113 protein-coding genes and 2 pseudogenes (2 of these 115 only partly in view) are annotated in these 111696 nt (G+C 70.8%); 60 read left to right on the plus strand and 55 right to left on the minus strand.

Features of this window, described 5'->3' with window-relative positions; all coding sequences use genetic code 11:
• Positions 1 to 1117: the 3' portion of an FUSC family protein gene (locus OG432_RS33655; RefSeq protein WP_328314741.1), read on the plus strand. The gene continues 122 nt to the left of window position 1, outside the view; the window shows 1117 of its 1239 coding nt (coding positions 123-1239); its start codon lies off the left edge, out of view; its stop codon occupies positions 1115 to 1117.
• Positions 1118 to 1231: 114 nt separating this feature from the next.
• On the opposite strand, the gene ku is transcribed toward OG432_RS33655, so the two are convergent.
• Positions 1232 to 2251, minus strand: coding sequence for a non-homologous end joining protein Ku (gene ku / locus OG432_RS33660; RefSeq protein WP_328314742.1), 1020 nt, complete (start codon positions 2249 to 2251; stop codon positions 1232 to 1234).
• Positions 2252 to 2432: 181 nt separating this feature from the next.
• A complete protein-coding gene (locus tag OG432_RS33665; protein WP_267055024.1) occupies positions 2433 to 2696 on the minus strand; it encodes a GlsB/YeaQ/YmgE family stress response membrane protein in 264 nt (87 codons plus the stop codon).
• Positions 2697 to 2944: 248 nt separating this feature from the next.
• Here OG432_RS33665 and OG432_RS33670 point away from each other — a divergent pair, with 248 nt between their 5' ends.
• Positions 2945 to 4051: an ABC transporter permease gene (locus OG432_RS33670; protein WP_328315353.1), complete on the plus strand. Its 1107-nt coding sequence runs from the start codon at positions 2945 to 2947 to the stop codon at positions 4049 to 4051.
• Positions 4052 to 4199: 148 nt separating this feature from the next.
• Here the strand turns inward: OG432_RS33670 and OG432_RS33675 are convergent, their stop codons facing one another.
• A complete protein-coding gene (locus tag OG432_RS33675; protein WP_267055052.1) occupies positions 4200 to 4361 on the minus strand; it encodes a hydrophobic protein in 162 nt (53 codons plus the stop codon).
• Between the two features lie 191 nt (positions 4362 to 4552).
• Here OG432_RS33675 and OG432_RS33680 point away from each other — a divergent pair, with 191 nt between their 5' ends.
• From OG432_RS33680 to OG432_RS33695, 4 genes are all read left to right on the plus strand, one after another.
• Positions 4553 to 4726, plus strand: coding sequence for a CsbD family protein (locus OG432_RS33680; protein WP_328314743.1), 174 nt, complete (start codon positions 4553 to 4555; stop codon positions 4724 to 4726).
• Between the two features lie 206 nt (positions 4727 to 4932).
• Positions 4933 to 5736 (plus strand): alpha/beta fold hydrolase, encoded by an 804-nt coding sequence (locus OG432_RS33685; RefSeq protein WP_328314744.1) that lies wholly within the window; start codon positions 4933 to 4935, stop codon positions 5734 to 5736.
• A complete protein-coding gene (locus tag OG432_RS33690; protein ID WP_328314745.1) occupies positions 5736 to 7046 on the plus strand; it encodes a PP2C family protein-serine/threonine phosphatase in 1311 nt (436 codons plus the stop codon). The genes OG432_RS33685 and OG432_RS33690 overlap by 1 nt, the downstream gene beginning before the upstream one ends.
• Complete coding sequence (locus OG432_RS33695; RefSeq protein WP_328314746.1) at positions 7043 to 7381, plus strand: STAS domain-containing protein; 339 nt, start codon at positions 7043 to 7045, stop codon at positions 7379 to 7381. Before OG432_RS33690 ends, OG432_RS33695 begins: the two co-directional genes overlap by 4 nt.
• Before the next feature lie 202 nt (positions 7382 to 7583).
• Here OG432_RS33695 and OG432_RS33700 read toward each other — a convergent pair whose 3' ends face one another.
• The gene (locus OG432_RS33700; protein WP_328314747.1) at positions 7584 to 7874 is read right to left on the minus strand and encodes a cupin domain-containing protein; all 291 of its coding nucleotides are present in this window, start codon (positions 7872 to 7874) and stop codon (positions 7584 to 7586) included.
• On the opposite strand from OG432_RS33700, the gene OG432_RS33705 reads away from it, so the two are divergent.
• Complete coding sequence (locus tag OG432_RS33705) at positions 7867 to 8523, plus strand: AraC family transcriptional regulator (protein WP_328314748.1); 657 nt, start codon at positions 7867 to 7869, stop codon at positions 8521 to 8523. The genes OG432_RS33700 and OG432_RS33705 overlap by 8 nt on opposite strands.
• An 81-nt stretch (positions 8524 to 8604) precedes the next feature.
• Here OG432_RS33705 and OG432_RS33710 read toward each other — a convergent pair whose 3' ends face one another.
• Positions 8605 to 9831, minus strand: a complete 1227-nt coding sequence (locus tag OG432_RS33710; protein WP_328314749.1) for an erythromycin esterase family protein — start codon at positions 9829 to 9831, stop codon at positions 8605 to 8607.
• 58 nt (positions 9832 to 9889) lie between these two features.
• Between OG432_RS33710 and OG432_RS33715 the strand changes: the two genes are divergently transcribed.
• A complete protein-coding gene (locus OG432_RS33715) occupies positions 9890 to 10636 on the plus strand; it encodes a TioE family transcriptional regulator (protein WP_328314750.1) in 747 nt (248 codons plus the stop codon).
• A gap of 30 nt (positions 10637 to 10666) precedes the next feature.
• Here OG432_RS33715 and OG432_RS33720 read toward each other — a convergent pair whose 3' ends face one another.
• On the minus strand, positions 10667 to 11713 hold the full coding sequence (locus OG432_RS33720) for a hypothetical protein (protein WP_328314751.1): 1047 nt from the start codon (positions 11711 to 11713) through the stop codon (positions 10667 to 10669).
• A gap of 303 nt (positions 11714 to 12016) precedes the next feature.
• Between OG432_RS33720 and OG432_RS33725 the strand changes: the two genes are divergently transcribed.
• Positions 12017 to 12241, plus strand: a complete 225-nt coding sequence (locus OG432_RS33725) for a hypothetical protein (protein ID WP_328314752.1) — start codon at positions 12017 to 12019, stop codon at positions 12239 to 12241.
• 19 nt (positions 12242 to 12260) lie between these two features.
• On the plus strand, positions 12261 to 12728 hold the full coding sequence (locus OG432_RS33730) for a hypothetical protein (protein WP_328314753.1): 468 nt from the start codon (positions 12261 to 12263) through the stop codon (positions 12726 to 12728).
• Positions 12729 to 12828: 100 nt separating this feature from the next.
• On the opposite strand, the gene OG432_RS33735 is transcribed toward OG432_RS33730, so the two are convergent.
• The 3 genes from OG432_RS33735 to OG432_RS33745 form a co-directional block, all read right to left on the minus strand.
• Positions 12829 to 14340: a DUF2207 family protein gene (locus OG432_RS33735; protein WP_328314754.1), complete on the minus strand. Its 1512-nt coding sequence runs from the start codon at positions 14338 to 14340 to the stop codon at positions 12829 to 12831.
• The gene (locus OG432_RS33740; protein ID WP_328314755.1) at positions 14337 to 14891 is read right to left on the minus strand and encodes a LemA family protein; all 555 of its coding nucleotides are present in this window, start codon (positions 14889 to 14891) and stop codon (positions 14337 to 14339) included. The genes OG432_RS33735 and OG432_RS33740 overlap by 4 nt, the downstream gene beginning before the upstream one ends.
• A gap of 374 nt (positions 14892 to 15265) precedes the next feature.
• Entirely contained in the window at positions 15266 to 15619 is a 354-nt protein-coding gene (locus tag OG432_RS33745) for a beta/gamma crystallin domain-containing protein (RefSeq protein WP_328314756.1), read from the minus strand.
• Positions 15620 to 16160: 541 nt separating this feature from the next.
• Between OG432_RS33745 and OG432_RS33750 the strand changes: the two genes are divergently transcribed.
• Positions 16161 to 17393, plus strand: coding sequence for a glycosyltransferase family 39 protein (locus OG432_RS33750; protein ID WP_328314757.1), 1233 nt, complete (start codon positions 16161 to 16163; stop codon positions 17391 to 17393).
• Positions 17394 to 17504: 111 nt separating this feature from the next.
• A complete protein-coding gene (locus OG432_RS33755; protein ID WP_328314758.1) occupies positions 17505 to 18002 on the plus strand; it encodes a GNAT family N-acetyltransferase in 498 nt (165 codons plus the stop codon).
• A gap of 267 nt (positions 18003 to 18269) precedes the next feature.
• On the opposite strand, the pseudogene OG432_RS33760 reads toward OG432_RS33755, so the two are convergent.
• From OG432_RS33760 to OG432_RS33790, 7 genes and pseudogenes are all read right to left on the minus strand, one after another.
• Positions 18270 to 18711, minus strand: a pseudogene (locus OG432_RS33760) (methylenetetrahydrofolate reductase); the annotation flags it as partial.
• The gene (locus tag OG432_RS33765) at positions 18708 to 19691 is read right to left on the minus strand and encodes a carbohydrate kinase family protein (protein WP_328314759.1); all 984 of its coding nucleotides are present in this window, start codon (positions 19689 to 19691) and stop codon (positions 18708 to 18710) included. The gene OG432_RS33765 and the pseudogene OG432_RS33760, both read right to left, overlap by 4 nt.
• Positions 19692 to 19833: 142 nt before the next feature.
• Positions 19834 to 21060 carry a methionine adenosyltransferase gene (gene metK / locus OG432_RS33770; RefSeq protein ID WP_328314760.1) on the minus strand — a complete coding sequence of 409 codons (1227 nt, stop codon included), beginning with the start codon at positions 21058 to 21060 and terminating at the stop codon, positions 19834 to 19836.
• Between the two features lie 182 nt (positions 21061 to 21242).
• On the minus strand, positions 21243 to 21887 hold the full coding sequence (locus OG432_RS33775; RefSeq protein WP_328314761.1) for a class I SAM-dependent DNA methyltransferase: 645 nt from the start codon (positions 21885 to 21887) through the stop codon (positions 21243 to 21245).
• Positions 21888 to 21987: 100 nt separating this feature from the next.
• The gene (locus OG432_RS33780) at positions 21988 to 22980 is read right to left on the minus strand and encodes a DMT family transporter (protein ID WP_328314762.1); all 993 of its coding nucleotides are present in this window, start codon (positions 22978 to 22980) and stop codon (positions 21988 to 21990) included.
• Complete coding sequence (locus tag OG432_RS33785; RefSeq protein WP_328314763.1) at positions 22980 to 23978, minus strand: PLP-dependent cysteine synthase family protein; 999 nt, start codon at positions 23976 to 23978, stop codon at positions 22980 to 22982. Before OG432_RS33785 ends, OG432_RS33780 begins: the two co-directional genes overlap by 1 nt.
• Positions 23979 to 24154: 176 nt before the next feature.
• Positions 24155 to 25141: a class I SAM-dependent methyltransferase gene (locus OG432_RS33790; RefSeq protein WP_328314764.1), complete on the minus strand. Its 987-nt coding sequence runs from the start codon at positions 25139 to 25141 to the stop codon at positions 24155 to 24157.
• A gap of 560 nt (positions 25142 to 25701) precedes the next feature.
• Between OG432_RS33790 and OG432_RS33795 the strand changes: the two genes are divergently transcribed.
• On the plus strand, positions 25702 to 26280 hold the full coding sequence (locus OG432_RS33795; protein WP_328314765.1) for a cupin: 579 nt from the start codon (positions 25702 to 25704) through the stop codon (positions 26278 to 26280).
• A gap of 263 nt (positions 26281 to 26543) precedes the next feature.
• Entirely contained in the window at positions 26544 to 27875 is a 1332-nt protein-coding gene (locus OG432_RS33800; RefSeq protein ID WP_328314766.1) for a helix-turn-helix domain-containing protein, read from the plus strand.
• Between the two features lie 119 nt (positions 27876 to 27994).
• Here OG432_RS33800 and OG432_RS33805 read toward each other — a convergent pair whose 3' ends face one another.
• Positions 27995 to 28627 (minus strand): TetR/AcrR family transcriptional regulator, encoded by a 633-nt coding sequence (locus OG432_RS33805; RefSeq protein ID WP_328314767.1) that lies wholly within the window; start codon positions 28625 to 28627, stop codon positions 27995 to 27997.
• A 465-nt stretch (positions 28628 to 29092) separates the two neighbouring features.
• Between OG432_RS33805 and OG432_RS33810 the strand changes: the two genes are divergently transcribed.
• Positions 29093 to 29860 (plus strand): haloacid dehalogenase type II, encoded by a 768-nt coding sequence (locus OG432_RS33810; protein ID WP_328314768.1) that lies wholly within the window; start codon positions 29093 to 29095, stop codon positions 29858 to 29860.
• Positions 29861 to 30019: 159 nt separating this feature from the next.
• Here OG432_RS33810 and OG432_RS33815 read toward each other — a convergent pair whose 3' ends face one another.
• Both OG432_RS33815 and OG432_RS33820 read right to left on the minus strand, forming a co-directional pair.
• A complete protein-coding gene (locus OG432_RS33815; protein ID WP_328314769.1) occupies positions 30020 to 31060 on the minus strand; it encodes a vWA domain-containing protein in 1041 nt (346 codons plus the stop codon).
• A gap of 153 nt (positions 31061 to 31213) precedes the next feature.
• Positions 31214 to 32449 (minus strand): aromatic acid exporter family protein, encoded by a 1236-nt coding sequence (locus OG432_RS33820; protein WP_328314770.1) that lies wholly within the window; start codon positions 32447 to 32449, stop codon positions 31214 to 31216.
• Positions 32450 to 32713: 264 nt separating this feature from the next.
• Here OG432_RS33820 and OG432_RS33825 point away from each other — a divergent pair, with 264 nt between their 5' ends.
• On the plus strand, positions 32714 to 33187 hold the full coding sequence (locus OG432_RS33825; RefSeq protein WP_443058529.1) for an ATP-binding protein: 474 nt from the start codon (positions 32714 to 32716) through the stop codon (positions 33185 to 33187).
• A 105-nt stretch (positions 33188 to 33292) separates the two neighbouring features.
• Positions 33293 to 33730, plus strand: a complete 438-nt coding sequence (locus tag OG432_RS33830) for an ATP-binding protein (protein WP_328314771.1) — start codon at positions 33293 to 33295, stop codon at positions 33728 to 33730.
• 48 nt (positions 33731 to 33778) lie between these two features.
• Here the strand turns inward: OG432_RS33830 and OG432_RS33835 are convergent, their stop codons facing one another.
• Together OG432_RS33835 and OG432_RS33840 are read right to left on the minus strand one after the other, a co-directional pair.
• Complete coding sequence (locus tag OG432_RS33835; RefSeq protein ID WP_328314772.1) at positions 33779 to 34156, minus strand: hypothetical protein; 378 nt, start codon at positions 34154 to 34156, stop codon at positions 33779 to 33781.
• A 381-nt stretch (positions 34157 to 34537) separates the two neighbouring features.
• A complete protein-coding gene (locus OG432_RS33840; protein WP_328314773.1) occupies positions 34538 to 34699 on the minus strand; it encodes a hydrophobic protein in 162 nt (53 codons plus the stop codon).
• Positions 34700 to 35127: 428 nt separating this feature from the next.
• Here OG432_RS33840 and OG432_RS33845 point away from each other — a divergent pair, with 428 nt between their 5' ends.
• Positions 35128 to 35853, plus strand: coding sequence for a lytic transglycosylase domain-containing protein (locus OG432_RS33845; RefSeq protein ID WP_328314774.1), 726 nt, complete (start codon positions 35128 to 35130; stop codon positions 35851 to 35853).
• A 38-nt stretch (positions 35854 to 35891) separates the two neighbouring features.
• Here the strand turns inward: OG432_RS33845 and OG432_RS33850 are convergent, their stop codons facing one another.
• Positions 35892 to 36284, minus strand: a complete 393-nt coding sequence (locus tag OG432_RS33850; protein ID WP_328314775.1) for a nuclear transport factor 2 family protein — start codon at positions 36282 to 36284, stop codon at positions 35892 to 35894.
• A 214-nt stretch (positions 36285 to 36498) separates the two neighbouring features.
• Here OG432_RS33850 and OG432_RS33855 point away from each other — a divergent pair, with 214 nt between their 5' ends.
• Entirely contained in the window at positions 36499 to 37242 is a 744-nt protein-coding gene (locus OG432_RS33855; protein WP_328315355.1) for an endonuclease/exonuclease/phosphatase family protein, read from the plus strand.
• A gap of 37 nt (positions 37243 to 37279) precedes the next feature.
• On the opposite strand, the gene OG432_RS33860 is transcribed toward OG432_RS33855, so the two are convergent.
• Both OG432_RS33860 and OG432_RS33865 read right to left on the minus strand, forming a co-directional pair.
• A complete protein-coding gene (locus OG432_RS33860) occupies positions 37280 to 38785 on the minus strand; it encodes an arabinofuranosidase catalytic domain-containing protein (protein WP_328314776.1) in 1506 nt (501 codons plus the stop codon).
• Between the two features lie 248 nt (positions 38786 to 39033).
• Positions 39034 to 39636 carry a phosphoribosylanthranilate isomerase gene (locus OG432_RS33865; protein WP_328314777.1) on the minus strand — a complete coding sequence of 201 codons (603 nt, stop codon included), beginning with the start codon at positions 39634 to 39636 and terminating at the stop codon, positions 39034 to 39036.
• Positions 39637 to 39919: 283 nt separating this feature from the next.
• Between OG432_RS33865 and OG432_RS33870 the strand changes: the two genes are divergently transcribed.
• Positions 39920 to 40771 (plus strand): Rieske 2Fe-2S domain-containing protein, encoded by an 852-nt coding sequence (locus OG432_RS33870; protein ID WP_328314778.1) that lies wholly within the window; start codon positions 39920 to 39922, stop codon positions 40769 to 40771.
• Positions 40772 to 40827: 56 nt separating this feature from the next.
• Here the strand turns inward: OG432_RS33870 and OG432_RS33875 are convergent, their stop codons facing one another.
• Both OG432_RS33875 and OG432_RS33880 read right to left on the minus strand, forming a co-directional pair.
• On the minus strand, positions 40828 to 42186 hold the full coding sequence (locus OG432_RS33875; RefSeq protein ID WP_328314779.1) for a lipase family protein: 1359 nt from the start codon (positions 42184 to 42186) through the stop codon (positions 40828 to 40830).
• Between the two features lie 177 nt (positions 42187 to 42363).
• On the minus strand, positions 42364 to 42885 hold the full coding sequence (locus tag OG432_RS33880) for a DinB family protein (protein WP_328314780.1): 522 nt from the start codon (positions 42883 to 42885) through the stop codon (positions 42364 to 42366).
• Positions 42886 to 43163: 278 nt separating this feature from the next.
• On the opposite strand from OG432_RS33880, the gene OG432_RS33885 reads away from it, so the two are divergent.
• Together OG432_RS33885 and OG432_RS33890 are read left to right on the plus strand one after the other, a co-directional pair.
• Entirely contained in the window at positions 43164 to 43937 is a 774-nt protein-coding gene (locus tag OG432_RS33885) for a polysaccharide deacetylase family protein (RefSeq protein WP_328314781.1), read from the plus strand.
• A 136-nt stretch (positions 43938 to 44073) separates the two neighbouring features.
• Positions 44074 to 44397, plus strand: coding sequence for a hypothetical protein (locus OG432_RS33890; protein ID WP_328314782.1), 324 nt, complete (start codon positions 44074 to 44076; stop codon positions 44395 to 44397).
• A gap of 30 nt (positions 44398 to 44427) precedes the next feature.
• Here the strand turns inward: OG432_RS33890 and OG432_RS33895 are convergent, their stop codons facing one another.
• Complete coding sequence (locus tag OG432_RS33895; RefSeq protein WP_328314783.1) at positions 44428 to 47208, minus strand: LuxR C-terminal-related transcriptional regulator; 2781 nt, start codon at positions 47206 to 47208, stop codon at positions 44428 to 44430.
• Positions 47209 to 47557: 349 nt separating this feature from the next.
• On the opposite strand from OG432_RS33895, the gene OG432_RS33900 reads away from it, so the two are divergent.
• From OG432_RS33900 to OG432_RS33930, 7 genes are all read left to right on the plus strand, one after another.
• Positions 47558 to 49303: a putative Ig domain-containing protein gene (locus OG432_RS33900; protein ID WP_328314784.1), complete on the plus strand. Its 1746-nt coding sequence runs from the start codon at positions 47558 to 47560 to the stop codon at positions 49301 to 49303.
• A 285-nt stretch (positions 49304 to 49588) separates the two neighbouring features.
• On the plus strand, positions 49589 to 51247 hold the full coding sequence (locus OG432_RS33905) for a SpoIIE family protein phosphatase (protein ID WP_443058530.1): 1659 nt from the start codon (positions 49589 to 49591) through the stop codon (positions 51245 to 51247).
• Positions 51244 to 52353 (plus strand): cobalamin B12-binding domain-containing protein, encoded by a 1110-nt coding sequence (locus OG432_RS33910; RefSeq protein ID WP_328314785.1) that lies wholly within the window; start codon positions 51244 to 51246, stop codon positions 52351 to 52353. Before OG432_RS33905 ends, OG432_RS33910 begins: the two co-directional genes overlap by 4 nt.
• Positions 52350 to 52781: an STAS domain-containing protein gene (locus OG432_RS33915; protein WP_328314786.1), complete on the plus strand. Its 432-nt coding sequence runs from the start codon at positions 52350 to 52352 to the stop codon at positions 52779 to 52781. Before OG432_RS33910 ends, OG432_RS33915 begins: the two co-directional genes overlap by 4 nt.
• 60 nt (positions 52782 to 52841) lie before the next feature.
• On the plus strand, positions 52842 to 53315 hold the full coding sequence (locus OG432_RS33920; protein ID WP_328314787.1) for a MarR family winged helix-turn-helix transcriptional regulator: 474 nt from the start codon (positions 52842 to 52844) through the stop codon (positions 53313 to 53315).
• A gap of 180 nt (positions 53316 to 53495) precedes the next feature.
• Positions 53496 to 54893: a diacylglycerol/lipid kinase family protein gene (locus OG432_RS33925; RefSeq protein WP_328314788.1), complete on the plus strand. Its 1398-nt coding sequence runs from the start codon at positions 53496 to 53498 to the stop codon at positions 54891 to 54893.
• 275 nt (positions 54894 to 55168) lie between these two features.
• Positions 55169 to 55813 carry a DUF6629 family protein gene (locus OG432_RS33930; protein WP_328314789.1) on the plus strand — a complete coding sequence of 215 codons (645 nt, stop codon included), beginning with the start codon at positions 55169 to 55171 and terminating at the stop codon, positions 55811 to 55813.
• A 47-nt stretch (positions 55814 to 55860) separates the two neighbouring features.
• Here the strand turns inward: OG432_RS33930 and OG432_RS33935 are convergent, their stop codons facing one another.
• Both OG432_RS33935 and OG432_RS33940 read right to left on the minus strand, forming a co-directional pair.
• Positions 55861 to 56133 carry a DUF3253 domain-containing protein gene (locus OG432_RS33935; protein WP_328314790.1) on the minus strand — a complete coding sequence of 91 codons (273 nt, stop codon included), beginning with the start codon at positions 56131 to 56133 and terminating at the stop codon, positions 55861 to 55863.
• A 120-nt stretch (positions 56134 to 56253) separates the two neighbouring features.
• Entirely contained in the window at positions 56254 to 57027 is a 774-nt protein-coding gene (locus tag OG432_RS33940) for a response regulator (protein WP_328314791.1), read from the minus strand.
• Positions 57028 to 57140: 113 nt separating this feature from the next.
• Between OG432_RS33940 and OG432_RS33945 the strand changes: the two genes are divergently transcribed.
• Positions 57141 to 58757 carry a sensor histidine kinase gene (locus OG432_RS33945; RefSeq protein ID WP_328314792.1) on the plus strand — a complete coding sequence of 539 codons (1617 nt, stop codon included), beginning with the start codon at positions 57141 to 57143 and terminating at the stop codon, positions 58755 to 58757.
• Entirely contained in the window at positions 58754 to 59944 is a 1191-nt protein-coding gene (locus tag OG432_RS33950; RefSeq protein WP_328314793.1) for a PP2C family protein-serine/threonine phosphatase, read from the plus strand. Before OG432_RS33945 ends, OG432_RS33950 begins: the two co-directional genes overlap by 4 nt.
• A 19-nt stretch (positions 59945 to 59963) precedes the next feature.
• Here OG432_RS33950 and OG432_RS33955 read toward each other — a convergent pair whose 3' ends face one another.
• Positions 59964 to 60368 carry a hypothetical protein gene (locus OG432_RS33955; protein ID WP_328314794.1) on the minus strand — a complete coding sequence of 135 codons (405 nt, stop codon included), beginning with the start codon at positions 60366 to 60368 and terminating at the stop codon, positions 59964 to 59966.
• A gap of 284 nt (positions 60369 to 60652) precedes the next feature.
• Between OG432_RS33955 and OG432_RS33960 the strand changes: the two genes are divergently transcribed.
• The gene (locus tag OG432_RS33960; RefSeq protein WP_328315357.1) at positions 60653 to 61531 is read left to right on the plus strand and encodes a SigB/SigF/SigG family RNA polymerase sigma factor; all 879 of its coding nucleotides are present in this window, start codon (positions 60653 to 60655) and stop codon (positions 61529 to 61531) included.
• A gap of 238 nt (positions 61532 to 61769) precedes the next feature.
• On the opposite strand, the gene OG432_RS33965 is transcribed toward OG432_RS33960, so the two are convergent.
• On the minus strand, positions 61770 to 61931 hold the full coding sequence (locus tag OG432_RS33965; RefSeq protein ID WP_328314773.1) for a hydrophobic protein: 162 nt from the start codon (positions 61929 to 61931) through the stop codon (positions 61770 to 61772).
• A gap of 201 nt (positions 61932 to 62132) precedes the next feature.
• Between OG432_RS33965 and OG432_RS33970 the strand changes: the two genes are divergently transcribed.
• Both OG432_RS33970 and OG432_RS33975 read left to right on the plus strand, forming a co-directional pair.
• The gene (locus OG432_RS33970; protein ID WP_328314795.1) at positions 62133 to 62306 is read left to right on the plus strand and encodes a CsbD family protein; all 174 of its coding nucleotides are present in this window, start codon (positions 62133 to 62135) and stop codon (positions 62304 to 62306) included.
• Positions 62307 to 62621: 315 nt separating this feature from the next.
• Positions 62622 to 63290 (plus strand): DUF4097 family beta strand repeat-containing protein, encoded by a 669-nt coding sequence (locus tag OG432_RS33975; RefSeq protein ID WP_328314796.1) that lies wholly within the window; start codon positions 62622 to 62624, stop codon positions 63288 to 63290.
• A 176-nt stretch (positions 63291 to 63466) separates the two neighbouring features.
• On the opposite strand, the gene OG432_RS33980 is transcribed toward OG432_RS33975, so the two are convergent.
• Entirely contained in the window at positions 63467 to 65497 is a 2031-nt protein-coding gene (locus OG432_RS33980; protein WP_328314797.1) for a PIG-L family deacetylase, read from the minus strand.
• Positions 65498 to 66274: 777 nt separating this feature from the next.
• Here OG432_RS33980 and OG432_RS33985 point away from each other — a divergent pair.
• From OG432_RS33985 to OG432_RS34000, 4 genes are all read left to right on the plus strand, one after another.
• Positions 66275 to 66925, plus strand: a complete 651-nt coding sequence (locus OG432_RS33985) for a CatB-related O-acetyltransferase (RefSeq protein WP_328314798.1) — start codon at positions 66275 to 66277, stop codon at positions 66923 to 66925.
• A gap of 225 nt (positions 66926 to 67150) precedes the next feature.
• Positions 67151 to 67819 carry a beta-glucanase gene (locus OG432_RS33990; protein ID WP_328315358.1) on the plus strand — a complete coding sequence of 223 codons (669 nt, stop codon included), beginning with the start codon at positions 67151 to 67153 and terminating at the stop codon, positions 67817 to 67819.
• A 115-nt stretch (positions 67820 to 67934) separates the two neighbouring features.
• Positions 67935 to 68204, plus strand: coding sequence for a hypothetical protein (locus OG432_RS33995; RefSeq protein ID WP_328314799.1), 270 nt, complete (start codon positions 67935 to 67937; stop codon positions 68202 to 68204).
• Positions 68205 to 68334: 130 nt separating this feature from the next.
• A complete protein-coding gene (locus OG432_RS34000; RefSeq protein ID WP_328314800.1) occupies positions 68335 to 69111 on the plus strand; it encodes a class I SAM-dependent methyltransferase in 777 nt (258 codons plus the stop codon).
• Positions 69112 to 69501: 390 nt separating this feature from the next.
• Here OG432_RS34000 and OG432_RS34005 read toward each other — a convergent pair whose 3' ends face one another.
• Positions 69502 to 70443, minus strand: coding sequence for an aminoglycoside phosphotransferase family protein (locus tag OG432_RS34005; RefSeq protein WP_328314801.1), 942 nt, complete (start codon positions 70441 to 70443; stop codon positions 69502 to 69504).
• 256 nt (positions 70444 to 70699) lie between these two features.
• Positions 70700 to 71596, minus strand: coding sequence for a LysR family transcriptional regulator (locus tag OG432_RS34010; RefSeq protein WP_328315359.1), 897 nt, complete (start codon positions 71594 to 71596; stop codon positions 70700 to 70702).
• Positions 71597 to 71817: 221 nt separating this feature from the next.
• Here OG432_RS34010 and OG432_RS34015 point away from each other — a divergent pair, with 221 nt between their 5' ends.
• Positions 71818 to 72747 carry a ketopantoate reductase family protein gene (locus tag OG432_RS34015; protein ID WP_328315360.1) on the plus strand — a complete coding sequence of 310 codons (930 nt, stop codon included), beginning with the start codon at positions 71818 to 71820 and terminating at the stop codon, positions 72745 to 72747.
• Between the two features lie 88 nt (positions 72748 to 72835).
• Here the strand turns inward: OG432_RS34015 and OG432_RS34020 are convergent, their stop codons facing one another.
• The 4 genes from OG432_RS34020 to OG432_RS34035 form a co-directional block, all read right to left on the minus strand.
• Entirely contained in the window at positions 72836 to 73018 is a 183-nt protein-coding gene (locus OG432_RS34020) for a hypothetical protein (protein WP_328314802.1), read from the minus strand.
• A 79-nt stretch (positions 73019 to 73097) separates the two neighbouring features.
• Positions 73098 to 73736, minus strand: a complete 639-nt coding sequence (locus OG432_RS34025) for a class I SAM-dependent methyltransferase (RefSeq protein ID WP_328314803.1) — start codon at positions 73734 to 73736, stop codon at positions 73098 to 73100.
• 197 nt (positions 73737 to 73933) lie between these two features.
• A complete protein-coding gene (locus OG432_RS34030; RefSeq protein ID WP_328314804.1) occupies positions 73934 to 74095 on the minus strand; it encodes a hypothetical protein in 162 nt (53 codons plus the stop codon).
• Between the two features lie 106 nt (positions 74096 to 74201).
• A complete protein-coding gene (locus tag OG432_RS34035) occupies positions 74202 to 74429 on the minus strand; it encodes a DUF5133 domain-containing protein (RefSeq protein ID WP_328314805.1) in 228 nt (75 codons plus the stop codon).
• Between the two features lie 364 nt (positions 74430 to 74793).
• On the opposite strand from OG432_RS34035, the gene OG432_RS34040 reads away from it, so the two are divergent.
• Positions 74794 to 74955: a hydrophobic protein gene (locus tag OG432_RS34040; RefSeq protein WP_267054796.1), complete on the plus strand. Its 162-nt coding sequence runs from the start codon at positions 74794 to 74796 to the stop codon at positions 74953 to 74955.
• Positions 74956 to 75080: 125 nt separating this feature from the next.
• On the opposite strand, the gene OG432_RS34045 is transcribed toward OG432_RS34040, so the two are convergent.
• Positions 75081 to 75659, minus strand: a complete 579-nt coding sequence (locus OG432_RS34045; RefSeq protein WP_328314806.1) for a dihydrofolate reductase family protein — start codon at positions 75657 to 75659, stop codon at positions 75081 to 75083.
• Between the two features lie 85 nt (positions 75660 to 75744).
• Here OG432_RS34045 and OG432_RS34050 point away from each other — a divergent pair, with 85 nt between their 5' ends.
• Positions 75745 to 76062: a hypothetical protein gene (locus OG432_RS34050; protein ID WP_328314807.1), complete on the plus strand. Its 318-nt coding sequence runs from the start codon at positions 75745 to 75747 to the stop codon at positions 76060 to 76062.
• A gap of 121 nt (positions 76063 to 76183) precedes the next feature.
• Here OG432_RS34050 and OG432_RS34055 read toward each other — a convergent pair whose 3' ends face one another.
• Complete coding sequence (locus OG432_RS34055; protein WP_328314808.1) at positions 76184 to 76885, minus strand: formylglycine-generating enzyme family protein; 702 nt, start codon at positions 76883 to 76885, stop codon at positions 76184 to 76186.
• Positions 76886 to 77376: 491 nt separating this feature from the next.
• On the opposite strand from OG432_RS34055, the gene OG432_RS34060 reads away from it, so the two are divergent.
• The 3 genes from OG432_RS34060 (at position 77377) to OG432_RS34070 (ending at position 80947) form a co-directional block, all read left to right on the plus strand.
• Positions 77377 to 78318: a polyprenyl synthetase family protein gene (locus OG432_RS34060; RefSeq protein WP_328314809.1), complete on the plus strand. Its 942-nt coding sequence runs from the start codon at positions 77377 to 77379 to the stop codon at positions 78316 to 78318.
• A gap of 293 nt (positions 78319 to 78611) precedes the next feature.
• Positions 78612 to 79385 (plus strand): UbiA family prenyltransferase, encoded by a 774-nt coding sequence (locus OG432_RS34065; protein ID WP_328315361.1) that lies wholly within the window; start codon positions 78612 to 78614, stop codon positions 79383 to 79385.
• Between the two features lie 221 nt (positions 79386 to 79606).
• A complete protein-coding gene (locus tag OG432_RS34070) occupies positions 79607 to 80947 on the plus strand; it encodes a cytochrome P450 (RefSeq protein ID WP_328314810.1) in 1341 nt (446 codons plus the stop codon).
• A 15-nt stretch (positions 80948 to 80962) separates the two neighbouring features.
• On the opposite strand, the pseudogene OG432_RS34075 reads toward OG432_RS34070, so the two are convergent.
• Together OG432_RS34075 and OG432_RS34080 are read right to left on the minus strand one after the other, a co-directional pair.
• Positions 80963 to 81269 (minus strand): annotated as a pseudogene (locus tag OG432_RS34075) (hypothetical protein); the annotation flags it as partial.
• Between the two features lie 192 nt (positions 81270 to 81461).
• Positions 81462 to 81692 carry a hypothetical protein gene (locus OG432_RS34080; protein WP_328314811.1) on the minus strand — a complete coding sequence of 77 codons (231 nt, stop codon included), beginning with the start codon at positions 81690 to 81692 and terminating at the stop codon, positions 81462 to 81464.
• 527 nt (positions 81693 to 82219) lie between these two features.
• Here OG432_RS34080 and OG432_RS34085 point away from each other — a divergent pair.
• Both OG432_RS34085 and OG432_RS34090 read left to right on the plus strand, forming a co-directional pair.
• Positions 82220 to 82354: a hypothetical protein gene (locus tag OG432_RS34085; protein WP_328314812.1), complete on the plus strand. Its 135-nt coding sequence runs from the start codon at positions 82220 to 82222 to the stop codon at positions 82352 to 82354.
• A 210-nt stretch (positions 82355 to 82564) separates the two neighbouring features.
• Positions 82565 to 83641, plus strand: a complete 1077-nt coding sequence (locus OG432_RS34090; RefSeq protein WP_328314813.1) for a hypothetical protein — start codon at positions 82565 to 82567, stop codon at positions 83639 to 83641.
• Positions 83642 to 83824: 183 nt separating this feature from the next.
• Here the strand turns inward: OG432_RS34090 and OG432_RS34095 are convergent, their stop codons facing one another.
• Entirely contained in the window at positions 83825 to 84505 is a 681-nt protein-coding gene (locus tag OG432_RS34095; protein WP_328314814.1) for a maleylpyruvate isomerase N-terminal domain-containing protein, read from the minus strand.
• A 145-nt stretch (positions 84506 to 84650) separates the two neighbouring features.
• Positions 84651 to 85022, minus strand: a complete 372-nt coding sequence (locus OG432_RS34100; protein ID WP_328314815.1) for a winged helix-turn-helix transcriptional regulator — start codon at positions 85020 to 85022, stop codon at positions 84651 to 84653.
• A gap of 92 nt (positions 85023 to 85114) precedes the next feature.
• On the opposite strand from OG432_RS34100, the gene OG432_RS34105 reads away from it, so the two are divergent.
• Entirely contained in the window at positions 85115 to 85954 is an 840-nt protein-coding gene (locus tag OG432_RS34105) for an SDR family oxidoreductase (RefSeq protein ID WP_328314816.1), read from the plus strand.
• Between the two features lie 112 nt (positions 85955 to 86066).
• Here the strand turns inward: OG432_RS34105 and OG432_RS34110 are convergent, their stop codons facing one another.
• The 10 genes from OG432_RS34110 to OG432_RS34155 form a co-directional block, all read right to left on the minus strand.
• Positions 86067 to 87956, minus strand: a complete 1890-nt coding sequence (locus OG432_RS34110) for an FAD/NAD(P)-binding protein (protein ID WP_328314817.1) — start codon at positions 87954 to 87956, stop codon at positions 86067 to 86069.
• A 33-nt stretch (positions 87957 to 87989) separates the two neighbouring features.
• Positions 87990 to 89531: an amino acid adenylation domain-containing protein gene (locus OG432_RS34115; RefSeq protein WP_328314818.1), complete on the minus strand. Its 1542-nt coding sequence runs from the start codon at positions 89529 to 89531 to the stop codon at positions 87990 to 87992.
• Positions 89531 to 89803, minus strand: coding sequence for an acyl carrier protein (locus OG432_RS34120; RefSeq protein WP_328314819.1), 273 nt, complete (start codon positions 89801 to 89803; stop codon positions 89531 to 89533). Before OG432_RS34120 ends, OG432_RS34115 begins: the two co-directional genes overlap by 1 nt.
• Entirely contained in the window at positions 89800 to 91035 is a 1236-nt protein-coding gene (locus tag OG432_RS34125) for an ATP-grasp domain-containing protein (protein WP_328314820.1), read from the minus strand. Before OG432_RS34125 ends, OG432_RS34120 begins: the two co-directional genes overlap by 4 nt.
• Positions 91032 to 92408, minus strand: coding sequence for a condensation domain-containing protein (locus OG432_RS34130; RefSeq protein WP_328314821.1), 1377 nt, complete (start codon positions 92406 to 92408; stop codon positions 91032 to 91034). Before OG432_RS34130 ends, OG432_RS34125 begins: the two co-directional genes overlap by 4 nt.
• Positions 92409 to 92416: 8 nt before the next feature.
• A complete protein-coding gene (locus tag OG432_RS34135; RefSeq protein WP_328314822.1) occupies positions 92417 to 93292 on the minus strand; it encodes a nucleotidyltransferase domain-containing protein in 876 nt (291 codons plus the stop codon).
• 106 nt (positions 93293 to 93398) lie between these two features.
• Complete coding sequence (locus OG432_RS34140; protein ID WP_328314823.1) at positions 93399 to 94010, minus strand: class I SAM-dependent methyltransferase; 612 nt, start codon at positions 94008 to 94010, stop codon at positions 93399 to 93401.
• Positions 94007 to 95293 (minus strand): nucleotidyltransferase family protein, encoded by a 1287-nt coding sequence (locus OG432_RS34145; protein WP_328314824.1) that lies wholly within the window; start codon positions 95291 to 95293, stop codon positions 94007 to 94009. The genes OG432_RS34140 and OG432_RS34145 overlap by 4 nt, the downstream gene beginning before the upstream one ends.
• A complete protein-coding gene (locus OG432_RS34150; RefSeq protein WP_328314825.1) occupies positions 95290 to 96294 on the minus strand; it encodes a hypothetical protein in 1005 nt (334 codons plus the stop codon). The genes OG432_RS34145 and OG432_RS34150 overlap by 4 nt, the downstream gene beginning before the upstream one ends.
• Entirely contained in the window at positions 96291 to 97250 is a 960-nt protein-coding gene (locus tag OG432_RS34155; protein ID WP_328314826.1) for a hypothetical protein, read from the minus strand. Before OG432_RS34155 ends, OG432_RS34150 begins: the two co-directional genes overlap by 4 nt.
• A gap of 444 nt (positions 97251 to 97694) precedes the next feature.
• On the opposite strand from OG432_RS34155, the gene OG432_RS34160 reads away from it, so the two are divergent.
• The 13 genes from OG432_RS34160 (at position 97695) to OG432_RS34220 (ending at position 111130) form a co-directional block, all read left to right on the plus strand.
• Entirely contained in the window at positions 97695 to 98975 is a 1281-nt protein-coding gene (locus tag OG432_RS34160) for an MFS transporter (RefSeq protein ID WP_328314827.1), read from the plus strand.
• Positions 98972 to 100540: a hypothetical protein gene (locus OG432_RS34165; RefSeq protein WP_328314828.1), complete on the plus strand. Its 1569-nt coding sequence runs from the start codon at positions 98972 to 98974 to the stop codon at positions 100538 to 100540. Before OG432_RS34160 ends, OG432_RS34165 begins: the two co-directional genes overlap by 4 nt.
• 1 nt (position 100541) lies before the next feature.
• Positions 100542 to 101414 carry a hypothetical protein gene (locus OG432_RS34170; protein WP_328314829.1) on the plus strand — a complete coding sequence of 291 codons (873 nt, stop codon included), beginning with the start codon at positions 100542 to 100544 and terminating at the stop codon, positions 101412 to 101414.
• Positions 101407 to 102465, plus strand: coding sequence for a phytanoyl-CoA dioxygenase family protein (locus OG432_RS34175; protein WP_328314830.1), 1059 nt, complete (start codon positions 101407 to 101409; stop codon positions 102463 to 102465). The genes OG432_RS34170 and OG432_RS34175 overlap by 8 nt, the downstream gene beginning before the upstream one ends.
• On the plus strand, positions 102462 to 103472 hold the full coding sequence (locus tag OG432_RS34180; RefSeq protein WP_328314831.1) for a PLP-dependent cysteine synthase family protein: 1011 nt from the start codon (positions 102462 to 102464) through the stop codon (positions 103470 to 103472). The genes OG432_RS34175 and OG432_RS34180 overlap by 4 nt, the downstream gene beginning before the upstream one ends.
• The gene (locus OG432_RS34185; protein ID WP_328314832.1) at positions 103469 to 104344 is read left to right on the plus strand and encodes a hypothetical protein; all 876 of its coding nucleotides are present in this window, start codon (positions 103469 to 103471) and stop codon (positions 104342 to 104344) included. Before OG432_RS34180 ends, OG432_RS34185 begins: the two co-directional genes overlap by 4 nt.
• A gap of 37 nt (positions 104345 to 104381) precedes the next feature.
• A complete protein-coding gene (locus OG432_RS34190) occupies positions 104382 to 105197 on the plus strand; it encodes a hypothetical protein (RefSeq protein WP_328314833.1) in 816 nt (271 codons plus the stop codon).
• An 8-nt stretch (positions 105198 to 105205) separates the two neighbouring features.
• On the plus strand, positions 105206 to 105982 hold the full coding sequence (locus OG432_RS34195) for a hypothetical protein (protein WP_328314834.1): 777 nt from the start codon (positions 105206 to 105208) through the stop codon (positions 105980 to 105982).
• Positions 105979 to 107328: a PLP-dependent transferase gene (locus tag OG432_RS34200; RefSeq protein WP_328314835.1), complete on the plus strand. Its 1350-nt coding sequence runs from the start codon at positions 105979 to 105981 to the stop codon at positions 107326 to 107328. Before OG432_RS34195 ends, OG432_RS34200 begins: the two co-directional genes overlap by 4 nt.
• Positions 107325 to 108647, plus strand: coding sequence for a hypothetical protein (locus tag OG432_RS34205; protein ID WP_328314836.1), 1323 nt, complete (start codon positions 107325 to 107327; stop codon positions 108645 to 108647). The genes OG432_RS34200 and OG432_RS34205 overlap by 4 nt, the downstream gene beginning before the upstream one ends.
• A gap of 37 nt (positions 108648 to 108684) precedes the next feature.
• The gene (locus OG432_RS34210; protein WP_328314837.1) at positions 108685 to 109311 is read left to right on the plus strand and encodes a GNAT family N-acetyltransferase; all 627 of its coding nucleotides are present in this window, start codon (positions 108685 to 108687) and stop codon (positions 109309 to 109311) included.
• Between the two features lie 72 nt (positions 109312 to 109383).
• Positions 109384 to 110310: a putative PEP-binding protein gene (locus tag OG432_RS34215; protein ID WP_328314838.1), complete on the plus strand. Its 927-nt coding sequence runs from the start codon at positions 109384 to 109386 to the stop codon at positions 110308 to 110310.
• Positions 110303 to 111130 carry a 2-phosphosulfolactate phosphatase gene (locus tag OG432_RS34220; protein WP_328314839.1) on the plus strand — a complete coding sequence of 276 codons (828 nt, stop codon included), beginning with the start codon at positions 110303 to 110305 and terminating at the stop codon, positions 111128 to 111130. The genes OG432_RS34215 and OG432_RS34220 overlap by 8 nt, the downstream gene beginning before the upstream one ends.
• A 209-nt stretch (positions 111131 to 111339) precedes the next feature.
• Here OG432_RS34220 and OG432_RS34225 read toward each other — a convergent pair whose 3' ends face one another.
• A protein-coding gene (locus OG432_RS34225; RefSeq protein WP_328314840.1) for an aldo/keto reductase crosses the window boundary here: on the minus strand, positions 111340 to 111696 show its 3' portion. 573 nt of this gene lie beyond the right edge of the window; 357 of the gene's 930 nt are visible here — the last part of the coding sequence; the start codon falls outside the window, past its right edge; its stop codon occupies positions 111340 to 111342.

Here is a 111696-nt window from a genome sequence, read left to right on the forward strand (position 1 = left end):
GGCGCCGATGGCGATGCTGGCACCCTGGACGGCGCTCTTCCTGGTGCAGAGCACCGTGTACCGGTCGCTCAAGACAGCACTGCAGCAGTTCGTGGTCGTCGTGGTCGGCACCCTCCTGGCGACCGGCGCGGGTGCGCTCACCGGCAACACCATGTTCGCCATGCTCATCGCGCTGCCGGTAACGACGCTCTTCGGCTCGTACGCCCGATTCGGGACCCAGGGCCTCAACGCACCGACCGCCGCGCTCTTCGTACTGGTCTACGGCACGTACTCGGGCTTCGACATCCTCCACCGGTTCCTGGAGACGCTGCTCGGAGCGGCCATCGGGCTCACGGTCAACGCCCTCGTGCTTCCCCCCGTGCACTCCCGCAGCGTGCGCCATCTGCGTGGACGTCTGCCGGACGAGAGCGCGGCGCTGCTCCACACGGTCGCGGACGGACTCGACGACGGTGACATGGCGCAGGACGACGCGGAAGCCTGGCACGACCGCGCGAGGCGTCTCACCGACCGCGTGACCGACCTGCGCACCGCCCGCCGCTGGTCGGAGGAGAGCTACCGCTTCAACCCGGGCCATCGGCTGCGCCGTTCGGCCCCATTGCCACCGGCCGCCGACTGGGACTACACCTGGGACCGGATCACGAACCACCTCGAAGCCATCACCAGGACCCTGGCCGAGACGGCCGCGAAGCAGCCCGACGGCGAGGTTCTGCCGGGTCCCGCACCCGGCATCGTGGCCGCACTGCTGCGGGCGGCCGGCGACGTGTGCGGCCTCGACGACACCCTGGAGTGTTCGGACTCCTCCGGTCAGGACGGCGACGAACAGGCCCTGCGACGGACCCGCGACCGCCGCGAGGCGCTCCGGCGGGCGTACGCCGCCGAGAACGAGCTGACCTCCGTCTTCCGCGAGGGCGGTGACGCCTTGCGGGACGCGCTCGCGGCCGTCACCGCGGACACGATCCGGCTGCTGGGTGACCTCTCGGCGGTCGCGGGACGCGACCCGGACGAGGGGACGGACGAGGGGGCGGGTGCGGCAATGGAGGACGAGGAGGGTGTCGGTGGTGCGGGGCCCGAGGAGGGACGGGCACGCGGCGGAGCCGGGCCCGGAGTCGGGGGATAGGCACCGCCGCACCGCCGGGAACGTGCCCTCCCGGACGCCTTATGCCACCCCGGAGGTGTGGCCGCGGGCACCGCAGGTGTCGGCACCCCCGGGCCCGCGCTCGAGCGGCAGTCGTCACGCCGCCTGCCGCTGCCTGTCGAGGGCCTCGATGAGCTGCTCACGGGTCATCGTGGAACGGCCTTCGATTCCCTCGGCCGTCGCCTTCTTGTACAGCTCGGCCTTGTTCATGGCGTGCGGATCCTGCCCCTTGTGCGAGGCCTGAGCACGCTTCTTGCCCGCCGGCTTCTTCGCCGTCCGCCGGGCGGACCGCTTCGCGGCGCCGCCGCCCGCCGAGGCCTTCGCGCCGGAGTCCTTGGGACCGCGGGCCCCCTCCACGCTCGCGCGCAACGCCTCCATGAGGTCGACGGCGGGCGACGGCTCGGGCGCGGGCTCGGCCTTCTCCACGCTCTCGCCCGCCCTCTTGGCCTCGATCAGAGCGGCGACCTTCTCCTGGAACGTGTCGTGGAACTGCCCCGGGTCCCAGCTCATGCTGAGCGTGTCGATGAGCTGCTGCGCCATCTTCAGTTCCTTGTCCGAGGCGGCCGACGTGCCCGGAAGGGTGTCGATCTCTCGCTCGGGGTCCCGGATTTCGTCGGCCCAGTGCAGCGTGTGCAGCGTCAGGAGACCGTCCTCGGCCTTCACCGCGACCAGATATTCGTGCTGGCGCATCACGAAGGTGGCGACACCGGTCTTCTCCGCACGGCCAAGAGCCTGGGTGAGAAGGCTGTAGACCTTGGCGTACCCCTTGCCACGCGGAGCCAGGTAGTACGTCTTGTCGAAGTAGATCGGCTCGATCTCGTCCAGATCCACGAAACCGGTGATCTCCAGGGTCTGGGAGCGCCCGGGAGCGATGTCGTCCAGCTCCTCGGGTTCGACGATGACGTACTCCTCGCCCGTGTCGTAGCCCTTGACGATGTCCTTGGCATCCACTTCCTCACCGGTGCGCTCGTTCACCCGCCGATTGCGGATCCGGTCGGACGTGCCGCGCTGGAGCCGATGGAAGTGGACGGTGTGGGTGTCGGTCGCGGTGTAGAGACCGACGGGCAGGCTGACCAGGCCGAAACTGAGGACTCCGGCCCACACGGGTCTGGCCACGACGCCACCGCCTTCGCTGTCGTCCCCCTTGTCCGTAGGTTCTCAAGCCGGGAGGGCCATGTCGCGTCGGCGTGGTCCCGTCGCCCGTACGGCCCAGTCCCGCACAAGCGCTCGGCGCCTCCCCGGACGACCACCGGGGAAGCGCCGAGTCCGTCAGGAAGACGGCGTCGCGCGGGCCGGGTCAGCCCCGCCGGCCGGCGACCAGGCGGTAGAGGAAGAGGACGATCACCGAGCCGACGACCGCGGTGATCCAGGTCGACAGATGGAAGAACCCCTTCATCCCGTCCACTCCGAAGACGAGCTGACCGAGCCATCCGCCGAGCAGTCCGCCCACGATGCCGATCACGATGGTGACCAGACATCCGCCCGGGTCCTTGCCCGGAGTCAGGGCCTTGGCGATGGCTCCCGCGATGAGTCCGATGATGATCCAGGCGATGATGCCCATGACGAAGACCTGCTTCCTTTCGTTCCGTGACCCGGAGGCGACGCCGTCCGGGCAGTGACAGCGGGGAGCCGGCCCCCCGTTCGCTTCTACGCCGTACCCCCGGCGGAGGTCCGCTCACGGGACCTACGGTCCCCGGGCCGGGACCGAAGGTCCTGGTCGGGGCCGCACGGACGGGGTAGGCGGCGCGGAAAGCGTTCCCGGTCCCGGAGTGGTCGCACATGCCGACGGAAGAAGATGGCGCCAACCGCATGGAAGAAGACGAGATCAACCGTTCGGCCTCGGAGCACACCGCCCACGGTGGGCACGGCGCGCACGCGAGGAAACGGGGGCCACGCGAGGCGTGGGGCGACTTCAGGCGCTCCCCGTTCTTCCCGGCGGTCGTGCTCGTGTTCATCCTGTCCGCCGCCGCGGGCCTGTTCGCCGGCTCGTACACGTACTCCATGGCCAATCCGACGCCGCACCACATCCCCACCGCGCTGGTCGCACCATCCGGCTCCGCGGAGGCCGAGAAGTTCGTGGCCGGGCTCGACAAGGCACTCAACACCTCACTGGCGGTGCATCCGTACGAGGACGTATCCGCGGCCCGTCAGGCCATGGAGGAGCAGACCGTCTTCGCCATCCTCGACGTACGACCGGACAGGGTGCGCATGGATGTGGCGGGCGCCGCCGGTGCTTCCGTGGCCCAGGTGCTCACCCAGGCCGCGCCCCCGGTCGCGAAGGCCATCGGCGTGCCGGTGACGATCACCGATGTGAAGCCCCTCCAACCGGGCGACCCTCGTGGCCTCGCGCTGTTCTACATCTCTCTGGCCGCGGTGGTGCTGGGATTCGTCGGCTCCATCCAGCTGAGCGTGCACGCACGCACCCTCAACCCGCTGGAGCGGATCGCCTTCACGGTGGCGTACTCCCTGCTCGGCGGGTTCACCATCGCCGCGGTCGTCGACTGGGGGCTCGGCGCGGTACGGCTGCCGTTCTTCGAGTCCTGGATGATCCTCGCGCTGACGATGTTCACCTCGGGGATGGTCTTCACCATGTTCAACACCCTGATCGGGCGCTGGGCCATGCTGCCGACCTGGGGACTCATGGTGCTGCTCGGCAACCCGTCCTCGGGCGGTGCGGTGTCCTGGCCCCTGCTGCCGTCGCTCCTCGGCCATGTCGGGCGCTGGCTGCCGCCCGGGGCCTCGGTCAACGCACAGCACACGGCCGTCTACTTCGCCGACGCCCAGCACGCCTTTCCGTTCCTGGTCCTGGCGGGATGGTCCCTGCTGTCCTGTGCGGTCTTCTGGTTCTGGCGCCACCGCCACCCCGGGGGACGCGACCGCGGCGAGCCGGCCCACGGGGTGGCCGTCGGGGCGTGACCCGAATGCGGCGACAACGGAACGCCGCCATGCGTCCGGGCGGGTGGTCCCCTTCGGTCGGCCACCGGTGCGAACGCACTTCGCCCCGCCGGAGGAACCGGCGGGGCGAAGCGTTCGGCTGGTGTGGACGCGTCACCGCATGTGTGCGTTACCAGCGGTACCAGCGGCCGCTTCCGCCGCGGGGTCGTGCGACGAACCCGATGAGCCACACGACGAGGACCACGATGGCGATCCACCACAGGGCCTTGAGCGCGAAACCGGCACCGAACAGGATCAGGGCGAGCAGAAGAACGAGAAGCAGGGGAACCATGGTCATCAACCTCCGGTCCACCGTGTGCCCGGGGAAACGCGGCCCACGCATTGTGATCGACGAGATTCATATTCACCCCCGCGGGCGTTACCGGCCAGTTTTGGGGCCGGGTCAGGGGGTTTGGATGTGCCGCATCGGGCCAGGCGTATGACTGTCAGGCCAAGAGAGATCGATGTGCGGGAGTGATTGTTGTGTCGGGTGACGAGAAGGCGCAGTCCAAGGTCGAGCAGGCCAAGGGCAAGGTCAAGGAAACGACCGGCCGGGCCGTGGGCAACGAGCGGCTCGAAGCCGAGGGTGGCGCCGAGAAGGCCAAGGGCGACGCTCGTGAGGCCAAGGAGAAGGTCAAGGACGTCTTCAAGGACTGATCGGCCGGTGCTGATCCGTTCGACGGCACACGGTAGGGCCCAGCCGGAATTCCCGGCTGGGCCCTATCGGTGCTCGGGCCGCGGGCCGGGCCCGGCATGCGGCCCTGCTCGCTTTCGGGACGTCGTCCGTGATCAACTCGGCGTGTCGACCGAACGGGATGTCTGTGGGGCTTGGGGCACGAGACGGACTTGAGAGAATGGTGTTCATGGATATCGCGCGCAGGAACAACGTCACCATCACCGGCAACCCGCAGGGACGGCCGGTGGTGCTGGCGCACGGGTTCGGCTGCGACCAGAACATGTGGCGCCTGACGGTTCCCGCCCTGGCCGACGACTACCGGGTGGTGCTGTTCGACTACGTGGGTTCGGGCCGCTCGGACGCGTCCGCGTTCTCCGAGGAGCGCTATGGATCGCTGAGCGGTTACGCCCAGGACGTGGTCGAGGTGTGCGAGGAACTCGACCTGCGCGACGCGGTCTTCGTGGGTCACTCCGTGAGCGCGATGATCGGGGTCCTCGCCGCCGAGCGGGCTCCCGAACGGATCGGCGCGCTGGTGATGGTCGCCCCGTCGCCCCGCTACATCGACGAGGACGGATACCGCGGCGGGTTCAGCGCCGAGGACATCGACGAGCTCCTCATGTCCCTGGAGTCGAACTATCTCGGATGGTCGGCGGCGATGGCGCCGGTGATCATGGGGCACGACGACCGGCCCGAGCTCGGTGAGGAACTGAAGAACAGCTTCTGCGCCACCGACCCGGAGATGGCACGCGTCTTCGCCCGGACCACCTTCCTGTCCGACTCGCGGGACGACCTGAAGTCCGTGACGGTGCCGACGCTCGTCCTGGAATGCCTCCAGGACGCCATCGCGCCCCGGGAAGTGGGCGCCTTCGTCCACGCGGCGATTCCCGGCTCGACCCTCGTCACCCTCGACGCGACCGGACATTGCCCCCATCTGTCCGCTCCCGAAGCCACCAACGAAGCGATCCGGACCTTCCTGGTCAGCCTGCGATGATGTGCCGCAACGGGGAGTACCCCGACCCACACGGGGCCGACAAGGAGAGAACCGCCGACGCGGCGTTCGCGGCGCTCCTCGAGGACAGCGCCGACGAACTGTACGAGTGCGCGCCGTGCGGCTATCTCTCGACGCTGATGGACGGCACCATCGCCAAGATCAACACCACGCTGCTGGAGTGGCTCGGTCTGGAACGCGAGGCGGTGGTGGGCCGGATGCGTTTCACCGACCTGCTGACCGTGGGCGGCAAGCTGTACCACGAGACGCACCTCGCGCCGCTGCTGCGGATGCAGGGCGAACTCGGCGGCATCGCCCTGGAGATGAAACAGGTCGGCGGCCGCCGCATGCCGGTCCTCGTATCCTCCGCGCTCAAGCGCGCCGAGGGCGGTGAGCCACTGCTGATCCGTACGACCGTCTTCGACGCCCGGGACCGCCGAGCCTACGAAGAGGAGCTCCTGCGCGGCCGCAAGGCGGCGGAAGTCGCACGCAAGCAGGCCGAAGAGGCTCGCAACCAGGCGGAGGCCCACCGTGCCCGCCTTCAGGACGCCCTCGCCGTGCTCCAGCAGTCCCTGCTTCCCGACACCCTGCCGAAGGTCGCCGGGATGGAGACGGCCGCCTACTACCACACCGCACACCCGGAGCGGCTCGGCGGCGACTTCTACGACGTCTTCCCCATCGGCGGAAACCGGTTCGGCTTCTTCCTCGGAGACGTGTGCGGCAAGGGCCCCCAGGCCGCGGCCGTCACCTCCCTGACCCGCTACACGCTGCGTGCCGCCGCCCTCCACGACCCGGACCCGGTCTCCGCGCTGTCCACGCTCAACACCGTGCTCCACGCCCGCTACACCGGAGGGGGCGATCCGCGGTACTGCACCGCCGTCGTCGGCACCCTGGAGCCCGACCCCGAGACGGGCAACGTCGCCGTCCACCTGGCCTCCGGCGGCCACCCTCCGGTCATCATCGCGAGGGCCGACGGCACGGCGGACTTCCTGCCCACGCCGGGCGGTCTCCTGGTGGGCATCCTGCCCGAGGCCCGCTTCACGGCCGCCAGGAGCGTACTCACCCCCGGCGACACGCTCCTGCTCTACACCGACGGCATCACGGAGGCCCGCACCAGCGCGGACCGCAGCAGCCTGTACGGGGACGAGGCCCTGCTCGCCTTCGCGGCCGGCCACGCGGGCAAGCCGCCCGACGCCGTCATCCAGGCCCTGACCGGCCTCCTGAACAGTTTCGGCGAAGGCCTCGACGACGACACCGCCCTGCTCGCCCTCGGAGTCCCCGCCGCCGACCCGCAGACGAGAAGCCCAGAATGAGCCCACTGACGATCACCTCCCGAGACTCCGCGACCGGTCCCGTCCTGTCGGTCTCCGGCGACCTCGACTACGCCAGCGCCGCCGGACTCCGTGACCTGCTCCCCACGATCGCCCTCAAGCCCGGCCAGCGCCTCGTCCTCGACCTGGGGGGCATGGACTTCTGCGATTCCAGCGGAGTCAGCGCCCTGATCGCCTCCCACAACCACGCCCAGGCGGCCCAAGCCCATCTGGCGCTCGCGGCCGTGCCCGCCAACACCCTGCGTGTGCTGCGCATCGTCGGCCTTGACCAGATCTTCCCGCTCTACCCCGACAGTGCCACGGCCACCTGCGCCTGACGGCAACAAGGCCTGCGGACAGGGGAGTTGGCCTTGCGAAGCCGATGCGCCGACGGCGCGGACGCCGCTGGTGCCCCGACCGGAAACGATCACCGGCTTGGCCGAGTGGACTTGCCCCGGTTGGATGTGACGAGACGTCCGGAGCGAGAAGGGCATCCGCCGGAGTGGGCGACCACTCAAGGCCGCGGCCTGACGCCCCGCCTCAGCTGAGGATCTCGGCCGCCTTGGTCATCGGTCCTCCTTCGTCACCAGTGTTCAACGTTCCCGTCGGCTCGAGCAACAGGATCGCGGTCTCCTCGTCGGCCAGGGTGCGGTGTTCGAGTCCACGGGGAACTACGAACAGCTCGCCGGGGTCCAACACGACATCGCCATCCCGGAGCTGGATGGTGAGCCGCCCACTGATGACCAGGATCAATTCATCGGGTGCCTCATGGGTGTGCCAGACGAACCCGCCTTTCAGTTTGGCCAGCTTGACCTCGTAGTCGTTGAGCACCGCCACCTTCCTCTGCGTCCACAGCCTGCTGCCTCCCGGCGTCCCCCACGACGGTCGGACCGTCACCGCGTCCGGGTTCCGCAAGCGCAACCTCTCCCTTGGCGGCTCCGTACTCCCGCAGGGTTTGGCCGGCCGTGCGGTGGATGCTCCCGTCTTCGACGACGGGATGCTGCGCTGTCGGATCGACCAGCTGCACACGGCTCTCATCCATGCCGGAGACGGGTTCGAAGCTGAGTCCCGCCTGTCGTTCATCCGAGAACGACTCCGCTTCCACCTCGCGGGGCTCCAGCCCCGCGCACCCGGGCGTGAGGCAAACCGGCTCGCCGTTGAGCTGCGGGAACTACTGGACTCGCGGACCCACTCCGGCCTTTCCCTGCACGAGGCCGCGGCCACCCTGCATGCCCATCCCACCCACCTGATCCGCTGCTTGAAGCAGACATACGGCCTTCCGCCACACGCCTACCTCACCGGCGAGCGGATCGAACACGCACGCCGCCTTCTCCTCGACGGCCACCGGCCCGTCGAGGTCGCCGCACCCGTGGGAATGCACGACCAAGCCCACTTGAACCGACACTTCACACGCCACGTTGGCACCACGCCGGCGCGTTACCAGCGCACTCGCACCCGTTCTTACGCGACTACCGCCTGAGCCTGCATCGGATGCTCGTATCCGAACGCCCCGACAGCCCCAACTCGGAGATCAACCCGGCGAACCCATGCGGTCGGAGCGCTAGTGCGACACGACGTCCTTGCCGCCCGCCACGATGTCCTTGACGAACACGATCCCGTCCGTCGTCGCCAAGTGGGCCGGATCGAACGGCGCGTAGCCGAACCAGGGGGACACCCGGGGCGTCGGCGGTGTGGTGGCGAGGGCGGCGGCGAGTCGCCGGGCGTCCACGACGCAACGGTCCTCGGGCAGGCCGTACAGCAGCCCTTCGAGAGTGGCCGGCGGCGGGACGTCCACGCCTTGGTGCCGGATCGTGCCGAGCGCCGTGGCGAGGAAGGCGTAGTCCGTGCCCATCCGGGCGCTCACCAGAGCGCCCGCGCTCCACCACTCCAGCGGCGCCCCACCCATCCGCATCGTGCTCAAGTCCCGCTGGAGATGGGCGTTGTGGGCATGGACCAGGGCCGGTCCGCGTTCGGCCACGGCGGTGAGGTTGTCCGCCATCATCCGGCCGCGCAGGGCGACGAGACGGGTCATACGGCTCGGTGCCGGGTCGGCCATCCAGTAGTGGTAGCGCAACAGGCCGGTGGCGGTGCGCCCGAACAGGCGGGCCCTGTCCCAGGCATCCCGAGACGTCGCAGTCATCAGGTGCGGCGTCTGTTCGTCGAAGAGCGCCACCAGGTCATCGGCGAGCAGCCGCAACTCCTTGGCCCGGACCGACCGTCCGACGGACCGGGCCGGGTCCCTCATCGCGGCAGGTTCGCTCCACGGGTCGTCGGCGCCGAGCAGCCGGTCGAGCGTTTCCTCCGTGCAGGGGAGCAGATCCGCGTTCACATGGGCGAGCAGATAACCGTGGAGCGCGGTGAGGGCCTGGCGAGGGCTCGCGGCCCCGGTCATTTCCAGGGGGCCGTCCATGCCCGCGAAGCGCAGCCGTTCGGACCGGGGGCGGCCGTCGTTGAACGCGCGCATCCACCGCACCAGTTCGCGGTTGGCGTCGGAGCCGTTGAACCACTCGTGGCTGAACCCGCGCGCCATGACGTCGTCGAGCGTGCCTGTGCCGGAGGTGACGTAGTCGTCCACCAGCAGGCCCCGCACGCAGTCGCTCTCGATCGCGATCGTTCGGTAGCCCTCCTGCTCGACGAGGTGCCGGAAGAGCTCGTTGCGCAGGCCGAGCAGGGTGGCCTCCCCGTGTGTGGGTTCGCCCAGGGCGAGCAGCCGGGGCCGGCCCGGGAGCAGCCCCATGACGGCGGCCGCATCCACGGCCTGGACGGTGTCCTTGATGTCGATTGCCATGCGTTCAACGGTATCGTTGAACACTCGGTGGAAACTTTTGCGCTATATCGTCGGTGGTATGGGGAAGAACCTTAAAAGTGGTGGTCGGCTGAGGCCGGTGGATCTGGCGCGCGGTCACGGTCTCTCCACGCAAGCGGTCAGGAACTACGAGGAGGCCGGGATCCTGCCGGCCGCCGAGCGCACGCCCCACGGCTACCGCGTCTACGCGCCCGTGCACGCGGCGGCTCTGCGTGCGTTCCTCGCGCTGGTGCCCGGCCATGGCCACGGCAGGGCCACGTCGATCATGCGGGCGGTGAACGAGGGATCGTGCGAGGCGGCGTACCGGCTCATCGACGAAAGCCACGCACAGCTCCTCGACGACCGTCGGACCCTCCGGGCCGTGGAGAGCGCTCTGCGCGATCTGGGGCCGGTCGTGTCCGAACCCCTCCCCGCGGCCGGGCGGGCCGCGGTGTCGGGGCCCGGCGGCCTGTTCATCGGGCCGCTGGCGGAGCAGCTCGGAATCGGCCCGGCGACGCTGCGCAAGTGGGAGGACGCCGGGCTGGTCCGCCCGCACCGCGATCCGCTGACCGGGTACCGCGTCTATGACGAGGCCGCCGTTCGGGACGCCCGCATGACCCATCAACTCCGGCACGGCGGCTACCTGTTGGAGCAGATCGCCCCGTTGATCACCCAAGTGCGCTCGGTCGGCGGCACGGAACCGCTGGAGGCCGCGCTGACCGGGTGGCACGACCGGCTGTCCGCACGAGGGCGGGCGATGCTGGCCGGCGCCGCACAGTTGGACGCCTACCTTCGCAGCCGCGGCTGACGGCGCGGCGGGTCCGCCCGAGGGATCCCGTCAGTTGTCCTTCACCAGCCGTATCACGGGAGTGAAGATCAGCCCTGCCATGAGGAGCCAGCCGCCCAGCTGCCAGAAGGACTGCAGACCGTTGGGCGGGAGGCCCGACAGGGCGGCCGAGTAGCCGTAGGCCGAGCCCAGGACGACGCAGGCGCTGACGGTCTGTGTGACGGGTGACCACGCGAGTTCGCGCAGCATGTCGTCGTCGTCGATGCACAGCGCGAAGATGAAGACCCAGGGCAGCATGCACACCCCGAAGATCATGGCGGTCAGCCCCCGTATGTCGCCGTCGATGCCACCCTGGAACAGGTCTACCTCCCACTTTCCCTGCGCGAGCCGCTTCAGCTCGGCCGGGGGACCCGCATAGGCGCCGAGGGCGGGCTTGGACGGCGCCCACATCACGGCCATCCGCGCGCCGGCCTTGAGCGGCTCCGAGGTGCGGACGGGGCCGGCGGGCAGCGGGTCGGCGCTGCCGGGCACCGAGACACGCAGCTTGCTGTAGTAGCCCACCACGAGGTCGGCCCTGTCGTCGTCGTACTCCTTCCTGACCACCTCGGGCTGTCCCGTCACCGTCGCGATCGTCACTTCGGCGCCGGCCCTCTGAAGGGCCGCGGGCAGGCTGTTCTGTCCGGGCAGGCCGGGCAGGGTGATGGCGGTCAGTGACGCCGCCAGGAGTGCGAAGTTGGCGAGCAGTTGGCGGATCTTGTTCCACCCCTCCGACCCGTCGGGCACGCCTTGCAGGATCTCCCGCACGAGCCGGATGTCCTGGCCCTGCTTCCAGAGTCTGTCCTCGGGCATGGCGGCGAGCCGAGCCGTGCGGCTCCCGTACGCCCGCCGGATCCACAGCAGTGCCGCCCGCGCGACGGCCGAACCGGCCGCCGTCCACATGCAGATGAGGACACCGGTGTGCGGCGCGGGCTCGGAGTCGATGCCCAGGGCCCAGACGATGCCCACGGCGAGTGCGACATACGTGAGAACAGTGGCCGCGCGCACGGCGTGAGTGAGGGCGGCCGCCGTACGCAGCGTGTGTACCCGGATTTTGTACATGAACTTTCCCTCGGCATCGGACAACGCCCGAGTGGGCACGATGCGGGTAAGTGGATCATGAAATAGGCGGAACTGTCGCTTCAGTCGCGGTCCGGCCGCAGCGGACGGGTGCGGCTGCGGATGCGGTTCCGGGGTGCGCGTTCCACCCCGCGATCGCCTGAGGGCGGTGGCCGTACGGTCGTTGCGACGCGGCCATCGGTACTTTGACGAAATTAAGTACGCATCAAGACGTCTTCCCCGCAAGGAAGTTGATGCATACGGTCGCCCTTGTCAGTCGACAGAACAATGTCAAGGAGGGACAGCATGAACCCCAACCTTCGGGCCGCGGCCGCCACGGCCGCGCTCGTCACCGGGCTTCTCGCCGCCGGTGGCGTGGCCAACGCGGCGGAGAGAACCGACGCGCAGAACCTTTCCGCGCACATCCAGAAAGCCGTCGTCGCCGAGCAGCAGCTCGGCCCGACGACCGGCGGCCCCATACTCGGCCTCTTCCTGACCACCCCCGACGGCGCCGACACCGCGTCCTCCTGACGCCGCGGAGGCGCGCACCGTGGACCGTCAAGGCGAAGACCACATCACCTGGTGCCCGAGCGGTGACGCCCACCGCCCGGAATCCGTAGTCCTCGGCGTCAGGTCGGGAGGAAGCGGCCAGGTCGTCTATCTGGACGAGCCCGTGCCGGCGGCGGACGTGCTGCCCGGCATCCCCGAGGGCATCGCGCCCCACCGGGTGCTCCGGTTCGCCTCGCACTGCACGTCCGCCTGTGCGAACCGGGTGGGTGACGACTGCGGTCTGATCCAGCGCATCCAGACCCTGCCGTCACCGCGCGAGACGGGCGCCGTGCCGCGGTGCCACCTCCGTCCGCACTGCAAGTGGTGGCATCAGACGGGAGTCGACGCCTGCCACCGCTGCCCCGCTCTCGCCACGCTCAACTCCGCCGACGACCCACTCGCCGCGCTGGTGGCCGATCCGGCCACGACCGTCGAGCAGTTGGAGGGCTGGATCGCCGCGGCCGAGTGAGACCTCGGCATCGAGCGGGGCTCCGCCGCGCGTGGGCCATCCGTTTCGAGCGGACCCCGGCCGTGGGGGCGGCCGGGGCCCAAGTGGCGTGCAGCGCCGGTCAGTTGAGGATCGGCGTTGCCGACCGCACCACGCGCGTCGCAGGTGACACCGAGAGCCGTACGATGCTGCCCGGCGCGACCGCGGGTGCGCCGCGCGGCAGCGCCCAGGCGATCGTACGGTCCCCCTCGCCCGTGTCCAGCGCGAGGAAGCGCGGCGCCCCCTTGCGCCTGCGGGGCTCCATGCGCAGCACCTCACCGGTGACGATGTGCGCGGCGCGGCGTTCCAGAACGGCCAGCACCAGGTAGTAGACGGTGAGCGCGGCAAAGCCGGCGACCAGTACCAGCTCCACCGGCAGCGGCCCGTCCATCGTGTTGAAGGGCCAGGTGTCGCGGCCGGCGAAGTTGCCCGGCATCATCGCCACGAACCCCACCAGGATCATCCAGCGGTTGAAGCGTCCGGCGACGAGCACCCCGAGCAGCGCGACACCCACCCAGCCCGCGCTCAGCACGAGGCCGGGGCGGCGCGCCGAGTGCTCCGCGCCCGGACCGCTCAGGACCGCCCAGTCGGGCTGGCGCAGGGTCGCGAAGAGGTACAGGCCGACGGCCACCACGGCCGCCGCGCAGGCCAGTTGCACCAGATCGGCCGTCTTGGCACCGAACCCCGGACGCACCCGCGGGTAGCGGATCCGCACCGGCCGCCACGTGCCGCCGTAGGACGACCAGACGCTGCGCTTGTCACCCGCGTCGAAGCCGAGCAGACGTCCGGCGCGGCTGGTGACGCCGAGCGCGGCGCCATAGCCGAGGTAGCGGTCCCACACGGTGACGGCCGCCGGCGGCAGTTGCGCGAACTCCTCGTGCGCGTGCAGCCAGGACTCGACGCCCGCCCAGTGGCCCGCCCGGTCGAGCCCCCGAGGGGTGGCACGCTCACCGAGCGCCCGCTTCAGCAGCCACATCAGGACGACCGCCGGGATGCAGCCGACGAAGATGGCCGCCCGCAGGCCGTGCCCGCCCGCGACGGCGGCCACGGTGAACGGCACACCCGGGACGAAGAGGGTCACTGAGAGGGCCCCGCCGAGGAACCGCCCGAACCGCGGGCGTGACAACCCCCGCACCCGCGCCTCGGCGACGATCTCCTGGCGCAGCTCGCTGTTCCAGGACTTGGCGCGCTCCTCGGCGCGGAAGGCGATGGCCCCGATCGGGGCGCCCGTCTCGCCGGCCTGTTCGACGACTCGGCGCAGGACCCGGTGCTCGTACGGCGTGAGGTCGCCCGCCTCCTTTCCGGTGAGATGCACCGTGCTGCGGGCCGGGTCGTCGTCGGGCTGGCGCACCTCGATGACACCGCGTGCCGCGAGGTCGAGAAGGGTGGCCGCGGCGGCGCGGTCCACGGACCGCCATCGGTTGGCCAGCAGCGCGACGACGGCAGGAGATTCGGGATCCTGCCCGAACTCCTGGGTGGCGGCGCCGGCCACGACGGTGCCGTTGCGCGTGGCCGCGAGCGCGAGGCCGAACAGCACGAGCCACAGGGCGATGAGCCCGGCGCCACTCCAGTACATCTCCGCTTCGAACGTCACGCGAACTTCACCTGCACCGAGGACTGCGCGGCGGTCCCGGCCTCGAAGTACTCCCTGCGCGCATGGGCGCCGCCCATGCCGGACACCACGTTGCCCGGGAAGCTCTCCAGGGCGCTGTGGTAGCTCTGTACGGCGCTGTTGTAGAACTGCCGCGCGTAAGCGATCTTGTCTTCCGCGGTGGTCAGTTCGTCCTGGAGCTTCGCGAACTGCCGGTCCGCCTTCAGCTGCGGGTAGCTCTCGCCCAGCGCGATCAGCTTGCCCAGGGACGCCGTCAGGGCGTTCTCCGCGGCCGCCTTGTCCACGACCCCGAGGTCATCGCCGACCGCGGCGCCGCGCGCGGTGACCACGGCTTCGAGCGTGGCCCGCTCGTGCGAGGCGTACCCGCGTGCGCTTTCGACGAGGTTCGGTATCAGTTCATGACGCCGCTTCAACTGGACGTCGATCTGCGCCCAGGACGCCTGTGTCTGGTTCCGCAGCCGGACCAGCCTGTTGTACGTCCGGACCAGCCACCACAGCAGTGCAACGACCAGCACGGCGATGATTGCGCCCACGATGACACCCATAGTGTCGCCCCCCAAGAAAAAAGACCGATGACTCGACCCCCCGGTCGAACCTGGAGATCTTAAGCCGACCGGGGCCGGGCCGTCGCCACGAATAGCGCGAGGTCACGTGGGAGCGGGGCGGTCGGGAGGTGCCGGTGCCGGTGAGGGCGGGCGAAGAGGGGCGAAGCAGCGCGCACGGCGGAACATGACGGAAGCCGGTCACGCCTCGCGGGAGGTGTGACCGGCGTCCATCATTCGCCCCGTCCGATCCAAGTCCAGGTAAATCAGATGGGAACATGAAAAGCCCAGTAATTCCGAGACCATTTACGAGTGGAGCGTGTCCGATCGGGGTCGACTCCGGCCCGGAACTCCGTGGCTCGGTGTCACAGAATTTCGATGGAGTTCACCTTCGGGGGGCGGTTGGGGAAGGTGATGTCGTGCCACCGGTCGATCCTCACCGAGTCGCCGTTGGCGTCGTAGTAGATCAGGTCGTTGTTGCCCGTGGAGATCTTGTCGACCCACCACCCGCCGAAGTCGGTCCGGCCGCGGTTGGCGTAGCAGTCGACGCTCTGACGTCCACCGCTGTGCGACCAGATCTTCAGGAAGTTCTCGCCGCCCCGGCACTCCACGTGGTCGATGGCGAAGGCGTTGCCGGTGGGCATGACCACGGTGAACGCGGCGGCCGCGGCGACCGCCACGGTCGCGGAACGCACGATCCTCTTCGTTTTCGAGATCACCAGGTTCTCCTTAATTCGAATGACGAACCGGGAGCCGGCAACGCCCATGGCAATGAACAAGGGCGTGCCGGGCGGGCGGCACGATGACCCCCATGAAGCGGCCTCGGTGCTGCCCTGTCCTGCGCTTGCACGGCAACGATGCTGTAAAGCAGGTGTACATGGCAATCTCCTCAGAAGTACCCGGCCGGAATATGCCTCCCGATGTCCGGATCGGGATCGCTGGATCGTGTTGTTCGGACGACTCTCGAATATCCCGGGGTCGTGCTTGTTTTCGGACGCCGCCGATACCACCCCACGCCTCGGAGGTCACCGCGTCCTCGAACCGGACCCCCACCGGCCACGGACCGGGCGCGTAGGATGCGCGCGGCTCGGGACCGGAGCGGCTGGGCCGCCCCTGATCGTGCGCACATCGGAGCAGGGGCCGAGGCCGGGTGGCTCACATGGGCGATGTGGTGGACGCGGAGCGGGCGGACGGCACAAGGGACGGCGACGGACGGCTCGCACGACGTGGTCCGCGCCCGCCGCGGCGGGCACCCTCGTCGTGGGGGCCCTGACCGCGCGGGAGTTGGGCGGCGCACGCCGGGCCCACCTGCTCGCGGCGATCGCGACCGCCACCATGCCGGTGCTCCTCGGCGGGGCGCATGTCGCCAACACCACGTCGTACGAGGTGCTGGCCTGGGCGTCGATCGCCCTCGTGGTCGTGCGGATCGGCCGCACCGGCGACACGCGGTGGTGGCTCGCGGCCGGCGTGCTGGTGGGTGTCGGCGCGGAGTTCAACCACCCAGCGGCCGGTTTCGGAGTCGTCCTGCTCGCGGCTGTACTGCTCGGCCCGGCCCGCCGCAGCGTGGCCGACCGCCGCCTGCTCGCGGGCATCGGCATCGCGATACTGCTGGTCCTGCCCGACCTGTGGTGGCAGGCTCGGCACGGCTGGGCCATGTTCGAGATGACGCGGGCCCTGAATGCGCAGAACGGCGGCCCGCAGTACATCTTCCCCTGGATCGTGGGACAGCTCGGCATGGCCTGCCTGGCGATGGCGGTGCTGTGGACGGCGAGCCTGCGCTTCCCGTGGCGGTCCGGCCGGCCCCTGTGGCGGTGCATCGTGATCACGTATGCCGTGCTGTACATGCTGTTCGCGGTGACGACCGGAGCGCAGGTGTACTACCTGGGCGGGCTGTACGTATGTCTGCTCGCGGCCGGGGCGGTGGGCCTCGACGGATGGCTGCGCTCGCGCCCCGGCCGCCTGCGGAGGCCGGCGGTCGCAACCATCGCATCGGCCGCGCTGCTCGCCGTGATCGTGCTACCGGTCCTGCCGTCCTCCGACGTGGCCTGGACGTACGGCATCAGCACCAACTCGGGGGAGTCCCTGGGCTGGCCCCAACTGGTCGGCACCGTACGGCAGGTGTGGACCGGGCTGCCGGCCCGGCAGCGCACCGACGCGGTGATCTTCGCGGTGGACTACGGCGAAGCCGGCGCCGTCAACGAACTCGGCCGCGGCACCGGACTGCCCACCGCCGTGAGCGCCCACAACAGCGACTGGTGGCGGGGGCCCGGCGATCCGCGCGCGACGACGGTGGTGGCCATCGCCCCCGGACCCGACCACGTTCCGGGATACGTCGCGCGGCTGCGCCAGAACTTCACCACCGTGCGCGAGGCGGCCACCCTGTCCAACCCCGAGGGCGTGCACACCATCGAACGGGTCGGCCACGTCTACGTCTGCACCGGTCCCCGTCGCCCCTGGGGCGCGATCTGGCCGGAGCTGCGCACGTACCAATGACGTGCTTCCCGAGCCCGCGGCCGGCACGCGGCTGCCGACAGCCGGCACCCCCGGGTGTCCAAGGGGGGAAACACGGGTGCGTCGGGGGCGCGTGGGTGCGACACTCCGCGCATGTTTGACGATCTTCCTGCGGGGCTGACGGCCCGGCACCCCTCCGACGCCGACCACCCGCGGATACTCGCGGTACTCGATGCCTGGTGGGGCGGCTTCAAAGGCGAGGCGGGGTCGGTGGAACGAGCGCTCCTCCTGCCCCGCCTGTACTTCCAGCACTTCACCACGACCAGCTTCCTCGTGGAGCGCGACAGCGCAGAGATCGCGGCCTTCCTGGTGGGTTTCCTGTCCCAGACGGATCCCGATGCCGCGTACGTGCACTTCGTCGGCGTGGATCCCGCGCTGCACGGGCACGGCGTGGCCCGCACCCTGTACAACGCCTTCTTCGCGCTGGCGCGAACCCACGGCCGACGGTACGTGCACTGCATCACCAGCCCGGAGAACACCGGCTCGCGGGCCTTCCACACGCGGCTGGGCTTCCGGGCCTCGGGGGTACGGCCGGACTACGACGGTCCGGGCCTCGACCGAGTGGCGTTCACGATCGACCTCTCCGGCTGAGCCCGCCCCCGGGGGCCGCCCGCACCAGCCGGTGCAGCCCGGCCGCACATCTCGCGTTGCGGAGGCTCAAGCAGACGGCCCTCGGACAGCACGATCAGGACCTCGCCGTCCGCGTGGGTCCAGGTGTCAGCGTGCCGGCAGCCGTAGGTGTTGTCGGCATCGTTCACATTGATCGCCGGAAACAGGAGCGACCCGTCCCGGCGGGTGTGCTGCTCCACGCCCAGGTGGACCAGGATTCCGGGGCCGCCTTCCCGGAAGACCTCGCGGTTCCGCGAACCGGCGGATCTCGCGCACATCGGTGGGGGGCATGATCTCGGGGATGATCGGCACGTCGCAGCCCGCGGCGGCCGCACGGTCGGGCAACCGCAGAAAGTCCTCGACGTGGAAGAACATCTGCGCGATCGCGCAGTCGGCCCTCGCCCGGCACATCGCGACGGCGTGCCGGATGTCCTGTGCCCAGTCCGGCGAGCACCGATGGTGGTCTCCGCCGCGGTCCGTCGGGTGACGGCGATCGTGCGGTCGCGGGAGGAGCCGCCGGCGCCACAGGTCACCGACACGAAGTCGGGAGCCAGAGGGGCTCGATGCGGCGGACGGCCTGCCACAGAGTCTCCTCGCCCCGCGCCGTCCTGGGCGGGAAGAACGCGAACGAGAACGTCGGCGACGTGCCCGTCGACCGCGCCGCGTCGGGCCGGTACCGCGCCCCCGTCACGACACGCGGGCGAGCCCCGGTTCGAGGGCGCGGGCCGCGTCGCGACCGTACGTCTGGTCGATGCGGGCGAGCAGGTCGGAGGGCGCCAGCTTGTACTCCTGGGTGCCGACCGACTCCAGCACCGTCGTGGCCAGGGCGCAGCCGAGTCGCGCGGACTGCTCCTGGGTGCACCCCCAGGCCGTGCCGGCCAGGAAGCCGGAACGGAAACCGTCGCCCGCGCCCGTGGGGTCGGCGATCCTGCCCGCGGGCACCGCCGGTATGCGCAACGCGTCGGCGCCCTGCCTGGCCAGGGACACCCCGGCCTCGCCGAGCGTGGTGATCCACGTGCCGACCCGGCCGAGCAGATCCCGCTCGGTCCACCCGGTGCGTTCGAGCAGCAGCGCGGCCTCGTACTCGTTGGTGAACAACCACCGTGCGCGGTCGACGAGTTGACGCGCCTCGTCGCGGTCGAGACGCGCGAGCTGCTGCGACGGGTCGGCGGCGACGGGGATGCCGAGGCGGTGGGCGGTGGCGGTGTGCCGCAGCATGGCGCCCGGGTCGTCGGCCCCGACCAGGACGAACCGGGGGGTCCCGGTCCGTTCCGCGACCGAGGCCAGGTCGATCCGGGAGGCCTCGGCCATCGCGCCCGCGTAGAAGGTGGCGATCTGGTTCTGGTCGTCGTCGGTGGTGCACACGAACCGTGCGGTGTGCAGACGCTCACTGACCCGGACCTCGGCGGTGTCGACGCCGTTCGTGCGCAGCCAGGTGCCGTACTCGGCGAAGTCGACGCCCGCCGCGCCGACCAGAACCGGGTCGAGGCCGAGGAGGCCGAGCCCGAAGGCGATGTTGGCGCCGACGCCGCCGCGGCGCACTTCGAGCCGGTCGGCGAGGAACGACAGGGATACCCGTTCCAATTGCTCCTTGAGCAGTTGTTCGGCGAAGCGTCCGGAAAAGACCATCAGATGGTCGGTCGCTATGGAGCCGGTCACGGCGATACGCATGGAGGGCACTCCTTGGATCTGGGGCCGGGGTGGGGGAGGGGCGGGGCCGGGGGCGGCCGGCCCGCGGGAGGGCGGTACGCGGTCCGGGGGAAACCGCGCACCGCCGGCTCGTGCGCCGGGGCTGTCCCCGACGTGGGTCCCCTCAGGCCGCTGCCACGGCCTTGCGCAGGGCGTCGGCGCGGTCGGTGCGCTCCCAGGTGAAGTCGGGGAGTTCGCGGCCGAAGTGGCCGTAGGCGGCGGTCCGGGCGTAGATCGGCCGCAGCAGATCGAGGTCGCGGATGATCGCGGCCGGGCGCAGGTCGAAGACCGAGGTGATGGCGGTCTCGATCTTCTCGACGGCGACCGTGTGGGTGCCGAAGGTCTCCACAAACAGGCCCACCGGCTCGGCCTTGCCGATCGCGTACGCCACTTGGACCTCGCAGCGCGTGGCCAGGCCCGCGGCCACCACGTTCTTGGCGACCCAGCGCATCGCGTAGGCGGCCGAGCGGTCCACCTTGGAGGGGTCCTTGCCGGAGAAGGCGCCGCCGCCGTGACGGGCGTAGCCGCCGTACGTGTCGATGATGATCTTGCGACCGGTGAGGCCGGCGTCGCCCATCGGGCCGCCGATCTCGAAACGGCCCGTGGGATTGACCAGGAGCCGGTAGTCGTCCGTGTCCAACTTGATCCCGTCGACGGCTAGTTGGGCCAGGACGTGCTCGACGACGTGGACGCGGATGTCGGGAGCGAGCAGGCCCGCCAGGTCGATGTCGCCGGCGTGCTGGGAGGAGACGACGACCGTGTCGAGCCGGACCGGCCGGCTGCCCAAGTACTCGATGGTGACCTGGGTCTTGCCGTCGGGTCGTAGGTAGGGCACGGTGCCGTCCTTGCGTACCTGCGTCAGCCGGCGGGAGAGACGGTGCGCCAGCTCGATGGGCAGCGGCATCAAGGTGGGAGTCTCGGTCGTCGCGTATCCGAACATCAGCCCCTGGTCGCCCGCGCCCTGGCGGCCCAGTTCGTCGGCCTCGTGCGCGGGCGCCGTGCCCTCGCTCCGGGACTCCGCCGCCGCGTCGACACCCCGCGCGATGTCCGAGGACTGTGCGCCGATGGACACCGACACTCCGCAGGAGGCGCCGTCGAACCCCTTGGCCGAGGAGTCGTAACCGATGTCGAGTATCTTCTCGCGCACCAGAGCGGCGATGTCGACGTAGGCGGAGGTCGTCACCTCGCCGGCTATGTGCACCTGACCCGTGGTGATCAGGGTCTCGACCGCGACGCGAGAGGCGGGGTCGCGGCGGATGAGTGCGTCGAGGATGGTGTCGCTGATCTGGTCGGCGATCTTGTCGGGATGCCCCTCGGTGACGGACTCCGAGGTGAACAGGCTGCGGGACATGACACTCCAGGACAGTGGTGGGTGGGCACGGGGCAGCTCGTGGTGCTCTGGCCACCCATCGCGTTGACGTCTGCCGGGCCGCCGGGCACGGCGGCACGCGTCGTACCGGTCCCCGCCCCCGGCGGGTGGGAACGGGTGGATCCCACCCCTCCCGCCGGGGGACTTCGTGGGGTCGCGGACGCCTACTTCGACCCGGCCGTGCGGAACACCCAGTAGTCGGCGCCCTCTTCGGCGATGTAGTTGGCGTCCTCCAACGTGAACTGCAGCGCAGCGCGCTCCGCGACCTCGGACGACCGGGCGAACTCCTCGAAGCCGGTCTCCGTGGCATAGCTGCCGCGCGTGGACACCAGGATCAACCCACCGGGCCTGGCGTACTCGATCAGGGTGAGCAGCGCCGTCGGCCGCACATGGCCGAGGGTGAACACACCGCTGCTGACCACGATGTCGTACTGGTCCAGGCGGTCGTCCCGGACGGGAACCGACAGGTCCACGCCGCCGAAGACCTTCCGGTACGCCTTGGTCCTCGCGGCCTCGGCCGCCATGTTCTCCGACAGGTCGACGCCGTCGATCACGTAGGTGCCCAGCGTGCTCAGGACGCTGCCGACGAGACCGGTGCCGCAGCCGGCGTCGAATATGGTCGATTCCGGTGATCCGTAGGCGGAGGCGAGCAGGTGCACGAAGTTGGCCGCGACCCGCGGTGCCACCCACTTCTGGTCCGCGAGATCCCCGTTGTAGCGCGTCGCCCAGTCCTCGTAATAGGTCTTGAGCCCGGGGGAATCGTCGAAGAAGACGTGGGACTGCTTGATGTTCGCGAAGGAGTTGCTCATGGAATTTTCCTCCCTGTCGACCCGTGGACCGTCGGACTCAGCCAACGGACATTGCCGTGCTTTTCCGTGCTTGCCGTCCGTGCCGTGCTTTCTCGTCCCGTCACATCACGACGGGCACATCTGAGGCGTCCGCTTTCTCCGTGGCCCCCTCGCTCGTGGCCCTCGCCCGTGCGTTCTTCACGTCGAACACCATGTAGACGCCGATCCCGGAGAGCACGAACAGGGCGCCGCCGACCTCCGTCCATGTGGGCATGCGGTGCTCGACCGGCAGGCTCAGGATGGCGCCGAATATCGTCTCCGTGGCGAGCAGCGGACCGACCAGTGGAACGGGAATTCCCTGGGCGGCCTTGACCCAGATGTAGGTGCCCCACCACGAGGCGATGACGCCGAGGAACACGCACCACGCGATGATTTTGAAGAGCGGATACGGATCGAACGTCTCCTGCGGTGTGGAGGCGATCGCGAAAGGCAGCAGGACCATGGAGGCGCCGCCCGCCCCCATCGCCACCAGCGCCGCCCAGATCGTGGGGTCCGGCTTCCGCTCCCAGGTGCGCTGCGACTGGGCGTTGCGGACCACGAAATAGGACCAGGTACCCATGGCGCCGAGAGCGAGCAGGATCGCGAAGAGCGAGGCGTGCGCACCGCCCTTTCCCTTTCCCTCGATGAACTCCGTGGCGCTGAGCAGCGTGAGGCCGGAAAGAATCAGAATGACCGGACCGAGAAGCTCCCGCCACGACAAGCGCTTTTCCGCGAAGTTTCCGGCCACGGCGATCGTGATCGGTGAGGATCCCACGATGACGGCGGTGATGAACCCGCTGTCCATGGTCGCGGAGTACGAGACGCAGATGTAGAAGAGGAAGTACCCCACGAATCCGATGTACAGACCGAAGAGGACCCTGCGGATCGGCATCAGCTTCAACTGGCGCCAGTTCCGGATGAGGACGTAGAGACCGCACAGGCCGAACAAGGTGTACCGGCCGGTGACCAGAAGGAGCTCGCTCGCGGGCTTGACGGCGGCCGGGGCGACGAAAGCGAACGCCCAGAGCAGCGCGGCCGTCAGCGCGGCGATCACATTGTTCCGTGTGCTGCCCATCAGAGAGTCGGCTCCAGCGTGCGGATCCCACCGGACTCGAAGCCGTGCCGCCGCAGCCAGTCCGGGTTGTAGATCTTCGACATGTACTTGTTTCCGCTGTCCGGCAGCACGGTGACCACCGTCGCCGGCCGTGTCATCGACCGCGCCACCTGGACCGCGCCCCACACATTGGCTCCCGCGGTACCGCCGCAGACCAGGCCCTCCCGCCGTGCCAAGTGCCGGCATGTCGCGAAGGCGTCGGCGTCGGTGAAGCGGATGACGTCGTCGACGACCGAGAAGTCCATGCACGAGGCCAGATGGTCCTCGCCCGCGCCCTCGACGAAGTACGGCGCGATCTGCGCGGGGTCGACGACACCCTCATGGAAATAGCGGTGATAGATGGACCCGGCCGGATCGAGCAGGACGGACCGCACGGACGGGTTGTGCTGTTTCAGGAAGCGGGACGTACCGGAGATCGTTCCCCCGGTGCTTCCCGACGCGACGAACGCCGTCACCGACGGCCCGAGTGCCGCCCAGATCTCCGGTCCCGTCGAGCGGAAGTGCGCCTCGGCGTTGAGGGGGTTGTCGTACTGGTCGAGCATGAACGAGCCCGGTGTTCCGGCGTGGATCCGCCGTGCGCACGTGACGTAGTGCTCGGCCGAGCCCGGTGGCGCGGAGGTCGGGCAGACGATCACCTCGGCGCCCATCGCGCGCAGCGCGTTGCGCTTCTCCCCGCTGACCTTGTCGGGCATCGTCAGGACCACGCGGTAGCCACGGATCGCCGCGATCATCGCGATCGCCGCCCCGGTGTTGCCCGAGGTGTTCTCCACGATGGTCGCACCGGGCCGGAGCAGACCTCGGCGCTCGGCATCGTCGATGATGTAGCTGACCATGCGGTCCTTGATGCTGCCCCCGGGATTCATGAATTCGACCTTGGCGAATATCCGAACGTCGGCCGGAACATCAAAGGTCTGCAGTTCAACGAGGGGTGTCTTGCCGATGGTCGACTGGATATTCATCCCGACTCCTCTTACTGAGTGGGTACCGCGGTAGATGGGGACAGGCATGGCGGGTGACGCGGAGGGCGCGGGACGCCGCAGGGAACGGCGAGACTTCACGACGCAGGGTGCGAGAAGGTGCCGGAAGACTCGCCGTGCCCCGAGCAGTCACGTACCGGGAATGCGGTGGAGCAGGATCAGAGGGCGGAATCGGGAATCCTGACCGAGTCGAGTACCGCGACGGTGTGACCGACCCTTTCGCCCTTCTGGACCCGGGCGAGCGCGTCCACCGCCGATATCTCGTATGCGGAGAGGTCCCGCTCCAGCTGCACGGCCTGCGCGCCGGCCGCCGCGGGGGTGACATCGCTGAAGGCGCTCTCCAGAACGTCCACCGGGTAGAAGTGGAACGGCCCCAGCCCTTCGCGCTCCCATTGGGCATAGCCGCCGACGACGTCGTGCGGCTCGGACTGAACCTTCCATGTGTAGGTCAGGATGCTGCCGTTGTATCCGGCGGCTCCGGACAGCGCCAGAATCTCGGACAGCGGCACGCGCGCACCGATCGACGACAGCACGCGGCCGCCCACCCGGAGCAGAGGGTGCGCCTGCTGAAGGGCGAGGTAGTGCAGCGTGACGAGGTTCTTCTCGGCGAACCCCGGAATCTCCTCATTGCGCTGGGCGATGAACGTGGAACTGGTCTGCCCCTCCGCGAGGTCGCCGTTCCCCGCCATCGGGATGTTGGGGAGGTTCTCGTAGATGACATCGACCTCGGACACCTTGCCGACCAGCGGCGCCAGGAGGTCCCCGGAGCCGCCGACGAGTTGGACGTCCCGGTCCAGCAGGTTGCTCTGAATGTTTTCCCGCGCATGGGCGAGAACGTCGTCGTGAAGGTCGGTGAAACCGACGGTACGTGCGTGCAAAATCTCGACGGCTGCCAGGACGTCGAGGCCCGCACCCGTTCCGATGGTGCAGAACCTCGGCGCCAGGACACCCATGTGCGCGAGGGTCTTGAACGCCGGCACGGCCACGCTCGCGACCCAGTCGGCGCGCGGCTCGTCGGCCTTCGGAAGGTAGGACCGGTCCGAGAGCTTGAGCCCGATGGACGACCTGATCCGTTCGGTGTCCGCGATCCCGAAGAATTCGCCGGGTGACACCACCAGTTCCGCACGGTCGATTTCCGTACCCATTTCGGCCTCCTTCGACGTGACGACAGCGCTGCTTCCACGAGGGCGTCCGACGGACAGCGGACCCGGGCCGGTGAAAGAGCCGACGGGGACATCGAGCGGATGGCCTCGCAGGAATGGGCAGCAGCTGGATGACTTCCGTACGCGCCGTTCAGCCGTTCACGTAGTACGGCCCCTGCGGTGGAAGTGACTTCACTATCGTGCAGCTCGCGGAATCCTGTACAGGGCCGCCCTGTTGTCTCTCGACAGGCAACGCCACCGGGGCGCGGGCGCGGCGGGGGGAACATTCCGGCCAGAGGGGCCGTGCGCCGTTGACACCAAAATGATCAGCTCTCTAGCATGTAGCTATACCGGTTGGTATACCTCACCGTCTCCCTCCGAAGGAGATGCACGCGTGACGCCCCACCTGCCCGGCGCGCCGCCTCATGGCGCCTCAACTCCCCCTGAAACACGGCCTGTTGACTCACCGCGCGATCACCGCAGCGGCCATCTGTCCACCGCCTCGGCCGCCCGCTCGCGCCGTGCGGCTTCGACGGCCCCACGGAGGTCGGAGTGACTGCCCCGTGACGCTGCTTCAGGTCATGCCGGAGGGCGCGCCGGAAACGGTGAGCGTGCGGACCGACGACTTCGACGTCATCCGGGAAGAGCTGCTGAGGATCGGTGTGCGCTTCGTGCGCTGGCATGCCGCCCGTCGCGTCCCGTCCTGCGCCGACGACGCCACCATCATCAACGCCTACCGGAGTCACATCGACCACGTCGGTGCCGAAGGCGGGTACCGCACGGTCGACGTCGCGCGCGTGGCTCCGGGCCCGGCCGGCCCGGACCCGTTCCGGCGCAGGTGTCCGGCCCGCGAGAAGTTCCTCAAGGAACACTTCCACGACGAGGACCTGGTGCGCTTCGTCGTCTCCGGGGCCGGCTGCTTCTACCTCCACGCGGCCGGCCGGGTCCACGCGGTGCTCTGCACGGCGGGCGACATGCTGTCCGTCCCGAGCCGGACCGTGCACTGGTTCGACGCCGGTGCGCGTCCCAGCTACACCGCCATCCGCTTCTTCCGGGAGGGTGACGACCGCTCCGCGCGCTTCGTTCCGGACGGCATCGCCTCCCGCTTCCCGACCCTCGACGACCTCGTGCCCGTGACGTGAACGACACCGTGTGCCGACCGCACCCCTCGGGTACTCAACGACGCACCCAAGGCCGGCGGATCCGCGTGTGTCCGCGCACCGTTTCCCGTACGTCATGACGTACGTACTGCCGGCGTGGCGGGCGGGCTCCAGGGCCGGCTGCCACCGACGAACTCAACGATTCTGGGGGATTGACCATGGTACGGGAATCAGCGCAGAGCCGGGCGGCAACCACCGTGCACAGTAGGGAAGTTGAGTCCGCCGCAGTGGGTTCCGGCGCTCCGGTGACGTTCGGGCAGCTGCTCCGGGCCCACCGGAAACAGCGAGGCCTCTCGCTCGCCCAGTTGGCCACGCGGGTGCACTTCAACCGAGGGCACGTCAGCAAGATCGAGACCGACAAGCGGCCGCCCTCGGTGAGCTTCGCGGAGGCCTGCGACCGGGCGCTGAACGCCGGCCACACCTTCGCCACCATCGCCGCGGCCCTGGAAGCGGCCGCACGCCATCAGCAGGGCTGGGTCCAGCCGGCCCAACTGCCGGCCACCAAACGCCACTTCGTGGGGCGGCAGGACGGTCTGTACCGGCTCGACCGGCTCTTAGAAAGCCACGAGCCCTCCCTCGCGGTACCGGTCGCGGTCGTCAACGGACCGCCGGGCGTCGGAAAGACGGCGCTCGCCGTGCAGTGGGCCCACCGGGCCGTCAATGACGGTCACTTCGCCGACGGGCAGCTCTTCGTCAACCTGGAGGGTCCCGAGCCCGGCACCGCGGCCTCGCCGTTCGACGTACTGGGAGACCTGCTCCGCGCCGTGGGCGTGCCCGCCGACCGCGTCCCGGCGGACCTGGACCAGCGCGCCGCCACGTTCCGATCGTATCTGCACGGACGGGAGATCCTGCTCGTCCTCGACAACGCCACGGACGCCCAGCAGATCTACCGGCTGTTGCCCGGCTCGCCGGGATGTGCCGTCGTGGTGACCAGCCGTTCGCGGCTGCCCGGACTGTTGTCCCTGGTGGACGCCGTGATGCTGCCGCTGACCGAGCTGCGACGATCGGACGCCGTGCAACTGATCCGGGCGAACATCGGTGAGGTGCGCGCCAACGCCGACCCCGAGGCGGTGTCCGTGCTGGCGGAGCGCTGTGGACGCCTGCCGCTCGCGCTGGTCCTCGCCGCCGAACACATCGTGAGCCACCAGCATCGCAGCGCCGAGGCCCTAGCCGCCCAACTGGAGCCCGAGGGAGCCCGGTTGAACCTCGCCGAGGGCGATGTGGTGCTGCGCGACGCGTTCGACACCTCGTACAAGGCACTGGACGAGCAGAGCGCTCGCATGTTCCGGGTGCTTGGCCGGCTTTCCGGCCAGGTGATCGACGCCGCTGTCACCGCGGCGTCCGCCGGGGTCAGTCAGGACGAGGCGTCACGCCTGTTGCGCGAGCTCGCCGGCGCGCACCTCATTCAGCGCCAGGACGAACGCCATTACCTCATGCACGATCTGCTCCGGGCGTACGCGGCCGACCTGGCGCGGCAGTTGGACGGCGAGGCCGAACGCGCGAAGGCGATGCGCCGGGCGACGCCGCCGGTACCGGCGATGAACTCGACCGCTCTTCCCTCCCTGCTCGTCGCCTAGTCGTCACGGGACCGATGTCACCACGGGTCCGGCACGGTCACGCGTCCGCTGTCACACCACGGATCCGCTGTCACACCGCGAGTCCGCTGTCACGCCGCGAGTCCGCTACGAGGCCGCTGTCATGTGGTGGCGAACCGTTGCGCGAGCGACCTCTCCAGGAGCACCGCGGCCATCTGCTCGGCGCGGTCCACGGCCCGGTCCACCGACTGCATCGAGTGCGTGATGGTCGCGCCCTCGTGCAGGATCAGCACTTGGGCGGCCAGCGCCGCGGGATCCTGGACGCGGGCCTCCTTCGCGAGGTCTTCGAGGAAGGCGAGGAACCAGGTCTTCTGATCGCTGGCGACCTCCCGGCCCGGATGGTTCGCCGGCAGCTCCACGGAAGCGTTGATGAACGCGCAGCCGCGCACGTTGCGCTCGTGCATCCAGTCGCGCAGGGCCGAGAAGGTGGAAAGGATCTTCTGTGTGGGCGGCCCGTCGTGACTGTTGACGTGCTTCACCAGGGTGGACCGCCACAGTCCGTCCCGAGCGCGCAGGTAAGCGACAATAAGGTCGTCCTTGGACCCGAAACGGTCGTACAGGGTCTTTTTCGTAACCCCCGCTTCTTCCGCGATCGTCTCGACGCCGACAGCGCGGATGCCCTGCTCGTAGAAGAGGCGGGACGCGGTCTCCAGGACCTTTACGCCGGCCGGCGTCAGATGCTGTACCCCGCGTCGCTTGCCGCTTCGGCCGCTGCTTTCGCTGCTCGTGGTCACGAGCCGACGGTACACCCATCGGTATACATATGACAGTTGTCGTGCTGCCTGGAATCGGCCGTGGGTTGCTGATGGTTACTGGGCGTTTCTGTTCGTATGGCATCACGAACTGACCTTCTGTGGGCTGGAATTGACGAATCCCCTCGCGCAATTCGACGCAACACGGCGTGAGTTGAATCGCGAACTGGCGGCTTGCTCCTTCGCGTGGCGCCGTTACCGCGCTTCGCGAGGCGGTAGTTCGTGACATGCCACGGATGGCGTAATTGGGGTGAGAGGTCGCCCGGTGGGCCACGCTGGGCCGGGTGACGGGATGCGTGTCAGGAATTCGGATGCCCAGGCCTCGTGGTGAGGGCGTCATGGCCGGGCTTTCGCATCGCGCGAAATCGCCATCGCCGTCGGCACGGTCGAATCGTCCGGGCGTATCCCGGCCGGACACAGCAATGAACACAGCAAGGGGGAGAGCGGATGGCTGAGGCCTGCGCCATCGACGTGGTCGTCTTCGATGTGCTCGGCACGATGGTGAACGAGCCGGGTGGGCTACGGGCGGCCGTGTGTGAAGCGGTCCGTGCGGGGACGTCCACGGCAGCCGAGGTCGAAGGTCCTGGCGGGGGAGTCGGCTCAGGGGTGAACGGGATGAACGGGGAGCCGGGCGAGGCGTTCGTGGACCAGCTGGTGGCCGTGTGGCAGGACCACGTCGCACAGGAACAGCGACGCATCGACGCGGGCGAGCGGGCCTACGCCAACTCGGAGGTACTCGACCGTGAGGCCGCCGGACTCGTGGCCGAGCGCGCGGCGCTCACGGACCCGCTGGCCCTCGCGCGCCTGGCCACCGCCGCTCAGCGGCTCGACGCGTGGGCCGACTCCTCCGCGGGCCTCGCCCGGTTCGCCCGGCGCTTTCCCGTCCTCGGACTCACGCACGCCAGCCGCGCGACCCTGCTCCGGCTCAACGCGCATGCGGATCTGCGTTGGCACCAAGCCCTGTCCGCCGAGGACGCCGCGGCGCACAAACCCGCACCGGCGGTGTACCGCCTCGCTCTCGACGCGGCAGGGTGCCCGCCGGAGCGCGTACTGATGGTCGCCGCCCACGCCTGGGACCTCCGCGGCGCCCAATCCGTGGGCATGCGAACCGCCCATGTGTGCCGGCCGGTCGGCGACCCTCCCCGGGAATCCGACACCTTCACCTGGCGGGCGAACAGCCTGACGGAACTGGCCGACGTCCTGATGCCGTCCTAGGGCCGCCCCGGTCGCCCCGGTCGCCTCCGTCACCGTTTACACATCACCACCGGTCACTGGTCACCCATCACCGGTCACCCATCACCCACCCATCACCGGTCGCCCATCAACGGGCGCACTCCGCCGATCTCGCCGGCGGAGTGCACCGGCGGTCGTTCGTCAGATCATCAGCAGCAGCCGCGTGTGCGGCACGAGCTTGCGGTTCACGCTGGTGCTCTGCACGAAGATCGTGAAGTCGTCGTTGTGGTCGGCCTTGACGCGGACCTCCGTGTCGGGCAGGCCGAGCAGGGCGCGGGCCTGCGGCCCCGTGAACACCCGGTCCGTCTTCTTCTCCAGCACCGCGATCTGCTTCTTCGCCTGGATCTTCTCCGACTTGCTCAACTGGTAGAAAGCACATCCGGTGCGGTAGGTGTGCCCGCATTCGACGACCCACTCCCGTATCGCCGCATCCCGGGCGACCGGAATCAGCTGGTACTGCGACGGGTTCACCGGGGTGAGACCGGCTGCCTCGATGGTGTCCTTGTTGACGGCGTCGGCTCCCGTCGAGAACACGGCCCGCGAACCCCGGATGCCCTGGGTGCGGCCCACCATGAACTTCTCCGTCGCCTGCTGGATGACCTGCCCGGCCTCCTCCAGACCCTGAGTGCTCGTGGCATCCCAGATGGCGATGTTGTCCTTCGGGAAACCGCACTGCATGGCTTCTCGCTTGCCCATCTGGTCCGGCACGAGAACGGCGAGCGTCCAGTTGTCCTGCTGCCTCGCGACCAACTGCCCCACGGCCTGCACCAGTTCGCGCGGCTTGGTGCTCGGGGCGTCCGGGCAGCGGTGACTGGCGTTCTCCTGTCCGTCGGTGAGGACGAACGTCAGGAAGCTGTGGTCGCCGTAGAGTTGCGCCGTCTGCGCGAGCTCCCCCTGTGACTTCAGTGTGGCCGCCAGGAGCGCCGTCATCCCGCCGACCCGGTACAGCTCCTTCAAGGACGGCATCCGCAGCACGTCCTTGTCGTAGATGACGCACTCCGCCTTGTCGGCGAACACGTACACCGTCACGCGGGTCTCCTGGTCCAACTCCTGTGATCGGCGGGCCAGATAGGCGATCTGCTGGTCGGCCACTTCGACGACCTTGCGACTCAGATGCGACATGGACGAACTCGCGTCCAGCACGAGAGCAACGTGATTGATGTAGTTCTGGACCCCGGACATGAGCATCCCCCTCGATCGGCACTTCGGCTCTTCGACCCGATGCATCGATCGTCGCACCCACCACTGACAATCGATCTTGGACCGAGAGCTGTCGGGCCGGGGGAGGAACGCGGAGCAGAAGGACTCAGAACGAGCGAAGCTCCACCACGCCGGTCACCACGGACGTTCCTCCGGTTCCGGAAGCCGCATCATCTGCCGGACCCGGCTCCGCGCGCGGCGAACGCGCGGGAAACGCTGCCCCTGTCGGCGCGAGCGCTGGTCGAGCTCCTCGACCAGGCGCTGGGAGCGCTTCTCCACGTCGAGTTCGTTGAGGATCCGGTCCACCTCGGCCAGGAGCGCCCCGTGCAGCTGCCACTGCCGGGGGTGCCGCTGCACCTGTGCGAGCAGCAGGTCGGCCACCCTGTCGCGGCTGAGCCGGCCGGCCGTCAACTCGTCCGCCAGCCGCTCCTCCGCCATCTCGGCGTTGCGGCTCACCTGAGTGGTGATCAGCACGGCAAAGCTTTCGATGGCGCGGGCGAGATGCTCGAACACGTCCTTGAGGGCGACTCCGACGTCGGGCTCGAAGAGGTGCTCCTGCGTACGTTCCTTCGCGAGGTCGGTGAGCGACCGGCACACGACGCGCAGCACCACGGCGGAGATCTCCAGGGTGTCGAGCCCGGTGCGCAGCACCACACGCGAGAGCAGTCCTTCCTTGACGCGGGGATTGAGGCGCAGGCTGTCCTCCGCCTGCCGCAGGGAGGCGTCCACTTGGGCGATGTCGTGATCGAGGCGGCGCGCCTCGTGCAGCCGGGCCGCCGCCTGGGCCACCGGCGTGTGGCCGCCGACCTCGTCACCCAGGTCGAGGAGCAGGCGCCGCATCCGCGCGGCCAGCTCCTCGATGGCCCCGCCCGCGGACTCCACCCACACGGGCGGGGCCAGCAGCATGTTGAACAGCATCCCGACCCCCGCGCCGATCAGCGTCTCCAGGACGCGGTCCCACGCCGTCGCGGATACCCGAGTCACCCCCAGGACGAGCATCGCGCTGATCGCCACCTCGGGAACGAACTCGCCGACCTTGACGAAGCGCCCCACCACGAGCGCCGCCAGGATGATCAGCCCCAGGCTCCACCAGGTCAGACCCACCAGAGAGCTGAAGCCGACGGCGAGGAGCACGCCCACGACGACGGAGTTCACTCTGCGGACGGCCGTGACCAGCGTGGTGTAGAGGGTGACCTGGACGACGAGCAACGCCGTCAGGGGCGCGGTCAGGGGAGCGGGTTCGCTGCTCAGGCGCAGGGCCACCACATAGGAGATGACCGCGGCCGCCGTGGAACGCAGCGTCTGCACCACAGCCGGCTCACGGCGGCGGCGCGCGAAATCGAGCAGAGGATGAGTGAACTCCCGCACCATCCACCCCTTCCCTTTCGGTGGGATTCACACACGGTGAGGCACCCAGGTGAAGGAAAGGGGCGAAATTACCAATACGGATAATTCGGCCACGCTGACGGGGGGCGAGAGGGCCTCCTGGGTGCCGTTCTCCCGCGAGGTGAGAGGGTGGTCACCGCGATCCGGCGCACCACGGATCATGTCGTTGAAACGGGGAGGAGTGCGGGGATTTTTTTGGGGGTAGGCGCACAACGTAAATGGTGGCGCTTCGGCAGTGAGGCGAACTGGATGAATCTTGTGGAGCAGGACGAGGGACAGCGGGCAGGCGCGGGTCGTACGGACGGCGCGATGTCCGTTTCCGCCGTGCTGTTGGGCAGCGAGGACATTGCCAAGGCCCGGAGCGTGGCACGGGACTTTTTGACGTCCTTGCAGGCCGTACACGGTCTGCCGGTGTGGAAGCACACCATGGGCACGGTCCAGCTGGTGGTGAGCGAGCTGGTGACGAATGCCCGCAAGTACGCTCCCGGGCCCTGTCTGCTGACCTTGGAGGTCAACGACGGCGCGGTCGAGGTGACGGTGTGGGACAGCAGCACGACGCTGCCGCTGGTGCTCGCGCCGGATCCCAGCAGGGTCGGACAGCACGGCCTGGAGATCGTCATGGCGGTGTGCCGCAGCTTCGAGGTGCACCGCGAGCCGGTCGGCAAGCGCATCAAGACCGCCATCGCCCTGGCCGACGAATCGGACGGCTGCGGGACTGCGTGATCAAGGGCCCTCGGAGCCCGTGTACAACCCGAGGCGCGGCCATATTGAGCCCGGTGATCCGGGGCAGACGGATATGGACAACGCTGGTCGGCGTACGGAGGGGCAGTGCCGAAGGATTCATCGCTGAGGGCCGTCGGGTGGGCGCGCTCGCTGCCACTGAGCAGCAGCGTGAAAGAGGCGCGGGACTGGACGCGGGTACATCTGCGCACCCTGGAATGGGCTCACCGGACACCGGATGTGGCGGACGCGGTGCTCCTGACCGTGTCCGAACTCGTCACCAATGCGCAGGTGCACGCCCGTAGCGCGGCACAGTTGATCCTCACCTGGGACGAGGAGTGCCTGCACGTGACCGTGCACGACGCCTCGCCCCGGCTGCCCGAGCCGCGCGACCCCGACCACGATGCCCTCGGCGGGCGCGGCCTGCTCCTGATCGACGCCCTCGCGGACGAGTGGCACGCCTATCCCTGCCCTCGCGGCAAGAACGTCACCGCCTGCTTCCAGCCGCCCGCCGTCGCCGACCCGACGTCACCAGTCCCCGGCTGAGCGCCGGCCGTTTCCGTGCCGGGATCCGAAGTCCGGCCGTACGGCGCTTCACAGCTCCAGAAGGGGTTCCAGGGCGCGCAGCTGACGGCGGATGTCGTCCAGCGGTTTGATGCGCTCGCGGTCAAGGACGAGGTAGATGAAGACGCCGCTCCCACGCAGACGGGGGAGCGGCCGGATCATGTGCAGTTCGGTGGCGAGCGTGATGAGGATGTCCTCGACGCTGTCCGGGGCGTAGCCCAGAAGCTCCAGGGTGTAGAGCTTGGCGCGCATGACGTCGCTGTCGCCGTAGGCGACCTTTTCCATGTCGAGACCGCTGCCCCGGTCGAGCGAGCCAAGAACGTGGCGCTGCTGTAAATCGACGATGGCGACGCCGGTGGCGCCGCCGATCGCGAGTGCCTTCTGCAGAGCGTTTTCGACGCTGTCCATCCGTGTACGTCTTCCTTCGAGGAGGATCCCGGGGCGGCGCGGGTGGACCCGCGCCGCGGACGATCCGTGGAAGGTGCGTCCTGGCGACGGCTTCGCGGTGGAGGCGGAAGCTGACCGGGACGTGCCTGGGATATGGAGGTGCGCGGTTCCCTGCGCCCGCAGCCACGAACCCGGCCAGCACCTGCCACCTACCCGGGACACGGGCGTTCATGGCATTTCTTCGGACCGGTTGCCCGCGCGATCGGGTCTTCGGGCCGGTTGCCGCGCGATCGGGCCAGTGCTGCCATCGCCCGCGAGTCCCGGGGCGCGATGAGGGGGAGAGGACGCAGCAGCAGGGCCGGACCCTTCGGGGTCCGGCCCTGCGTGGCTGCCGGCGGTGCGCTACCAGCGGTACCAGCGGCCGCTTCCGCCGCGGGGTCGTGCGACGAACCCGACGAGCCACACGACGAGGACCACGATGGCTATCCACCACAGGGCCTTGAGAGCGAAACCGGCACCGAACAGGATCAGGGCGAGCAGAAGAACGAGAAGCAGGGGAACCATGGTTATCGACCTCCAGACCGCCGTGTGCCCCCGGAGGACCCCGCCACACCGCCGAATGTGCCGGATTCGGATGGAGGATTCCGGCACCCGCGCCGACCGCCGGCCGGACCACCATCCGCCAACGTTTGGCCAACGTCGCGTCAACGGGGCCTGTCCCGAGGCCGATCGGGCCGTCGTGCCGGCACACGACTTCTAGCGGAGGCTTGCGTCCGTCGGGCTCGGCATACGACACTCCTGTAACTTGGGTACCTCAGTAGTCCCTCAACTCGACAACAGAGCCGAATGCCGCCCGCGCACCAAGCGATCGCTTCCGCAAGGGAGTTGTCCGACGGGCATTCCTCGCGGGATGCAGCAGTTGGGGGAATGGGCAAAGGCAAACGATTGCGTTCGCGACGTGCACCGTGCGGATGCCGCTGGAAGGAAAGCGTGTGAGTCGGATATCGGCACGGGGATTCGCGGTCGCGTCCGCAACCGCGGTCACCACCGTAGGGGCCGTGGTCGGCGTCGCCGCGGGCGGCCCCGCCGCCTCGAACGACAACGTCGAGGCGACCGCCGCCGGCACCACGCTGCTCGCCGACATACCCGCAGGACAGCAGGCACAGGTGCAGACCGCCTCCCTGGCCCAGCAGGCGGACGCCCAGTCGGCTCAGGCCAGCGCCGCCGCGAAGAAATCGGCCGAGGAAGCCGCACGCATCAAGGCGGCACAGGACGCCAAGGCCAAGAAGGACGCCGCCGTCAAGGACAAGGCGAGCAAGGACCAGGCGGACAAGGACGCCAAGGACGCCAAGGACGCGAAGGCCCGCGACCTGGAGACCCAGGCCGCCAGCCGCGCGGAGAGCCGAAGCACTTTCAAGGTCCAGAGTTCCTACTCGGTCTCCGACGTACAGGCGATCGCCCGTCAGATCGTTCCCGCCGACCAGTTCCAGTGCTTCAGCAACATCGTCAACAAAGAGTCGAGCTGGAACTACACGGCCAGCAACGGCTCCGCCTACGGGCTCGTCCAGGCGCTGCCCGGCTCCAAGATGAGCTCCGCCGGCTCCGACTGGCAGACCAACCCGGCCACGCAGATCAAGTGGGGCCTCAACTACATGAACGGACGCTACGGCAGCCCGTGTGGCGCCTGGTCGTTCTGGACGACCCACCACTCGTACTAGCGCCTGTCCGGCGGGACCCGTTCGGCGCGCCGTCGTGGTCAGCGGGCGCTGCCGAGGTCTCGGTCGGCGTCGCTGCCCCGGAGCATGAGAGTCGTCTCCTCGATGCGGCGGAAGCGGCCGTCGGAGGTGAGGTCGGCGAACACGTAGACCTCCATGGAGACGGTGGCGCCGTCGGTCTTGGTGATGTGGCAGGTGTGCCGGTCGGCGTACTTGGCGCCGTCGTACAGCTCCTCGTGGACGTCCACGTGCCCGTCCGCGACGATGCCGCGAAGGTGCTCGATGTGATCGAGGAACTCGGCGCGGTCGGCCCACTCGCCGTCCGTGCGCTGGCGGTAGTCGGGGGCGAAGTGCCGGTCGGCCGCCTCGGCCAGGGTGATCTCGCGGTTGAAGAGCAGGTCGTTGAGGGCGGCTTCGATACCGGTGCGCGTCATGATCGGGTCCTTTTCATGGGTGGGCCAGGCATGGTCGAGAGCGGTCGATGCGTGCGTTGCGCACGCTTCGCCCATACGGTAACACCCCTTGCGTGCGTCGCGCACGCCATGTGGGGGATCCATGGCCACGCGGCGCTGAGCGCGCCCATGCTTCACCACCGCACCGGCGCCCCCGCCCGCCTCGACGGTGCGTACGGTGTCGGGTGTGGACACGATGCGTGCTGTCACGCTCAACATCTGGGGGCGGGGATCGGCCTGGCGGCGCCGGCTGCCGCTGGTCCGGGCCGAACTCGCGCGGCTCGCGCCCGACGTCGTCGGCCTGCAGGAGGTGTGGCGGAAGGGAGCGCGGTGCCAGGCGGAGCAGATCGCCGACACTCTCGGATACCACGTGACGTACGCGCGAGCGGCCGCCCGGCACCTCCGCGGCGTACAGGGCAACGCTCTGCTGAGCCGGGAGCCGGTCACGCGGTACGAGGTGCTGCCGCTGCCGACGCCGCCCGGTGTGGAGCCCCGGTCGGTGCTGTGCGCGGAGGTCGGCTCGATGACGGTACTCGTCACCCATCTGACGTGGGAGTGGGAGCACGCGTCCATCAGGCGGGAACAGGTGCGCTTCCTGGCGGAGCTGGCGGCGGCGAGCGAGGGACGGGACGTCGTCGTTCTGGCCGACCTCAACGCGGCTCCGGACACCGAGGAGATCCGGTGGCTGACCGGCCGGCTCACCGACGCGTGGGCGTGCGCCGGTGACGGTCCGGGACACACGTTCACGCCCGCCAACGGGTTCGCGCGCAGGGCCCGCGAGCCGGCGCGGCGCATCGACTTCGTCCTCACCGACGGACTGCGGGCAACGCGAGCCGAGTTGGCGTTCACCACGCCGGTGCGCGCCGCCCGTCGTCCGGTGTGGCCCTCCGACCACTTCGGCGTGGTCTGCGATCTGACGCCGAAGGCGCGCCCGTCGTAGTGCGGGCGGTGGAGGTCCGGTGTCCGTGGAGGTCCGGTCAGTGGAGCTGGAACTTCTGGGCGGCGCTGCCGTTGCAGTCCCAGATCTGGAGCCTGGTGCCGTTGGCGGTCGCCCCGCTCGGGGAGTCGAGGCACCTGCCGGACTGCGGGTTGAAGAACGATCCGTCCGACCGGGCCACCCAGTTCTGACCGCCTACGCCGTTGCAGTCCCAGAGCTCGACCTTGGTGCCGCCCGCCGTGCCGTTGCCGTTGATGTCCAGGCAGCGGCCGAGGGTCCGCAGCGTCCCGTCGGGGAGGTGCGCCCAGTGCTGGTCCTCGGCGTACTTCTGGCAGGCCCACAGCTGTACCGCGGCGCCGTCGGCACCCGTGTCGTCCGCGGCCACGTCCACGCACGTGCCGCCGGGACCCGTGAACTTGCGCTGGTCGCCGTTGGGTTCGTCGGTCTGTCCCGTGTAGCCCACGGAGGTGATCTCGGCCTGCACGGCGTCCTCGGCGGCGCCCGTCGGGTAGCCGGCGACCATCACGCCCTCGAAGAACGTGCCGCGGTTCCAGTTGCTGTTGTCGCCGCCGGTCCCCAGGATGATGCCGCCCTCCTGCTGCATCGGCTGGTAGCCGCCGCGGTTGGGCAGTGCCCCCTCCCACCAGGTCGACAGGCCGCCCGCCTGGGCGTTGCCGCCCTTGAGGGCGTAGGCGGTCCGGCCGTCGTTCTTGAGCATCGCGGTGACATACGCGGTGCCGTTGCCGAGGTTGGCGGTGTTGGATCCGTTGGCCCCCTGGAACATGCCGTTCTCCAGGTCGGCCTCCACCCAGGGGCCCGAACCCGTGCAGGGAGCGAAGTAGCAGGTGGTGGCGATGGATACGGCGTCCATGTGGCCGTTGCCGGTGTCGGCGGGGGTGCGCTCGGCGTTGCCGTAGTCGAAGCAGCAGGCGGATCCCACGTGGGTGCCGCTGGCGACCATGTAGGCGCCCTCGGCCTGGCCGCCGACCGCGGTGCCCGACGCCTGGCCGGCGGAGCGATAGCCGACGCCCGGCGAGATCCAGATGCCGTAGACCTTGTGGCCGCCCGCCGTCACCGAGATCTCGGAGGCGTCGGCGGCCCGGTCGGCCCCCATGCCCGCGGTGCCCGCGGGGCCGGGCAGGAGGTCGTTGTGGCGCGCGGTCTGGTCGTAGACCTTGCTGATCGAGCAGGTGGTGGCGCGGCAGAAGGTGTCCTGCGCCGCGGCGTCGGCGTACCCGCCGGGCGCCAGGGGCCCGATGTTCGTGACGGCACCGTCGGAGGCCCGCTTCACCTGGTACAGCGGGCCGTTGTAGGAGCCGATGAGGGCGCGGGTCGTGCTGTGCGCCGCGACGCACGGGGTGCCGGCACTGCCGTAGATGTCGCACGGTAAGGAAGTCGCGGCCCGCGACGCTCCGGGCAGCGTCAGGAGCGTGCCGAGCACGACGGACAGCACGGCCAGGACGGAGAGCAGGGGCCGCCACGCGCGGGCGCGGCGGTCCGCGTCCGGGGTGCGGGGCCCGGCGGGGGAGAGGGGCGTTCTACGCATGCGGTGCTCCTGAGGGTGTGATGGGGCCTCAAAAGGCGGGCGTGATACGCGAGTTGCCATGGTGCGGCAGTGTGGGAACGTAGCCCCGCTGTTGGATTTCGTCAATGTTTGTTGCTTCGATGTGCCGGTACTTGCGAGAAGATTTGGGATTTCTCGGTGTCTGCGTGTCTGCGTGTCTGCGTGTCTACGGCGTCATCGGCGTCATTGGCGTCCCCGGCATGCGCGAGCGCGCGTCGGCCCGTGCGCGGTCAGAGGCGCGCCGCCGCGACGAACGCCCGGATCAACTCGCCGGATTTGACGCCGCGTTCGCTCTCCACGCCGCTGGAGACGTCCACTCCCCACGCCCCGGTCACCTCGGCGGCGCGGCGGACGTTGGCCGGGTGCAGGCCGCCGGCGAGGAGCCAGCGGCCGTCGGGGGCGGCGAAGTCGGGCGAGGCCCAGTTCCACGGCTTGCCGGAGCCCGGGTCGGGAGCGTCGAGGAGCAGCATGTCCTCGCCGAACTCGCCGAGCCGCGCCGCGGTCGCGGACGCGGTCGTGGCCCGGATCAGGGTGCGGCCCTCCTCCCGGAGCGCCGCGTAGTACTCCGGCCCCTCGTCCCCGTGCAGCTGCACGGCGTCGATGCCGCTTTCGTGCGTGAGCCTGCGCACCTCGGGCAGCGACTGGCCGCGGAAGACCCCGACCGTGAGAACGTGGCTCGGCACGCGGGCCGCGAGCTTCCGGGCCGTCACGGCGTCCACCGTGCGGGCGCTGGGCGCGAAGACGAAGCCCACCGCGTCCGCGCCCGCCTCGACACATGTGTCGACGTGCTCGGGTGTCCGTAGACCGCAGATCTTGACGAAGAGATCGCTCATGCCCCGAGTCAATCAAACCGGGCAGGTGGGCCCGCGCCCGGCCGGCGAAGCCGCGCCGCCGACGCGCGCTCCTGTACCAGCCCGCGGACGAACCCACCAGCGGGCGGGGGCCGGTGCGCCGACGAGCCCCGTGTCCGGGTAGAAGTGTCCCCTTGTCCGTTTGGCCGCGGGCCGCAGGGGTTAACCGCATCCCATGCGATTCCTGTCAGCGAAGTCGGTGCCGGCCGGGGCGGGCTCCCGGGGTCGAGGCGATGGGGAAGGGTGTGATGTCACATTGCGGTCCTTGCTCAAGGCACTGGACTCGCTGGGTGGGCTCAAGCAGCTGGACAGGGTCGTTGAGCCGCTGCAGAAAGCCGTCCGCGCGGCGCCCCTCGGGCGCTACCGGGCCGTCCTCCAGGGCCGCCCCATCGGGCATCCCCTGCACCCCGTCCTGGTGCAGGTGCCCATCGGCGCGTGGACGTCCGCCGCGGTGCTCGACCTCCTGCCCGGCGCCGGGCGCAACGCGCGTCTCCTGGTCGGCATGGGCGTGGTCTCGGCCGTGCCGGCCGCCTGGGCGGGCTGGGTGGACTGGGCGGAGCAGCCCGAGCGTCAGCTGCGTACCGGCGTGGTGCACGCGGCGTCCAACGGTGTGGCCATCGGGCTGTACGCGGGCTCCTGGGTCGTCCGGGGCCGCGGCAAGCCGGTGCTCGGCCGGCTGCTCGGGTTCGCGGGGCTGACCGTGGCCAGTGTCGGCGGAATGATCGGCGGCCACCTCGCCTTCCGGCAGGCAGTCGGTGCCAACAAGACGGAGCCCGTCGACCACCTGGTGGAACCGGGATGGCACCCGCTCGGCGGCGCCGCGGAATTCGCCGAGGGGCAGGCGGCCCGGCGGATGCTGGGCGATGTGGCGCTGCTCGTGGTGCGGGAGGCGGACGGCGGCTTCCACGTGCTGGTCGACCGGTGCAGTCACATGGCGGGGCCGCTGTCCCAGGGCAAGGTCGCCGACGGATGCGTGGAGTGCCCGTGGCACGGCAGCCTCTTCCGCCTGACCGACGGGCAGAACGTAGGAGGCCCGGCCACGGCGCCCCAGCCCGTCTTCGACACGCGGCTGACCGGAGACGGCGTCCTGGAGGTGCGGCTCCCGGACGCCGTCTGAAGGCGCCCGCTCGCGCCCCGGGGGACGTCCGGGGCGCTCGCGGGACGCACCGGGCGTCAGGAACCCGACGGCAGCTCCGGGGCGAGCGAATTGCCCGAGGGGATGCGCCCGCAGTCGGAGGGCGCAGTCCTGCCCGCGAAGCGGTCGTTGAGCCAGCCCAGTGCCGCGGGAGCCCAGGGCACGATGGCACCGACATGGCTGAGCGCGCCGTACTGCTGGAACTTGATCGCCTTGTTGCCGGTGTCGCAGTACTGCCGCGCGAGCGATCGCACGTCGCCGGCGACCATGACTCCGTCACCGGTCCCGATGCCCGGCAGGTTGCTGAAAGTTCCCTCCAGTACACCGCCGTTGCCCTGCGCGATGAATCCCGGGACGGTCGGGGTGGCGGCCGAGCCCAGGTTCAGCTTGTTGACGGCCTGCAGGAACTCGGGCACGGAGTTCGGGTCGGCGTACTCCGGCTTCGCCAGCTTCTTCCACGTCAGGCCGGGGTACTGGCCCAGGGCGTTGACGATCGAACCGTTCTCGAGCTTCTTGTACACCTCGAGCCCGTAGCTGCTCATGTAGGGCTTCAGATCGATGCCGAACGAGCGTGAGGCGCCGATGAGCGCCATGGGGATGACGCCGGCCCAGATCGCGCTGCCGTCCACGTACTTGAGGTTGTGCGCCGGGTCGACCAGCAGGCCGCCCTCGGTGAAGCCCACCAGGTTGCGGTTGACGTCCGGCGCGTAGCTCGGCGCGAGGGTGGCCGCCCACTGGGTCGCGATGGCGCCGCCCGAGTAGCCGATCAGACCGAACCGAGTGGAGGCGTTCATGCCGGTCTCGGGGGATCTGCCGACGGCGCGGATCGAGTCCAGCGTGGTGGTGCCGTATTCGGGACCGGCCGCGAAATCGGCGCTCTGCCCCTCGGTGTCCGGCACGACCACGTCGTAACCCTGCAGCAGGAACGGCACGAGCACCAGGGCTTCTGCGTTGGGGAGCACGCCGCCGAGGGTGACGTTGCCGGCGATCGCCCTGGAGGGACCGTCCGCGGGGTTCAGCGAGTCGTAGGCGGACTGGTAGGAGACGGCCTTGCTGCCGTCGCCTCCCGGGCTGCGCACCACCGAGGTCACGCCGACGGACGGGCGGCCCTGGGCATCGGTCGTGCGGTAGAGCAGTTGGACGGCCTTGACCGGCGTGGGGATACCGAGCAGGTGGTACTGAAGCGTTCGCGTCTTCAGCACGGTGCCGGGCGTGAACGACGACAGCGGCTCGCTGCCGTCGTAGGTGTAGAAGGAATCGCTGCCCGCGGCCTTCGCCGCCACGGACGGGGCGGAGGAGACGGACGGAGCGGCCGCGGCGGTCGACACCGGCACGGCGGCGACGGTCAGGGCTGTGATGGCGGCGGTCGCCAGGTGGCGTACGGCGGTTGTGTGCATGAATACCTCGGCTCGCTGGATGGATCTGGGGGATGAGCGACGCACGTGTTACTAGAGGTAACGGCGTTGTAAGTTACCAAGAGGTAAGTCCGTTGCACAGGGATGCGGCAGGAGTTTGTGTCCGGCCCCCGTGCGGGTGGGAGCACGGGGCCGGACGGGGCGGCGGGACGGGCCGGGTCAGGTGAGGACGAGCCAGGTGCGGCCGTCGATGAGTTCGCGTGCGGCGTCGAGGTGCCCGCAGTGGCATGCCGTCTCGGTGATGACGTGGAGCAGGACGTCGCGCAGGGTGTGCAGATGGGGCGGGCCGAACAGGTCATGGGGCCACCAGGCCAAGGGCGCGTCGGCCGGGGTGGCGGTGATGACGGCGTCGGCGCGTGCGCTCTCGCGCCGGTATCGGGCGAGCACGTCGGCGGCCGGGGTGTCCGGCGCGACGTTCCAGGCTTCGTCGCCGCTCGGCAGGGAGGCGATGACGTCCTTGTCGCCGGCGACGACGGCGCGGAACCAGAAGCGCTCGACATCGAGCGCGAGGTGCTGGACGAGGCCGAGGCAGTGCCAGCCCGAGGGCAGCACGGGCCGTCGCAGGTCGTGGGCGTCGAGCCCGTCGAGGATGCCGAGGACGTGGCGGCGCTGCCCATCGAGAACGGCGAGCAGGGCGCTGACTTCGCTGTCCGGGACAGCTGCGTTCGTGGAGTCGGTCACGACCGCCCAGGATTGCGCAGTTCCCTTGGCCACGTGGCCCGTTGGGGTCCGCACGGGCGACCGGATCGGGAGCCGTGCCGCGGTGTGCGATCGCGGGCCGGGATGATGCCGCGTCAATTGGCCTCATATCGGGCGGCGTTCGCGCGTCGTTGTCCGTGAGCTCCCACCAAATTGTCCGCGGTTCGTAACGGAGGCATCCCCCGGCCCGGGTCGCTCGTCCTGTGGGGTGGTCGGACGGCGACCGGGTTCGGTGAGGGACTGCGCGAATGGGGCGGGACATGGCACGGCACGGCGGTGGGCGGGGCTGGTACGGCAAGGTGACGGGGGCGGCGGTCGGGGTGACGCTGCTCGCAACGGGCGCGTCGGTGTGGACCGCACAGGCCGGCACCGCGGACACCTCGACGTCCAAGGGCTCCGCTTCGGCCGCCCCCGCGGCGGACCTCAAGCCGGTCGCGGACACCATCGCCCACTCCTCGGACGCCGGGCCGCAGGGCGTCAACATCACCATCGATGACGGCCCCGACCCCGTGTGGACCCCTCGAGTCCTCGACCTGCTGCGGGAGTACGGGGTGAAGGCGACCTTCTGCATGGTGGGAACGCAGGCCCAGGCCCACCCCGACCTCGTGAAGAAGGTGGTCGCCGCCGGGCACCGGCTGTGCGACCACACGGTCTCGCACAACACCGCCATGGACAAGGCGTCCCAGGCCTACCAGTCGCAGCAGATACTCGACGCCGAGCGCATGATCACCAAGGCGTCCGGTGGCGTCCGGCCCATGTACTACCGCGCGCCCGGCGGGGCCTTCACCCCCTACAGCCGCCAACTCGCCGCCTCCCGCGGCATGCGCCCGCTGGGCTGGAACGTGGACAGCAAGGACTTCGAGCGCCCTGGTGTGGACACCATCGTCGCCACCGTCGAGCACGAGCTGCGCAACGGGCCGACCCTGCTCTTCCACGACGCCGGCGGCGATCGCAGCCAGACCCTCCAGGCGCTGCGCCGGCTGCTGCCCAAGCTCAAGGAGCAGGGGCACTCCTTCGGTTTCCCGGTGCGCTGAGCCCCGGGCGGAACTCCGCATATGGTTCGGTGCGTTGACACGGGGCAGGCAAAGGACCGGACGAACCGGCCGGAGCGCGGCAGGCTCTGCCCGACCGGACCGTGGCCCCGACATTCAGCAGAAAGCAGGACAGTCCATGACGTACGAGCAGCCGCTGCCCGAACCCGCCCCGGAGGCACAGGGCCCCACGGAGGCGGAGCGGGCCGGGCGTGAGGCCGTGCGCCGTCAGGCCCAGGGAATGGGCCATCACGAGGCCGCTCAGGCGTTCCGCCGCCTGGCCTCCGCCTCGGACAGTCCCTCGGAGGACGAGGCGAACGGCCGGGAGGACCGGGGCGACGGCGGGCGTCGCCTCGCCGAACTGGCCGAGTGGGAGCGGATCGTGGATCAGCTGTCCCTCCACGCGGGCACCTACGACATCGACGCGGATCCGTACGTCCAGGGCGAGCGCGCGGCACACTGACGGCGTCCGTCCCGCGACGGCAGCCGCGTCTCAGGCCCCGGCCGACGGCGTCAGGACGGCCGTGAGCTGAGTGCGGTTGCGGACACCGAGTTTGCGGTAGATGCGGCTGAGCGTCGACTCCACCGTCTTGCGCGAGACGAACATCTGCTGGGCCGCCTCCTGATTGGTGCATCCGGAGCAGATCAGACCCGCGAGGCGACGCTCGTGGGCCGTCAGGTTCGTGCCGGGCGTGTGCCGCGCGGCACGGCCGGGCGGATGCGCCGGAAGCCCCGCGAGACGCACGAGGTGCTCGTCGGCGAGAGCGGTCCAGGGCCGGGCGTCGGCGCCCTCGAAGAGGACGCGAGCCTGCTCCCAGGAGGCCCGTGCGGCGGCGGACCGGCGGCGGCGCCGCTCGACGCGACCACGCACGAGCAGGGTGCGCCCCTCCTCCACGGGTGTGCCGAGGGCGGCGAAGGCGCGCGCCGTGTCGTCGAGGAGTTCCACGGCGCTGTCGCTGTCGCCGGCCTCGTGCAGGCACACGGCGCGCGATCGGGTCAGGGCGGCCCGCAGCGTCGCGTGGGCGCCGTGCGGCTTCACCGTGCGCTGCATGCGGTCGAGCAGCTCGTACGCACGGGCGGGCTGCCCCGCGCGGGCGAACGCCTCGACGGCGTCGGCCTGCCAGCGCAGAACCGCCGGATCGTCGGCGCCCGACTGTTCTTCGAGGCCGGCCACCTCCACGAGTGCCGCGGCCGCCCGGTCGACGTGCCCGCAGTGCAGATGGACGGCGCCCATGATCCACAGGCTGCGCGTGGTGTGCAGAGCGTCGTGTTCCGCGCGGGAGGCCCGCAGGGCCCGGGTCGCGTACTGCAGTGCCTGCTCGAACGACCCTCCGTGGCTGTGCGCCAGCGCGGCCGTGTACCAGGCCGGCCCCGGCGACAGATCCGCGGTCGCGGTGATGGACAGGGCGCTGTCGGCCCAGCCCAGAGCCCGGGAACACGCGCCGAGCCCTGAGTCGACCTCGGCCAGACTGCGCCACACCTCCGCGAGGTCCTCCGCGCACCCCGCGCCCAGGGCGAGCGGCAGCAGCTCCATCAACGCGGCGCGCGCCTGCGGGAGCCGGCCGTCGAAGACGGCGTGGCGAGCTGTCAGGTACTCGGGGCTGTTGCGGATGCCGATGCGCAGCGGGGGAACGGCGAGCGCCAGCGCCCTGGCCAGCGTGGCGGGCGCCGCCTCCAGGCGCCCGAGAACCCGTTCCATGCGGGCCACCATCGTCAGAGCGGCGGACTCCAGGGGAACATCGGCGGCGGCGCGTGCGAGCAACGCCGCCGTGTGCGCATGGTGCAGGGCGCGGGCGGAATCGCCCGATGCGACGTTGGCCTGCACGGCCGCACGCAGCTCGATGGCGGCCAGCAAAAGGGGATCCTGCCCCGCGGCTCTGCGGGCCGCGGTGAAGACGGGCTCCGCGCCGGTCAGATCCTGCCCGTACGCGTCGAGGACCGCGAGCAGCGCGTTGACCTGCTGCGACGGCGAGCCGCGATCTTCAACGATGTCGTGCGCGGCCCGGTGTGCGAGGTCGCGTGCCCCGGCCACCGCCGCGTCGTGTGCGGCCTCGGTCAGCCGCTCCAGCCGGACCTCGTGCCGGTCGACCGGCGTCAGGCGGGCCGCCGCCAGCAGGAGTTCGGCGGCGAGTCGGCTGTCGCCCGCGGCGCGCGCCAGGACGGCGGCGTCCGCCGTGCCCCGGGCCGTGGCAGCGTCGGTGCCCTCCTGGGCCTGGGCGCGGTGCCAGGCCGCGCGGGCCGGATCGCGGACGGCAGCCGCGAGGGCGCGGTGAGCCCGGCGCCGTGCGGGCGCGTCAGCGGTGACAGGAGCGGCCCGCGTCAGGGCCTCGGCCGCGAACCGCACACGGACGGCGGCCGACTCCTGCGGCGGCGCCGGCTCGTGAGCGATCAGCAGACCGGCGCGCAAGCCGTACTCCACATGCTCCTCGGCGGCTTGGCAGCCGGCCCGGCGCAGCAGGTCGGCATCGGCACTGCCGGTCAGGGCCGCGGTGCGCAGCGTGGCGAGCACCTCCGGGGGCACCGAGTCCAGCCAGGCGGCGGCGAGTTCGTCGACCCGGCGCAGACACGCGGAAGGGAGCCGGCCGGTCAGGGCGTACGGATCCGTGGCGGCGCTGCCGAGGCCGGCGCAGCAGGCGGCCAGCAGCGCGCGGTGGCCGCCGCAGTACCGGTGGACGGCGGTGGCCCAGCGGGCGGGCAGGCCCAGGCCGTCGAGCATCGCGGCGGTCTCGTCGAGACCCGCGGGCTCCAGCGAAAGCAGCGGGGGATAGCCGCCCATCAGGCGAGCGGCGCGGGCGGGCCGGCGCACGCACCGTTCGGTCGCCACGATCGGGAGCCGATCGGCCGGCACGGTCCGTGCGCAGTGCTCCAGCACGTCCGTGGTGACCGGATCGAGCCACTGGACGTCCTCCACGACGAGCAGCGTCCCGGGCCGGCTCGCCATCTCCCGCGCCGTCGCGGCACGCAGTCCGAGCCGTGCCGCGGGATCCGTCGCGGGCACCGCGCCGGTGAGCAGCGCACCGTCCCAGAGCTGGGCCAGCCCGGCGCACGGCAGATGCCGGTCCTCCTCGCGGGCGTACACCCGCAGCACCGGCCCGGCCGACCGTGTCACCAGGTCCTCGACCAGGGTGCTCTTGCCCGAGCCCCACGGCCCGTGGACGGCGAGCCTGCCGTGCCGCTCCAAGGACGCCGAGCCCGAAAGGACGAGGGAGTCCCACCCGCCGGGGCTGCCGCTCCCGCCGATGTCGCCGCACGCTTCTCCGTTCGGACCGCTCATATCGCGCACGGTAGGCCTCCCTCGGGCCGTGGCCAAGGGAGAGGCGGAGGTTCCCGCGGGTGCAAGGGAGTTCCCCGATGCCTCCAACTGGCTTATTCGACAGGCAAGTTGTGCGGAATGTCGAGAAGTTCCCCGTCCGGCGGACCGCTGTGTGCCGTGCGCGGCCCGGCCTGGAGCCGTCGGGCCGGCCGGAACACGGCAAGGGACTTTCCGGATGTCCAGATGCCCTCGGGCCCGGAGAGTCTGGGCTCACCCCAGTGGCCGCCGCTCGTGCCTCTTCGCGCCGCGCAACTCCCGTGTTCCCGCACGTGCTCCGGCCACCACAGCATCAAAGGAGTGTGCTCCCCCCATGCGTTCTGCGACCTACCAGCGCGCCGTGACCGCAGCCGTGGCCGCGGTCACCCTCGCGGGCCTGGCGGCCCTGCCCGCCCACGCCCGCGCCCTGCCCGCCCCCACCCCGCCGGGGCCCTCGGTCCCGGCGGACGTCCGGGCGGCCATGGCCCGCGACCTGGGCCTGACCCCCGAGGGCGTACGCCTTCGCATAGCCGCCGAGCAGGCCGCCGACCGATCCGCCACCGCCTTGCGTGCGACCCTCGGTGACCGGCTCGCCGGGCTGTGGTTCGACGCCGACGACGGCCGCCTGCACGCCAATGTCACCGCCACCGGCGACGTCACCGCGGTGGAACGCGCCGGAGCCGTCCCCCGTCTCGTGCGCCACTCCTCCGCCCAACTCGACGACGCCACACGGCTGATCGGGACCTGGGCAGGCGCAGGGTCCGGCCTGCTGTCCTGGGGGCCCGACACCCGTACCAACCAGGTCGGCGTCGTCCTCGACGCCACCCGCTCCGCGGCCACGACGTCGGCCGTGCGCGCCCGCCTGGCCTCCCTGGGCGATCTGGTGAGAGTGACTCGGTCGCACGACGCGCCGCGCCAGCAGGGCGGCACCGTGGTGGGCGGTGAGTCATGGGTGCCCGGCACGGAAAGCCCCTGCTCCATCGGTTTCCCCGTCACCCGCTCCGGCGGCACGAAGGCGTTCCTGACCGCGGGACACTGCACCAACGACGTCGACCAGCCGGCGTACGGCAAGGACGGCAGCCGCATGGGCACGTCCAACAAGAACGGCACCGGCAGCGTCGACTCCGCCGACGGCGACTTCGGCATCGTCGACGTCGACCAGGCGGGGTGGGACCTGTCGTCCAAGGTGTCCGGATGGGGCAAGGGCGATGTGAACCTCACAGGCTCCCAGGACGCCGTCGTGGGCACCGCGGTCTGTCATTCCGGCCAGACCACCGGATACCAATGCGGTGAGGTGACGAAGGTCGACCAGACCGTCGACTACGGCAATGTCGTCATCAACGGGCTCTCGTACACCAGCGCCTGCTCCGCGGGCGGCGATTCGGGCGGCAGCTATGTCACCGCGACCGGGGGCAAGGCGGTCGGCATCCACTCGGGCGGCGGAAGTGCCACCTGCTCCAGTGGGAGCGGAGAGAAGTTCACCATCTTCCAGCCCGTGAACGAGGCGCTCTCCACGTTCGGCGCCACCCTCTCCACCGCGTCGTCCCAGCCGGGCGGCGTTACCGTCGCCGCCGTCTCCTCCAGGACGAACCCCACCGGAAGCGCGGTGGAGTTGAAGAACAGCGCCGAGGGCGGCACCGCCCCGTACACGTGGAGCGCCACGGGGCTGCCCCCGGGGCTCGGCGTCGCCGCGACCACGGGGACCGTCTCGGGCACTCCGACGAAGGCCGGTGGTTACGCCGTGACCGTCACCGCGACCGACAGTGCGGGAAAGAGCGGCTCGGCCTCCTTCACCTGGACCATCACCGCCCCCGGCGGCGGCAGCCCGACCCTCACCAACCCGGGGAGCCAGAGCGTCTACGTGGGCCGGCCGGTCAGCCTCGCCCTGCACGCCGATGGAGGGACTGGCCCGTACGCCTTCACCGCCGCCAATCTGCCCGCCGGTCTGACGGTCGGCGCCGCCACCGGCGTGATCTCCGGCACCCCCACGACCTGGGGATCGCGCAGCGCGACCTTGACGGTCACCGACGCTGCCGGGAAGAAGGCCTCCGTCACCGTCACCTTCACGGTGTGGTTCTGACCGGCTCCACGGGGCCGCACGGCTGAACGGGACGCGGGGGGCGCCGATTCGGCGCCCCCCGCGCCATGGGCCGCCGCCAAATTCCACTGCCCCGTGCGCCGTTGCCCACGCGCCGTCCCGAAGACCCGCACGAGGGCCGTGTGATGCCCGGTTCATCCTGAAATCGGGTGGCCGATCGGGTGGGGGCGCGGTTGTCAGGAGGCGATGAATGGGGGATGGTTGCCGAACGGCAACGTTTCCTATGAGGGTGTGAGGTGAGGGGTTCGCACAGCGGATCCTCGACATTTGGTGTCTACCACGGGCGCGACAACCGACGTCGACACAAGGGGAGGTTCTCTGTGGAGCAAGGCCCCGTATCCCGTCCTGATAGCTGACCTTCAGGGTGCGATCGTCCTGGTCAACGAGGCGGCGGGCGCGCTGTTGCCCAAGGCGCGGCCCGGTGTGCGGATGGCGGACGCCGTCCCGTCCTGGCTGGCCTCGGCGCACGCGGCGCTGCGCGTCCCGCGCCAGGACGACGGCGGCGACGGTCCCGCCGTTCGCTGCGGCACCGTGGACGACCGTCTCTTCGAGGCGCACCCCACGGTGGAGGACGGCGGCACCGTGCTGTGGTGGCTCGTCGACGCCACCGATCGCCGCCTGGCCGAGGAAGCGCTGCGCAAGGAGCGCGCACGGACCGCGTTCCTCGGCAAGGCCTCGAACCTGCTGCTGTCGTCGCTGAATCTGGACCGCTGCACCCACGTCACCGCGCAGATGGCCGCCGAGCACCTCGCCGACGCCGCACTCGTCGTCGCCCCGATGCGCGGCAACCGGCCGCCCATCGTGTCGTGCTTGCGGGACGGCACCCCGGTCGAGTCGTCGGCCGCCGTCGACCCCGAGACCGTCCCCGGCCTCGCCGAGGCGCTGCAGGGCTTCCCGCCGGTGCCGACGCGCTGGGTCGAGCCCTCCACCGTCCCGGACTGGGTGCTCCCCGAGGGGTTCGGGCCCGCGGGATCGATAGTGGTCACTCCGCTACCGGGCCACGGCGTGCCGGCCGGGGCGCTGATCCTGCTGCGGCGCGCGGACGGTGAAGGGTTCACCCCCGAGGAGGAGGTCTTCGCCCGGCTGTTCGCGGCACGGGCCGGTGCGGCGATGTCGGCCGCCCGCCTGTACGCCGACCAGTCGGCGATCACGGACGTCCTGATGCGCGAGCTGCTCCCGCCGGCCCTGCACCAGGTGTCCGGCGTGGACTTCGCGGGCGGCTACCGCCCATCGGAGGATCACGAGCGGATCGGCGGCGACTTCTACGACGTCCACCCCGCGATCGCCGACGGCGCGCCGTCCCTCGTGGTGCTGGGCGACGTCTGCGGCAAGGGCCTGGAAGCCGCCGTGCTCACCGGCAAGATCCGCAACACCCTGCACGCGCTGCTTCCGCTCGCCGACGACCACCAGCGGATGCTCGGCCTGCTCAACATGGCGCTCCTGAACTCCCATCACACCCGCTTCGCCACCCTCGTCCTGGCCTCGGCCGTACGGGACGGCGGCTCGGTCCGCATGCGCGTCACCAGCGCGGGCCACCCCGCGCCCCTGGTGGTGCGCGCCACCGGCGAGGTGGAGGAGGCAGACACCCGCGGCACCCTGATCGGGGCGATTCCCGAGGTGCGCGCCGAGACCGCCGAGCTGTCCCTGGCGCCGGGGGAGACCTGCGTCCTCTACACGGACGGGTTCACGGAGGCCCGGGGCGGCCCCATGGGCGACGTCATGTTCGGTGAGGAGCGGCTGCGGCGCGTCCTGACCGAGTGCGCGGGCATGCCGGCCGAGAGCATCGTGGAACGCGTCCAGATGGTGGCAGCCCACTGGGTCGGCAAGGGCCGGCACGACGACATGGCCGTCGTGGTCGTCTCCGCACCCCGCAACCACCACCTGAGCGCGGTGAACGGCCACACACGGGGCAGGTTCACGGCATGAGCACTGAACTCTGCACGGCCCCGCCGGAGGCGGCGTCCCCGGACGCGGCGGCTCTGGAAACGGAGCTGTGGCACGCCGTCCTCGCGGGCGACGAATACGCGGCGACCCTCCTCGTCCAGCGGGCGCTGGACGACGGGCACGACCCGGAGGGCGTCCTGATCGACGTGATCGCCCCGGTCCAGGCCAAGGTCGGCGAGGAGTGGGCGGCCAACCGCATGAGCGTCGCCCAGGAGCACGCGGCGACCGCCATCAACGACCGGGCCGTGGCGGCGCTTTCGATGCATCCGGAGGTGCGCACCGCGCCCGAGCGCGGCCGGATCACGGTGGCCTGTGTGGACGGCGAGTGGCACGCGCTGCCCGCCCGCCTCCTGGCCGAAGTGCTGAGGCTGCGCGGCTGGCGCGTCGACTACCTGGGCGCCCAGGTCCCCGTCGCGCACCTCGTGGCGCACCTGCACCGCACCGGCCCCGAACTGGTCGCGCTCTCCAGCTCCATCGCGACCCGGCTGCCCACCGCGCACGCCACGATCACCGCCTGCCAGGCCGCCGGCGTTCCGGTCGTGGTCGGGGGAGCCGCGTTCGGTCCCGGCGGCCGGTACGCACGGCTGCTCGGAGCGGACGCCTGGGCCGGCGACGCCCGATCCGCGGCCGACCGCATCCAGGACGGCACCATCGCCCGGCCCGACCCCGGCCACCAGCAGCTCGACGATCTTCCGCACCTGGACGATCAGGAGTACACGATGGTCACGCGCACGAGGTCGACCCTCGTACGCGCCGTGCTGCACGGGCTGGACGAGGCGTTCCCGGCCGTGCGCGCGTACGACGACGTCCAGCGCGAACGCACCGCGGAGGACCTGGCCCACATCGTGGACTTCCTCGCGACCGCGCTCTACCTCGACGACGCCGACCTGTTCACCGACTTCATCGCGTGGACCGCCGCCATCCTCACCGCACGCGGTGTGCCCGCACACAGCCTGCCGCCCGCCCTGCGCCTGCTGGCGGGTCAACTGGGCGACTTCCCGCGCGCGAGCCGCTTCCTCACCCTGGGCGCCGAGCGACTCGCCGCTCCGCGCGCCGTTCCCTTCGCCCCTGCCAGGAACCATCCGTGAGCACGTTCCCATCGAGCCATCTCAGACTGACGGCGAGCGACACCGAGACCACCGTGCGCATAGAGCTGCGCGGAGACCTCGATTACGACAACGCCGACATCCTTCTGGAAGCGGTCACCGGCAAGTTGACCGGCCATCCTCGCCTGCGCCATCTGCATCTGGGCTGCGCGGGCCTGGGCTCCGTCGACTCGACCGGCCTTTCGATCCTCCTCATGATCCGCCGCCGAACGGACGCGGCGCACGTCCGCCTGCACCTGGAGGACCGCACTCCGGCGCTCGACCGGCTCCTGACGATCACGGGTAGCCTGGAGTACCTCACGGGGGACGCGAGCCAAGCCGCACGCGAGACCTCCGGCACGGGAGAACCCCGGGCGGACACGGAGGAAGCCATACCGGCCCGCCCCACCGGACCGGACAGCAGTGCCTGACCCGAGCCGACCGCTCCAAGACCGCGGAGAGCGGGGCCGGGCACGCCGACGGGGGAGCCCATGCCGCACCGAGACATCGACTCCCAACGGACCGCCCGCGAACAGGCCCACGCGGCGAGCGAGGTCGTCGGCCTCCTCGACCTCCTGTGGCAACAGGCCCGCGACACCGTGACCACGACTTCGGTCTCCACACCACAACTGCGCCTGATGTACTTGGTGGAGCGCAACGACGGCATACGCATGCGGGCCCTCGGCAAACTCCTGCACACCGCCCCGCCCTCGGTCAGCAGGCTCTGCGACCGGCTGCAAATGGCCGGATTCCTCGAACGCCTGCCGTCCCCGGACAGCCGGCGTGAAGTGACCCTGCGGCTGACCGCCGTCGGCAAGCGCCACCTCGAACAGATCCGCAACGAACGCGAAGCGACGCTGGCCCTGGCCATCGAAGCCATGCCGCAAGAAGACCGGCGAGCCCTGGCCACCGGGCTCGCCGCACTGCAGAGCGCCATCACGGCCCCCGGTAGGGTAGGGGCGTGACATGACCCCACCCCGCCGCACCACGCGGCGGAGTCCTATGTGCAGAGGTGTGACCAGCGCATGAAGCGACCCGGACGGCTGCGAAGAGCGCTTGGACAGCAGGGAGCACCCGGACTCGGCAACCGTCTGACCGCCTCTCTCGCCCTGTCAACTCCCGGACGGACAAGCTCCGTTACCCACGTGCTGCGCCGGGCCGCCGACCACGACGCGGTGTGGCTGGGTGCGGCAGCGGTGCTGGGCGCTTGCGGAGGCCGCAGCGCGCGCCGGGCGGCGCTGCGCGGCATCGGCTCGGTGGCCCTCGTCGTCGCGATCAACCACGCCCTGGCCAAGCCGGCCGCACGGAGCTCGCGGCCCCTCCTGGACGCCCTCCCCGGCGTCTTCCCCCGCCCGAGCACCTCGTCCCTGCCGTCGAGCGCCATGGCGTCGGCCGCGGCCTTCGCGTCCGGAGTCGTCCTGGAGTCGCCCCGCTACGGCATGGCCGCGCTGCCGTTCGCCGCGGGACTGGCCTACGTACGCGCACAGGGCGGCCTCGACCACCGGCGCCGCGCCGCGGCGGGCGCGCTCGTCGGGATGGGAGCCGCGCTGCTCACCTGCCGGTGGTGGCCCGTCAAGCCGGAGGCCGCGGCCGCCGCCGCCCCTCCGCGCAAGCCGGCGCCCGCCCTCAAGCAGGGCAAGGGGCTTCAGCTGATCGTCAACCCGTCCTCCGGCGTCGCCTGGTCGAAGGACACCACCGAGACCCTGCGCGCCCTGCTGCCCGAAGCGGCGATCACCCTCTTCGAACCGGGCGACGACCTCCTGGCCCTGCTCGACCAGGCGGCCGTACGAGCCGTCGCGGAGGGAGGCGCGCTCGGCGTGTGCGGCGGCGACGGGACGGTCAACGCGGGCAGCGCGACGGCCGCCCGCCACCAGGTGCCCCTCGCCGTCTTCCCCGGTGGCACCTTCAACCACTTCGCCGTGGACCTGGGCAACCAGACCATGGACGACGTCGCCCGCGCGATCCAGGCCGGCGACGCGGTCACCGCGGACGTGGGCCGCGCGTCGTCCGCCGGCGACGACGAACACCAGCTCTTCCTCAACACGTTCAGCATCGGCGTGTATTCGGAGCTCGTGCACGCCAGGGAACGCCTCGAAAAGCGCATCGGGAAGTGGCCGGCGCTGGTCGTCGGCCTGGCCAAGGTCCTCGCCACCGGCAGCCCGCTCTCGGTGGTCGTCAACGGCCGCGCCCGCCGGCTCTGGCTGCTGTTCGCGGGCAACGGGATCTACCACCCCGCCGGCTTCGCGCCCACGTACCGCACCCAGCTCGACGACGGCCTGCTCGACGTCCGCGCGGTGGAGGCCGGCACTCCGCTGGCCCGCACGCGACTGCTGCTCGCCGTCCTGACCGGCACCCTGCACAGTTCCCGGGTTCTGACGACCGCTCAGGTGCGCCGCCTGGAGCTCGAAGTCCTCGAAGGCGAACCGCACTTGGCGTACGACGGTGAAGTGACCGATGCCACCTACCGGCATCTGGTGCTCGACAAGATCCCCCAGGCGGTCACGCTGTACCGCCCCGCCGACCAGGACCAGTGGCTGCGCTGACAGCGCGGCGGCGGACGTGCCCGCGTCGGCATGCGCGGTGTTACCCAGCTCACACGCATGGGGTGGGTGAGAGGGGGCACCAGGACCTTACGGTCCGCGTGGTCGGGATTCCCCCTCCCTGACCCGGGCTTGCGTGCCCCGCCATCCCTCTCCCCCCTGGGATGTGCGGGGCCGCCGTATGCAGGGCCGCTTCTCGCGGTGCCGGTCGCGGTGGCGGCGCGCGGTGGATCGCGGGTTCGCGCCGCAGCTGGAGGCGCGGCCGTACCGTTCCCGTCATGTGCTGGAGTGCGACCGCCGACCTCGCCGCGGGGGCGGGCATCGCCGCGGTAGGGGCCGCCGCGGTGATCTGCGCGGCTCGACGCCCCCGTGATCTGCCGCTGGCCGCTCTGCCGCTCCTCCTGGGGGCCCACCAGATCGTTGAGGCCGCCGTCTGGCACAACGAAGGCGGCAGCGGGCCCGCCACGGTCGCCTGGGCCGTCATCGCGCTTCCGCTGCTGGCCCTGTGGGTACCCGTGGCCGTGCTCTGCGCCGCGCCGGCGCACGCCAGGCGCCGGCTGCTCGTCCCGCTGGCGGCGGGAGCCGCGACCAGCGCGGTCCTGGCGTACGCCCTGGCGACCCGCACCGTGACCGCCGAGATCCGGGGACACACGGTGGGCTACTCCCTGGGGCTGTCCCAGGCCGCACTCGTCGTCCTCGGCTACCTCGTCGCCACGATCGGCTCCCTGCTCGTCTCCGGTGACCGCGGTCTGGTCCTGTTCGGTGTGCTGGTCGCCGTCGGCGCCGCGGTGTCCTTCGTGCTGTGGCGGCAGGAGTACATCTCGACGTGGTGCGCCTTCGCCGCGCTGTGCTCGGTCGTTCTGCTGCGGTGGGTGGGGCGGCGCCGTCGCGCCGGTACCGCTGCCGTCGGACCCGCGGCATGACCCCCGTCTGCCGAGGCCGAGGACGGCCGGTGCGCGATGAGGGGGTGTCAGCGGGCGCGGCGGATGCGGATCGGACCGCGCGCCGTCGTCGGATCGACCACGCGCCCGGACTGGGTGATCTCCACATCGCCGGACGCGACGAGCTTCCGGGCCGCGCGCCGCGCCGGGTCCATGAGGGCGCGCCAGCCGTCGTCGTCCCCTTCGTACACCGCCCGTGCGGCGTCGGAAGGACAGATCGAGGAGGCCGGGTCGCGGGACTCCAGGAGTCGGAGGATGGCCCGTTCCAGACGCAGGTCGGTCTGCCGTGTGCTGTCCGTCACGCTGCCAGTGTCACACCGGAGCCCGCCCGCGTCACACGCGCCCGGCCCCCGGCTCCGGGACACGCGGTGACCGCGTACACGCAGGAGCGGGGGCCGGGAGCCGCGCACGTACCGGCGGGATCATTCGCGCGGCGGGCGGGTGGTGGTCTCCAGGTAGAAGGCGTCGATGCTCTGGACGGCCTGCTCGAACTCCTCCAGATTGACCGGCTTGGTCACATAGGCGTTGGCATGGCTGGTGTACGCGCCCGTGACGTCGTCGGGCGCGGCGGACGTGGTGAGCACCACCACAGGGATGGTCTGCAGGTCCTCGTCGGACTTGAGCACGCGGAGCAGCTCGCGGCCGTTCATGCGGGGCATGTTGAGGTCGAGGACGATGAGGTCGGGACGCACGCTGTCCGGGTCCCGCAGGTGTTCCAGGGCGGCGACCCCGTCGGTGACCTGGACGAGATTGCGCGCTCCGCGCTGGGAAAGGGCTTCCTCGATCAGCATGGCATCGGCGATGTCGTCCTCGACGAGCAGCACGGCGCTGGGGTGGGCAGGGACGGTATTCATCGGTTGCTCCGTAGGTGCTTCAGAGGAGTGGTGGAACAGTCCCGGCCAACGCCGGCGGGCGCCTTGGCGGGTCATACCGCTTGCTTCGCCGATTTGCGGGTATCCGGCACCCGTACGCGCTGCGTCCTGGGCCGCGGAACGCTGGAGCCGTTCCGCGGACCGCTGAAGCTCGACGAGTACGTGCAGCAGCGTCAGCGCGGATGCCGAATCGCCGGTGTCGGGGTGCCCGGGGTCGTCCAGCAGCTGCTGGACGATGCGCCGTGCAAGCTTTCCGACCGCCACGTCGGTGACGATGGCCGTCTCCTGCGGCACGGTCCGCAGGACGAAGTTCTTGCCAGGCATACCCGGCACCTTAGGCCCCGACCCGACCCCGCGACAACATTCGTTGTCGGAGAGCCTCTACAGTATTGCGCGCGACGCTGATCCGAAGTGTCGCAGGGCGGAGGGGTTCACAGATGACCGGCGACGAGACGCTGTCGCGTCCGCGGGGGCTTTCCTCGTGGACGACTTCGCGATGGCTGCGGGTGGGAGTGGCCGCGTCCCTGGCGCTCCTCACCGCCCTGGGCCTGATCGGAGCATGGGTGCTCGGGCGGACCGCCTCGCTCAGCGACGATCTGGTGGACGTCAAGTCCCAGGCGCTGGGTACCTCCTACCGCCTGGAATCGGCGATGCTCAATCAGGAGACCGGAATCCGAGGGTACGGGATCACCGGAAACCCCGAATTCCTCACGCCCTATCGGCAGGGAATCGAAGAGCAGACGGCCGACACCGCGCGCCTGGCGCACCTGCTCAAGGGAGACCCTCGCGGCCTGGCCGATGTGCGCGCCGTGCAGGACGCGGTGGAGACCTGGCAAGCGAGGATCGCCCGGCCGATCGCGGCCTCACCGGCCGGAACGCCCTCCGCGCTGGCCACCGAGCGCGCCGCCGAGGGCAAGACCGACTTCGACCGGGTGCGGACGGCCCTGGCCGGGCAGCAGGACCGGCTGCGGGCCGCACAGGACCGGGCTCGAGATGACCTTGCGTCCACGATGCGGCTGCGGAACTGGGTGTTCGCCACGATCGCGATCGTCATCCTGGCGCTGGCGGGTCTGGTCTTCGAGGCGCTGCGCCGCGGTGTCACCGAGCCCCTGGGCCGCCTCGGCACCGACGCCCGGGAGATCTCCAAGGGCCACTTCACCCGCCCCATCGCGGCGACCGGCCCCGCGGACCTGCGCCGGCTGAGCGGCGAGATCGAGGTCATGCGCCAGCGCCTGGTCCAGGAGCTGGAGGTCAGCGAGGAGTCCCGCCGCCTCCTCGACGCGAAGACCGCGGACCTCCAGCGCTCCAACTCCGAGCTCGAGCAGTTCGCTTACGTGGCCTCCCACGACCTGCAGGAGCCGCTGCGCAAGGTCTCCAGCTTCACCCAGCTGCTCCAGCGCCGGTACGCCGGCCAGCTGGACGACAAGGCGGATCAGTACATCGGCTTCGCGGTCGACGGGGCGAACCGCATGCAGGTCCTCATCAACGACCTCCTCGACTTCTCCCGGGTGGGCCGCGTCCACCACGCCCACCAGAGCGTCGACCTCGGCTCGGTGATGAAGCAGACCCTCTCCGCCCTGAGCGTCAGCATCGAGGAAACCGGCGCGGAGATCACCTGCGACGAACTGCCGAGCCTCGTCGCCGACCCCACACAGATGGGCATGCTGTGGCAGAACCTGATCGGCAACGCCGTGAAGTTCCGCCGCCCGGATCAGCATCCGCACATCCATGTCGCGGTGGCTCAGGAGGGCCCGCTGTGGCGCTTCACGGTGACCGACGACGGCATCGGCATCGCGCCCGAATACGCGGAGAAGGTCTTCGTGATCTTCCAACGGCTGCACACCAAGGACGTCTACAGCGGCAGCGGCATCGGTCTCGCGATGTGCAAGAAGATCGTCGAGTTCCACGGCGGAACCATCGCGGTCGATCCCGAGTACACGGACGGCGCCCGCATCACGTTCACCCTGGCCGAGGCGCCGCCCTCGATCGGTGGTCCCGACACCGGCTCCGAGGCCGCCGACCCCGACCCCGAGCACGCGGAGCCGACGCCATGACCACAGCGCCGACACCACCTGGCACGAGACCGGCGGAAGCGATCTACCGCGTCCTCCTGATCGAGGACGACGAAGGCGACGCCCTGCTCGTGGAGGAGCTCCTCCACGACACCGGCCTGCGCTTCGAGCTCACCACGTGCACCAGCCTGGCCGAGGCCCGCTCCGAACTCACCACCCCGCTCATCGACTGCATCCTCCTCGATCTGCACCTGCCGGACGTCTCGGGCACCAACGCGGTGACCGCCGTCCGCGGCTTCGCCCCGCACACCGCGGTGATCGTCCTGACCGGGCTCTCCGAGTCGCAGGCCGGCCCCGAAGCCATGGCCGCCGGCGCCCAGGACTACCTGGTCAAGGGAAAGGTCGAAGCGGACCTGCTGCGCCGCACCCTGCAGTACGCCGTCTACCGCAGCCAGACCGAACGGGCGAGCGCCGAAGCACAGGCGGCCCGGCTGCGCGCCGGGGAGAACGCCCGCCTGGAGCGGGGTCTGCTGCCCCAGCCGATCCTCGACACCTCCACCGTCACGGTGACCTCGCGCTATCTGCCGGGCGGCGAACTGGCCCTGCTCGGCGGAGACTTCCTGGACGTCGTGGAATGCGACGACGGATTGCTGCGCGCCGTCGTCGGCGACGTCAGCGGCCACGGCCCCGACGCGGCCGCGCTCGGCGTCTGCCTGCGCATCGCCTGGCGCTCACTGGTCCTCGGCGGACACCGCGGCCCGGACCTCCTGCACCTCATGGAACGCATCCTGATCGCCGAACGCGGCAGCCACAGCCTGTTCGCCACCTGCGCCCTGCTCACCCTCGACGAGAAGGCCCGCACCGCCACCCTGCACCTCGCAGGCCACCACGAGCCCCTGCTCACCACGCCGGAGGGCACCCGTGAAGTGGTCGCGGAACTCGGGATCGCCCTGGGGATCGCACCGGAGCAGCGCAGCTGGGCGGCGACGGTCATTCCGCTCCCGGAATCCGGAGCTCTGACGCTCTACACCGACGGCCTGACCGAGGGCCACAACGGCACGGCGGACGGCCGTCTCGGCGTCGAGGGGCTCCTGAACCTGATCGACCAGCTGCCGCCTACCGATCCCGCCGCTCACGTGGACCGCCTCATCAAGGAGACCCACGCGCTCAACGCGGGACGCCACTCCGACGACCTCGCGGTGCTCCGCCTCGACTGGGGAAGCAGCTGACCCGCCGGAGCCGGGCCCGTCAGCCCGCGGCCATGTCCGGGCCCGGCAGCAGGGTCTCGTCCAGGTGATAGCCGAGCTCCCGCAGCCCCCGCGCGACGGCGACCGCCCGACGGTGGAGTTCCGCACGTTCGGGTGACATCTCGGTCTTCTCCGCCGGGCCCGCCCCGGGGTCGGGAGGAGCGGGAGTGGCGTCCTGCACCGCGTCCCACGCCTCACGTGCGACGCACTCCGCGATGTCGTCGCCGATCCGGCCGCCGGCCCGTCCGGGCGGTCCGCCGGTCCCCGGCTCCCGGTCGGCGGCGTACTCGGCTCCCTCGCGCTCCTGGGCGGATGCGGCGCGTCGGCTCAGATACGCGTCGATCGCGCGGCGGGCCTCCTGTGCGTCGGCCGATTCGTCCCCGGTGCGTTCCGTCTCTTTCGTCATGGAATGAACCGTAATGCCCGGCCGCGCGACGAGCCCGCGCCGCGCGGCCGGAGTCCTTCGTTCCGCGCGAGGGCGTACCCTTCGCTCCCAGTGGCTCCGCTCCTGGTGAGGGCGCCGCCGCACGCATCCAACTTCTCGGCCACGGCATAAACAGTCATGCCGCAGCAACGTAATATCTATCTCGTGCGTGATAGATTTCCTGTCGGCTTGGGGGCATGAGATCGACCCTCCGGTTGACCGAGGACTGAGGACTGAGAAGCGAGAGGGGAGCGGCTGTGACTGTCGTGGCGACCGGCACGCGAGGTACACGAGGGGCGGGCACGGTCGGGGCGCAGGCACTTCCGGTGATCGAATCGCCCGCACAGGTCGCGCCCGCCGACGCGCGCGAGCTGTCGCGGCAGTTCTTCGAACGCCTTGCCGTGCTGAGGGAGGGCACGCCGGAGCACCAGTACGCGCGGAACACCTTGATCGAGATGAACATGTCGCTGGTGCGGTTCGCCGCCCGCCGCTTCCGAGGTTTCGCGGACGAGTTGGAGGACGTCGTCCAGGTCGGCATGATCGGCCTGATCAAGGCGATCGACCGGTTCGAGCTGTCCCGCGAGACCGAGTTCGCCACGTTCGCCGTGCCGTACATCGTCGGCGAGATGAAGCGGTTCTTCCGCGACACCACCTGGGCCGTGCACGTGCCCCGGCGTCTTCAGGAGCGCCGTGCGGAGCTGACGCGCGCCCGCGAGGAACTCGAAAAGCGCCTGGACCGCTCGCCCACGGCGAAGGAACTGGCAGCGCTGATGGGCATCGGCGAGGACGAGGTCGCCGAGGCCCGGCTGGCTGCCAACGGTTATACCTCCGCTTCCCTGGACGCCGCGCTGAGCGGCGACGCCGTGGACGGCGAGGCGGCCCTGGCCGACGTCATCGGAGCCGAGGACCCCGCCCTGGGTCTGGTCGAGGACTTCCACGCGCTCGCGCCGCTGATGGCGGAACTCTCCGACCGCGAACGCCTCCTGCTGCGGCTGCGCTTCGGCGCCGAACTCACCCAGAGCCAGATCGGCGAACAACTGGGCGTCTCCCAGATGCAGGTGTCCCGCCTCCTGTCCCGCACCGTCGCCAAGCTCCGTGCCGGAATGCTCGGCGGCAGCGCGGAAGGAGAAGGCTCGCCGGCCTGAACGGCGCGTACGGGCGGGCGACGATTTCGTATCCGCCGGTGCGGCGAGGGAAACCGCGGTCTCCCGTTACTGCGGCTGTCACCGCGCGGCCCGACTCGGTAGAAACAGGTTCTTCGACGGCATCGACAAAACGTCGAGAGCATCGAAAGACGACATCGAAAGAAAAGGGATGAGAACAGGCGAGGGGCCCGACATTCCGTCGGGCCCCTCGCCTGTTGCAGTCGTGCGTGGTGCGTGTCTACCAGCGATACCAGCGGCCGCTTCCGCCGCGGGGTCGTGCGACGAACCCGACGAGCCACACGACCAGGACCACGATGGCTATCCACCACAGGGCCTTGAGAGCGAAACCGGCACCGAACAGGATCAGGGCGAGCAGAAGAACGAGAAGCAGGGGAACCATAGTTATCAACCTCCGGACCGCCGTGTGCCCCACGCGGAACCCGCCACACCCCCGAGACGCCCTCGAATCGAAAAGATCTACTGAAAGATCTCCTTTTCGAGGAGCGCGGGATGCGAAGGCATCGCATCGGTTTAGATCCCACGAAAGTGGCCAGGTGTACCTCTGTCACGGTGTGCCAACGAATATGTGGGAGTGATTGTTGTGTCGGGTGACGAGAAGACTCAGTCGAAGGTCGAGCAGGCCAAGGGCAAGGTCAAGGAGACGGCGGGCCGGGCGGTCGGCAACGAGCGTCTGGAGGCCGAGGGGCGTGCCGAGCAGGCCAAGGGCGACGCGCGCCAGGCCAAGGAGAAGATCAAGGACGTCTTCAAGCACTGAAGGCAATGAAGCGTTGTCAGCACTGACGCGGCCGGGACACGCGGAAGTGCGGTGGGGCTCAGCCGGGATCGCCGGCTGAGCCCCACGTATGTGTACCCGGAGCTACGTGCATCCGTACCGGCCTACGGTCGCCCCACCCCGGCAGTCGGCCAGCGCGCCCGCCCCCCCTCGTCGAAGGGAAGGGCGGCGAGCAGCCGCCGTGAAGCCTGTTGAAACCATGGTGAGGCCCCGCTGAAACCCACCCCGCGCACTCTGTCTTCATCAACGCGGCGAACGGCCGCGGACGACAGAAGACACGAGTCGCAGGAGCGGATCATGCAGAAGTACGACACCACCACCCCCGTCACCGCCGTCCTCGCCCTCCCGGCCGGGCGCGTCCAGATCATCGCCTCCGACCAGAGCCGTGTCACCGTCGACGTCCGGCCGGCTGACGCCGCGAAGAGCCGCGACGTGAAGGCCGCGGAGCAGACCACGGTCGTCCACGCCGACGGTGTCCTGCGCGTCGAGGGCCCCACGAAGAACCAGTACTTCGGCTCCAGCGGCTCCCTCGACGTGACCCTTGAACTGCCCGTCGGCTCCCGCGTCGAGGCCGCGGCGGGCAGCGCCGAGTTTCGCACCGTGGGCCGGCTCGGAGACGTCGTCTTCGACGGCGCCCACGGCACGGTCCAGCTCGACGAGACGGCCGCCCTCCGGCTCACCGTCCATGCCGCAGACGTGTCGGTCGGCCGCCTGGCCGGAGACAGCGAGATCAAGGTTTCCGCGGGTGACATCCAGATCGCCGAAGCCCTGCACGGCGCCCTCACCCTGCGCACCGAGTCCGGCAACATCACGGTCGGCGCCGCCCGCGGAGCCAACGCCACCCTGGACGCGGGCACGTCCTCCGGCCGCGTCCACAACGCCCTCAACAACACCGAAGGGTCCGCGGCCGCCCTCACCATCCACGCGACCACCTCCCACGGAGACATCACGGCCCGCAGCCTGTGACCCACCCCCGGGCGACATCACGAGCGATCCGGGCCGTGGCCACCGCTGCCGACGAGGTCGTCGACGCACTCCGAGCACGACCCGGACTCCCATCGCCTGGCCACCGGCGAACTCGACCCGGAACAAGCGTTCTTGGCCGTCCCGCACGACGCCTCCGGCGTACCGGGTGCCGGCGATCAGGCCGGCGGGAGGTGGGTGCTCAGTTCCCGGACCGGCCACGCGTTGACGCCCTCGTCCGTGGGCCGGACGGTGATGACGTGCAGCTGGGCGTCGATGCCGATCGTCGTGACGACGAGGCGGCCTTCGGCGTCGAGGGCGGCGGCCTGCGTGTGGGCGAACGGGCCGCCGCCGCAGGGCGCCCACTCGGTGGAGAACGGGCTGCCGTCCAACGGCTGGCGGCTGAAGGCCAGCGTTCCGTCGTCGCGGCGCTGGACGAGAACGACGGCGCTGTCCCCGGCAAGGGGGGTGGCCGCGACGGACCCGAAGCCGGGGGTGGTGTCGACGAGTTGGGGCTGGGTGTCCCACGCGCCCCCGGGTTCGAGTTGACGGTGGGCGAGAAGCCAGCCGGTGCCCGGCTGGCGGGAGAACATCACCAGGCGGCCGTCGGTCTGTTCCAGCAGGGTCGTCGAGCCGGCGGGGCGGGCGAGCTGGGTGGCGTAGTCACGGGCCAGGGGCCCGTCGGGCTTGGGCTGGTGCCAGCGCAGCATGCTGGTCTTGGTGGTGGCGTAGATCTCGCTGTGGCCGTTGCGCAGGGTGATGGCGCTGGCGCCCTCGAGCGTTCCGCCGTGGAGATCGGTCCAGGGGCCCCAGCCGCCGTCGGTGGCGGTGCGCGCGCTGAGGCCGGTGCCGAAGTTGCGCAGCACGATCTGCGGATGCCCGGAGGAGGTGGTCAAGGCGGTGGGCATACCGAGGGCGCGGCGACGGATGGCGTTGTGCCGGTCGTGCGGGCTGCTCAGCGACTGCCATGCGCCGAAGCGGCCGTCGGGGGTGTCCTGCTGGAGGTGCATGACCTCGCGGCGGTGCTCCTCCGGGTCGAGCGCGATCAGGGCACGGACCGCGAACACGTGAATGCGGCCCTGTCCGTCGCGTACGGCGTCGAGCCGGGGCAGACAGCGTGCCTCGTCGCCGTCGGGCCACAGCCCCAGCGTTTCGGGGCCGCTCCAGGAATCGCCGCCGGGGGTGTCCTGGATCCACAGAACGGGGCGGCCACCGAGGACGGCGAAGGCGGTGAGACGGCCGTCGCCACGCGGCTGCAGCCAGGTGGTGCTGCCGCGCCAGCGGTGCGTGGTGCTCTGACCGTAATAGCGGTTGAACGCGCGGTTGCCGAGGGGGCGGTCGCCGCATTGCCCCGGCCCCTTGGTGCACTCGTGACCGTCTTCGCCACCGTAGATGGCGAGGTAGTGGAACTTCTCGGCGGCGGCGGCAGGGCTGAGGTTGTCGGGCTGGAGCTTGTTGCAGTATCCCGAGTAGCTCTCCACGACCGGACGGTGGCTCTGATCGCGCGCTTCGTAGACCCGCAGGGCGGCCAGGGCGAACAGGGCGGCAGCGGTGTGGTCGCTGTTGTCGCAGTAGGTGATCGTGTCGGTGGCCGAGTCGTACCGGGTGCGGTCGGGGTCGGGGTTCATGACGCGGACCACCGCCGGCCGGTACGCGGTCAGCAGGTCGGCAAGAGTGGAGATGACCCCGTCACGGGTCAGGGTCCGGCCGTCACCACGAGCCGGGATGGGGCTGTCGCTGGGACGCAGGGTGCCCAGCTCGGTGATCTTGTTGCTCCAGAGGTGAAGCACCTTCTGCTCCGGCAGGGCCACGCAGGTACGCAGGTTGAGGAAGATCAGGGTGACGCGGCCCTCTTCGAGGGTGTTGATCTCGGCCACGACGCCTTCGCTCACGTCGAGCGTCTCGCGCACCCACGGAGCGCGGCGACTGCCGGTGATCATGGCGGCGTAGGCCGCTCTGATGCCGTGCTGGCGCGCTGCGGTGTAGCCCGGATAGTCGGGGGTGGCCGTCTTGCGGGCGGGGTCGTCGGAGGCCAGGTTCAGACCGTCGGCCTCACCCGTGGTGAGGTACACGCTGACGACCGGTACGCCGGCCCGAACGCTCTGCAGCAGGTCCGGTGTCATGAAGTACAGGTCGTCGTCCGTGTGCGCACAGATCTGCATGTGCGGAGCAGGCAGGTCGGCCGGCACCTTGATCGCAGGGCTCGACAAGATCGCAGGGCTCGACAAAGGGGACGCAGTGGCACGACGGAAGAAACGCATCACGAACGAAGCCTTTACGGGTCAGAGATGGTTGGAGGTGGCACGGGCGCCGGCCCATGGTGTGTGAGGACGTATGCCCGCACCTGAGAGTGGTTGTCTCAACCCTCGTTGGAGGTGCTCGGCCGGAGGCCGTTCGACGAGTCGGCGCACCGGCAGGGAAGCCGTCGGCGTGACGGAGAGAGCAATGGTGAGGGGGCTGACGGAGCGGCGCAGGGCGACATATGTGGCTCCGGCCCACCGGTGGTCTTCCGCCCGGCCCCTCGGCACGACGGCCTCGGGCGGAGACCGGGCGCGTCCGCGCGGGAGCGTCCACGCCTTGTGATCCCGGGCATGCGACGGGTCCCATGAGACACATCATGCAGGGACCGCGAGGTGACCAGGCCTTCGAGCATCCTCTTCCAGCTCCGTGGCGGGAAGCACTCGCGAGCGGAGACCGTCGACGTCTCTACCCCGAGCAACACCGCTGCCCCACCCCTGGTGGCCATTCCCATCACACGCCCAACTATTCATTCATATGATCGGCAGCACAATACGTCACCGGGGCGCACGTTCGAGGCGAAATACCCGCGAGGAACGCCGTCTCGGTCGATTACGGGCTTAGTGGGTGTGGTCAGCGGCCGCCTCGCCCGGCCCATCGGGGGCAACCGAGAGCGCCGACGGTCCGTCCACGGTCACCACCGCGCCTCCGACGAGCGTCACGACATCTGCCCGAAAGGACCCCGTCCGATGCCCCTGCCGACCCAACCCGCCGACCCCACCGTCCTGCATCCCATGCCCGACCAGCCCCGCGTGGTGCTCCTCAAACCGCTGGTGAAGTCCCCGCTGATCGAGGTCGGGGAGTTCTCGTACTACGACGACCCGGACCATGCCACCGCGTTCGAGGCCCGCAACGTGCTCTACCACTACGGGCCCGAGCGGCTCGTCATCGGGAAGTTCTGCGCGCTCGGCACCGGCGTACGGTTCCTCATGAACGGCGCCAACCACCGCATGGACGGGCCCTCCACCTTCCCGTTCCCCACCATGGGGGGATCCTGGGCCGAACACTTCGACCTGCTCACGGGTCTGCCCAACCGGGGGGACACGGTGGTCGGCAACGACGTCTGGTTCGGCTTCGGTACGACCGTCATGCCGGGCGTACGCATCGGACACGGCGCGATCATCGCAGCGGGCTCCGTGGTCACCGGGGACGTCCCCGACTACGGCGTGGTCGGCGGCAACCCCGCTCGCCTGATCCGCACGCGGTACGCGGAGCGGGACATCGCCCGGCTCCTGGCGGTGGCCTGGTGGGACTGGCCTGTCGTAGCCATCACCGAGCACCTGCGCACCATCATGTCCGGCAGCGTCGAAGACCTGGAGAACGCGGCACCACGGCGTTGAGGTGGGGGCGGGCCGCCCGCGCCACTCCGCCGTGCCTGGCCGGGGGCAGGGGCAGGGGGCCGGCGGTGCGCTTGCGGCTCTCCTCGCCGGTGACGCCATATCCATCATCAGCCGACTATCGAGGCGTATGGAGGGATATCACGCACCATGCCTGGGCAGTATTGCCCCGTGCTCTCCAAAGCTTTCGCGCGGTGGCGCGAGCGTCCGCGCCGAACGCGCCCAGGCCTGCGCCTGCGCGCGGGCGACGGCCCGGTCGTGTTCACGGCCGACTTCGCGTCGCGTACGCAATGGGTCGCGGGCCGCTCGTCGGCGTATCCGGACGGTGGCCCGGTCAACCCCGGTGACAACAAGCTGGATTACCTGGTCGAGGATCCCGCGTACAGCCGGACCGGTGCGTTCCGGGCGACCCGCAACCCCGACGGCACGTGGAACACGGGCCTGTTGACCACGGAGGGCAGCGCCGAGGGATTCATGGTCCGCACCGGGGACGTGCTGGAAGCGCGTGTGCGGCTGCCCGTGGCAGTGGGTGCGTGGCCCGCCATCTGGACGTGGCGCGACGGCGGTCAGGAGATCGACGTCTTCGAGTACCACCCGGACAACCCGGATCTCCTGGAGCTGACCAACCACGTGCGTGACGGCCAGTTCTACTTCCGTGGCACCGGCGTCTCTCCCGGTGCGGAGCTCGACCTGCGGGTCCGGTTCGGGGCACGGTCCGTGACCTGGTGGGTGAACGGAGTGCGCGTCTTCGGCGACCGGACGGGCGTGGGACGCAACTGGCGGGCCTACCTGATCGTGAACTTGTCCGTCAGCGCGGGTCGGTACCACCCCAAGCCGCCACCCGACGTGACGGAGATGGCCTTCGACGTGTCGTCCCTGAGCATTCGCCGCCGATGACCGTGCACCCGCTCCCTCCGGGGGGCGGGTGCACGAATCTGTGGGAGTTCGCGAATTCCGTGTCGCGCGGGTCGCACCCGGGCTGTCGTGCGTGGCCGCCCTATGATCGGCGATCGTGGCGCACACGTTCGAGGAACTCGTCGAGATGCAGCGTACGGTCGATGCGGCGGCCGTCCAGGCGGAGCAGTTGCGAAGCCAGTACGGGCCGCCGGGTGCCCGCTCGTGGTCGGCGCGTCAGACACGGACGTACGAGACCGCATGGCGCGCGTGGCGCGATCTGGCCCGGGACATGCAGGCCGCCGTCGCCGAGTACGCGGCGGACCACGACGAAGCCCGGCAGGACCTCGAATCCCGGGTGAGGACGGCGGCGGGGAGCCCGGAGTAGCAGCCCGGGTGGAGCCCTCTCGCCCACTGGCACAGCCGCTGGGCCGCTGACAGCGGGCCGGGCGCGCACCACTCGCGCCCCGTGGGCAACTCCAAGCGCTGCCGGTGCGGGTCGTGCCAGGATGGTCGGCATGTCCGCTCGTGCACTGAGCTTCGGCGCCGTCGCGGGAGCCTATGAGAGGTTCCGGCCCGGGTACCCAGATGAGCTCCTCGACCTGGTGATGGCGTACGCGGGCCGGCCCGTTCGGACGGCCTTGGAAATCGGTGCCGGGACCGGCAAAGCGACCCGCCTGTTCGCCGCGCACGGGGTCGAGGTCACCGCGACCGAGCCCGACTCCGCCATGCTCGCCGAGCTGAAAAGGACGGCGCCCCCTAACGTGACGACCGTACGGGCCGCGTTCGAGGACCTGCGGCCGGCCGGCACCTACGGGTTGGTCTACGCGGCGGCATCCCTGCACTGGACGAGCCCGGAGGGCAGGTGGCCGAGGGTGGCCGCTCTCCTCGAACCCGAGGGCGTGTTCGCCTCGTTCGGCGGAGCTGTGCGGCCGGCCGACCCGGCCGTGGAAGAGTCCGTCCGTGCGGCGCGGGCGCCGTTCCTGGGGGAGGACGAGGTTCCGTCACCCGACGGAACCGCTCCGGAAGCGGAGATGCAGTGGCCGGGTACGGAGCTGGAGCGCTCCCCTTTGTTCTTCGACGTCCGTCAGGATGCCGTCGAGCGGCGTCTGACCATGAGCGCCGCCGACTATCTCGGGCACCTGACGACCGTCTCGGCGTACTTGCAACTGCCGCGTACAAAGCGTGAGTTGACCTACCGAGCGATCGGCCGGGTTCTGCCGGGCACGGTGGAGATCACTGCCGACGTCGTCATTCATCTCGCACGCCGTCGCCCGGACATGTGGTTCAGGTGAAGGATCCGCCCCACGGCCTGCCGCCGGCGGACTCACGCAAGTGGCACAGCCGCCGATGGTGGGACCAGCTGGGGTATCTGCGGGTGCGTTCCCTGGCGAACCCGAGCTGGGCCAGAGACATGCCGTGGCTGGTCGCGTGGTTGCGACGCGAGCGCTCGACCGCCCCGGCCATGGACCATGCCCTCTACGACCGAGCGATACGCGCAGCCCAGAACTATGCACGCAATTCCGGTCGGGCACCCGAAGCGGAACGGGCGTGGGACCGCGTTCTCGAACCCATCGACGAGTTGCTGACGCGACGACAGGCGAGGCACCTGGACGAGGTCAACCGGGCGCAGATCGAGCGACGCGCCCCGGGATCCTGACCGGGCCGGCGCCGTTGCCGCCGCATCACTGCGTCGGGGCCGGGGGACCGGGGCGGTGGATCGTGGCAGTGAGGCGTCGCAGCGAGGCGTGCCCAGGTGGGCCCCAGGTGCGCTTGCCACCCGGACGGCCGTGGACACCGGCCTCTCCGATGAAGACGCAGGCGAGGGCCTTCAACGTCGCCCACCCACGCGCCCGGCGAAGGGTCGCCGGGTCCACTGCCGGCTGATAGGAGGCGTGGAAGCGCTCGGCGGCGCCGTCCGGCAGGAGAATCCACGCGGCGGCGAGGTCGCAGGCCGGATCGCCCGCGAAGAGGTCACCGAAGTCGATCACGCCGCAGAAGGCGCCGTCCGCCGTGAGGACGTTGGCGGGATGCAGATCGCCGTGGAGCCACAGCGCAGGCCCCGACCATTCGGGCGCGGCGACGGCGTCGTCCCACACCGCGCGAACGGCATTGGCGTCGGGGATCAGGCCGAGGTCGGTTGCCGTCGTGAGCTGTCGCTCGAACCCCTCGGCCTGGTCGGCCAGCGGGCCACCACGATCGCGGCCGGCGGGCGCCCCTTCGGGCGCGGGCCGGTGAAGCGCGGTCAGGAAGGCGGCCAGGGCGTCGGCCGACTCGGCGGCGCGCGTGGCGGGGGCGCGATCGGCGGGGGTTCCCGGCACCCAAGTGGTGACGATCCAGGGCCGCGGAAACCGGGCGGAGGGCTCGCTGAGGCGCTGGGGGACAGGGACCGGCAGGGGAAGACGAGGGGCGAGGGCGGGAACCCACTCGTGCTCTTTGCGCAGCAGCGCATCCGCGGACTGTGTCGCCCAGGGCAGCCGCACGGCGAGCTCGTCCCCGAGGCGCCACACCTGATTGTCCCAGCCGCGTGCGCCGAGCTCCAAAGGGAGACCAGCCAGGTCCGGGTGCTGATCGTGCAGCAGATCCCGGACCAGTTCTTCGGTGATCTCGATCTCGGTATGGGTCACACGGCGACACGCTACCGCCCCCGGACCCCCTCACGGATCGCTGTGAGTGCCCCGGCCCTGGGACGGCTTTCGTCGGACGGGGCCGGAGGCCACCCTTCCGCGGACGGCTTCCGTCGGACGGTGCCGGAGGCCACTCTTCCGCGCCCGATGGACCCGGGGCGCGCTCGGCCCTGTGCCTCCGGAACCAGCACCGCGTCGATGCGACTTCAGCGGCGCCGACGTGCCAGTACTGCGCCAAGCACTGCTGCATCTGCCATCAGCCGCGCTCCAACTCGGCGGCGACCAGGTCCGCGAAGGCGCGCGCCAGGGGCGTGAGCGCTTCCCACCGTCGTACCGCCCAGCCGATGGGCAGAGGGGGAAGATCGGGCAGGGGCAGGAACCGCAAGGCGCCGGCGGGCGTGCCGGCGAGACCCTGTCCGGGAAGGTCGGGCACCACCGCGTGGCCCACTCCCAGCCCGGCGAGCAGGATGGCGGTGTCCCAGTCGGCGACGGCCGTGTCCGACGTGAGGTGGACACCGAGCCGGGCCAGGGCGGTGTCCACATGGCTGCGGGAAGAGGAGTTCTCCGGGAACCGGATGTGCCGGACACCGGAGAGGTCGGCAGGCGTGATCCGGCTCCGGGCAGCGAGCGGATCGTCGGCCCGCACCGCGAGCACCCAGGGCAGCTCCACGACGGGCCGCTGTTCAATCCCGCGCACCGGCTTCCCGATGGTGACCCAGGCCAGGTCGACGGCGCCTTCGGTGAGTGCCTCGAAGCAGTTCACGCTGGATGTCTCGGTCCGGAACTCCAAGAGCGCACCCGGATACTCCTCGCGGAACGCGACGACGGCCTCGGACATGAAGTGACGCACCGATGTGGCGCCGGTCGTCACCCTGACCGACCCGGTTTCGCCGCGGGCGAGTTCGCCGAGCCGACGCAGTGCCAGGTCGAGGCCGGTGATGCCCTCCGCGGCCGCTTTCTGGAGCACACGCCCCTCGGCGGTGGGTACGACGCCTCGAGGCCGGCGTTCCAGGAGGCGCACCCCCGTCGCCCGCTCCAGCCGCTTCACGTGCTGGCTGACGGCGGACTGGGTGCACGACAGTTCGCGGGCGACGGCGCTCAAACTCCCGGCACGGCACACCGCCACGAATATGCGTAGGTCGTCGAAGGTCATGGGCATACGGCCAACATAGGTCCGCCCCACACCGAAGCAATCCCTTGGGGGTACGTAAGAAGCCCCGAGGATTGACTTGCCCCTGGAGCCTCGCGAGGATCGTCCCGGGCCCAAGGCGGCAACCCGTCCCGCCCCTCACGCCCCGCCCGGACGAGGTGGAGGCGGCGGGCCGGGTGTCGACCCCGTGAAAGAGAGAAGACCCCATGCACGAGCGAGACCTGATGCCCTCCACGGCAACACCTGACCACGAACCCGGAGTTCTTCCGCCTGCCTTGACGGTGGCAGTGCTCGGCCCCGGGGGGATCGGCGGCCTGCTCGCCGCGCTCCTGTCCCGGGCCGGATGCCGCGTGATCTGCATCGCCGGGGAGGAGACCACGCGGGCCCTGCGGCGCGACGGCATCCGCGTACACAGCGGGCAGTTCGGCGAGTTCACCGCCGCAGTCGAGGCAGACACCCTGCTCCGCGAGCCCGTCGACCTCTGCCTGGTCACGGTCAAGCAGACGGCGCTCGACGCGGCACTCGACCGCACGCCGGCCCCGCTGCTTGACGGTGGCATCGTGGTGCCGTTGCTCAACGGCATCGAGCACATGGACACCTTGCGGGCGCGCTATGGCGCGGAGCGGGTGGTTCCGGGCGTGATCCGTGTCGAGTCCACCCGTACCGCGCCGGGTGTCATCGAACAGGGCAGCCCGTTCCTCGACATCGATCTGGCCGCAGCGGCGTCCCGTGAGGCCGTCGCCGAGGTCGCGGCACTGCTCAACGCCGCCGGTGCCAACACGCGGGTCATCGAGGACGAAAACGCCGTGCTGTGGGGCAAGTTGGCTTTCCTGGCACCGTTCGCGCTTCTCACGACCCGCTATCGGCTGCCGATCGGCGGCATCCGGTCCGAACGGCGCGACGAACTGACGGCGCTCGTCGAGGAGACCAGCGCCGTCAGCAGGGCGGCAGGCGGGCCGGCGGACGCCGCACAGGTGCTGTCGCGCTACGACGCGTTCCCGGCCGGCAGCAAGTCGTCGATGCTGCGCGACGCGGAAGCCGGCCGCCCGCTGGAACTGGACGCGATCGGCGGGGCACTGCTGCGAGCGGCAGAGCAACTGGGCGTCCAGACACCACTCATGAAGCGCCTCATGAGCGAACTGCGGGCCACCTGACCGACAGCGGGCCCGCGAATGCCCGATGCGGCCGCCGTCCTGTTCCTGGCCGGTCTGGGGATGTTCCCGTATCCCGCCGGGGGCTGAGTCACGTAATTCCCCAGCTCCCGGGCGGCGATGGCGGCCTTCGTCTCAAGGCACACGCCGGGCCCGCCAACCCGCCGTAGTGGGCGGCGAGTTCGGCACGCGTCTTGGTGACTTCGGGGTCGTCGGGGTCGTCGGGGTCGTCGAGGTCGGACGTGTCGGCGCCGGTGTTCAGGTTGTCGGGCACCAGTCGGTGAGGAACCGTCGTAGAGAATCACATGAAGATCAAACCGCCCCAGATGGTGAAGACGGCCATCGATTCCGGATCAACGGGCGGGCTTCTCCCAGGTCAGCGAGTACCGGCGCAGCACATGCCGGCGATAGCGCACGCCGGGCAGCAGCCGCCGGGCAGCAGTCCGCACCTGCCCATAGCTCATCTCCGGGTCGGCGACCGGCATGCCCTGCGGGCCACGCGCGCGACGCAGCACCTTCGTGATCCGCACGATCGGGGCAGCCGCGATGAACGTCGCCCACTCCGTCACGCTCGCCTCGCGGGCCAGACCGACCACCACCAGCGTGCCGCCAGGCCGCAGCAGCTCGCGCATGCGAACGAGGGCCGCCTCGAAGTCCATGTGATGGATCGTGGTCACCGAGCAGACGAAGTCGTACTCCGCGCGGGGAAGTTTCACGGCGAGGAAGTCTCCCTCGACGAAGGCGAGTTGTGGGTGGCCGGCAGCGGACTCCCGTGCGCAGGCGATCATGTCCGGCGCCTTGTCGATCCCGGTGACGTGTTTCGCGCGCCCCGCAAGCTTCCGGGCCAGCAGCCCGTCCCCGCAGCCGACGTCCAAGGCATCGTCGCACCCCTCGGGAACCGCCCGGAGGATGCCCAAGTGCCGGGCAACGTTGGTGTTCCAGTACGGATCCGCGATGGGCTGGCGCATCGGATCATCATAGAGGCGGGCCATGGCCTGCCGAGTGCACTCCGACGGATTCGCCGTCCCCATGGGGAGTCGTGATCGCAGAGACGGGGCATCGCGTGACGCTGGTCAGGTGGATCGCCGGGGAATTGCCCGACCGTCGACAACGTCCGCCCGCTCGGTCCGCCGACGGGCCGGGCCGGCCCCAGATGTCGTGACACCGGGTCGGCCCGGCCCGCGTCGGTTCAGCGGGTGTGGTGGTGAACGGTGCGCTGGCCAGGGACCCTGGACAGGCGGTTGGGACTGCGGGGCGACGGGTTCCGCCTGGCGGGCGCCGAGGGCGCGAGCGCGAGCAGGAGCACGAGAGTGATGACCGCGACGAGGATGAGCGCCGTAACGAGCGTCATGTTGCTTCCTTCCGTCGATTACTGACGGGCTCTCACTACACCTGGTAACCAATATGGCGCGGCGCAAACACGGTGCGTATACGTTTCTGCCGGCGGCGCCGTCGAGTCAGGCAGGAACGAGGGAGTCGTCGTGCGGGCGCACCCCGCCCAGTTGGTGGCGCGCGGCGAGGAGGGCGGCACCGATGTCGCGGGTGCCGGTCAACACGCACAAGGTGTAAGCGGCGTCGTCCATTCGCCGCCTGACCTCGGCCGTGCCGCTCCCGGTGTGAAGGCTGCGCAGCGCGTCGTACTGGTCCATCAGGTCCCGCAGGACCGCGGGGTGGGCCATGAGCATCTGGTGTCGTCCTCCGGTTCACATCACGTGGGCATGGTGCCGGCCTGCCGAGCGTCCGCTTGCGCCGCCACATGCGTACCGCGTGCGGGCGGCCGAGGCGGGAGCCGGGCGGGAGGAACTCTGGGCGCGGCCGGTGGACGGAGCCTGGAGCGACAGCGAATCGGAGGATGTGCGCCGCGTGGGTTTGTGTGCGGGCGTCCCGGCTTCGTCGGCGGCCGATCCGGGCCATCCTGGGTGATCGGTGCTGATCAGGGCCGGTGGGAAGGGGGATCAGGATGCCCGGATAAAGAATCCATAAGCAGAGGCGTCGTGGGTGTGTGGGTCGGTAATCGCGGGGCATTCGATGGCTTGGAGGTTGATAACTATGGTTCCCCTGCTTCTCGTTCTTCTGCTGGCTCTGATCCTCTTCGGTGCGGGTTTCGCACTCAAGGCACTGTGGTGGATCGCGATCATCGTGCTCGTCGTGTGGCTGGTCGGGTTCATCGCCCGTCCCAAGGGAGGTAGTGGCCGCTGGTATCGCTGGTAGCCGCTACGCGCCTTTGCATATGTGGGCCCCACACCGCGGAAAAGCGGTGTGGGGCCCACATACATGCTCACGCCACATATGAAGTGCTCTGGGGCAGGGCTCCAGGCCTCCCGCAGCGGTGTTCGCTACGCGACACCCCGGTGCGCAACGCGGTAGCGGACATGGACGACTCGTGAGTTGACGGTGTGGGTCTCGACGAGTTCGAGATCCACATGCTGCTCGTGCCGCGGAAAGAACGGGATGCCGCCGCCAACGAGTACCGGGTAGACGCGGGGACGGTACTCGTCGATGAGCCCGGCCGCGGCCGCTTCGGCGGCGAGGGTCGCTCCGCCGATCGCGATGTCGCCCTCATCGGGCTCGGCGCGCAACCGCTCGATCTCCTCCGTCACACTGCCGGAAGCGAGCCGCGTGTTGCTGCCCTGAACCGCCGAGAGCGTGGTGGAGAACACCACTTTGGGGAGCGCCTTCCAGATGGCGGCCCACTCCCGCATCGAGTCGTCGAGTGACGGATCCTGCTCGGCGGTGTCCCAGTACAGCATCGTCTCGTACAACCGCCGCCCCATCAGGTGGACGCCGACTCCCCGGATCTCTTCGGTGACGAGGCGAAAGACCTCGTCGTCCGGAGCCGTCCAGTCGAAGTCGCCGGACGGCCCGACGATGTAGCCATCGAGCGAGATCCCCATCGAATAGGTCACGCGGCGCATCGGAAGTCCTCCTCGGTCACAGCGTCGACATTACGGCCACCGGTCGCTCAGTGACGCTCATTCGGGACGCGCGTCTGTAGTTCGGGTGCCCTGTGCGCTTGTTGCCGCGTTCGCCTCCGAGGAGGAGGCTGATCTGGTCGACGCCCTGCGGGCCGACGCACGGGCGCCGATCGACGGACTCTCCGTCGTCTCCACCGACGAGGACGGCCGCCCCGTCGGTCATGCCCTATTGACCCGCTGCCACGTCGGCAGCGTCCCGGCCCTGTGTCTCACCCGCGCGACCGTCCACGGCATCGGCCTGAACATCGACGTCCCGGACGACGCCGTGATGGCGCTCGCCCTCGACGCCGGACACGCGCTGCCCCGGGGAACCGTTCACTACGCCGCACCGTTCGGCATCTGAGCCCTCCGCGGTGCGGGGCACGTCACGTGGCCCCGCACCGCGCCCGTCCACGGGGCGGTGCCTCAGGGGGCGACCGAGCGGGAGGGATGCTGGTCGTCGCCCCGGGTCGGCCGTCGCAGGGTCACGGGGAAGCGGTCGATCCGCCGGAACGCGCGACGCGGAAGCCCACGTCGTCGACCTGGAAAGTGGGGTGGCTGCGTCGCCGCGCGGAGGCCCGGCAGCTCCAGTGCTCGTCGAACCAGCCACCGCCCCGCAGCACCCTGTACGCGCCGTAGACCTCGGCGTCGTACACGTCCCAGCACCAGTCCCAGACGTTGCCGAGCATGTCGTACAGGCCCCACGGGTTGGGCTGCTTGCCGCCCACGTGGTGCACCCGCTCCTGCGAGTTCCCCCGGTACCAGGCGATCTCGTCCAGGGGCCCGTAGCGCGGTCCGGTCGTGTCGGCACGGCAGGCGTGCTCCCACTCGGCTTCGGTCGGCAGGCGGTACCCGTCGGCGGAGGCGTCCCACTCGATGCCCTCACCGTTGGCGTGAAGGAGGTAGGCCGGTGCGAGTCCCTCGCGTTGGGACAGGGCGTTGCAGAAGCGGACCGCGTCCCACCAGGAAACGCTCTCCACGGGTAATGCGTCGGCGTGGACCCCCTGGGCCCCTTGCGCGGTGCTCGGGCGCTCGCCGGTGACCTGTGCGTACAGTCCCTGGCTGACCGGGAACGCCGCGAGCTCGTAGGGCGCAAGCTCGACCGACCAGCTGCGCTGCGTCCGCCGGTCCGACAGCGTTACCTGACCGGCCGGAATAGCGACCATCTTTACTGCGCTCGCGTCCATGGGCAGATGATCTCATTGTTGTACGTCGCCCGGCGTGGCGTGGGCCCTTCAGGGCGAAGCCCGTGCGCAGACGACCGCAGCGGGGCCCGCGACCACGGCCGGGCCCGCGACCACGGCCGGATGCACCGCGACGGCCGGGCGCACCACCACGGCCGGGCGCGGAACCACACGCCGCTAGTGGGGCCGGCGAGTGATGTGCCTTGCGGGGCAGCCGGATTGGCTTCCGTGCGAGCGGGGTGAGCGCCGTCCGTGCTGCCAATGCGCCCGCTGCGCCACCTTGTTGGCTCGGGCTGCGGGGTATGTCCTGCGTGCCAGCGCCCCGCGTGCCGTGGATGTGGCCTGGGGAGATGGTTGGGGGCGATGCCGTGGGGGTGGCAGTGCGCGAGGATCCGGAACGGCACGCCCGTCGGCACGCCGCGTCGTTGGCGCCCGCCCGGTGTGGTGGGGACACATCGGCGACCGCGTTGGTGTGGGCCGCAGTGGGGGAGGCGGTGTCCACGCTCCCGGAGGCGCTGCGGCGCGTTGCCACCTACCAGCTGGGTCTTCCTGTTGCGTCAAGGGCCCCGGCGGCGGCGGTCGCCGGTGGCAAGGGGGTGCGCCCGGCCCTGGCACTGGCGTGTGCGGTGGCCGGCGGTGGGTGCGAGACGGACGCCGTCGCCGCCGCCGTTGCGGTGGAACTCGTGCACAACTTCACCCTGCTGCACGACGACATCATGGACGGGGACCGGACACGCCGTCACCGGCCGGCGGCATGGGTGGAATTCGGGGTGCCTGCCACGGTTTTGGCCGGCGACGCGCTGCTGATGCTGGCGCTGCGGGTACTCACGCATACGGGGAGCCTGGCCGCGGTGGCGCTGTTGGTGGAGTCGCTCCAGCAACTGGTGCACGGGCAGAGCGCCGACACCTCCTTCGAACAGTGCGGCCTCATCACGATGGACGACTACCTGGACATGGCCGCCGGCAAGACCGGAGCGTTGACATCCAGCGCCTGTTCCCTGGGTGCGGTACTCGCCCAGGCATCGCCCGGCGTCGTGCAGGCGCTCGGCCGCTTCGGACGGCACCTGGGGGTCGCGTTCCAGTGCGTCGACGACGTGCTGGGCATCTGGGGCGACACCGCGCGGACGGGCAAGCCGGTCGGGGCGGATCTGCTGGCACGGAAGAAGACCCTGCCCGTTCTCGCGGCGCTGTCCCGCGACCGGGCCACGGCCGCCCCCATCGCCCGCCTTTACGGGGTGCCCGGCCGGCTCAGTCCGGGTCAAGTGCAGGAACTGACACGGAAGATCGAGCGCGCGGGGGGCCGGGCCGCCGCCGAGAGCGAGGCGGCACGACAGGTCGAAGAGGCGTTGCGCTGTCTGGAGCGCGAGGACATCCCGCCCTCGGCGCGCATGGCGCTCGGAACACTCGCGGCGCAGGCGGTCCACCGCGATCACTGAGCGTTCACGGACGCCCGCCGGGCACGACGTCACCCTCGCCCCAGCCCTCACGACACCTAGGAGCAGCCGCGATGGCCGGCACACCGAGCAAGGTTCCCGGGCCCGCCGCGACGGCCGGCACATCATGCGAGGCGCCCGGGTCCGCCGCGGCCCTCCGGGCCTCCCGGGACGCGGCGCACAGGAGCGTCGAATCGGCCCGATCGGCGGCGTGGAGGCGACTGTGCCACGAGCCCTGGGTGAGCTGGCGGTTCATCAGGAACGACGTCTGGTCGGGGTTTTGTCCCGGGGTGCTGATGACCCTGGGGGTGGCCGTTCACTTCCGGCTTCCGGCCGGGCGCCTCGCTGTCGTGGTCGCGGGATGCCTCGTCTACTTCTGGCTCTACCTCTACACCTTCTGCCTGACCAATCAGCTGGCAGGTCTGCGCGAGGACCAGCTCAACAAGCCCTTCCGCCCACTGGTGGCGGGGGAGGCCGGTCGGCGGGCGACCGTGTGGCGCGCCGTATTCGCCCTCGCGGCCTTTCCCCTGGCCGGCTGGGCGCTCGGGGTGTGGCAGTGGGCCCTGGTCTGGGAAGCCGTGACTCTGCTGCACAATCTGGGAGGCGCTCGGCGGTGGGTGGTGAAGAACGCCGTCATCAGCCTCGGCATACCGCTCATGCTCGGCCCCGCCTGGCAGATGGTCGCCCCACTCACCGCGGAGGCCTGGCGCTGGATGGTGACCTTGGCCGTGTCCGTCTTCTTCCTGATCCCCGTCCAGGACTTGCGCGATCTGCACGGCGACGCGGTCACCGGCCGCAGGACGTTCCCGCTCGCCTTCGGGGAGAACGCCACCCGCACCTTCCTCTGCGTGGGCTTCGGCCTTCTGCCTCTCGTGGACCACTTCCTCATCATCCGCGCCGGCGCCGGCGACCCGAAGGGCTGGACCGCCGAAGCGGCGACCGCGACCCTGTGCTGGGCCATCGCCTGGCGCGTCCGCCGGGGTCGCACCCCGGCCTACGACCACCGCACCTACCGATGGTTCGAGTACTGGTACGCGGCCGTCGTGATCGCCGCGTTCAGCACGCTGTGACCGCCCGGGGCCGGCGGACAGGAGCCGAGCCCGAGCCCGAGCCCGAGCCCGAGCCCGAGCCCGAGCCCGAGCCCGAGCCCGAGCCCGAGCTTGAGCTTGAAAAGGCAGCCGTGCCAAGCCGGAACGAGAGCAGGAACGGGAGCAGGAACGAGAGCCAGGACCAGGGCAACGCCAGGGCCAGGAGCACGAACAGGACCGCAACCCGGACCGGGAGTAAAGCAATGACACGCCAACGCCGCACGCGCTACGGGGTTCCGGTCGCACCGGGCGCTCTGCCGCTGCTGGGACACACCCCGCGCCTGCTGTACGGCTCCCTGCCCTGGCTGCTCCGGTGCCGGGACGGGGATACGGTCCAACGGGTGAAAGTGGGCCCGCGTCCCGCCTACCTGGTTTGCCGCCCTGACCTGGTGCACGCCCTGCTCGTCTCCCACGACTTCGACAAGGGCGGGCCCCTCCTCGACCGGGGCCGTGACCTCCTGGGCGATGGCCTGGGGACCGCCACCGACGCGAACCACCGGCGCCAACGCCGCCTCCTGCAGCCCGCCTTCACCACCGCGCGCATCAACGCGTACGCTACCGTGATGGGGGAGGAGGCCGAGGCTCTGGCCCAATCCTGGCAACCCGGACGCGAGATCGACCTTCTGGCAGACCTGACCACCACCACGATGCGCGTGCTGATCCGCGCCCTGCTGCCCACCATCGATCCGCGCCAGGCGGATCAACTCACCTCGCACATACGGGTATTGATCGCCGGTGTCTTCATCCGCGCGGCCATCCCCCACCCGTGGCTCCATCAGCTGCCCACCCCGGGCAACCGGCGTTTCGACCGCGCCCGGACCGCAGCGCGGGCGGCCGCGGACCAAGTGGTCGCCGCGGCACACAAGTCCCCTTGTTCAGGTGGGGTGTTGACCACGCTGCTGGTCCCGGCGGACGACGCCGGGATCCCCGCGTTCACCGACGAGGAACTGCGCGACCAGGTCATCACCCTGCTCATCGCCGGTGCGGAAACCCTCGCCGCCACCGTGGCATGGCTCTTTCACCTCCTGGCGCGCCATCCGCACGTCGAAGCCCGCCTCCACGCCGAGCTGCACGACACCTTGGCGGGTGCCACGGCGACCGCCGCCGACCTGCCGGCGCTCCCGTACACACGCGACGTCCTGCTCGAAGTGCTGCGCCTGTACCCGCCGGCCCCGTTGCTGACCCGTGTGAGCACCACCGACGTCGTCCTCGGCGGACACCACTTCCCCGCGGGCACCGACTTCTTCTTCAGCGCCTACCAACTCCAGCACGGCCCGGACTTTCCCGACGCCGAGCGCTTCGACCCGGGCCGCTGGAGCGCTCCACTCACCGCCGCCGCCCGCCATGCGTACATCCCCTTCAGCTCCGGACGACGCAAGTGCCTGGGCGACGCGTTCGCGCTGGCCGAAGGCGTCATCCTGATCAGCGCCATCGCATCCCGCCGGCGCCTGCGGCCGGTCCCGGACAGCCGCGTACGCCCACACGTCAGGCTCGCGCTCGCACCAGCGGGACTGCGCATGATCGCCGAACCCCTCCGACGGTGACCGCGAGGGCGTACCTCAAGCTCGACCTCGCGATCCCACCACGTCTTCCCGGCCTCGGGCCGGTGGCTTGCGCCACACGGAGATGTGATGCGCGGAGTCCCGGGTGAACGGGGCACCGCGCCAGTCGGCGACACGGCGTTCCAGCGTGAGCCCGGCGATCCGCGCCATCAGGTCGAGCTCCGCCGGCCAGACGTACCGGTGACGGGAGTCGTCCGCCCTAGCGGCCGTCATCGTCGCCGTCGCGGGTGAAGTGGTGCGACACGAGCATCTGCTCGACCAGGTCGAAGGTGTCGAAGCCGAGATGCCGCTCGGAGACGTCGAGGCCATTGCCTTTCTGCTTGCTCGGCTGTTCGGTACCGCGTGGCAGGGGGAGGCCGGCGTGGCAGAGGCCCCTTCTGCCGGCGCGCGAGCGGGTGCCGGAACCGGCGCGGGACGCGGTGGGGTGGCAGCGGAACGCAGTCGTGGCGGCCGTGGGACCCCGGCTGGACGGCACCACCGACTCCGGCGTCGTTCGTCATGGCTGGACCCGTACGCGGGCGAGTTCCTTGAGTGCCATCCGGGCCGCCGGGGTGCCGGCCGGGGTCTGCCAGTAGGGGTGGCCGGCGATGCGTCGGGAGAGATCTTGGAGGCGTCGGCGGTGTGCGGCCGTGCTGACGGCCGGGTCGGCGGTGGCGAGGTCCCAGTAGGTGGCGTACCAGGCGGTCTGAGCCTCCACGAGGTCGCTGGGGAAGGTGCTCGGGTTCATGGCTCAATTAGATCGCATGTTCGAATTACGAGGCAAAGCAGGGCTCCCGCACGCGGACGGGATGGTGCGCTACTGCCCTGCGCCATCAATCCTTCATCGTGTGCCATCCACCTTTAATGGAAGCGAGTTGATGACATCGAACTTTGATCAGGCCGGGTCAGGAGCTCGGCAAGTGGCGCCGGGGTGGGGGCGGAGGTGGCCGGGGAGTAGCTCGGGGCCTGCTCTCCCGGTGGTGCATGTGTGTGGGGATGGGGTGTGTGGGCGGTAGTCAGCCGTGTGGCTCCACGGGACGCCGCGCCTGGGGCTTGCCCCGTTGGTCCGGCGTCTTTGTCAACTCACTCTTTCGGGTGAGGGGAAGGGGATGGCCAGGTGGGCCTTCCGATCGGCTGGATAGGACCTCTCCGTGTGATCACGGTTTTCGTAGCGTGGCGGTGCCGGGCAGGACCGGATGCGGTCGCCCCCGCCCGAGTCGGGCGGGCCCTCGCCGTCCGGGGTCGCCTGTTCCTACCGATTGCAGGGATGAGCCCATGTCCGACAGCACCACCTCCGGCGTCGAGGACGACCAGAATCTGTGGCGGTCCGTGTGCAACGATGCCTCCTGGGAGGCGGACGTACCGTTCGCCGACCACCTGAGCGTCGCGGCCCCTGCCTCGCGGAGGTGAACGGCACCCTGGTGTGCGTCCACCGCGGCGCCCGCCAGGACGAGAGACGTACCTGCCGCTGCACTGGACCTCCCTCAACCCTGCGCAGGCCGACAAGCTCGCCCAGGAGAAGCAGGCCGAACTGACCGCCGCCAGGAAGAGCACGGCGTCGGCGCAGGACAAGGCCGCGCTGCTCAAGGAGGCCGGCGAGGCGCTGGACGCGGTCCGCAGGTGGACGCCCCCGTCTCGTTCAACGGTGAGCTGCACCTGCTCTACAGCGACGTGGCCAACCACCACATCGAGCACCTGGTCAAGGCCCCCTACGAGTACGACGGCAGCCTGCAGAGGCAGGTGGCCCCGCTGGCACGGCAGAAGCCCAAGCTCTTCTCGTCGGTGCTGCAGGCGATGGACGCGGTGCAGGGCTGGGGCAACCGGTCCTACGCCGGCGGCCTCTCGGTCACCGTCCACGACGGCGCCCTGCGCGTCCTGGTCCGCCCCATCAGCGAGAGCGCCATCGAGGGAGAAGGCGGCCCCCTCTGGCACCCCGTCTACGACGGCAGCACCTGGACCGACCCCGTCGCCCTGGCCGAGGCTTCCCGGCGCAGCTCCGCGCTGCCCTCCTACGACGGCAAACTCCACGCCGTCTACCCCCACTCCACCCGCGACGAGGTCCTCCGCACCACCCTGGGCCCGGACGGCTGGAGCCGGCCGCGGGTCATCGAAGGCCACGCGAGCAGGAACACGCCGGCCCTGCTCCCCTTCCGTGACGGGCAAGGCGAGAGCGAGCGGCTGCTCCTGGTCCACCGGGGCGTCGACCGGTACGTGGCTCCCGAGCTCCACCCGGCCAACCCGCCCGAGGTCCGCACGGTCTTCGACGAGACCTCCAGCCCCCTCGTGACCGACCACTCCCTCGACGCCTGGAGCAGGGCCCAGCACAAGGTCATGGCGCGGGCCGTCGAGTTCACCGACGGCAGCCGCGGCCTTATCGGCGCCTTCGTCGGCAGGTTCACCTGCTACTCCCGATCCGGGGGTTACTACTCGGACGCCAGCAGCATCGACGCGACCCTCATCCTCACGTACCCGAGCAAGGCGACCACGTTCACGCCGATCAGCGTGGAGATCGTCAGGGGGTTCGGCAGCGCGGTGGTGTCCTGGCACCACCTGGAACCCGGCGAATACCAGGTCTCGCTCGTCGACCACGCTGAAAAGACCGAGGGCTACTGGTACACGGCCGAGAGCGCCGGCAACTCCAGCGACATCCCCCTCTCCGTCACCAGCACCCCGATCACCGTCCCCGCAGCCACCTAACCCGCCACCCGACACCAGGCCCGAGAACAGCCGTACGACACCCGGCTCATGCAGATGTCGCCTTGCCTCGCACCAACCCCCGCCAGTCGGATGGCACAAGATCAAGAAGCGATGGCAGAGGACAGTTGTCGAGCGTGACCGGCCCGGTGTGGATGGCGCGCCTGATCGGCCGGGCGGCATCAGCTAGCTGAACAGCGGCAACCGATCCGCGTCCACGCCGAGCCGGTGCCGTTCCGGGGCGGTCAGCGGCACCCGCCCGGTGGCGGCCCGAGCGTAATGCTCGTCGTCCCAGTCCACCGGGACCGTCCGGCCCAGCAGGCCGTCCAGCGTGGCTCGGACGCATGTCAGCCCGGCCGCCGAGGGGTGCCGGGCGTCCGGCAGTCCGACGATCAGGTCCAGGTGGTGGACGGTGGCCTCGACGGCGAGAGTCGTCAGCAGGTCCCCGACGGTGAGCACATGCCCCTGGGTGCCGATCCGCAGGCCGATGTCCGCCCGCCCCGCAGCGACGACCAGGGCCGCCGTCGTCTCCAGGTACAGCTCCCGCAACTGCCCGAAGTCGAGGAACATGCTCGCGCCCACCCGGGACCAGCGCCGCCCGTGAGCCGCCCCCACCGCATCCGGCTGCCAGTCCCGCCAGTACGTGACCGCGTCCCGGTCGGCCGGTCCCTCCGCCGGGCTGTGCAGCGCCACGAGCCCGCGCTGGGCGTCCGCCAGGCAATGGAACACCAGATCCCGCACCGCCCAGCCCGTGCACCCGCTCGGTGTCCACGACTGCGCGTCGTCAACTCTCCGCACGACATCGCCGAACGCGCCGTAGGCCTCGCCCACGGCCTCCACCGCGCCGTTCTCCACGTGACCACCCACGCCGAACCTCCTCCGCACCCGAACCCGCCGGGCCGCCAGCCCGTCCCGACCGGCGGGACCCACGGTGTGCCTTCGCACCACGGAGCGCTTACCCCACCGGTCCCGGGCGACCCGGCGCGAGCCCGCGCCGTCGGCCGGACAGACCCTAGCGCGGGCCCGGCTGCGGCAGTCCCCGTGTGATCCGGTCGAAGAGATCTGTCAGCGGCTCGCTGAGCTCACTGCCGAACTCGGTCAGGCCGTAGGTGACTTGGGGCGGCGTCGTCGGTTCGACGGTGCGCCGGAGCAGGCCGTCGTTGGCCAGGGCGCGCAGGGTCTGCGCGAGCATCTTCTCGCTGATGCCGCGGATGCTGTCGCGCAGCTCGTAGAACCTGAGGTCGTTCTTGCGGAGGGAGATCAGTACCCAGATGCCCCACCTGCTGGTCACGTGGTCGACCACGTCACGTGCGGGGCAGTCCGTGTGAAACACGTCATACCGGGGGCCCGTCTCGACCTGCGTGAGCTGCGCGCCTTCCTTCATGTCGGGAGCTTACCTCTGGGTATGTCCTTACGAAAAGTAAGTCCTGCTCCTAGCGTCAACGCCCTTACTGCACAACGAATATGGAGCGGAACATGATCGTGGTGACCGGGGCTACGGGGAATATCGGCCGGCCTTTGACGCAGGCCCTGGCCGACGCGGGCGAGCAGGTGACGGCGGTGTCGCGGCGCGCCGCGGCGGTTCCGCAAGGAGTCCGGCATCTGACCGCCGACCTGGCCCGGCCGGCGAGTCTGGCGCCCGCCCTGGACGGGGCGAAGGCGTTGTTCCTCCTGCTCTCCGGTGATCTGCACGCCCCCGATGCCAGGCCCGGCGACATCGTCGGCCTCGCGGCGGCCCACGGGGTCCGCCGGGTCGTCCTGCTGTCCTCGCAGGGCGTGGCCACCAGGCCGCTCGGGGCGACGCGGATCGCGATGCGCGCACTGGAGGACACCTTGAAGGAGTCGGGTCTCGAGTGGACGATCCTGCGGCCGGGTGGCTTCGCCTCCAACGCCTTCGCATGGGCCGAGTCCGTCCGCACGCAGCGGACGGTTGCCGCCCCCTTCGGCGACGTCGGGGTTCCGGTCGTCGATCCGGCCGACATCGCCGACGTTGCGGCAGCCTGCCTGCTGGGCGACCGGCACACCGGCGGGACCTACGAGCTCACCGGGCCGCAGGTGGTGACGCCGCGTCAGCAGTCGGAGACGATCGCCGCCGCACTCGGTGTGCCGGTGCGTTTCCACGAGCTCACCCGCGATGAGGCCAAGGCCGCGATGACGCAGTTCGTTCCGGCGGAACTCGCCGACGACACCCTGGACATCATCTCCGCCCCCAAGCCGACCGAACTGCGGATCAGTCCGGATGCCGAGCGCGTTCTCGGCCGCCCCCCGCACTCCTTCGGCGACTGGGTGGCCCGCAACGTCGCCGCCTTCCGCTGAACACCACCTGTACCGAGTGCACTTACGTTCCCCTGCCGCCTGCGATGACGATCGCGGGCGGCGGCCGCCTTTCCGGCGAGGGCGCCGGCACCCGCGCCGTTCGTGGCACCGGTCAGTCCTGCTCGGCCTCGACGCGCTCGCGGCGCGTGGCGAGGGCGTGCTCCGCGATGGCGTCGGCGTGGCGGATGAACTTGTTCCACGGGCCGGGCGTGCCGTTTCCGACCTGGGTGCCCCACCGCGTGTGTTCCGTGGGGATTCCGATGACGTAGAGCCCGGTGTCGGGCGCCCCGTCCTGGTTGAGCGGATGGAAGGGGACGTCCGTGATCGCGACACCGCCGGAACGGAAGGCGTCCGAGCCGCGGGTGTTGACGAATTCCGTCCAGATCCCGCGTTCGAGCAGCCGCCGGGTGAGGGGCGAGGTGTCGGCGGCCACGTTCGGGATCGGGATGCGCGCGTCGATCACGATGTCGACTTCGGTGCGCGAGTTCCCGACCTGGGGGGATTCCACGACGAAACGCCCGCTCGCGGGGTCCGCGGTCAACCTGGTCTTTGGGCCGGCCACGCGGAGCACCCCGCTTTCCACGAGCGCCAGCATGGCCCGTGCCCGGTGCAGGGGAGGACCTGCCGCCAGGAACACCGTCGCGGGGGAGAACCAACGGACCAGGTCGTGTTCGTGCGAGGCCGCCCGCAGGCCGCCGTAGTCCACCAGGGACCGGATCACCGAGCGCGCGTCGCGGATGACCTGGACGGCCGCCTTGAAGGGGTCCGCGTAGTTCCCCCGCACCGTACGGTCCACATCCGTCCGCAACTCCCGCACCAGCGCTCTCCGGAAGGCGTCCGGGTCGGGGAAGTGGCGGTCCGCGAAGGGGCGTCGTGACTCCTCGAAGTCGAAGTGCCCGTGTGCGCCGATGCCGTGCCGTCCCGCGAGGCCGCAGACATCGGGATGACCGTGCTCGGCGGCGGCGGAGACCTCCCGCAGGAACTCCGTCTCCGCCGACGGCCCGCGGCGCAGGCGGAGCACCGTGGCGTGGTGGGCCAGATCCATCTCGGCCACCAGCAGGGGGAAGACGTCGCGGCGGAAGTCGAGGCACCCCCGGTCCGCCCCTGCCAGCACCCGCTCCTCGGTGAACAGCAGCGGTTTGCGGATCGCATCGGCCGGCCGCTGGTCGAAGCCGCGCGACAGCACCGGCATCCCGCTGCGGGATCCGGCCACCAGCACCGGCTCCGCCCCGCTGGGCCGATAGGCCACCGCTCCGTCACCGGCTTCGATGAACCGTCCGCCGCGGCCCGCCGTCAGCGCGACCACGACATCGTAGAAGGACAGGCCGAGCCCGATGATCCCCACCGCCGCGGTGTCGGGAACGCGGTCCAGAGGCATGTCGGCGGCCGCGTCACCCCGCATGTACTGGAGCCGCGGTCGCTCCAGGGCGAAGTCGTGGAGGCGCTGTTCCGCGTCTCCCAGCTTCGGGAGTGTGTGGCCGGTGGCCAGCACCACCTTGTCGACGGCCAGCCTGCCGCCCTTCGCCAGTGTGAGGACGTACTCCGTGGGGCGGGGTTCCAAGTCCTCGACGAAGTCCTGGAGTTGGTGGAGGCGGACGCCTGGCGGGAGTGATCGCACCACGGCGTCCAGCAGGTATTGCAAGTAGTGGCCGTACCGGGCGCGCGGCGCGTAGCCGTCGGGCTTCGCCGACGCCGGGTCGACGCCGGCCCACCACTGCGCGAAGGACGGGCCGGCGCCGGGTCGCACGGGGCCCCCGTCCGAGGGGCCCGAGAACATCGTGATCTCCTGTGCCGCGGTGTTCATCAGGAACCAGTCCGGCTGATCGGACCGCCAGACGCGGCCGCCCGCGAGCGTGTGGGCATCGATGAGGAAGATCTCCACCGGGGCGCCGGGCGGGCAGTCGATCAGCCGGGCAGCGAGGCGCTCCAGGACGCCCATCCCGCGAGGTCCGCTCCCCACCACGGCGACGCGGTGCGCCGACACTTCGGAATCTGCCGCCATGTCCATCCGATCTCGCTTCCGAGGGCCCTGCCGTCAGGCCGGCTCATCCATGGGTCGTGGTGGGTGGTGGTGGGTCACGTCGGCCGTGGCATCGACGCGCGGCCGTGCGGGCCGTCCGGCCTCGCCGAGCAGGTGCCCGCAGGCCGCGCGGTCGAGCTTGCCGTTCTCGCTGATCGGGAGTGCGTCGACGAAGGTGATGACGCTCGGAATCATGTAGAGGGGCACGTGGTCGAGGAGATGGGTGCGCAGCTCGGCCGAGGTCACCTCCTGCCCGTCGGTGACCACGAGCGCGGCCAGCCGGGGCGTGCCGCTCGGGCCGGTGGCGTCCAGCAGGGCCGCGCAGTCGCGCACCGTGCGGTGCTCGCGCAGCGCGGCCTCGATCTCTCCCGCTTCGATCCGGTGCCCGTTCACCTTCACCTGGGCGTCCGCGCGGCCGACGTAGAACAGCTCCGCACCTTCGGCGCGGGCCAGGTCGCCGGTGCGGAAGAAGCGTGCGCGTCGCCCGCCGGTGTCCAGCTCGACGAACCGGCGCCGGTTCTCCTCGGCGTTGGCCACATAGCCCAGGGCCACCCCGGCCCCCGAGATCGCGATCTCCCCGACCCCGCCGGTAGCCACCGCGTCTCCCGCCTCGTCGACGAGACGGACGTCCAGGGTGCCCAGGGGCCGGCCGATGGGGGTGTGCACGGAGTGCCCGGACAGATCGCCGACGGTCAGCGGCTTGAACGTGGTGTGCACGGTGGCCTCGGTGATGCCGTACATGTTGACGAGCGGCACGTGCGGCTGATGTTCCATCCACCGCAGACACTGCCGGCGGTCGATCGCCTCACCGCCCAACACGACCTGGCGCAAGGGGAGGTGAGGCCATCCACGTGAGGCGCAGGCGTCCATGAAACGATGGAACAGCGAAGGCACCAGGTTGAGTACGCTCACCCGCTCGGACAGCACCAGGTCGCACAGTCCGGCCGGGCTCCTGGCCTCCCGGCTGCCCACCATGACAGCGCAGCCGCCGGTGTACAGCGGCGCCCAGAGCTCCCAGACGGAGAAGTCGAAGCACAGCGAGTGGAACACGGTCCACACGTCCGAGGCCTCGAACCGGAAGGGCGGGGTGGCGGACCGCAGCAGCGACAGTACGTTGTCGTGGCTCACCGCGACGCCCTTGGGGCGGCCGGTGGACCCGGAGGTGTACAGGACATAGGCGGTCGACGGGTCGAGGCCGGGCCCCGCACCGTTCGAGAGCGCGGTCACCTGCCCGGTGCCGGGGTCGACGATCGCGGCCGCGCCCACGTCCGCGAGGACGAACTCCCGCCGTGCCGCGGGCCATGCGGCGTCGACCGGTACGTACGCACAGCCCGCCTCGAGCACGGCCAGGATCGTCAGTACGGAGTCGATGTCACGCGTGACACCCACCGCGACGGGCGTAGCCGGTGGATACCCGTGAGCGGACAGCTTCGCGGCGCGGTCCACGACTTCGGCGAGCAGTTGACGGCTGGTCAGCGACCGTCCCGGCCGGCGGAGCGCGACGCTGTCGGGGTGGGCGCGGGCCCGCGCGCGCAGAAGGTCGGGAAGGCGGTCCATCAGGGCTGTCCCGGGCCGGCCCCGGCCTGGCTCCCGCCGCCGCTGCGGGCATGCGCGGTCACGGTCAGCTGACGCGGGGTGGGCGCGGCGAAGAAGTCGGCGAAGTCGACTTCGAGGCCCAGCCGTTGCTCGACCTGGATCTCGATCTCCACGGCCACCAGGGAGTCGCCCCCCAGGGTGAAGAAGTCGTCGTCGGGTCCGACGGGGCTGTCGAGGACGGCCCCCCAGATCTCACACATCTTCGGTACGTACTGGTCCGGCTCGCCGCTCATCCCCTGATCCCTTCGCTGATGTCGTACGTGTAGGACAGGCTCCGGTCGAGGAAGTCCGTGAGCTCCAGGTAGTCGTGGCTCAGACCGGCCCAGTCCGCGCCCCGCATCCACACCTGGAGCACCATGCCGGCCGTGCCGACGCGCCAGTCGAGGGGGCTTCCCGCGCGCGCCCACTGCTTCGCGCGGACGACCCCCGGCAGGGACACGAGGTCTCGGGGCGCCGGCGCCCGCAGCACGGTGCGGGCGCGCATCGGCGGCTGCCGCAGCACGACCAGGGCGGAGCCCCGTGCGCTCCAGGGCTCCGGCAGCGGGGCCCCTGCGGCGAGCCGGACGGCGAGGGAGACCGGGTCGGCGAGCCCGACCAGCAGCATCAGTTCGCTGAGGTAGCCGCCGAGGCGGCCGTTGACCTCGATGACCTGTGGTCCCCCGGGTGCCAGTTTGATCTCGGTGTGGACGACGCCGAGGGTGATGCCGAGGGCGCGGATCGCACGGCTCGCCAGCGCTGTGACCTGCTCGGAGGTCGCACGGGAGAGCGGGGCCGGGAAGACGGTGCCGCCCTCGCGGACCGGTGGCGCCAGCGGCAGCCGGCCGCTGATCCCCAGATGCGTGATGGTCCCGTCGCGCACGGCACTCTCGACCGAGAGGAAGTCCGCGAGGTGCCTTGCCGGGGGTGCGCCGTCGGGGATGTAGCCCTCGGCGACGTACTGCCGCGCCGGGTCGAGCCGGGCGTTCGCCGTGCGGTGACCCGCCGCGCCGTCGAGGATCATGCACTGTTCGCTGCCCGCTCCGTTGCGCGGCTTGAGGACCACGGGGTAGGTCCCGGGGCCGAAGGGGCGAAGCTCCGTGCCGGCGCCCGACCACACGAGGGGGACGAAGCCCACGCCGGCCTCGTTCAGGCGCTGTCGTTGGGCCGCCTTGTCCCGCAGGCAGGCCGCGGTCCGCGGGCTGTGGTTCGGCAGGCCGAGCGCCTCGGCGAGGACGGCGGCGACCTCCAGCATCGCGTCCGCGAACGTGACGATGCCGTCGACCGGGGTCCCGGCGAGCGACGCGATCACGTTGGCCGGGTCGTCGGCCACGACGACCCGGCCCGCGCCCTCCAGCACGGCGCGGCCCCGCTCATCGAGCGGACTCGACGTGCCCACGACGAACACAGCGCCGCCGAAGGGGGCGCAGGCGCGTGCCGTCTCGCTCGGCGAGGCCGAGCCCCCGGGGGCGTACGGAACGATGATCATCGGTTTGACGGAGACGGAGACGGAGACGAGGCCAGCTCCGCCGCGGCGGAGGCCGCCGACGCCAGGACGGACTCCAGTGCGGAGGGGTCGTAGCCACCCTGCGCGAAGTCGAACGACAGCGTCGTCGACTCGGCCCCGGCCACCGCCGTCGCCATCAGCAACGGAGTCCGCATGTACGGGATCTCGACCCGAGCCGGGTAGGGCTCCACCCGCGCGTCCGGCAGGCCGAGGGGGTTGGCCCGGGGATCCGAGACGGAGAAGTACATCCACGGCGTGGTGAACCGCTCGTCCAGCCGCGACGGGTCGAACGTCTCGCGCGCGCCCTCCTGGGAGACGTAACGCCGAGTCGCCCACCAGAGCGGCAGGGCGTGCCCGATGGAGGTGGCCACCGAGTCGCGCACCCGGCCCAGCACGTCGTGGATGCCGTCCTCGGGTTCCAGCCGGGTCCAGGCGCAGAGCTCGAACGCGAAGTTGCCGATCAGCCGCCGGGTCTCCGTGCCCCGGCGGCCGGATTCCATGAACACCACGCCGAGCGACTCGTCGAGCAAGCCGTCGCGCAGGCCGTGGGTGAGGAGCGCCAGGTAGACCATGAAGGGAGTGGTGCGGGTCGCCGCCGTGATCTCCTTGAGGCGCGCGCGGAACGCTCCGGGCAGCTCGACCTCGACGTGCCCGGAGGGGCCCGTCGTGAGCGGTGCGGGGGCGAGCTTGTCGCTCGGACGCAGCGTCGGCGGATAGACACCGTGCTCGTGGAACTGGCTGTTCCAGAACCGCACGGGTGCCGAGTCCGGGCCCAGAGCGCGGCGCTGCTTCTCGCTGTACGCCGCGTAACTGGCCGCCGGACGCACCTGATCGGCCGGGAGCGGGGGGCCTGGCTCGGCCATCAGGCCGCTCAGCTCCTCGAACAGGAGTGACTGGCTGATGCCGTCACAGACGAGGTGTTCGAGCGTGAGGCCCAGGATGCGCCGGCGCGGCGAGACCTCGATCAGGAGGGCGGCAACCAGGGGACCCGACGCGAGGTCGAACGGCTGGTCGCAGAAGGCCTCCAGGAGAGTCTGGGCGCGATGGTCGCGCTCGTCCCCGGACGGCAGGTCGAGCAGCGAGACCTCTTCCAGCGGCCAGGAGGCCTCGTGCTCGGGACGTACCGCCATGGCCAGCGGATCGTCGCCGACCGGGAAGTACATCCGCAGCGCGTCGTGCCGACGGACAAGTGTCTCCAGGGCCGCGCGCAGCCTCGTGACGTCGAGCGCGCCGTCGATGACGTAGGCGGCACACACCGGCTGGGTGCGTCCGTCGTTCATCCTGCGGTTGAAGAGCAGGCGGTGCTCCTGGGTGACGGAGCAGCGGGTCCCACGTGTGTCGGGTTGCTGGGTCATGGCCGCGATCACCGGTCCTCGTCGTGATCCACAACGGTGCCCGCGGGATCGGCGGTACCGCAGTCGGCGCCGTGGTGGCGCACGTGCTCGGCGCGGAGCCAGGCCCCGGTCTCCTCGACGACCGGTGACACCTCGTTCAGCGCAGCGGATATCCAGGCTTCGGGGTGGGCGGCGTCGAAGCCTTCCAGCGTCTGCAGGCGCCAGTACCGCTCGAAGGTGAGTGCGGCGGGGGATGTCTCCATGAAGCGCCGGGCGCGCCACTTTCCGCTCGGGCCCAGCTGGCCGTGCCGGGCCAGCAGCGCGTCGACGGCGCACTCGACCGTGAGCCTGGCACACAAAGTGGCGCTGTGGACGTCGCCGGACGTGAGCTGTCCCTCGCAGGCGGCACGGTAGTTGCGGGCCTCGTGCAGCCAGTAGGCGACGCGTGCGGCGCGGAACGCGGACGCCCGCAACGTGTCCTGCCATGCGCGCAGCGCCGGCTCACCGTGCATGGCCAGGGAGTGGGCGAGCCGGTCGAGGAAGTTGATCTCGTAGACCATGAACTGGCGTTCCTGGCCCTTCCCCAACTCGAAGACCTGCCAGGAGACCTTCCGCAGGAGCTCCTCGACCTGGTCGTCGGTCCAGTACTCCAGGTCGTGGTCCCGGCCCTCGATGCGCACCTTGGCGTGCCGGATCCGCAGGGCGCCCTGTCCCACCAGCTCGGCGGCCTCCACCGGCGGGGTGAACGGTTCGGGCGAGACGACGACGACATCGACGTCGCTTGCGTCATTGTCCCACCCGCGCACCCGCGACCCGGTCAGGTAGACGGCCCGGCACCGCGTGGGCAGCAGGTTGCGGCTGGACAGGGTCTCCATCACGGGGTGGGGCGATGAGGTAGCGAGCATGCGCCTTCCTTACGTCGTGGGGCGTGGTGCGGATTCCTTACGTAGTGGGACAGGGTGCGGACACCGCAGGGGGCCGGTTCGGCCCCGTACGGCGGACGCGGTGACGTCATGCGGTGCCATGCGGCTTCACCACGAGCGTGGTCACCCACTTGCGCAACTCGGCGTCCTGCGTGGCCAGGGGCAGTGCGTGCAGACCCGCCTCGCCGAGCGCCGAGAGGAGTTCGGGTTCCTGGTAGCGGACCATCAGCCTCGGTACTTCCCCGAGGTACGGATCGAGTTCGACGCTGCCCCCCGAGCCGCGCTGCACACCGATCACGGCGTGCCCGCCCGGTCGCAGGACCCGGGACAACTCGGCCGCCGCCAACGGCAGTTCCCGGTGGGGTACATGGACCCAGGCGGCGACGCACCACACGGCGTCCGCCACCGCGTCCCGCAACGGCAGCCGCGTCAGATCGGCGCAGAGCAGTGCTTCCCGGCGCCGCCTGGCGTGCCGCAGCATGGGCAGGGCGATGTCCACGCCGATGACGTGGATGCCGTCACGGGCGAGGACGGGCAGGTCCCGTCCCGTTCCGCAGCCGAGGTCGAACAGAGTGCCCCCGTCGGGAACGCTGCCCGACAGCCAGGCCGCGGCGGGCAGGAGCCCCCGGCGCGTCGACGGGTTGGCCCGGTCGTAGGCGTCCGCCAGCCTCTCGTCGTACCAGGACCGGACGCCGGTCATGCGTCCACGTCGACGGAGAGTCCGGCTTCGCGGAGCGTCACCACGAGGTCCTCGGGAACACGGAAGTCGACCGTGGGGATGAAGACCCGGTCGCCGACGGTGACGAGATCGCCGCCGTCCAGCGACAGCAGCCGGATCGGATGCTCGACATCGGCCACCGTGGCCGGCCGTGGCAGGTGTCGCGCCGATCCCTGCACGGGCACGAGCCGAACGCACTCCCAGCTCACGAGGGGTCCCAGGCGATAGGCCGGCCGGGGCAGGACCGTGAGGGGATGGTCGTAGCTGTAGGCGTCGGCGGCGGAGGCGACGATCGCGCGGACCTGTTCGGGATGGTCGCGCAGGGCGATCTCCGCGGCGTGCGTGACGGTCTGGGCGATCCGCAGACGGTCCGCCTCCGCCGCGGTGACCTGGACGTCCTCCTCGGGGCCCGGCGCCGGCTCCAGCCGGTCGAGGGATTCCAGCAGGCCCGCGGGCAGGCCGGTGAGCCGGCGGATCCGGCTGAGGCAGCCGCGCAGGAACGGCAGCAGCCCGCCGTGGTCCAGGAGCGCATGGATCCGTGCGACGTTGGTGACCAGGGGCAGCAGGACGTGCAGGTCGTTGACGGACTTGAGGTCCAGCATGCAGTCGCCGGCCGCGTTCCCGAAGACGGCGGCGATGTCGTCCTCGGGGAGGAAGCGCCCCTTGCGGTGCCGGCCGAGCGGCATCGTCCCGCAGTGGCGTACCGAGTACGACCCGATGTGGAAGTCGACGGCGGCCCGGTCGCGCTCCAGCCGCACCACTCTGACCTGACCGTAGAGCTCTCCCGACGCGGACTTCTTGAACCAGGGCAGTTCCCACGGGGCGTAGACGTAGCCCATCGGCAGCAGGGTCTCCGACAGCGTCCAGGCATCCTCGGCGCTGGGCACCCACAGGTCGACGTCCCCCACGTCCCGCATCCGCGGGTCCTGGTAGCTCTGCCGGATGCTGCAGCCCTTCATGGGCGACCACTCGATGCCGGACGACTCGGCGGCGGCCGCGACGGCATCGAGGACCGAGGGAATGGTCGCCATGCGGCGGTCCGCGGCCTCCCGCTCGTCGTCGACCAGTGCGAGGAACTTCTCGCCCGCGGCGGACGGCGGGCCTTCCTGGAGCCGGCGGCGCGCGGAGCCGGCGACCTTCTGTGTGACCACGAGGGCGGCCAGCGCGGCGAGTTGGTCGGCGCGGCGCTCCACCGCGGCCGCGGCCGACTCACGAGGCAGCATCATGAGTCCGATGTCGGCGGCGTCCTGCCAGGTGGGATTCACAGAAATCTCCCTTCTGCCCGCACGACGGCGGACCCGATCTCCGCGGCGGCGCGCACACACGCCTCGGCCGGAAGATTGTCGACGTTCACACGGATCCCGCAGGACAGCGCGAAGTCCTCGCCGTCGGACACCTGAACGGCTCTGCCGGCCAGGTCCTCGGTGACGTGCCGCATGCCCGCCTCACCGAGCGCCGGATGAACCAGGGACACGTTGGGGCCGTCGCCGGCGACGGCGTACTTCGCGCTGTCGCCGAGCGCTTCGACGAAGGCGGCGCGGTTGCGGCGGACCATGGCGCGGCGCCAGTCGACGAGTTCCTGGAACGCGCCGCAGCGCATGAAGCGCAGCCACGTGTCCTGCCACAGCGCCGCCGGTGAGGCGCCGCGGAGTTCCGGTGCGAGGCGGGCGTAGGCATCGTCCGCGACGGCCCAGCCCAGACGTGCGCCCGGACCGGCGATCTTGTGGAGTCCCGACACATAGGCGATGGAGTCGAGCTTCGCCGCCGGGGGATCCATCCAGGCGTAGCTGAGGTTCTGCACCACGGTGACTCCCGACACGGCCGCGGTCAGGCGGCGGAGCTCCGCATCGCTGAGGGAGTCGCCCAGCGGAGATCTGTACGGCGATGTGACCCATACGGCGCACCCGTCGTGCACCGCGCCGGGAAGCGCCTCCCACACCTCGGTGCGGAAGGTGAGGCCCAGCTGGCGCAGCGAGATCGGCACCCCGGAGAACGTGGGCGTTTCCAGTACGGTGCAGCAGTGCGGCGCGACAAGACCCCGTACCGCCGACCGGACACCCGCGGTGATCACCAGCTTCTCGACGGGGACCCGTTCCCTGTCGGCCAGCCACTCGCGCAGCGCCACGTTCCCGGAGTGTGGCGCGCCCTGAGCGGGCGAGCCGTCCGCCGCGGCGGACGCCAGGCACCGGGTGAACCGCCGGGCCAGCGCCTCGGGCCACGGCCCCGGCCGGCCGCGCAGATCCAGTTCGCCGGCCGCGGCGCTCATGCGGGCGGCCGGGGCAGGAAGGTGAGGGCGACCAGGATCATGTGCCGCTCCCAGGGCGACACGAAGAGCCCGGCGCGTGCCAGCGCCGCCACCACGAGCTCGCCGGACCGCTCGGACCAGCTCGCCGGGTCGAGCAGCACCTCCAGAGCCCGCACCAGCTCCGCCCCCACCACACCGGCCCGCGTGAAGGGCGCGCTGATGCGCGGGGGAGCGGAGCGGACCAGCTCGGCGAGGGGGCACAGCCCCGAGCGGACCTCGCCCGGGAGGTCCGCGGCCTTCACATCACCCCACAGTGCGGCCAGTTCCTTCGCGCGGCGGCGCACGCCGGCCATCAGTTCCTCGGAACCGGGTAGGGCGAGCAGCGCGTCGAGGGACAGCACGGTCGTGATCCGCACGATGGTGCGCCACACGATGTCGTAGGGGTGCGGCTCGTCGGCGGGGCAGCGGATGCCGCGCAGATCGCCGATGACGGCGGGATCCACCCGCGCGCCGGGATCCAGGCGGCTCGTCGCGTCGGGGCCGAACAGCAGCGCGGCGTCCCGGCCGGCCAGTTCGGGGTCCGGGGTGTGCAGCAGGGACATGCAGCGATGCGCGACCGGGCTCGCCTCACGCAAGGCGTCGGGATGGCGCGTGCCGTGCTGGCTGGGCCCCTTGGCCTCGTCGAGGACGGACGGAACGTCAAGGCCGGGCGGCCCCGCGAGGGCCACCGCGACGTTCATGTCGAGCAGCGGCAGGGCACGGCCCAGCGTGGACGTGACCCGGGCGCGGCCCGCTTTGAACACATTGCCCTCGTACAGCGCGGCCATCGTCGCGTTGGTGGCGTCGACGACCGTGAAGGCGCAGACGTGCAGCCCACGGTCCGTCAGGAGCCCGGCCAGAGCGGGCCAGGCACCGGTGATGAAGAGGTCCGGGGTGAGGACCGCGACGCCGAGTCGCGGGGAGAGCGTGCCGTTCACCGATGGCCCCGGGTGGGACGGGCGCACGAGCAAACGCTGGGCGGATCGGTCGCGGCCCGAGAGTCGTACATGCGGATGGTGCCCTCCTGACCGAGGACCGGTGGAGCAGTCGGCGAGCCGACCGGCTGACGACAGCCGCTGGAATTCTGTGGAGTTTCGACAGGAGGTGTCAAGCACCGGCACCGACCCGAAAAGATGGCTGAATGCCGATACAGGATGGCCGAACAGCGGCGGCTCCCGGTCGGAAGTTTGCTCCTAGCATGAGGCACTTCGCACGACGTGGTTCTCATTCGGACATCCGTCGGACGGTTCGGCGGACAGCTCAACTGACGCTTGATTCCGCGGTGTTGGGACGCGTACGGCCCATGTGATCCCCAAAGACCCGTGACGGGTGCACGGGGACGGGTGAAGGGCCCGACGTCCCTTTCTCAGGGGGAAAGCCATATGAAGCCTGGTTCTCGTGCTGCCTCCGCGGTGCGCGCACGCCCGGCCGCCGCGTTCGGGACGATCTTCTTCGTCAATTCCTTCGGAACGGCGCTGTACCTGTCGGTTTCGGTGCTGTATTTCACCCAGGTGGTCGGCTTCTCCGCGCACCGGCTCGGTGTCGGCCTGTCCGTCGCGGCACTCGTCGGACTGCTGGGCAGTGTTCCCGCCGGCACACTCGTCGACCTGCGGGGTTCGAGCACGGTCCTCGTGGTGACGCACATCGTGCGTGCCGTCGCCTTCACGCTGTACTTCTTCACCCCGACCTTCCCCGAGTTCATCGTCCTGGCCTCGGTCATCGCGCTCGCCGACCGCACGGCGCCGCCCGCGAGCCAGGCCCTCATGGCCGAACTGGTGCCGGACGACAAACGCGTGCCGCTGATGGCCAGGCTGCGGGTGTGGGAAAACCTCGGATTCGCCTCCGCGCTCGCCCTCTCGGCGCTGGCCGTCGGTGTCGACGGCCCGTCGGTGTACCGCGTCCTGGTGCTGGCCAACGCCCTCTCGTTCGTGGCCGTGGCGTTCGTGGCCTTCGCCCTCAACGGGCAGCGCCGTCCCAACGCCGACCCGGCCCGGGTGCGCAGCGCCCTGGCCGACCTGGTCCGGCGCGACCGCCGCTACCTGTACCTGAGCGGTGCGAACGCCGTCCTGTCGATGAACGCCGCACTGTTCGCCATCGGCCTGCCTCTGTGGATCCTCACGCGGACGGACCTGCCGGGCTGGGCGGTCCCCGTCACCATGCTCGTCAACTCCGGGATCGTCATCGCCTTCCAGGTCCGTATGTCGAAGAGCGCCACGACCCTGCACGCCTATGGCGGGATGCTCGCCCGGTCGGGCATCGCGTTCGCGGCGTCGCTCGTGATCCTCGCGCTGGTCACCGACCGCACGACGGGCCTGGTCTGGGCCGGACTCGCGTGCGCCGTCGCCGTGTTCACCACCGGCGAGATGCAGCACGCCGTCGGCGCCTGGGGCAGCTCCCTGGAGCTGGCGCCCGAGGCGGCCAGGGGCCAGTACCTCGCCGTGTTCAACCTGGGGCTCGGCATCCAGGACGTGATCGGACCGGTGCTCGCCACGGTCCTTGTGACGTCGGGCACCATCGGACTGCCCGTGGCCTGTGGCGTCTTCCTGATCGCCGGAGCGTTCGCCCGCCGGCTCCTCTCGGCACCGGAACCGGGAACGGGACCCGTGACGGCCGCCGCACCGGGCCCCTCGCTCGGCGCGGTGGAGAGCGAGGAATCCGCATGACGGCCGAGGCCGTGACCGCTCGCGCCGCGGCCCCCCGCGCCGACTGGCTCACGGGCGCCCCGTGCGGGCTCGCGCTGCGTTCCGAGGCCGACGACACGGCCGCCGCGCTGAGCCATCAGCGCCGGGGAAGCACCACCGCCGTCACCTGCCGCACGGGCGCCGCCGACGACGGGCTGCTCTGGTCACCCGGCCTCGTCGAGGCCCCGGCCGCGCTGCTCGCCTCGACGGGAACCTGGTGCGTGCCGGGCCTTCCCGCCACCGGCGAGCCCCAACAGGCCCTGACGGTCGGCGTGTTGGTGGCCGCTCTGGCGCTGGCCGCCCTCGGTGACAGCGGGCGCTGGGAGGTGACACCGGGCGGAGCGGCCGCCCCGGTCCTGCCCCGGGGCGCCGACGAGGAGAAGGTGCTCGCCGCGGTCCTCCTCGCCGCCGACGAGACGGCCCACGACGTGCTCGGTGCCCTGACCGGTTGTCCGGCGCCGGTCCTGCGCAGAGCGGTACGCCGTGCGTACGTCGCCGCGCTCGCCCATCCGCAGCCGGCGCGATCCCGCGTCGCGCTCCGCCAGGCGGGCACCGTGGCATCGTCCCTGTGGCTGCTGCCCGACCTGTCGACCGCCTTCCGCGACACCGACCGCGCGGAAGTCCGTCAGGTACTGGGCGAAGCACACCACCTGGTGGGCAAGAGAGCGCTGCCCGCGCCGGACGGCCGCGCCGTGACCCGCATCCGCCGCAGCACCCATCAGGGCCGGCTGCACCGGATCGACCGGCTGATGGCCCAGTGGGCCGCGCGCGCGGCCGCGGGCGAGCCGGGCGAGTTCGCGGGCGTCGACACCGGTCTGCTCGGCGGCGCGCTCGGGCCGTCCCGCACCCTGACGGTCCGTGACGAGGCGGTGTCCGACGGCGCCGCCACCGTGGACCTGTGGCACGCGCTGCGGCGCAGCGGTGTGCGGGGCGACGTCGTCGGAGGGGACCGCTGGTCGACGATGTGGCTGGTCGAACTGCCCGACGGCACCGCCGGGGCGCTCGACCCGGAAGGGCGATGTATCCAGGTCGACGGCCCCACCCCCGACGTCCTTCCCTCGGCACACGGATCCACCGGCGACGAACCGGTGGCGGCGCGCCTGGCGAAGGCGGGCGGCCGGCGGCGCGTCGACTGGGTGACACCGCAGGCCGGCGACTGCGAGGGCGCCGGCCTGCGGCTGCGTTTCCGCGCCCATGACGTCTTCGAGGCCGACCGGGACCGTGCGCACATGATCCGCGTGTGCGGGCTCCTCTACCGGCGCCAGCGACCGGACGTGGACGCCGAATCGTACTTCTCGGACGAGGACATCGCTCTCGCGCTCGACCGGCTCGGAGCGGGGCTCGTCGACGGCGGCGTCCTGATCGTGGGCAGTGTGACCGACACGGACGACGGACGACGCCGCCACACCGACATGGACGTGTTCCAGCGGATGCGCGACGGCCGCCTGCGGCACTGCCACAGGTGGGGGCTCGGTGTCGGACCGGCCGCCGGCCCGAGCGGCGGCGCGACGGGATCCGGCGCCCGGACGGATGGCGGGTGGGTATGACATGTACGTCCTCGGACATGTGATCAGCGCACACAACTCGGGCGCGTTCCCGGAGATCGACCTGAGGCGCGGCGAGCACGCCATGACGGTGATGGTGCCCGACCTGCTCAGCTGCCACGACTGGGGCTACACCAAGGCGTGGTCGATCGCCGGGGCGGGGGAGCGCTCGGACCTGGTCCTGGCCCACATGCTGGGGGACGCCGTCGTCCACTACGGCACCCGCTGGCGCGGGCTCGGGCGCAAGAGCGGCTGGGCCTATCTGCGGATGGGCCTGGTGGCCCGCCGCTTCGACGCCTTCTACGAGCACGCCGAGAGCCGGGGCTGGCGCTACGCGGGTCTCGCCCGCGACAGCCGGCGCGGCTGGGCCCACACGATGGTCGAGTACTCCATCGACCAGTGGATCGCCGACCGCTTCGACGTGTCGGAACTGTTCACCACCGTACGAACCGCCGCCGACGACACGGCAGTTGACCTCGGCTGGGTGCACGCGCTCATCGCACAGCACGTCATCACCCCGGCGCGGCCCGTGGAGTGCCAGCCCTATCGGTACTGCGGCGCCCTCTCCCGTTCCCGGGAGCCGGACGAACTGCACCTGCGGGGGCTCGCCGTCAAGTTCCAGATCGCCGAGTCGCCGGAGAGCCTCGCCTGGCTGCGCGGCTGGCTGCGCGACATCTGGGGGGCCGCGGGTGACGAGGAGATGCGCGACGTCCTCGCCACCCTCTCGGACGTGACGGCCGACCCCCTCCGCTTCGGCTACCCGGTCGAGATCGCGGCCTACGCGGAGCAACTGCGGCCCACGTCGCACCGCTGGGCGCCCCCGCCCGGCGGGGCGCGCCCCGCCGACGCCCCCACCGAGGAGATGACCCATGGCTGACGAGCCCGACGCCGGCCATCGGCAGGCCCCACCCGCGGCCCTCGACTCCACGGCCGCGCCCCTCCGGCCCAGGGCAGCCGCCTTCGACAGCACCGGACTGCCCGCCGGGGAACTCGCCGAACGCATGGCCGCGGACAGCTTCCTCTATTTCCGCCGGCTCCTGGACCGCGGCGAGGTCCAGGAGGTGCGCAGGCAAGTGGTGCGCGCACTCCACCGCGTCGCCTGGCTCGCCCCGGACGCCGACCCGATGCTCGCCGTCCCCGGCGACACCGTGCACCACGACCGGGGCGTCATCGGCGACCGCAGGGTCAGGGACGCCGGCTGGCGCGAGGGCTACAGCGCCGTGCAGTCCCTCGAAGCGCTGCACCGGCTCGCCCACAGCCCCGCCCTGGTCGAGGCCGTCGGCGCCGTCCTCGGCGCGCCCGTGTTCGTACACCCCCGCAAGATCGCCCGGATCTCGTATCCCGCCCTCGACTTCCCGACCCCGCCGCACCAGGACGCACTGTTCAACCAGACCCCGACCGACGTGCTCACCGCCTGGATCCCGCTCGGGGACTACTCCGAGGACCTGGGCACCCTCAGAGTGCTGCGGGGCAGCGCCAACCTCGGCCTGCTGCCGGTGTCACCCGCCCACGGCCTGGGCGGCGAGGCCGTGGAACTCCCCGCGACCCATCAGGAGTGGATCGGGGACGACTACCAGTGCGGTGACGTGATGCTCTTCCACAGCCGCACCGTCCACACGACCACACCGAACCGGGGCGACGTCCTGCGGCTCTCGGTCGACTGCCGCTTCCAGTCGGCCGAGGAGCCCGTCAAGCTGGCCGCGCTGCTGCCGCACGGGTTCTCCGCCGGTCAGCTCCCCAGCTGGACCGAGCTGACCCAAGGCTGGTCCAGCACCCGCTGGGTCGAACCCGGCACCGCCGTCCACGTCACGACCGTCACCACCGGTCCCTCGACGCGCCCCTCGCGCCTGGTCCACGACCCCGCCCGCACGACCGGGACGGACGACTCCGCCACCACCGACCGACGCACGCCTGCGAGGACCCGATGACCGTGCCGCTCGGAACACTCCCCGCACAGAGCGCGGCCGCGCGCCTCGTCGGTGGCACACCCCTGGTGGAACTCGCCACGATCGGAGCGGGCCTGCCGCACCGCGTCCTGGCCAAGTGCGAATTCCTGAATCCGGCGGGTTCCGTCAAGGACCGCATCGGGCATCACATCATCCGCCGTGCCGAAGAGGCACGCCTCCTGGTCCCCGGCCTCAGCACGCTGGTCGAGGCGACCGCCGGCAACACGGGTGTCGCCCTCGCGTGCGCCGCCGCCGGCCGCTACCGGGTCATCGTCACCATGAGCAGCAAAATGGGGCCGGACAAGGAGGCGATGATGCGGGCCTGGGGAGCGGACGTGGTCCGCTGCCCCTACGACGTGCCGCCCACGAGCCCCGAGAGCTTCATCAACACCGCCCGGCGCATCGCGGACGAGACCGCGCACAGCTACTACGTCGACCAGTTCGCCAACCCCTGGAACCGCGAGGCGCACGAGCTCACCACGGGTCCCGAGATCATCGAGCAGACCGGCGGCCAGGTCGCCGCGTTCGTCGCGGGCGCCGGCACCGGCGGCACGATCGCCGGCGTCGCGCGCGCCCTGCGAGCGGCCGGATCACGAGCCAGGGTGGTCCTCGCGGACCCGGCCGGAAGCATCCTCGCCGACCGCCTGCGCGGCGGTCACGAACCGGGCCGCGGCTACGCGATCGAGGGCATCGGAGGCGACTTCGTACCCGACCTCCTGGACCTCCAACTCCTCGACGCCGCCTACGAGGTGAGCGACGCCGAGTCCATCTCCATGTGCCTGCGGCTCCAGGCCGAAGAAGGTCTGTGGGTCGGCGGATCGTCCGGCACCGCGGTCGCCGCCGCGCTGCGCCTCGCCGCCGAACTGCCGGGGCCGCGCTCGAACATCGTCGTCGTGCTGCCCGACGGCGGATCCCGCTACTCCTCCACCCTCTTCGACCCGAGCTGGCGCACACACCGTGGATTCACCACTAAGGAGTCCGCCCGATGACCACCGCCCCCGACCGGCTCTCCACCGACCTGCGCAGAGCGCGGGAGTGCGCGGCCGACCTCGGCTTGAAGGACGACGAAACGCTGATCCTCACGGGCTCGGCCACGCTGCCCTTCCCCACCCGGGGCGGCGACATCGACCTGGTCCTCGTGACCCCCTCCGAGGACAGGTACCTCGGCTTCGCGCAGAGCCGCGAGCGCGAACGGGAGACCGAGCAGGCGGCCAACGAATTCGCCATCAGCTATGTGCAACTCCCGAACGGCAAGGAGATGGACATCGAGGTGTGGCCCGCGCGCCGGCTCGTGTCCGCGGCCGCCGGAGTCGGCGGCGAGATCCGCGACATCCAGGAGGTCGAGGCGGACTTCACCCGGGTCGGCGGCCTCGACGTGAAGGTCGGGACCGACCTGTTCCACGCCCTGGGCTGGGGGCTGCCCGTGGCCGGCACCGACGCCTTCGGCCGGCTCCACGACCTGGTCGCGTGGCCGGCGTACCAGGCCTTCAAGCGTGACGCGGCGCTGGTCAACGTGCGGGACGCGACGAAGGGCATCCCCAGCAGCCTGCGCGACGAGCGGCCCGACGAGGCGTATCTGAAGCTGTGCTGGGCCGCGGACAGTCTGGTGGACGCGATGATCTTCCACTCCGGGTACTCGATCACCCGCTGGAAGTGGCGCCTGCGCTACCTCTCCCTGCTGCCGTCCTGGATCGACGACTGGTACCGCGAGATCCGGTTGCGTCCCGTGCTGGAACCCGCCGATCTCCTGCGCCACGTCGACCTGCTGAAGAAGGCGTTCGCGACGTACACCGGGACGCCGCCGCGTGACCTCGTGGAAACGTCCCCCGCCGGCCGCGCAGGAAACCGACCCGTCGCCTGATCGCACACGTAAACCGCCCACTGAAGGGGGAGTCTTCATGGACATCATCGGACACCTGGCGGTCATCGAACACGCCGGTATCGAGGGCGCGGAGGTGTGGCAGGACGACGCGGTCCTCGCCCTGTTCCCGAACCTCGCGCACTGTCACGAGTGGGCCTACACCGTGCTCAGGCGCGCGGCGCGGCAGCGGGAGGAGGGCGGGATCGAGCAGAGCCGCACCGAGAAGCTGATAGAGGGGCACATCATCACCGACTGGGTGATCCACTTCGGCCCCAAGCTCACCCCCGAAGCGCAGCGCACGGGATGGGCCTATCAGGAGATGCACCTGGCGACCGAGCGGATGGACCGGTTCTTCGACCGGGCGCTCGCGATGGGACTCACCGACCGGGACCCGCGCGACCACGACACCAGGGACCACCTCGAACGCGACTTCGGCCACACATCGGTCGAGTGCGCGCTGGACTTCAGAGTGGGCAGCCAGGTGGCGAACAGCCACCGCGAGACGGGCCTCAAACACAGTCTGGCCAGGCTCGACGACCCGCGGTGGGCCGCGGGCCTCGTCAAGGACGTGCTCGCCGAAGCCGACGGCTACACCAAGGAGCCGGACGCGGTCCTGGCCCGGACCATGGCCGAGTACGGGGCGTGGGCCACCAGCATCGAACATCCCGAGGACTTCGCGGCCCTCACACTGTGTACGAGGTTCGACTGGAACTACGACCGGCGGACCGTGGACTACGTCCTCGACTTCCTGCACGGGATCGAGCGCGATCTCGACGAGGGCCGGGCCGAGGAACTCGTCGACCAGGTGGTCGCCGCGATCGCCGACCCCAAGCGCATGGCTTCGGCGGTGTAGTTGTGGCGGTGATCGAAGGCATCGACGGGGCGAGCCACCTCAGTGGCAGGGTGCTCGACACCTTCCAGGAACGCCTGGTGGACATCTGGGCACGCGACGACTTCGGGCTAGCGGACCCGGCGGGCACCGCGGGCCTGATCCGCCGGCTCCTCGACGGGCCGAGTTTCGAGCCCGCCGCACACGCCCTGGTGGAACTGGGCATCCGCGCCACCTGGAACAAGGTGTTCGCGGAGCGGCGCGCACAATTCCTGGCCGGCTGGCTCGCGCCGCACCTGAGGGGCCGCGTGCTCGACGTCCTGGGCGGGGACTTCACGGTGCTCCGGGCCCTGGTGGACACCGGGCTCGCCGCCACCGACGTCGTGGGGTGCGAGCGGGCCGCCGCCTACAGCACGGACTGGTCGGCGCTGCCCTTCCCGGCCTTCGACCTCGGGGCCGATCTCGCCCTTCCGGCAGGTGAGTTCGACACCTTCCTCATCTGCACCGTGCTGCACCACGAGCCGCAGACCGAGGAGTTCCTCGCGTCGGTGGCCCGGCGCGGGGCACGCCGGTGGATCGTCGTGGAGAACTGCCTCGACCCGGCGAACGACGAGGACTTCCACTTCTACGTCGACGAGTTCTTCAACCGCTGCCTCAACACGTTCGACGTGCCGTGCGTGCACCAGCACCGCACCGCGGGCCAGTGGCGCGACCTGCTGTCCCGCTACGGCACCGTCGAACACGAGGAGACCCGCGGCGACGTGCCGGGCATGCCGTTCCCGTACACACTGATGGTGCTCGACCGGTGACCGCGGCCCACGGCCACGAGGTGGCACCCAGCGGCCGCGACTATCTGGACCGGCTGGCCCGGACCCTCGTCGACGAGTGCGAGGAGGAAGGCCACAAAGTCCCCGCGGGCCTGCCCGGCACGGTGGTTGAGGCACCCTCCTTCGCGGCGGCCTTCGAAGCGTACGAGTCGGGTGCCGACGCGCTCGCCGCCCTGCTCGGCACGACCTTCCAACCCGCCCAGTCCTACCCGTCGATGGAGGCCTTCTGGAGCGACGCGCACGCACAGGAGGCCGGCACGAGCCCCCGCGCCTACTGGGACAGCTACGAGAACGGCGCCCGACGCCGCGCCGAGGCCGAGCTCGCCCGCGCCTTCGGGACCCGGCAGGCGGTCCTGGTCAACGCCGGGATGTCGGCGCTGGACGTCGCCATCCGCGCCTGCGGCGCCGGACCCGGTGACACGATCCTCGTCCACGACCGCGCCTACTTCGAAACCCACGACCTGCTGACCCACGTCTTCGCCCCGTGGGGGATCACGCCGGTCCGGGCCGACCTGCGTGACGAGCGAGCCACGCGGCACGCGATCGCGACGCACCGCCCGAAGCTGGCCGTCGCGGAGCTGGCCCTGAACGGTCCGCGCTGCGACGTACCCGTACTGGAACCGCTGATCGAGTCCGGTATGCGGCTCCTCCTCGACTTCTCCGCGCTCGGACACGGCGTGCGCCCCGCCGATCTCGTCGAGGGCGCCGACGTCGTCTACGTCGAGTCCGGGATGAAGTACCTGACGCGCAAGACGGGCGTCGGTGTCCTGTACGGGCAGGGCGCCTGGATCGAGGACATCCGCGCCGGTGCCCGCCGCACCGGCCAGCAGCTCCAGGGCCGCGCCCTGCACTGGATCCGCAAGGGTGAGATGCGGGCCTGCGCACAACGGGCGGCCCTGCACGGCGCACGCCGCCGGCTGTTCGTCGCCACCCTGCGGGAGGCACTGCCGGACCTGACCGTCACCGACGCCGTGTCCGGAACCGGCGAACGGCGGGACCGGCTGGCCCGTGCCGTACGCGGCGGAGCCGACGGCTGCATGGTGTTCGTTCGGCTGCCCGACGCCGACGGCCCACGGGCCGAGGCCCACCACCGCGACGTCGTGGCCCGCTGGGCGGCCGGGTTCGGGACCGATCGCGTGCGGGCCGGCTTCGGCTGGACCGCCACGACCGGCCGGTCCTACGGCCGTGACGCCCTCAACACCGGACTCGGCGAGTGCTTCATCCGGATCAGTGTCGGGATCGAGGACGAGGACGACATCGTGGACCAGGCACGCAGCCTCGCCGGGGCGGCCCGGGACGTACTCGACGCCGCGGAGGACGCCGCATGACGGGCCCCCGGGAGCGCGCGCCCGAGGCGCCGAAGGAGCACGGCCCGGCGGAGCCGAAGGGGCACGGAACCGCCGCGCCGCGGTTCTCCTGGCCCGAGCGGTTCCGTTCCCACGGCGCGGCGGCCGGCCCGGAGCAGAGTCGCGACCGGCTCATCGAGCTGGCACGCGAGACCTGGACCGTGACGCGGCTCCTCGCCGCCAGCACCCTCGACGTGGCCGAGTTCGAGGCGAAACTGGCGCTCGCCGAGGCGGTGCACGCCCTCGTGGAGGTCGCCGCGAGCTGTGAGGAGCGGGCCGACGAGCTGGGGGCCGCGCCCAAGCCGGGCCAACGGCTGGGCACGGAGGAGCGCGAGGCGCGGCTCGCCGCGGCGCTCGCGGCACCCCCGCGCCAACGGCTGGTGACGCTGCCTCGGAAATGGCTGACCCCGCTGATCCGGTCGTTCGAGGACCGCCCCTTCGACCCGCTGCTGGACGGCCCGTCGGAGCGCGTGCGCCGCCGGGGGCTGAGCGACCTGCGGGACGCCTTCGGCTGGTTCGCCGAGGCAGCCGACGCGGATGCCGAACGACTGGAACGAGCCGACGGCCAGGGCGAGTTGACTGATCCCGGCCACCCGGGCATCCGGCGTTCCACGCCCGCCGCACGGACGGCACGACGGCCCACGATGGGTCGGCGGGACGAGCGGTTCACGACGTTCGAGAACACCCGGGACTACCGCGGCGCGGCGGACTGGCGCGACACCGGATCGCCGTACGACAACGACCTGCTCGAACTGGTCCGCGTCAACCGGGACGAGATCGACGCCCTGGAGACCTTCGCCCTGGCGCTGTTCGACCTGGCGGCGGAGGCAGACCTGGAATCGCTGCGCCACCTCGCCCGGCTCACCTGGGACGAGGCGAGACACGCGGCCATCGGACAGGAACTCCTTGGCGAGCGGTTCGGTGACCCCTACGCCCACGAGTGCAGCATGATCGGAATCCGGATCCGCGGGCAGATGGGCGGCTGGAACGCCTGGACGCAGATCACCGTCTTCGGCGAGCTCGGCATCATCGGCCCCATGCGCGCACTGGCCCGCGAGGCCCGCCGGCGCGGAGACGAGCGGGTCGCGCACGCCTTCGGCTTCATCACCTCCGACGAGACCATGCATCTGCGGGAATCGCGTCGGCTCCTGGACCGCGACCATCCGTCGGGCGGGCTCGGCCAGGCGGCCGACGCGGCCCGGGAGGAAGCAGGCCGGATCCTCGAAGGCCTGGGCCTCTACGACGCCGAACACTTCGCCCAGCTGGACGAACGGCAGATCTTCGAGCTGCTCGGTGAGTAGCGCGGCCCGGCCCCGCGCCGAAACCGGGCGAGGGTGGGTGGCCGCGCTGCCCGGCTTCCAGTCCCACCACCGGTCCGTGCTGACCTGGCCGGCCCTGATCGAGGACGCCGGTGCGGAGCTGGCGGACGCGGTGCTGCACAGCGGGGCGCGCGTGCTCGCGTTCGGGTCGCCCTTCCCGGACGCGCTCGTACGGGACGTGGAGCACGAGACCGTGACCGTCTGGACAGTCGCCCCGGACGCCCGGCCGGCCCCGGAGATCCCAGCGGCACGTGCCTCGACGACGACACCGGTTCCGGAGCAGTGGATCCGGATGGCGGCGCTCTGGCGCGCCACGGGGATCACGGTGCTCGCCGACAGCGCGCGGGACCACACCTCGTGGACGCATGCCCGGCGCCTCGACCCGCGCGGGCATGTCATCGCCACCGCCTCCGTGCAACAACTCACCTGCCCCGTCACGGAATCGGGGGCCCGGCTCCTGGTGTGCGCGGTCGCCACGTCGCCCGACCACCGGAAGAAGGGGGCGGCCGCGCACTGCGTCCGAGCGGTCACCGCCGGGCGGCGTGCGGCCGCGCTCGTGGAGGCCGGCTCACAGTCCGCCCGTTTCTTCGAGCGCCTGGGCTGGAGGCCCGCCACGGTCGCGCACCTCTACCGGTACGGCTCCTAGCCGGCCCCCGCACTGCTCGGGGCCCGGACGGACGGGCCACGGGCCCACCCACCCACCACGAAGTGAGGGCACATGCGTCAACGGCTCAGCCTGAGCGGCGAGATCCCCCCGGCCGCCGTCGTCGAGGCGTTCGACGGCGTCGGGCTCATCCGCAGTGAGTACGTCATCCGGGCCGGCGGCCACTTCATCTCCGCCCGGCGCACGCAGGACGCGCTGCGGGAGTACGTGGCGGCCGTCGCGCGGGCCGTGCCCGACCGGCCGATCTGGTACAGAACCAGTGAGATGACCTCGCAGGAGGCCAACACCCTGATCGGCGTCGACCGGACGTACACCGAGGCCGACTTCATGAAGGGCCGTCGCGGAGTGCGCCGGGCACGCGAGACGCCCGAGGCGTTCGAGACCGAGCTGCGCGTCGTGGCCGAGGTTGCGGCCGACCACCCCAACCTGCACGTCCTTGCCCCTTTCGTGAGGGACGCGGAGGACCTGGCCTTCGTCGCGGACACGCTCGACCGCATGGACTGGCCCAACCGCTTCGGATCGATGGTGGAAATCCCCTCGGCGCTGTTCGACATCGAGGAGTTCGCGGCCCTGGGGGCCAGCAACTTCCTTCTCGGCCTCAACGACTTGTCCTCGACGCTCACCGCCACGACCCGCGAGTTCTGGGACATGAAGCTGCACCCGAGCGTGTGGTGGGCGATCGACCGGGTCGCCTCACTCGCCAAGGGCGCCTCCTGGGAGTGGGGGCTCGCAGGTAACTTGAGTCCCGCGGTGGTCGAACGGGCCGAGTTCGCCGATGTTCCGTATGTGAGCATGCACTACAGCGAACTGCCCAAGCTCCTGGGCTGGGACGAGAACACGCTGCCCGACATCGACCTCGTGGCCCGTACCAAGGCCTTCACCCGGGAGCAGATCGCCCGAGCCGAGGAACGGGCGCTGCGCGAACGGCTCGGTCTCGATGCCGTCGCACCGACCGGAAAGGCCCAGACACACGGTGACTGAATTCCCACACGGTTCGGACGTCCTGGCACCGAAGGACTTCGACCCCTGGCCCGGCCACCAGGTCCACCTCGAATGGGGCGTGGCCGGCGCGGCTCTCGCCGCGGAACGCGGCGATGCCGTGGCCGTCGTGGACGTGCTCTCCTTCTCGACCACGATGTCGATCGCCTGCGCGCGCACCTTCGCGTGCCTGGTGTACAGCGGCGCCGAGATCGCCGGTATGGGCGGGCCCGAGGCGGCGGGTGCATTGCTGCGCGCACGCCCGCTGAGCAAGAAGCGCAGCACCGCGCCGGGCGCGGTGTCGCTGTCGCCCGCGAGCATCCTGCGAGCGGAGCCGGGACAGCGGGTGCTGTTCACCTCGCTCAACGGCGCGGCCGTGGTGTCGGCCGCCGCCGCGGCGCCCGCACTGGTCGTCGCGGGGCCGCGCAACGCCGCGACGGCCGCCCGGGTGCTGGCCGGTCTGCTCGACGACGGCCACGCGCGCCGCGTCACCGTGGTCGCCTGCGGTGAGCAGTGGAGCTCGGTCTCGCCGGGCACCGCCGGGGTGCGGCCGGGAGTGGAGGACTGGCTCGGCGCCGGCCTGATCTGCCGCGAACTGCGGGCGCTGGGACTCCTGTTGTCCACCGAGGCGCGTATCGCGGCAGGCGCGTGGGCCTCCCCGGACGACCTGCGCGAATGCGTCTCGGCGCGCGAGCTGGTGGCCGCGGGCTTCACCGAGGACGTGGACCTCGCGCTGGCCGTCGACGCCGATGCCACCGTCCCGGTCCGCGAAGCCGACGACCCGAGCGGCCGCCTGTTCGTCGGCCGCTCGAAGCCCGCGTGACGCGCCGCCCGCCGGTGTGGCCGCGCCCCGGCGGGCGGCGCGCGCCGGACGTGCCGTGGGGCGCGGGCACGTGGGGCGCGGGCACGTAAGGCGCGGGCACGTAGGACGCGGCCATGCAGGGCTGAGCCACATGGGCTGGGGCCACATGGGCTGGGGCCACATGATCCCGGCCGCACCAAGCTGGGACATGCCGTGTGGACCGCGGGGCTCTACGGGACGGTGTGGCCGGCGGCGGAGAACAGGCGGTACCACTCCTCCCGGGTGAGCGGAAGCTCCGAGCCCGCCGCGGACTCGGCGACCCGGCCCGGGTTGGTGGTGCCCAGGACGACCTGCATGTTCGCGGGATGGCGCGTGATCCACGCGACGGCGATGCCTGTCGGAGTCACCCCGTACTTCGCCGCCAGTTCGTCGAGGACGGAGTTCAGCTCCGGGTAGTGCTCGAGGTCGCCGATGAACACCCCGTCGAAGAATCCCTTCTGGAACGGCGACCAGGCCTGGAGGGTCATGCCGTGGACCCGGGAGTAGTCGAGCAGCCCGTTGTCACGGTCGAGCGACTGGTCGAGCCC

The organism is Streptomyces sp. NBC_00442, from assembly GCF_036014195.1.
In the GTDB taxonomy this organism is placed as follows: Bacteria; Actinomycetota; Actinomycetes; order Streptomycetales; family Streptomycetaceae; genus Streptomyces.

What these genes read in the sequence shown, in the direction of transcription:
- OG432_RS33695 (WP_328314746.1), top strand. Translation starts at nt 7,043, where the DNA reads ATGAGCCCACTGACGATCACCTCCCGAGACTCCGCGACCGGTCCCGTC.
- OG432_RS33775 (WP_328314761.1), bottom strand. Translation starts at nt 21,887, where the DNA reads ATGAGCAACTCCTTCGCGAACATCAAGCAGTCCCACGTCTTCTTCGAC.
- OG432_RS34085 (WP_328314812.1), top strand. Translation starts at nt 82,220, where the DNA reads ATGTCCGACAGCACCACCTCCGGCGTCGAGGACGACCAGAATCTGTGG.
- OG432_RS34010 (WP_328315359.1), bottom strand. Translation starts at nt 71,596, where the DNA reads ATGACCTTCGACGACCTACGCATATTCGTGGCGGTGTGCCGTGCCGGG.
- OG432_RS33765 (WP_328314759.1), bottom strand. Translation starts at nt 19,691, where the DNA reads ATGCGTATCGCCGTGACCGGCTCCATAGCGACCGACCATCTGATGGTC.
- OG432_RS34130 (WP_328314821.1), bottom strand. Translation starts at nt 92,408, where the DNA reads ATGACCCAGCAACCCGACACACGTGGGACCCGCTGCTCCGTCACCCAG.
- OG432_RS33670 (WP_328315353.1), top strand. Translation starts at nt 2,945, where the DNA reads ATGGAAGAAGACGAGATCAACCGTTCGGCCTCGGAGCACACCGCCCAC.
- OG432_RS33790 (WP_328314764.1), bottom strand. Translation starts at nt 25,141, where the DNA reads ATGGGTACGGAAATCGACCGTGCGGAACTGGTGGTGTCACCCGGCGAA.
- OG432_RS34115 (WP_328314818.1), bottom strand. Translation starts at nt 89,531, where the DNA reads ATGGACCGCCTTCCCGACCTTCTGCGCGCGCGGGCCCGCGCCCACCCC.
- OG432_RS33920 (WP_328314787.1), top strand. Translation starts at nt 52,842, where the DNA reads ATGCCGCACCGAGACATCGACTCCCAACGGACCGCCCGCGAACAGGCC.
- OG432_RS33720 (WP_328314751.1), bottom strand. Translation starts at nt 11,713, where the DNA reads ATGTACAAAATCCGGGTACACACGCTGCGTACGGCGGCCGCCCTCACT.
- OG432_RS34030 (WP_328314804.1), bottom strand. Translation starts at nt 74,095, where the DNA reads ATGACGCTCGTTACGGCGCTCATCCTCGTCGCGGTCATCACTCTCGTG.
- OG432_RS33855 (WP_328315355.1), top strand. Translation starts at nt 36,499, where the DNA reads ATGCGTGCTGTCACGCTCAACATCTGGGGGCGGGGATCGGCCTGGCGG.
- OG432_RS33950 (WP_328314793.1), top strand. Translation starts at nt 58,754, where the DNA reads ATGACCACAGCGCCGACACCACCTGGCACGAGACCGGCGGAAGCGATC.
- OG432_RS33755 (WP_328314758.1), top strand. Translation starts at nt 17,505, where the DNA reads ATGTTTGACGATCTTCCTGCGGGGCTGACGGCCCGGCACCCCTCCGAC.
- OG432_RS33690 (WP_328314745.1), top strand. Translation starts at nt 5,736, where the DNA reads ATGTGCCGCAACGGGGAGTACCCCGACCCACACGGGGCCGACAAGGAG.
- OG432_RS34035 (WP_328314805.1), bottom strand. Translation starts at nt 74,429, where the DNA reads ATGCTCATGGCCCACCCCGCGGTCCTGCGGGACCTGATGGACCAGTAC.
- OG432_RS34105 (WP_328314816.1), top strand. Translation starts at nt 85,115, where the DNA reads ATGATCGTGGTGACCGGGGCTACGGGGAATATCGGCCGGCCTTTGACG.
- OG432_RS33725 (WP_328314752.1), top strand. Translation starts at nt 12,017, where the DNA reads ATGAACCCCAACCTTCGGGCCGCGGCCGCCACGGCCGCGCTCGTCACC.
- OG432_RS33865 (WP_328314777.1), bottom strand. Translation starts at nt 39,636, where the DNA reads ATGAGCGATCTCTTCGTCAAGATCTGCGGTCTACGGACACCCGAGCAC.
- OG432_RS33940 (WP_328314791.1), bottom strand. Translation starts at nt 57,027, where the DNA reads ATGCCTGGCAAGAACTTCGTCCTGCGGACCGTGCCGCAGGAGACGGCC.
- OG432_RS33825 (WP_443058529.1), top strand. Translation starts at nt 32,714, where the DNA reads ATGAATCTTGTGGAGCAGGACGAGGGACAGCGGGCAGGCGCGGGTCGT.
- OG432_RS33945 (WP_328314792.1), top strand. Translation starts at nt 57,141, where the DNA reads ATGACCGGCGACGAGACGCTGTCGCGTCCGCGGGGGCTTTCCTCGTGG.
- OG432_RS33895 (WP_328314783.1), bottom strand. Translation starts at nt 47,208, where the DNA reads ATGAGCGGTCCGAACGGAGAAGCGTGCGGCGACATCGGCGGGAGCGGC.
- OG432_RS34080 (WP_328314811.1), bottom strand. Translation starts at nt 81,692, where the DNA reads ATGAACCCGAGCACCTTCCCCAGCGACCTCGTGGAGGCTCAGACCGCC.
- OG432_RS33850 (WP_328314775.1), bottom strand. Translation starts at nt 36,284, where the DNA reads ATGACGCGCACCGGTATCGAAGCCGCCCTCAACGACCTGCTCTTCAAC.
- OG432_RS34150 (WP_328314825.1), bottom strand. Translation starts at nt 96,294, where the DNA reads ATGAGCGCCGCGGCCGGCGAACTGGATCTGCGCGGCCGGCCGGGGCCG.
- OG432_RS33780 (WP_328314762.1), bottom strand. Translation starts at nt 22,980, where the DNA reads ATGGGCAGCACACGGAACAATGTGATCGCCGCGCTGACGGCCGCGCTG.
- OG432_RS33975 (WP_328314796.1), top strand. Translation starts at nt 62,622, where the DNA reads ATGCAGAAGTACGACACCACCACCCCCGTCACCGCCGTCCTCGCCCTC.
- OG432_RS34045 (WP_328314806.1), bottom strand. Translation starts at nt 75,659, where the DNA reads ATGCGCCGCGTGACCTATTCGATGGGGATCTCGCTCGATGGCTACATC.
- OG432_RS34175 (WP_328314830.1), top strand. Translation starts at nt 101,407, where the DNA reads ATGGCTGACGAGCCCGACGCCGGCCATCGGCAGGCCCCACCCGCGGCC.
- OG432_RS33955 (WP_328314794.1), bottom strand. Translation starts at nt 60,368, where the DNA reads ATGACGAAAGAGACGGAACGCACCGGGGACGAATCGGCCGACGCACAG.
- OG432_RS34000 (WP_328314800.1), top strand. Translation starts at nt 68,335, where the DNA reads ATGTCCGCTCGTGCACTGAGCTTCGGCGCCGTCGCGGGAGCCTATGAG.
- OG432_RS33965 (WP_328314773.1), bottom strand. Translation starts at nt 61,931, where the DNA reads ATGGTTCCCCTGCTTCTCGTTCTTCTGCTCGCCCTGATCCTGTTCGGT.
- OG432_RS33840 (WP_328314773.1), bottom strand. Translation starts at nt 34,699, where the DNA reads ATGGTTCCCCTGCTTCTCGTTCTTCTGCTCGCCCTGATCCTGTTCGGT.
- OG432_RS33890 (WP_328314782.1), top strand. Translation starts at nt 44,074, where the DNA reads ATGACGTACGAGCAGCCGCTGCCCGAACCCGCCCCGGAGGCACAGGGC.
- OG432_RS34025 (WP_328314803.1), bottom strand. Translation starts at nt 73,736, where the DNA reads ATGGCCCGCCTCTATGATGATCCGATGCGCCAGCCCATCGCGGATCCG.
- OG432_RS33900 (WP_328314784.1), top strand. Translation starts at nt 47,558, where the DNA reads ATGCGTTCTGCGACCTACCAGCGCGCCGTGACCGCAGCCGTGGCCGCG.
- OG432_RS33710 (WP_328314749.1), bottom strand. Translation starts at nt 9,831, where the DNA reads ATGGCAATCGACATCAAGGACACCGTCCAGGCCGTGGATGCGGCCGCC.
- OG432_RS34190 (WP_328314833.1), top strand. Translation starts at nt 104,382, where the DNA reads ATGGACATCATCGGACACCTGGCGGTCATCGAACACGCCGGTATCGAG.
- OG432_RS34070 (WP_328314810.1), top strand. Translation starts at nt 79,607, where the DNA reads ATGACACGCCAACGCCGCACGCGCTACGGGGTTCCGGTCGCACCGGGC.
- OG432_RS34100 (WP_328314815.1), bottom strand. Translation starts at nt 85,022, where the DNA reads ATGAAGGAAGGCGCGCAGCTCACGCAGGTCGAGACGGGCCCCCGGTAT.
- OG432_RS34215 (WP_328314838.1), top strand. Translation starts at nt 109,384, where the DNA reads ATGCGTCAACGGCTCAGCCTGAGCGGCGAGATCCCCCCGGCCGCCGTC.
- OG432_RS34015 (WP_328315360.1), top strand. Translation starts at nt 71,818, where the DNA reads ATGCCCTCCACGGCAACACCTGACCACGAACCCGGAGTTCTTCCGCCT.
- OG432_RS33875 (WP_328314779.1), bottom strand. Translation starts at nt 42,186, where the DNA reads ATGCACACAACCGCCGTACGCCACCTGGCGACCGCCGCCATCACAGCC.
- OG432_RS34065 (WP_328315361.1), top strand. Translation starts at nt 78,612, where the DNA reads ATGACCCTGGGGGTGGCCGTTCACTTCCGGCTTCCGGCCGGGCGCCTC.
- OG432_RS34040 (WP_267054796.1), top strand. Translation starts at nt 74,794, where the DNA reads ATGGTTCCCCTGCTTCTCGTTCTTCTGCTGGCTCTGATCCTCTTCGGT.
- OG432_RS33785 (WP_328314763.1), bottom strand. Translation starts at nt 23,978, where the DNA reads ATGAATATCCAGTCGACCATCGGCAAGACACCCCTCGTTGAACTGCAG.
- OG432_RS33930 (WP_328314789.1), top strand. Translation starts at nt 55,169, where the DNA reads ATGTGCTGGAGTGCGACCGCCGACCTCGCCGCGGGGGCGGGCATCGCC.
- OG432_RS33810 (WP_328314768.1), top strand. Translation starts at nt 29,093, where the DNA reads ATGGCTGAGGCCTGCGCCATCGACGTGGTCGTCTTCGATGTGCTCGGC.
- OG432_RS33985 (WP_328314798.1), top strand. Translation starts at nt 66,275, where the DNA reads ATGCCCCTGCCGACCCAACCCGCCGACCCCACCGTCCTGCATCCCATG.
- OG432_RS33665 (WP_267055024.1), bottom strand. Translation starts at nt 2,696, where the DNA reads ATGGGCATCATCGCCTGGATCATCATCGGACTCATCGCGGGAGCCATC.
- OG432_RS34180 (WP_328314831.1), top strand. Translation starts at nt 102,462, where the DNA reads ATGACCGTGCCGCTCGGAACACTCCCCGCACAGAGCGCGGCCGCGCGC.
- OG432_RS33685 (WP_328314744.1), top strand. Translation starts at nt 4,933, where the DNA reads ATGGATATCGCGCGCAGGAACAACGTCACCATCACCGGCAACCCGCAG.
- metK (WP_328314760.1), bottom strand. Translation starts at nt 21,060, where the DNA reads ATGTCCCGCAGCCTGTTCACCTCGGAGTCCGTCACCGAGGGGCATCCC.
- OG432_RS34160 (WP_328314827.1), top strand. Translation starts at nt 97,695, where the DNA reads ATGAAGCCTGGTTCTCGTGCTGCCTCCGCGGTGCGCGCACGCCCGGCC.
- OG432_RS34110 (WP_328314817.1), bottom strand. Translation starts at nt 87,956, where the DNA reads ATGGCGGCAGATTCCGAAGTGTCGGCGCACCGCGTCGCCGTGGTGGGG.
- OG432_RS33675 (WP_267055052.1), bottom strand. Translation starts at nt 4,361, where the DNA reads ATGGTTCCCCTGCTTCTCGTTCTTCTGCTCGCCCTGATCCTGTTCGGT.
- OG432_RS34055 (WP_328314808.1), bottom strand. Translation starts at nt 76,885, where the DNA reads ATGGACGCGAGCGCAGTAAAGATGGTCGCTATTCCGGCCGGTCAGGTA.
- OG432_RS34185 (WP_328314832.1), top strand. Translation starts at nt 103,469, where the DNA reads ATGACCACCGCCCCCGACCGGCTCTCCACCGACCTGCGCAGAGCGCGG.
- OG432_RS34140 (WP_328314823.1), bottom strand. Translation starts at nt 94,010, where the DNA reads ATGACCGGCGTCCGGTCCTGGTACGACGAGAGGCTGGCGGACGCCTAC.
- OG432_RS34120 (WP_328314819.1), bottom strand. Translation starts at nt 89,803, where the DNA reads ATGAGCGGCGAGCCGGACCAGTACGTACCGAAGATGTGTGAGATCTGG.
- OG432_RS34170 (WP_328314829.1), top strand. Translation starts at nt 100,542, where the DNA reads ATGTACGTCCTCGGACATGTGATCAGCGCACACAACTCGGGCGCGTTC.
- OG432_RS33860 (WP_328314776.1), bottom strand. Translation starts at nt 38,785, where the DNA reads ATGCGTAGAACGCCCCTCTCCCCCGCCGGGCCCCGCACCCCGGACGCG.
- OG432_RS34205 (WP_328314836.1), top strand. Translation starts at nt 107,325, where the DNA reads ATGACGGGCCCCCGGGAGCGCGCGCCCGAGGCGCCGAAGGAGCACGGC.
- OG432_RS33820 (WP_328314770.1), bottom strand. Translation starts at nt 32,449, where the DNA reads ATGGTGCGGGAGTTCACTCATCCTCTGCTCGATTTCGCGCGCCGCCGC.
- OG432_RS33715 (WP_328314750.1), top strand. Translation starts at nt 9,890, where the DNA reads ATGGGGAAGAACCTTAAAAGTGGTGGTCGGCTGAGGCCGGTGGATCTG.
- OG432_RS34135 (WP_328314822.1), bottom strand. Translation starts at nt 93,292, where the DNA reads ATGCTCGCTACCTCATCGCCCCACCCCGTGATGGAGACCCTGTCCAGC.
- OG432_RS34125 (WP_328314820.1), bottom strand. Translation starts at nt 91,035, where the DNA reads ATGATCATCGTTCCGTACGCCCCCGGGGGCTCGGCCTCGCCGAGCGAG.
- OG432_RS33835 (WP_328314772.1), bottom strand. Translation starts at nt 34,156, where the DNA reads ATGGACAGCGTCGAAAACGCTCTGCAGAAGGCACTCGCGATCGGCGGC.
- OG432_RS33815 (WP_328314769.1), bottom strand. Translation starts at nt 31,060, where the DNA reads ATGTCCGGGGTCCAGAACTACATCAATCACGTTGCTCTCGTGCTGGAC.
- OG432_RS34165 (WP_328314828.1), top strand. Translation starts at nt 98,972, where the DNA reads ATGACGGCCGAGGCCGTGACCGCTCGCGCCGCGGCCCCCCGCGCCGAC.
- OG432_RS33885 (WP_328314781.1), top strand. Translation starts at nt 43,164, where the DNA reads ATGGCACGGCACGGCGGTGGGCGGGGCTGGTACGGCAAGGTGACGGGG.
- OG432_RS33910 (WP_328314785.1), top strand. Translation starts at nt 51,244, where the DNA reads ATGAGCACTGAACTCTGCACGGCCCCGCCGGAGGCGGCGTCCCCGGAC.